Annotated in this window: 110 protein-coding genes (2 of these 110 running past the window's edge); 87 read left to right on the top strand and 23 right to left on the bottom strand. The window is 44.3% G+C overall.

Annotated elements, in window-relative coordinates; translation table 11 throughout:
- The 8 genes from MKZ16_RS08635 to glnA all read left to right on the top strand — a co-directional run.
- Positions 1-1,065: the 3' portion of a sensor histidine kinase gene (locus MKZ16_RS08635; RefSeq protein WP_036684466.1), read on the top strand. Its footprint begins 12 nt before the window's first position; only the last 1,065 of its 1,077 coding nucleotides appear in the window; its start codon lies beyond the left edge, outside the window; its stop codon occupies positions 1,063-1,065.
- 3 nt (positions 1,066-1,068) lie between these two features.
- Complete coding sequence (locus tag MKZ16_RS08640; protein WP_036684464.1) at positions 1,069-1,722, top strand: response regulator transcription factor; 654 nt, start codon at positions 1,069-1,071, stop codon at positions 1,720-1,722.
- A 237-nt stretch (positions 1,723-1,959) separates the two neighbouring features.
- Positions 1,960-3,633 carry a trypsin-like peptidase domain-containing protein gene (locus MKZ16_RS08645; protein ID WP_038569555.1) on the top strand — a complete coding sequence of 558 codons (1,674 nt, stop codon included), beginning with the start codon at positions 1,960-1,962 and terminating at the stop codon, positions 3,631-3,633.
- A 105-nt stretch (positions 3,634-3,738) separates the two neighbouring features.
- Positions 3,739-4,428, top strand: a complete 690-nt coding sequence (locus MKZ16_RS08650; protein WP_036684461.1) for a response regulator transcription factor — start codon at positions 3,739-3,741, stop codon at positions 4,426-4,428.
- 1 nt (position 4,429) lies between these two features.
- Positions 4,430-5,878, top strand: a complete 1,449-nt coding sequence (locus MKZ16_RS08655) for a HAMP domain-containing sensor histidine kinase (protein WP_076103990.1) — start codon at positions 4,430-4,432, stop codon at positions 5,876-5,878.
- 59 nt (positions 5,879-5,937) lie between these two features.
- Complete coding sequence (locus tag MKZ16_RS08660; protein ID WP_036684457.1) at positions 5,938-6,894, top strand: 4-hydroxy-3-methylbut-2-enyl diphosphate reductase; 957 nt, start codon at positions 5,938-5,940, stop codon at positions 6,892-6,894.
- 264 nt (positions 6,895-7,158) lie between these two features.
- Positions 7,159-8,205, top strand: coding sequence for a 3-deoxy-7-phosphoheptulonate synthase (gene aroF, locus MKZ16_RS08665; protein ID WP_036684456.1), 1,047 nt, complete (start codon positions 7,159-7,161; stop codon positions 8,203-8,205).
- 283 nt (positions 8,206-8,488) lie between these two features.
- Positions 8,489-9,913, top strand: coding sequence for a type I glutamate--ammonia ligase (gene glnA, locus MKZ16_RS08670; protein WP_339815567.1), 1,425 nt, complete (start codon positions 8,489-8,491; stop codon positions 9,911-9,913).
- Positions 9,914-10,572: 659 nt separating this feature from the next.
- Here glnA and MKZ16_RS08675 read toward each other — a convergent pair.
- Positions 10,573-11,607 carry a LacI family DNA-binding transcriptional regulator gene (locus MKZ16_RS08675; protein ID WP_036684452.1) on the bottom strand — a complete coding sequence of 345 codons (1,035 nt, stop codon included), beginning with the start codon at positions 11,605-11,607 and terminating at the stop codon, positions 10,573-10,575.
- 376 nt (positions 11,608-11,983) lie between these two features.
- Here MKZ16_RS08675 and MKZ16_RS08680 point away from each other — a divergent pair, with 376 nt between their 5' ends.
- The 8 genes from MKZ16_RS08680 to MKZ16_RS08715 all read left to right on the top strand — a co-directional run bounded on the left by MKZ16_RS08680 (position 11,984) and on the right by MKZ16_RS08715 (position 21,142).
- Positions 11,984-13,354, top strand: a complete 1,371-nt coding sequence (locus MKZ16_RS08680) for an extracellular solute-binding protein (protein WP_036684451.1) — start codon at positions 11,984-11,986, stop codon at positions 13,352-13,354.
- 126 nt (positions 13,355-13,480) lie between these two features.
- Positions 13,481-14,374, top strand: coding sequence for a sugar ABC transporter permease (locus tag MKZ16_RS08685; protein WP_036684449.1), 894 nt, complete (start codon positions 13,481-13,483; stop codon positions 14,372-14,374).
- On the top strand, positions 14,374-15,210 hold the full coding sequence (locus MKZ16_RS08690; RefSeq protein ID WP_036684447.1) for a carbohydrate ABC transporter permease: 837 nt from the start codon (positions 14,374-14,376) through the stop codon (positions 15,208-15,210). Before MKZ16_RS08685 ends, MKZ16_RS08690 begins: the two co-directional genes overlap by 1 nt.
- A gap of 29 nt (positions 15,211-15,239) precedes the next feature.
- Positions 15,240-17,978, top strand: a complete 2,739-nt coding sequence (locus MKZ16_RS08695) for a cellobiose phosphorylase (RefSeq protein WP_076103989.1) — start codon at positions 15,240-15,242, stop codon at positions 17,976-17,978.
- 111 nt (positions 17,979-18,089) lie between these two features.
- The gene (locus tag MKZ16_RS08700; RefSeq protein WP_076101592.1) at positions 18,090-18,977 is read left to right on the top strand and encodes a hypothetical protein; all 888 of its coding nucleotides are present in this window, start codon (positions 18,090-18,092) and stop codon (positions 18,975-18,977) included.
- Positions 18,978-19,083: 106 nt separating this feature from the next.
- A complete protein-coding gene (gene serC / locus MKZ16_RS08705; RefSeq protein ID WP_036684441.1) occupies positions 19,084-20,172 on the top strand; it encodes a 3-phosphoserine/phosphohydroxythreonine transaminase in 1,089 nt (362 codons plus the stop codon).
- 124 nt (positions 20,173-20,296) lie between these two features.
- Positions 20,297-20,761 (top strand): tRNA (uridine(34)/cytosine(34)/5-carboxymethylaminomethyluridine(34)-2'-O)-methyltransferase TrmL, encoded by a 465-nt coding sequence (gene trmL, locus MKZ16_RS08710; protein ID WP_036684439.1) that lies wholly within the window; start codon positions 20,297-20,299, stop codon positions 20,759-20,761.
- A 126-nt stretch (positions 20,762-20,887) separates the two neighbouring features.
- Positions 20,888-21,142 (top strand): AbrB/MazE/SpoVT family DNA-binding domain-containing protein, encoded by a 255-nt coding sequence (locus MKZ16_RS08715; RefSeq protein ID WP_036684437.1) that lies wholly within the window; start codon positions 20,888-20,890, stop codon positions 21,140-21,142.
- A 346-nt stretch (positions 21,143-21,488) separates the two neighbouring features.
- Here MKZ16_RS08715 and MKZ16_RS08720 read toward each other — a convergent pair whose 3' ends face one another.
- Together MKZ16_RS08720 and MKZ16_RS08725 are read right to left on the bottom strand one after the other, a co-directional pair.
- Positions 21,489-22,553 (bottom strand): phosphodiester glycosidase family protein, encoded by a 1,065-nt coding sequence (locus MKZ16_RS08720; RefSeq protein ID WP_094903451.1) that lies wholly within the window; start codon positions 22,551-22,553, stop codon positions 21,489-21,491.
- On the bottom strand, positions 22,550-22,957 hold the full coding sequence (locus MKZ16_RS08725) for a hypothetical protein (RefSeq protein WP_036684435.1): 408 nt from the start codon (positions 22,955-22,957) through the stop codon (positions 22,550-22,552). The genes MKZ16_RS08720 and MKZ16_RS08725 overlap by 4 nt, the downstream gene beginning before the upstream one ends.
- 284 nt (positions 22,958-23,241) lie before the next feature.
- On the opposite strand from MKZ16_RS08725, the gene MKZ16_RS08730 reads away from it, so the two are divergent.
- The 3 genes from MKZ16_RS08730 to MKZ16_RS08740 all read left to right on the top strand — a co-directional run bounded on the left by MKZ16_RS08730 (position 23,242) and on the right by MKZ16_RS08740 (position 25,421).
- Entirely contained in the window at positions 23,242-23,898 is a 657-nt protein-coding gene (locus MKZ16_RS08730; RefSeq protein WP_076103988.1) for a response regulator transcription factor, read from the top strand.
- Between the two features lie 144 nt (positions 23,899-24,042).
- The gene (locus MKZ16_RS08735; RefSeq protein WP_076103987.1) at positions 24,043-25,260 is read left to right on the top strand and encodes a PLP-dependent aminotransferase family protein; all 1,218 of its coding nucleotides are present in this window, start codon (positions 24,043-24,045) and stop codon (positions 25,258-25,260) included.
- Positions 25,261-25,268: 8 nt separating this feature from the next.
- Positions 25,269-25,421, top strand: a complete 153-nt coding sequence (locus MKZ16_RS08740) for a hypothetical protein (RefSeq protein ID WP_155986577.1) — start codon at positions 25,269-25,271, stop codon at positions 25,419-25,421.
- 917 nt (positions 25,422-26,338) lie between these two features.
- Here MKZ16_RS08740 and MKZ16_RS08745 read toward each other — a convergent pair.
- Positions 26,339-27,313 carry a DUF2161 family putative PD-(D/E)XK-type phosphodiesterase gene (locus tag MKZ16_RS08745; protein ID WP_051491337.1) on the bottom strand — a complete coding sequence of 325 codons (975 nt, stop codon included), beginning with the start codon at positions 27,311-27,313 and terminating at the stop codon, positions 26,339-26,341.
- A 194-nt stretch (positions 27,314-27,507) separates the two neighbouring features.
- Between MKZ16_RS08745 and MKZ16_RS08750 the strand changes: the two genes are divergently transcribed.
- Positions 27,508-29,403 carry a PrkA family serine protein kinase gene (locus MKZ16_RS08750; protein WP_036684429.1) on the top strand — a complete coding sequence of 632 codons (1,896 nt, stop codon included), beginning with the start codon at positions 27,508-27,510 and terminating at the stop codon, positions 29,401-29,403.
- A 550-nt stretch (positions 29,404-29,953) separates the two neighbouring features.
- Complete coding sequence (locus MKZ16_RS08755) at positions 29,954-30,880, top strand: AraC family transcriptional regulator (protein WP_235219505.1); 927 nt, start codon at positions 29,954-29,956, stop codon at positions 30,878-30,880.
- Between the two features lie 114 nt (positions 30,881-30,994).
- Here the strand turns inward: MKZ16_RS08755 and MKZ16_RS08760 are convergent, their stop codons facing one another.
- The 3 genes from MKZ16_RS08760 to MKZ16_RS08770 all read right to left on the bottom strand — a co-directional run bounded on the left by MKZ16_RS08760 (position 30,995) and on the right by MKZ16_RS08770 (position 34,919).
- On the bottom strand, positions 30,995-32,386 hold the full coding sequence (locus MKZ16_RS08760; RefSeq protein ID WP_076103986.1) for a SpoVR family protein: 1,392 nt from the start codon (positions 32,384-32,386) through the stop codon (positions 30,995-30,997).
- Positions 32,387-32,937: 551 nt separating this feature from the next.
- Entirely contained in the window at positions 32,938-33,951 is a 1,014-nt protein-coding gene (locus tag MKZ16_RS08765; RefSeq protein ID WP_076103985.1) for a bifunctional glycosyltransferase family 2/GtrA family protein, read from the bottom strand.
- Complete coding sequence (locus MKZ16_RS08770; protein ID WP_076103984.1) at positions 33,948-34,919, bottom strand: phosphodiester glycosidase family protein; 972 nt, start codon at positions 34,917-34,919, stop codon at positions 33,948-33,950. The genes MKZ16_RS08765 and MKZ16_RS08770 overlap by 4 nt, the downstream gene beginning before the upstream one ends.
- A gap of 146 nt (positions 34,920-35,065) precedes the next feature.
- On the opposite strand from MKZ16_RS08770, the gene MKZ16_RS08775 reads away from it, so the two are divergent.
- The 5 genes from MKZ16_RS08775 (at position 35,066) to MKZ16_RS08795 (ending at position 40,285) form a co-directional block, all read left to right on the top strand.
- A complete protein-coding gene (locus MKZ16_RS08775; RefSeq protein WP_036684414.1) occupies positions 35,066-35,782 on the top strand; it encodes a response regulator transcription factor in 717 nt (238 codons plus the stop codon).
- The gene (locus MKZ16_RS08780; protein ID WP_038569569.1) at positions 35,782-36,717 is read left to right on the top strand and encodes a sensor histidine kinase; all 936 of its coding nucleotides are present in this window, start codon (positions 35,782-35,784) and stop codon (positions 36,715-36,717) included. The genes MKZ16_RS08775 and MKZ16_RS08780 overlap by 1 nt, the downstream gene beginning before the upstream one ends.
- A gap of 117 nt (positions 36,718-36,834) precedes the next feature.
- On the top strand, positions 36,835-37,755 hold the full coding sequence (locus tag MKZ16_RS08785; RefSeq protein WP_036684408.1) for an ABC transporter ATP-binding protein: 921 nt from the start codon (positions 36,835-36,837) through the stop codon (positions 37,753-37,755).
- Positions 37,739-38,440, top strand: a complete 702-nt coding sequence (locus tag MKZ16_RS08790; RefSeq protein WP_249267707.1) for an ABC transporter permease — start codon at positions 37,739-37,741, stop codon at positions 38,438-38,440. The genes MKZ16_RS08785 and MKZ16_RS08790 overlap by 17 nt, the downstream gene beginning before the upstream one ends.
- A 207-nt stretch (positions 38,441-38,647) precedes the next feature.
- Entirely contained in the window at positions 38,648-40,285 is a 1,638-nt protein-coding gene (locus MKZ16_RS08795) for an ATP-binding protein (RefSeq protein WP_051491336.1), read from the top strand.
- Positions 40,286-40,349: 64 nt separating this feature from the next.
- Here the strand turns inward: MKZ16_RS08795 and MKZ16_RS08800 are convergent, their stop codons facing one another.
- The 6 genes from MKZ16_RS08800 to MKZ16_RS08825 all read right to left on the bottom strand — a co-directional run bounded on the left by MKZ16_RS08800 (position 40,350) and on the right by MKZ16_RS08825 (position 48,672).
- Entirely contained in the window at positions 40,350-41,201 is an 852-nt protein-coding gene (locus tag MKZ16_RS08800; protein WP_076103983.1) for a DegV family protein, read from the bottom strand.
- Positions 41,202-41,359: 158 nt separating this feature from the next.
- Positions 41,360-42,223 (bottom strand): AraC family transcriptional regulator, encoded by an 864-nt coding sequence (locus MKZ16_RS08805; RefSeq protein ID WP_170914210.1) that lies wholly within the window; start codon positions 42,221-42,223, stop codon positions 41,360-41,362.
- A gap of 145 nt (positions 42,224-42,368) precedes the next feature.
- Complete coding sequence (locus MKZ16_RS08810; RefSeq protein ID WP_036684397.1) at positions 42,369-44,051, bottom strand: alpha-glucosidase; 1,683 nt, start codon at positions 44,049-44,051, stop codon at positions 42,369-42,371.
- Positions 44,052-44,139: 88 nt separating this feature from the next.
- Positions 44,140-46,458 (bottom strand): glycoside hydrolase family 65 protein, encoded by a 2,319-nt coding sequence (locus tag MKZ16_RS08815; protein WP_076101639.1) that lies wholly within the window; start codon positions 46,456-46,458, stop codon positions 44,140-44,142.
- A gap of 288 nt (positions 46,459-46,746) precedes the next feature.
- Positions 46,747-47,403, bottom strand: a complete 657-nt coding sequence (gene pgmB / locus MKZ16_RS08820) for a beta-phosphoglucomutase (protein WP_076103982.1) — start codon at positions 47,401-47,403, stop codon at positions 46,747-46,749.
- Positions 47,404-47,625: 222 nt separating this feature from the next.
- Positions 47,626-48,672, bottom strand: coding sequence for a LacI family DNA-binding transcriptional regulator (locus tag MKZ16_RS08825; RefSeq protein WP_036684387.1), 1,047 nt, complete (start codon positions 48,670-48,672; stop codon positions 47,626-47,628).
- Between the two features lie 687 nt (positions 48,673-49,359).
- Here MKZ16_RS08825 and MKZ16_RS08830 point away from each other — a divergent pair.
- Positions 49,360-57,162 (top strand): pullulanase, encoded by a 7,803-nt coding sequence (locus MKZ16_RS08830; protein ID WP_081393327.1) that lies wholly within the window; start codon positions 49,360-49,362, stop codon positions 57,160-57,162.
- A 158-nt stretch (positions 57,163-57,320) separates the two neighbouring features.
- Here the strand turns inward: MKZ16_RS08830 and MKZ16_RS08835 are convergent, their stop codons facing one another.
- Positions 57,321-59,066, bottom strand: a complete 1,746-nt coding sequence (locus MKZ16_RS08835; RefSeq protein ID WP_076103981.1) for an alpha-glycosidase — start codon at positions 59,064-59,066, stop codon at positions 57,321-57,323.
- A 901-nt stretch (positions 59,067-59,967) separates the two neighbouring features.
- Between MKZ16_RS08835 and MKZ16_RS08840 the strand changes: the two genes are divergently transcribed.
- From MKZ16_RS08840 to MKZ16_RS08865, 6 genes are all read left to right on the top strand, one after another.
- Entirely contained in the window at positions 59,968-61,299 is a 1,332-nt protein-coding gene (locus tag MKZ16_RS08840) for a maltose ABC transporter substrate-binding protein (protein WP_036684378.1), read from the top strand.
- A 107-nt stretch (positions 61,300-61,406) separates the two neighbouring features.
- Positions 61,407-62,720, top strand: a complete 1,314-nt coding sequence (locus MKZ16_RS08845) for a sugar ABC transporter permease (protein ID WP_036684375.1) — start codon at positions 61,407-61,409, stop codon at positions 62,718-62,720.
- Positions 62,717-63,559 carry a sugar ABC transporter permease gene (locus MKZ16_RS08850; protein WP_036684372.1) on the top strand — a complete coding sequence of 281 codons (843 nt, stop codon included), beginning with the start codon at positions 62,717-62,719 and terminating at the stop codon, positions 63,557-63,559. Before MKZ16_RS08845 ends, MKZ16_RS08850 begins: the two co-directional genes overlap by 4 nt.
- Before the next feature lie 97 nt (positions 63,560-63,656).
- Positions 63,657-65,711: a methyl-accepting chemotaxis protein gene (locus tag MKZ16_RS08855; RefSeq protein WP_081393326.1), complete on the top strand. Its 2,055-nt coding sequence runs from the start codon at positions 63,657-63,659 to the stop codon at positions 65,709-65,711.
- A 152-nt stretch (positions 65,712-65,863) separates the two neighbouring features.
- A complete protein-coding gene (locus tag MKZ16_RS08860) occupies positions 65,864-66,793 on the top strand; it encodes an AraC family transcriptional regulator (RefSeq protein WP_094903395.1) in 930 nt (309 codons plus the stop codon).
- A 121-nt stretch (positions 66,794-66,914) separates the two neighbouring features.
- A complete protein-coding gene (locus MKZ16_RS08865; protein WP_076103979.1) occupies positions 66,915-68,420 on the top strand; it encodes an alpha-glucosidase/alpha-galactosidase in 1,506 nt (501 codons plus the stop codon).
- A 774-nt stretch (positions 68,421-69,194) separates the two neighbouring features.
- On the opposite strand, the gene yhbH is transcribed toward MKZ16_RS08865, so the two are convergent.
- From yhbH to MKZ16_RS08885, 4 genes are all read right to left on the bottom strand, one after another.
- Positions 69,195-70,358: a sporulation protein YhbH gene (gene yhbH, locus MKZ16_RS08870; RefSeq protein ID WP_036684553.1), complete on the bottom strand. Its 1,164-nt coding sequence runs from the start codon at positions 70,356-70,358 to the stop codon at positions 69,195-69,197.
- 173 nt (positions 70,359-70,531) lie between these two features.
- Complete coding sequence (locus MKZ16_RS08875; protein ID WP_076103978.1) at positions 70,532-72,217, bottom strand: DUF11 domain-containing protein; 1,686 nt, start codon at positions 72,215-72,217, stop codon at positions 70,532-70,534.
- Positions 72,214-78,951: a hypothetical protein gene (locus tag MKZ16_RS08880; protein ID WP_339815575.1), complete on the bottom strand. Its 6,738-nt coding sequence runs from the start codon at positions 78,949-78,951 to the stop codon at positions 72,214-72,216. Before MKZ16_RS08880 ends, MKZ16_RS08875 begins: the two co-directional genes overlap by 4 nt.
- Before the next feature lie 118 nt (positions 78,952-79,069).
- Positions 79,070-79,714 (bottom strand): methyltransferase domain-containing protein, encoded by a 645-nt coding sequence (locus MKZ16_RS08885; RefSeq protein ID WP_076103977.1) that lies wholly within the window; start codon positions 79,712-79,714, stop codon positions 79,070-79,072.
- Positions 79,715-79,914: 200 nt separating this feature from the next.
- On the opposite strand from MKZ16_RS08885, the gene MKZ16_RS08890 reads away from it, so the two are divergent.
- A complete protein-coding gene (locus MKZ16_RS08890) occupies positions 79,915-80,403 on the top strand; it encodes a hypothetical protein (RefSeq protein ID WP_036684361.1) in 489 nt (162 codons plus the stop codon).
- 772 nt (positions 80,404-81,175) lie between these two features.
- On the opposite strand, the gene MKZ16_RS08895 is transcribed toward MKZ16_RS08890, so the two are convergent.
- Complete coding sequence (locus MKZ16_RS08895; protein ID WP_051491333.1) at positions 81,176-81,637, bottom strand: hypothetical protein; 462 nt, start codon at positions 81,635-81,637, stop codon at positions 81,176-81,178.
- 170 nt (positions 81,638-81,807) lie between these two features.
- Between MKZ16_RS08895 and MKZ16_RS08900 the strand changes: the two genes are divergently transcribed.
- Positions 81,808-82,191 carry a DUF423 domain-containing protein gene (locus tag MKZ16_RS08900; RefSeq protein ID WP_076104488.1) on the top strand — a complete coding sequence of 128 codons (384 nt, stop codon included), beginning with the start codon at positions 81,808-81,810 and terminating at the stop codon, positions 82,189-82,191.
- Between the two features lie 75 nt (positions 82,192-82,266).
- Here MKZ16_RS08900 and MKZ16_RS08905 read toward each other — a convergent pair whose 3' ends face one another.
- The gene (locus tag MKZ16_RS08905; protein WP_036684355.1) at positions 82,267-82,794 is read right to left on the bottom strand and encodes a hypothetical protein; all 528 of its coding nucleotides are present in this window, start codon (positions 82,792-82,794) and stop codon (positions 82,267-82,269) included.
- Between the two features lie 214 nt (positions 82,795-83,008).
- Between MKZ16_RS08905 and MKZ16_RS08910 the strand changes: the two genes are divergently transcribed.
- The 7 genes from MKZ16_RS08910 (at position 83,009) to sufB (ending at position 89,466) form a co-directional block, all read left to right on the top strand.
- On the top strand, positions 83,009-83,311 hold the full coding sequence (locus tag MKZ16_RS08910) for a DUF1805 domain-containing protein (protein ID WP_036684352.1): 303 nt from the start codon (positions 83,009-83,011) through the stop codon (positions 83,309-83,311).
- Positions 83,312-83,550: 239 nt separating this feature from the next.
- Positions 83,551-84,012, top strand: a complete 462-nt coding sequence (locus MKZ16_RS08915; RefSeq protein WP_036684350.1) for a Dps family protein — start codon at positions 83,551-83,553, stop codon at positions 84,010-84,012.
- 280 nt (positions 84,013-84,292) lie between these two features.
- Positions 84,293-85,075 (top strand): Fe-S cluster assembly ATPase SufC, encoded by a 783-nt coding sequence (sufC, locus tag MKZ16_RS08920; protein ID WP_036684347.1) that lies wholly within the window; start codon positions 84,293-84,295, stop codon positions 85,073-85,075.
- 26 nt (positions 85,076-85,101) lie between these two features.
- Positions 85,102-86,403 carry a Fe-S cluster assembly protein SufD gene (gene sufD, locus MKZ16_RS08925; protein ID WP_036684344.1) on the top strand — a complete coding sequence of 434 codons (1,302 nt, stop codon included), beginning with the start codon at positions 85,102-85,104 and terminating at the stop codon, positions 86,401-86,403.
- Positions 86,400-87,626: a cysteine desulfurase gene (locus MKZ16_RS08930; RefSeq protein ID WP_036684342.1), complete on the top strand. Its 1,227-nt coding sequence runs from the start codon at positions 86,400-86,402 to the stop codon at positions 87,624-87,626. The genes sufD and MKZ16_RS08930 overlap by 4 nt, the downstream gene beginning before the upstream one ends.
- A complete protein-coding gene (gene sufU, locus MKZ16_RS08935) occupies positions 87,613-88,035 on the top strand; it encodes a Fe-S cluster assembly sulfur transfer protein SufU (protein WP_076104489.1) in 423 nt (140 codons plus the stop codon). Before MKZ16_RS08930 ends, sufU begins: the two co-directional genes overlap by 14 nt.
- A 33-nt stretch (positions 88,036-88,068) precedes the next feature.
- Entirely contained in the window at positions 88,069-89,466 is a 1,398-nt protein-coding gene (sufB, locus tag MKZ16_RS08940; RefSeq protein ID WP_036684335.1) for a Fe-S cluster assembly protein SufB, read from the top strand.
- A 63-nt stretch (positions 89,467-89,529) separates the two neighbouring features.
- Here sufB and MKZ16_RS08945 read toward each other — a convergent pair whose 3' ends face one another.
- The 3 genes from MKZ16_RS08945 to MKZ16_RS08955 form a co-directional block, all read right to left on the bottom strand.
- Positions 89,530-90,678, bottom strand: coding sequence for a site-specific integrase (locus MKZ16_RS08945; protein ID WP_076104490.1), 1,149 nt, complete (start codon positions 90,676-90,678; stop codon positions 89,530-89,532).
- Positions 90,679-90,691: 13 nt separating this feature from the next.
- The gene (locus MKZ16_RS08950) at positions 90,692-91,576 is read right to left on the bottom strand and encodes an ImmA/IrrE family metallo-endopeptidase (RefSeq protein ID WP_076104491.1); all 885 of its coding nucleotides are present in this window, start codon (positions 91,574-91,576) and stop codon (positions 90,692-90,694) included.
- A 75-nt stretch (positions 91,577-91,651) separates the two neighbouring features.
- On the bottom strand, positions 91,652-92,059 hold the full coding sequence (locus tag MKZ16_RS08955; protein ID WP_076104492.1) for a helix-turn-helix transcriptional regulator: 408 nt from the start codon (positions 92,057-92,059) through the stop codon (positions 91,652-91,654).
- 142 nt (positions 92,060-92,201) lie between these two features.
- Between MKZ16_RS08955 and MKZ16_RS08960 the strand changes: the two genes are divergently transcribed.
- The 45 genes from MKZ16_RS08960 to MKZ16_RS09180 form a co-directional block, all read left to right on the top strand.
- Positions 92,202-92,477 (top strand): hypothetical protein, encoded by a 276-nt coding sequence (locus tag MKZ16_RS08960; RefSeq protein ID WP_081393362.1) that lies wholly within the window; start codon positions 92,202-92,204, stop codon positions 92,475-92,477.
- Between the two features lies 1 nt (position 92,478).
- The gene (locus tag MKZ16_RS08965; protein ID WP_036684541.1) at positions 92,479-92,745 is read left to right on the top strand and encodes a group-specific protein; all 267 of its coding nucleotides are present in this window, start codon (positions 92,479-92,481) and stop codon (positions 92,743-92,745) included.
- A gap of 55 nt (positions 92,746-92,800) precedes the next feature.
- Positions 92,801-93,001 (top strand): hypothetical protein, encoded by a 201-nt coding sequence (locus MKZ16_RS08970; protein ID WP_076104493.1) that lies wholly within the window; start codon positions 92,801-92,803, stop codon positions 92,999-93,001.
- A gap of 4 nt (positions 93,002-93,005) precedes the next feature.
- Positions 93,006-93,281, top strand: coding sequence for a hypothetical protein (locus MKZ16_RS08975; RefSeq protein WP_076104494.1), 276 nt, complete (start codon positions 93,006-93,008; stop codon positions 93,279-93,281).
- Between the two features lie 6 nt (positions 93,282-93,287).
- Positions 93,288-93,983 carry a Rha family transcriptional regulator gene (locus MKZ16_RS08980; protein ID WP_076104495.1) on the top strand — a complete coding sequence of 232 codons (696 nt, stop codon included), beginning with the start codon at positions 93,288-93,290 and terminating at the stop codon, positions 93,981-93,983.
- A 25-nt stretch (positions 93,984-94,008) separates the two neighbouring features.
- Positions 94,009-94,317: a hypothetical protein gene (locus tag MKZ16_RS08985; RefSeq protein WP_076104496.1), complete on the top strand. Its 309-nt coding sequence runs from the start codon at positions 94,009-94,011 to the stop codon at positions 94,315-94,317.
- Complete coding sequence (locus MKZ16_RS08990) at positions 94,307-94,780, top strand: hypothetical protein (protein WP_076104497.1); 474 nt, start codon at positions 94,307-94,309, stop codon at positions 94,778-94,780. Before MKZ16_RS08985 ends, MKZ16_RS08990 begins: the two co-directional genes overlap by 11 nt.
- A complete protein-coding gene (locus MKZ16_RS08995) occupies positions 94,770-95,168 on the top strand; it encodes a hypothetical protein (protein WP_076104498.1) in 399 nt (132 codons plus the stop codon). Before MKZ16_RS08990 ends, MKZ16_RS08995 begins: the two co-directional genes overlap by 11 nt.
- Positions 95,168-95,536 carry a hypothetical protein gene (locus tag MKZ16_RS09000; RefSeq protein WP_076104499.1) on the top strand — a complete coding sequence of 123 codons (369 nt, stop codon included), beginning with the start codon at positions 95,168-95,170 and terminating at the stop codon, positions 95,534-95,536. The genes MKZ16_RS08995 and MKZ16_RS09000 overlap by 1 nt, the downstream gene beginning before the upstream one ends.
- 33 nt (positions 95,537-95,569) lie before the next feature.
- Positions 95,570-96,544, top strand: coding sequence for a hypothetical protein (locus MKZ16_RS09005; protein WP_076104500.1), 975 nt, complete (start codon positions 95,570-95,572; stop codon positions 96,542-96,544).
- A gap of 166 nt (positions 96,545-96,710) precedes the next feature.
- A complete protein-coding gene (locus MKZ16_RS09010) occupies positions 96,711-96,971 on the top strand; it encodes a hypothetical protein (RefSeq protein ID WP_036684308.1) in 261 nt (86 codons plus the stop codon).
- Positions 96,968-97,126, top strand: a complete 159-nt coding sequence (locus tag MKZ16_RS09015; RefSeq protein WP_179090000.1) for a hypothetical protein — start codon at positions 96,968-96,970, stop codon at positions 97,124-97,126. Before MKZ16_RS09010 ends, MKZ16_RS09015 begins: the two co-directional genes overlap by 4 nt.
- The gene (locus MKZ16_RS09020) at positions 97,110-97,643 is read left to right on the top strand and encodes a Holliday junction resolvase RecU (RefSeq protein WP_076104501.1); all 534 of its coding nucleotides are present in this window, start codon (positions 97,110-97,112) and stop codon (positions 97,641-97,643) included. The genes MKZ16_RS09015 and MKZ16_RS09020 overlap by 17 nt, the downstream gene beginning before the upstream one ends.
- A complete protein-coding gene (locus MKZ16_RS09025; RefSeq protein ID WP_036684300.1) occupies positions 97,636-97,938 on the top strand; it encodes a hypothetical protein in 303 nt (100 codons plus the stop codon). The genes MKZ16_RS09020 and MKZ16_RS09025 overlap by 8 nt, the downstream gene beginning before the upstream one ends.
- Positions 97,939-98,078: 140 nt before the next feature.
- Positions 98,079-98,756, top strand: a complete 678-nt coding sequence (locus tag MKZ16_RS09030) for an HNH endonuclease signature motif containing protein (RefSeq protein WP_076104601.1) — start codon at positions 98,079-98,081, stop codon at positions 98,754-98,756.
- 34 nt (positions 98,757-98,790) lie between these two features.
- On the top strand, positions 98,791-99,057 hold the full coding sequence (locus tag MKZ16_RS09035; RefSeq protein WP_036684298.1) for a hypothetical protein: 267 nt from the start codon (positions 98,791-98,793) through the stop codon (positions 99,055-99,057).
- A 37-nt stretch (positions 99,058-99,094) separates the two neighbouring features.
- Positions 99,095-99,781: a hypothetical protein gene (locus MKZ16_RS09040; RefSeq protein ID WP_256715463.1), complete on the top strand. Its 687-nt coding sequence runs from the start codon at positions 99,095-99,097 to the stop codon at positions 99,779-99,781.
- Between the two features lie 53 nt (positions 99,782-99,834).
- On the top strand, positions 99,835-100,182 hold the full coding sequence (locus tag MKZ16_RS09045) for a hypothetical protein (protein ID WP_076104502.1): 348 nt from the start codon (positions 99,835-99,837) through the stop codon (positions 100,180-100,182).
- A 5-nt stretch (positions 100,183-100,187) separates the two neighbouring features.
- The gene (locus tag MKZ16_RS09050) at positions 100,188-100,784 is read left to right on the top strand and encodes a dUTP diphosphatase (protein WP_076104503.1); all 597 of its coding nucleotides are present in this window, start codon (positions 100,188-100,190) and stop codon (positions 100,782-100,784) included.
- A gap of 2 nt (positions 100,785-100,786) precedes the next feature.
- Positions 100,787-101,056, top strand: coding sequence for a hypothetical protein (locus MKZ16_RS09055; protein ID WP_076104504.1), 270 nt, complete (start codon positions 100,787-100,789; stop codon positions 101,054-101,056).
- Positions 101,049-101,453 carry a hypothetical protein gene (locus MKZ16_RS09060; RefSeq protein ID WP_076104505.1) on the top strand — a complete coding sequence of 135 codons (405 nt, stop codon included), beginning with the start codon at positions 101,049-101,051 and terminating at the stop codon, positions 101,451-101,453. The genes MKZ16_RS09055 and MKZ16_RS09060 overlap by 8 nt, the downstream gene beginning before the upstream one ends.
- 18 nt (positions 101,454-101,471) lie before the next feature.
- On the top strand, positions 101,472-101,660 hold the full coding sequence (locus MKZ16_RS09065; RefSeq protein WP_076104506.1) for a hypothetical protein: 189 nt from the start codon (positions 101,472-101,474) through the stop codon (positions 101,658-101,660).
- Positions 101,661-101,739: 79 nt separating this feature from the next.
- The gene (locus tag MKZ16_RS09070) at positions 101,740-102,540 is read left to right on the top strand and encodes a DNA adenine methylase (RefSeq protein WP_076104507.1); all 801 of its coding nucleotides are present in this window, start codon (positions 101,740-101,742) and stop codon (positions 102,538-102,540) included.
- A gap of 103 nt (positions 102,541-102,643) precedes the next feature.
- Positions 102,644-102,895, top strand: a complete 252-nt coding sequence (locus tag MKZ16_RS09075; RefSeq protein ID WP_076104508.1) for a hypothetical protein — start codon at positions 102,644-102,646, stop codon at positions 102,893-102,895.
- Between the two features lie 8 nt (positions 102,896-102,903).
- Positions 102,904-103,188 carry a hypothetical protein gene (locus tag MKZ16_RS09080; protein ID WP_076104509.1) on the top strand — a complete coding sequence of 95 codons (285 nt, stop codon included), beginning with the start codon at positions 102,904-102,906 and terminating at the stop codon, positions 103,186-103,188.
- Positions 103,189-103,191: 3 nt separating this feature from the next.
- Positions 103,192-103,596, top strand: coding sequence for a hypothetical protein (locus MKZ16_RS09085; RefSeq protein WP_076104510.1), 405 nt, complete (start codon positions 103,192-103,194; stop codon positions 103,594-103,596).
- Positions 103,593-103,742: a hypothetical protein gene (locus MKZ16_RS09090; protein ID WP_179090001.1), complete on the top strand. Its 150-nt coding sequence runs from the start codon at positions 103,593-103,595 to the stop codon at positions 103,740-103,742. The genes MKZ16_RS09085 and MKZ16_RS09090 overlap by 4 nt, the downstream gene beginning before the upstream one ends.
- Positions 103,739-104,296: a DUF5662 family protein gene (locus MKZ16_RS09095; protein ID WP_076104511.1), complete on the top strand. Its 558-nt coding sequence runs from the start codon at positions 103,739-103,741 to the stop codon at positions 104,294-104,296. The genes MKZ16_RS09090 and MKZ16_RS09095 overlap by 4 nt, the downstream gene beginning before the upstream one ends.
- Positions 104,293-104,664 carry a hypothetical protein gene (locus tag MKZ16_RS09100; RefSeq protein WP_076104512.1) on the top strand — a complete coding sequence of 124 codons (372 nt, stop codon included), beginning with the start codon at positions 104,293-104,295 and terminating at the stop codon, positions 104,662-104,664. The genes MKZ16_RS09095 and MKZ16_RS09100 overlap by 4 nt, the downstream gene beginning before the upstream one ends.
- An 84-nt stretch (positions 104,665-104,748) precedes the next feature.
- Entirely contained in the window at positions 104,749-105,042 is a 294-nt protein-coding gene (locus MKZ16_RS09105; RefSeq protein ID WP_076104513.1) for a hypothetical protein, read from the top strand.
- A 35-nt stretch (positions 105,043-105,077) separates the two neighbouring features.
- Positions 105,078-105,473, top strand: coding sequence for a YopX family protein (locus tag MKZ16_RS09110; protein ID WP_076104514.1), 396 nt, complete (start codon positions 105,078-105,080; stop codon positions 105,471-105,473).
- A 15-nt stretch (positions 105,474-105,488) separates the two neighbouring features.
- The gene (locus MKZ16_RS09115; protein WP_076104515.1) at positions 105,489-105,914 is read left to right on the top strand and encodes a hypothetical protein; all 426 of its coding nucleotides are present in this window, start codon (positions 105,489-105,491) and stop codon (positions 105,912-105,914) included.
- Positions 105,915-106,219: 305 nt separating this feature from the next.
- Positions 106,220-106,441, top strand: a complete 222-nt coding sequence (locus tag MKZ16_RS09120) for a hypothetical protein (RefSeq protein WP_076104516.1) — start codon at positions 106,220-106,222, stop codon at positions 106,439-106,441.
- A 47-nt stretch (positions 106,442-106,488) separates the two neighbouring features.
- On the top strand, positions 106,489-107,079 hold the full coding sequence (locus MKZ16_RS09125; protein WP_051491328.1) for a sigma factor-like helix-turn-helix DNA-binding protein: 591 nt from the start codon (positions 106,489-106,491) through the stop codon (positions 107,077-107,079).
- A gap of 164 nt (positions 107,080-107,243) precedes the next feature.
- The gene (locus tag MKZ16_RS09130; protein ID WP_076104517.1) at positions 107,244-107,465 is read left to right on the top strand and encodes a hypothetical protein; all 222 of its coding nucleotides are present in this window, start codon (positions 107,244-107,246) and stop codon (positions 107,463-107,465) included.
- 92 nt (positions 107,466-107,557) lie between these two features.
- The gene (locus tag MKZ16_RS09135) at positions 107,558-107,767 is read left to right on the top strand and encodes a hypothetical protein (protein WP_076104518.1); all 210 of its coding nucleotides are present in this window, start codon (positions 107,558-107,560) and stop codon (positions 107,765-107,767) included.
- Positions 107,768-108,228: 461 nt separating this feature from the next.
- The gene (locus tag MKZ16_RS09140; protein WP_076104520.1) at positions 108,229-109,089 is read left to right on the top strand and encodes a terminase small subunit; all 861 of its coding nucleotides are present in this window, start codon (positions 108,229-108,231) and stop codon (positions 109,087-109,089) included.
- Positions 109,082-110,326 (top strand): PBSX family phage terminase large subunit, encoded by a 1,245-nt coding sequence (locus MKZ16_RS09145; RefSeq protein ID WP_218642588.1) that lies wholly within the window; start codon positions 109,082-109,084, stop codon positions 110,324-110,326. Before MKZ16_RS09140 ends, MKZ16_RS09145 begins: the two co-directional genes overlap by 8 nt.
- A 20-nt stretch (positions 110,327-110,346) precedes the next feature.
- Positions 110,347-111,858 carry a phage portal protein gene (locus tag MKZ16_RS09150; protein ID WP_076104522.1) on the top strand — a complete coding sequence of 504 codons (1,512 nt, stop codon included), beginning with the start codon at positions 110,347-110,349 and terminating at the stop codon, positions 111,856-111,858.
- Entirely contained in the window at positions 111,836-112,060 is a 225-nt protein-coding gene (locus tag MKZ16_RS09155; protein ID WP_076104523.1) for a hypothetical protein, read from the top strand. The genes MKZ16_RS09150 and MKZ16_RS09155 overlap by 23 nt, the downstream gene beginning before the upstream one ends.
- Positions 112,057-113,817: a minor capsid protein gene (locus tag MKZ16_RS09160; RefSeq protein WP_076104524.1), complete on the top strand. Its 1,761-nt coding sequence runs from the start codon at positions 112,057-112,059 to the stop codon at positions 113,815-113,817. The genes MKZ16_RS09155 and MKZ16_RS09160 overlap by 4 nt, the downstream gene beginning before the upstream one ends.
- A gap of 5 nt (positions 113,818-113,822) precedes the next feature.
- Positions 113,823-114,071: a hypothetical protein gene (locus tag MKZ16_RS09165; RefSeq protein WP_143759024.1), complete on the top strand. Its 249-nt coding sequence runs from the start codon at positions 113,823-113,825 to the stop codon at positions 114,069-114,071.
- 9 nt (positions 114,072-114,080) lie between these two features.
- Positions 114,081-114,236: a hypothetical protein gene (locus MKZ16_RS09170; protein WP_179090002.1), complete on the top strand. Its 156-nt coding sequence runs from the start codon at positions 114,081-114,083 to the stop codon at positions 114,234-114,236.
- A gap of 143 nt (positions 114,237-114,379) precedes the next feature.
- The gene (locus MKZ16_RS09175) at positions 114,380-115,012 is read left to right on the top strand and encodes a phage scaffolding protein (RefSeq protein WP_076104526.1); all 633 of its coding nucleotides are present in this window, start codon (positions 114,380-114,382) and stop codon (positions 115,010-115,012) included.
- A 13-nt stretch (positions 115,013-115,025) separates the two neighbouring features.
- A protein-coding gene (locus MKZ16_RS09180) for a hypothetical protein (protein WP_076104527.1) crosses the window boundary here: on the top strand, positions 115,026-115,343 show its 5' portion. The gene runs 54 nt beyond the window's last position; the window shows 318 of its 372 coding nt (coding positions 1-318); it begins with the start codon at positions 115,026-115,028; its stop codon lies off the right edge, out of view.

The following is a 115,343-nucleotide window of genomic DNA, read 5'->3' on the forward strand; positions in this document are numbered from 1 at the left end:
TTCAGTAATACCAAATGGTTGCTGTTGTTTTACTTTTTGCTCACTGGAGCGGTAAGCGCTGGATTGATGTATGCAGGCACTTGCCTTGGTTATATCGAAGTGAAGGATTATCGGATGTGGCTGTACTTATGTCTCGGGATTGTGTTGTTCACTGTAGTTATCGGCTACATGGCAGGCCAGCGGATTCAGCGCCGGATTGATCATCTGGATCTGAATATGCTGCAGGTAGCCAAAGGAAATCTGTCCGTACGGATGCCAGAAAGTGACGATCAGTCTTTTGCCCGAGTGTATCACGAGTTTAATGTCATGATGGATACGGTTGAGAATAAGATGCAGCTTCTACAGCGATTGGGTGAACAAGAGGTTATTGAGAAGGAACAGGCAGCGGAGAGTGCGGTGTTGGAGGAAAGAAGGCGTATGGCCCGGGATCTGCATGATACGGTGAGCCAACAGCTTTTTGCCATCCATATGTCCGCTTCTTCGCTGCCTAAAGTTCTGAAGGTCAATGAAGCTCAAGGTCAAATGGTCATGGACCAGTTGATTACAATGTCTCAGATGGCACAAAAACAAATGAGAGCATTAATTGCACAACTGCGTCCAGTGGAGCTGGAAGGTCGAAATCTGTTCGAGGCGCTGGAAAAATGGTTTCCCGATTATTGTCGCCAGAATGGCTTAAAAGGAATGAAGGAGCTCGAACTTCAGGGCGAGTTATCGGAAGCGATCGAACATCAGCTGTTCCTAATTATTCAAGAGGCGATGGCGAATATTGTGAAGCATGCTGAAGCTAGACTGGTCAGCCTATCACTGCGTGAAGGATCAAGACAAGTTGTGCTGAGTATTAGTGATGACGGTCAAGGTTTTGAACATGTGCAGCAAAAACAAGGCTCCTACGGTCTCACCACCATGCGCGAACGCGCGGAGAAACTGGGTGGGCAAGTGGAGATTATTAGCCGCAAGGGTGCGGGAACGACGATCCGTGTACATATTCCTAAGTTTGTTCAAGGGAACCCAGAATTAGAGCAGAATAGATCGTTAGGAACAGATACACAGGACGAGGAGGAGTAGAGCATGAGTGTCATAAAAGTGTTGCTCGTAGATGATCATGATATGGTACGGATGGGCCTCAAAACTTATCTAATGCTGGAGCCTACATTCGAGGTCATCGGTGAGGCGGCGAATGGACAAGAGGCGCTGGAGATGCTGCGTGCTGGTGGACATGAAGGTCTGCCTGACCTCGTGCTGATGGATTTGATGATGCCTGTGATGAATGGTGCCGAGACCACAAGAGCAGTGCTGGCTGAATTTCCTGGCCTCAAAATCGTGATCCTCACCAGCTTTCTGGAGGATGATCTTGTTGTAGATGCTATAGAGGCTGGTGCTGTCAGCTACGTGCTCAAAACAGTGTCGGCAGAAGAGTTAATCTACGCACTGCAAGGGGCTTACCGCGGCATGCCCGTCATGACGGGTGATGTGTCACAGGCGCTGACCCGTGGTATACGCCAGCGCACCGTGCAAGGTGATTCCTCCGGTTTAACAGAGCGTGAGAAGGAAGTCCTGCTGCTTATAGCTGAGGGCAAGACCAATAAGGATATCGGTGAGGAGCTGCATATCAGCATCAAGACAGTAAAGACGCATGTCAGCAATCTGTTGATGAAATGCGAGCTTGATGACCGTACCCAGTTGGCTATTTACGCTCATCGGAAGGGCTGGGCTCAGGGGTAGGACTTGTAGACTAAGGTGCATTACTATTTGAAATGGTTTTAGAAGCTCGGGCCGCGACCTTTTTCGCGCCCGAGCTTCTTTTTTCTGCTTCCCTGTATAATCTCCTCCCATTTGCCTATATCTTTTATCTGCGCTTAAATTGTTTTTAATGTGACCTTAAGGTTTAAAGTACAAAATAAGAACATGAAAACAAATTAATCCTTGTCACGGCGACAGGAAGCAGGAGGAAAGATAAACATGGACGATAACAAAAACAACTTCAATCGCGACAATGGACCAGCACCAGATCGGGAATGGGACAATAATAACAATAGCAGCAATAATAATACTTCATCTGAAACAGGATCATCATCCTACTACTATTCTTACGGACCTTTTAAATCTTTGAACAAAGATGAGAATAACGCTGACGGAGGCGCGCAGCACTACAATCGGATGGAGCCAGAACGGGTCGAGGTTACACCTCCACAGCCTGTAAAGCCATTACCATATAACACATCACTTCGTACCACTGGTTATGATGGCAATGGTGGTGGCCGCGGAGGAAATGGCGGTGGCGGTTCTGAAGGTGGCGGCGGCTGGCAATATAATAAAAAACCAAAAAGCTCGTTAAAAACAGTGCTGGTATCATTCCTAGCCGGTATGGTCGTTCTCTCGGGCTCAATGTATATGGCAGACAGAGGTAACTGGTTTACGGGAGATACAGCTACAACTGTTGCTAGCTCCGGAACGAATGGAACGGCGAAGACAACGGGCGAGAGTGCAGGTGTTGCGCCTTCTACTTCTACTACATCCTTGGTGACTGGATCTCGTGATGTGACAGGTGTTGTTGATGCGGTGGGACCAGCAGTCGTTAAGATTGAGACACTAGTGAAATCTAATTCGCGTAATGGAAGCTCATCCAGCCCGAATCTGAGTGATCCCTTCTCACAATTTTTCTTCGGGGATCAATACAGTGGAAATGGTTCTTCACAAAATGAACAGGATTCCAAATCAGGATCGGATTCTTCATCACAGCTTATCCCTTATGGAATTGGAACAGGCTTCATTTATGAGAAATCCGGCTATATTTTGACCAACCAGCACGTAATTGACAATGCTGATGTAATCCAAGTCACCGTGGATGGCGTAACCAAGCCTTATGAAGCGAAGCTGCTAGGTTCTAGCAAAGATCTGGATTTGGCTGTGCTTAAAATTGAAGGAGATAGTGATTTCCCTACCGTAGCACTTGGAGATTCGGATAGCATAAAGGTAGGTTCAGAAGTGGTTGCTATCGGTAACCCACAAGGCTTCGACCATACTGTAACTTCCGGTGTTCTTAGTGCAAAAGGACGCAGTATTGATATTAACGAAGAAGATGGCAGTGGAACTCGTAATTACAAAAATCTGCTGCAAACCGATGCTTCTATCAACCCGGGTAACTCAGGTGGGCCGTTGCTCAACATGAATGGACAGGTAATCGGGATGAACGTAGCCGTCAGCACGGATTCTCAAGGTATTGGTTTCGCAATCGCTGTGAATACGATTAAAGAAGTCGTAGATAAACTGGAAGCCAACCAAGCCATTCCGAAAGAGCCGGTACCTTTCATTGGTGCAACTCTTATGACGATTACAGATGAGGTTGCTAAGCAAATGGGTACGGATATTAAAGAAGGTTCTGTGGTTGCAGATATTATCTATAAATCCCCAGCGTATACCGCTGACCTGCGCCCTTACGATATCATTACCGGTGCGAATGGAACGAAGTATGCAACCAACCAAGATCTGATTACCTTCATTCAAACGTTAAAAGTTGGAGACAAAGTAACATTAAATGTTGTGCGCGATGGTAAAACCATGGATCTTTCAGTTACCATCGGTAACAAAAATGATTTTGATACAACGACTACACAACAAAGTCAGCAGCAATAATACCGGACGGTAAGTCACACGGAAGGGGCGACCCTTCCGTTTTTGTCTAATTCTGATGTAAACTGCTACAATATATAAAAAGAACTGAACAATGGGGGCTGCTTGATGCGACCGAATATTCTAATTATTGATGATGACGAAAAGATTATTTCTATGCTGCGTAGAGGTTTAGCTTTTGAAGGTTACGATGTGAAAACAGCGGTGAATGGAGCGGATGGATTACGGGCAATCTTGAGCAGTGATCCGGATGTGGTAATTTTGGATGTAATGATGCCTCAGGTGGATGGCTTTGAAGTATGTCGCCGCTTGCGGGAAGGGGGCAGTAATGTTCCTGTTCTCATGCTTACCGCGAAGGATGAAATTGAGCACCGTGTGAAAGGGCTTGATCTGGGCGCGGACGATTATCTGGTTAAACCTTTTGCCTTGGAAGAACTGCTTGCACGTGTACGTGCGCTGCTTCGGCGTAAGAGTGAGCAAAGTGAAGGTGGGGAGCAAGCGGTCTCTTATGAAGATATTACGCTGGATGTGGATTCACGTGAGGTTACCCGTGCCGGTAAAAGACTGGAGCTAACAGCGAAGGAGTTTGAGCTGCTTCATCTTTTTATGCAAAATCCGAAACGTGTGCTTTCACGGGATCTGATCATGGATAAAATATGGGGTTATGATTATAGCGGTGAATCTAATGTGCTTGAGGTATACATAGCCATGCTACGTCAAAAGACGGAGGAGCATGGCGGTAAACGCCTCATTCAAACGATCCGGGGTGCCGGTTACATTCTAAGAGGTGACAACTAACATGTCTATAAGATTGCGGCTGACTGCTTGGTATTCAGGGATTTTGGCCGTTATGCTGCTGGCCTTATCAGCCGCAATTTACGGTTTTGTTTATTTTAATACTTATGGGGACTTGAAGAATCGCCTCCAGGTGCAAGCTGAGCAGACCATTCCATTTTTCAGTATCAATTTATACAGCGGTGAACTAATGATGGATGGGGTCAGAACTCCTGAGAATTCTAATACGTATACACAGATCTATGTTTATGATACTAAGGTTATGCAGCGAACGACAAACATGAGAAATGGTAATCTTGCATTTGATTATCCCGAGCGGGATAAAATTGTACAGGGATTTCGTAATGTTGTAATTGAAGGCAATCAATTTCTGATTTATGAACGGCCAATTCTATTGGAAAATTATAAAAATAATCCTGCTGCTGTGTTACAAGTGGCTACCTATGTAGGTGAACAAAATAAGCTCTTGGAGCGTTTAAAAACTATCCTGCTCGTAGGTTCTTTTGCTACCCTGATCGCGGCATTTACCTTCGGCTTGTTCCTTGCGCTTAAATCCATGAGTCCAATCGGCAAAGTAATTGAAGCTGCGAATGGGATTCAGACGGGGAATGATTTAAGCTCGCGTATTGAATATGATGGGCCGCCAGACGAGATAGGAAGGCTTATTGAGACCGTTAACAGTATGCTTGGGCGTATGGAAGGATTCTACACAGAGCTGGAGGATTCGTATGCGGCTCAGCGCCGTTTCGTTTCAGATGCTTCACACGAGCTTCGGACACCGCTCACTACGATTCGCGGAAATATTGATCTGCTGCAAAAGGTTTGGGAGATGGAACCCGGAGAAGGGAAGATGAGTGAAGCTGAGATTCGCCAGCTATCGCTTGAATCGGTGCAGGATATCGCAGACGAGTCTAAGCGTATGAGCCGCTTGGTAGCGGATATGCTCTCGCTCGCGCGTGCGGATACTGGACGTACTTTTGATATAGAGCCCGTGGCACTGGAACCGATGATGAATGAGATTGCGCGCCGCGCCTCTTTCCTGCCGCGTCAAGCCGAGTGGGTTACAGGTGATATGTCAGTCTTAAACGGCAAATATATAGTTGGGAATAAAGATTATCTACAGCAAATGCTCTTTATTTTTATTGATAATGCCTTTAAGTACACGCCTTCTGGCATCGTGAGTTTGGATACCCTTTTCTATCAGAATCAGGTTGGTATTCGGATCACTGATACAGGTATTGGTATGGATAAAGATGAGGTTCCATATATCTTCGATCGTTTCTATCGTGCGGATGAATCGCGTGGAATTACGGAAGGGATTGGGCTTGGTCTATCCATTGCTAAGTGGATTATTGACGAGCATGGTGGGTCTGTGGAGGTTGTTACACGCCAAGGTGAGGGTACTACTTTTGTCATCTGGTTGCCGCTTCTCTTTGCTCCGCCGCTGGAATAGGGTATAATTTAGAAGTGTCCTATTACAGAGGTCAATGAAAGCAGAAAGCTGGTGAACTCATGGAAGTCATTAAAATCTCTCCCCGGGGATATTGTTACGGAGTTGTCGATGCAATGGTTATGGCACGGCAGGCTGCGCAAAATCTCGATCTTCCCCGGCCGATTTATATACTGGGTATGATTGTTCATAACAGTCATGTCACGAATTCGTTCGAAGATGATGGCATTATTACTTTGGACGGACATAATCGTCTGGATATTCTGGATAAAGTGGATAGTGGGACTGTTATATTCACTGCACACGGGGTTTCTCCTGAGGTGCGCAAGATGGCAAGGGACAAGGGTCTGACTACGGTCGACGCCACCTGTCCTGATGTCACGAAGACCCACGATCTTATTCAGGAAAAAGTAGATGATGGTTATGAGGTCATTTATATCGGCAAAAAAGGCCATCCGGAACCAGAGGGTGCTGTGGGTATTGCCCCTGAGCATGTGCATCTGATTGAAAAAGAAGATGAGATTGCTACGTTATCCATCCCTTCTTCACGTATCGTCATTACGAATCAGACTACTATGAGCCAGTGGGATATTAAACATATCATGAAAAAGCTTCTGGAGACCTTCCCAGGTGCTGAAGTGCATAATGAGATATGTATGGCTACCCAGGTACGTCAAGAGGCTGTAGCGGAACAAGCAGGGCAATGTGATCTGGTGATTGTTGTCGGTGATCCGCGAAGCAACAACTCTAATCGTCTGGCACAGGTGTCGGAAGAAATCGCTGGGGTTCCTGCCCATCGTATTTCTGATGTGTCTGAACTCCAAACAGAATGGCTAGAGGGTGTAAATATCGTCGGGGTCACTTCTGGCGCGTCCACACCTACACCTATCACCAAAGAAGTGATTAACTACTTAGATCAGTATGATTCGGCTAATCCGGAGACGTGGGAGATCAAACGTACAGTGAATATGGCGAAGCTGCTGCCACCGGTTAAGAATAAGAGTGCAAGTACTACTTAATGTAATGGGCTAGGCTCGAACTTATATATTATGAACGCTGCAACAAGAGCGCTTAACTTCGTCAGTCGAGGTTAAGTGCTCTTTTTTATCGAAAGAACGCTTCCAGCATAGGAATCTAGAATATAGATTGACTATAATCGCTTTTTGAGGTAGAATTGCTTTAGTGATTAAAAGCATAAAAGCTTAAAAGCGAACACGCGTCGTAGCGCGATAGTATCTAGCGGAATTATTATAAATTTTAAGTGTAGAGAGGGAGTTATAAATATGATCGTCATTACATCAAATCAAACACCGGAAGAGCAGGTTAAAGATATAATTGCCGTAATCGAAAAAGAAGGTTTGCAGGTGCATCTCTCCAGAGGAGCAGATCACACGGTGATAGGTTTAGTGGGAGGCGTCACTCCTAAGCTCGCCGAGCATTTGCGGCAAATGAAGGGTGTAGAGAACGTCGTGAAGATCTCCAAATCCTACAAGCTGGCCAGCCGGGATTTCCATCCTGAGGATACGATTATTGATATCAAGGGTGTGAAGATTGGTGGAGAAAACCTGGTGATCATGGGCGGACCTTGCGCCGTTGAGTCTCCAGAGCAGATTGATGAGATCGCCCGGCTTGTTAAAGCGTCTGGTGCTCAGGTACTTCGTGGAGGCGCGTTTAAGCCCCGCACAGGACCGTACAGCTTCCAAGGCGTAGGTGTGGAAGGTTTGACTATGATGGCTGAAGCAGGAAAGCGTCATGGCCTGTTGACGATTACAGAGGTTATGACACCGGAGTATGTTGATATCTGTGCGGAGCATGCGGATATTCTGCAGGTGGGTACACGGAATATGCAGAACTTTGATTTGCTGCGCAAGCTGGGTACCTGTGGCAGACCTGTTCTTCTAAAACGTGGCTTCAGTGCGACCTATGATGAGTTGCTCAATGCAGCGGAGTACATTTTGGCAGGCGGTAATAAGGATGTAATGCTCTGTGAGCGCGGTATACGCACATTTGAGACCTACACTCGTAACACACTGGATCTATCGGCTATTCCAGTTCTACAAAGCTTAAGCCATCTTCCAGTAATCTCTGACCCAAGTCACGGAACCGGTCGTCGTGAGTTAGTTGAGCCTATGGCCAAAGCTTCTGTTGCTGCTGGTGCAAACGGGCTAATTATCGAAATGCACACAGATCCGGACAATTCCATGACAGGTGATGGTGTTCAATCGTTATTCCCTGATCAGTTTGATAACTTGCTTAAAGATCTGGAAAAGCTGGCTCCAATTGTTGGACGTAAGTTTTCTACTTCGCCAGAAACGGTTTCGGCGCTATAAAATTCAATCTAAGAGCTTCCTCGGAAGCCCTCTTAACCCGCGACCTAGTGGGAAAAGAGGGTTTTTTTGGAGTTGAATAAAATAAATGTGACATCAAAATATGCGAAAATAACAGATTTCACGAAAGCGTTAGAATATCTTACATTGCTGAAAGAAATACCTGACATAAGCATTGACGATGTTAGGTATGAGATTTATAATTACGACAGCAAAAAAAATTAAAACAAGAACATTTGCATACTGTGAGCGGCCTAATGTTCGGAACTTGGGGGAGGAAAAATTCATGTCGGTTGAAAAAATGTTGCAAACAATTAAAGAGAACAATATCGAGTGGGTAGATTTTCGATTCGTAGATTTAGGTGGTCGTGCCCACCACATCTCTCTGCCAGCTTCTGAAGTGGAAGATGAAACTTTTGTAAATGGGGTAGCATTCGACGGTTCTTCCATCAAAGGTTTCCGTGGTATTGAAGAATCAGACATGGTTATGATGCCTGATCCGAATAGTGTGTTCATAGATCCGTTTACAGCTCATCCAACGCTGAACGTGATGTGCGACATTTTCACTCCTGATGGCGAACGTTATGAGCGCGATCCTCGCGGTATTGCTGTGAAAGCAGAAGAATTCCTGCAAAAAAGCGGAGTAGGTACATCTGCATTCTTCGCACCTGAATCAGAATTCTTTATCTTTGACGATGTTCGTTACGAAAGTGGCATGAACAGATCCTCATTCTTCGTAGATTCTGAAGAAGCGGCTTGGAATACGGGTCGTAAAGAAGAGGGCGGCAACTTGGCATTTAAAGTTGGCGTTAAAGGTGGATATGTTCCTGTAGCACCAGTTGACTCCCAACAGGATATCCGTAGTGAGATGTGCCGTCTGCTTGCTGAAGTTGGACTACGCATTGAACGTCATCACCATGAAGTAGCCACTGCAGGTCAAGCGGAAATTAACTTCCGTTTTGATACCTTGAAGAAAACTGCTGATAATCTCATGACTTATAAATATATTGTACAAAACACTGCACGTCAGTATGGCAAGGTAGCAACCTTCATGCCAAAACCGCTGTTTGGTGATAACGGTAGCGGAATGCACGTGCATCAATCGATCTTTGACGGAGATACTCCTTTGTTCTATGAAAAAGGCGCTTATGCTAACCTGAGCGAAATGGCTCTTCATTATATCGGTGGTATTTTGTACCATGCACCAGCATTGATCGCTTTGACTAACCCAAGCACCAACTCCTTTAAGCGTCTGGTTCCTGGCTACGAAGCACCGGTTAACTTGGTTTACTCCAAAGGAAATCGTTCTGCAGCAGTTCGTATCCCAGTAGCAGCTGTGACACCAAAAGGCTGTCGTATCGAATTCCGTACACCGGATTCCACGGCTAACCCTTACTTGGCATTCTCCGCAATGCTGATGGCAGGTCTGGACGGAATCAAGAACAAGATCAACCCGCAAGAACTGGGTTATGGTCCTCTTGATAAGAACATCTATGAATTGTCTGATGCAGATAAAGAAAAAATCCGCAGCGTTCCAGGCAGCCTGAGCGAAGCGCTTGATTCTTTGGAAGCTGATTACGAGTTCCTAACAGAAGGCGACGTATTTACTAAGGACTTCATCGATAACTATATTGCTCTGAAACGTTCTGAAGCACAAGAGGTAGCGATTCGTGTTCATCCACATGAATATGCCCTGTACTTCGATCTATAAGATTCCTGCTATTATAATCTTTATAATAAAAGAAGCTGTCTCAAAAGTAGTGATTCTACTTGGAGGCAGCTTCTTTTTTTGAATTGGGAAAGTAATGGATTTTATTGTACCTTATGAATGTGTGCCACGCATAGTGTTCTAAGCCATGAGTAGTGTTCTATGTTATTGGGGTGGGCGGTAGGTGACTGTTAGGTGTGATTTCCGTTCGGCTTGCAGTATATGATTTGTGGTATCTGTGACGCTGGACTATGTACGGTGAGCGATATGCGTTCTGTGTTTATGTGATGTACAAAGTGGATTTAAACTAATTAGGGAAAAACTCCCTAAAAATAGCCGATATTTGCTCTAAATGAACGAAATCAGGGAATTCCTCCCTAATAATCAGGGTGATTTCTTTATTAGTTACTGAATAGGCCAAAATTCAGGGAAGTTTTCCCTAATTATAAGTCCGATGAACAGAAATCTCTGATTTTTAGGGAGAAATTCCCCAATTATTTTATAAGTACTTCACTTATTGCATCATTTGGAGTGCACTAGGTACGCCCTCGAATCCATTTGGGCATCAAGTAGTGTTAAGAACATAAAAGAGGCTGTCACCAAGCCATAAAATGGCTGCTTGGGCAGCCCCTTTTTGCTATTCGTGTATTCTCCGAGAAAGGCTACACTAGCCCCCGTTCAGGAGCGCCGCAGGACTCTCTAATGATAAGCTCTGGTTCTACGCTGAAAGAACTCGTACCTGATTGGTTGTTTATTAGATCATACAGCATTAGTGCTGCTAGGCGACCGATCTTATCTTTATTTTGGCGGATGGTAGTCAATAGGGGTGTTGTATAATTGCAGGCCTCAATATCATCACAGCCAATAATTGCAACAGTTTCAGGAACAGCGATAGAAGCCTCTTTAAGGGCACGCATCGCCCCTATAGCAAGCTGATCGGACGCTGCGAAGATCGCTCTAGGTAAATTTCCATTCTCAATCATTCTACGCATCGTCTCATACCCACTAGCCTCAAAGAAGTTACTTCCGTTTAAGAACCAACTCTCGTTAATAGGCAGCCCCAAATCTTCAAGAGCTTTGCGATAACCACTTTCGCGCATATTGGAGATGTCTGAATCTGAGGAGCTGCCGATGTAGCCAAGCTCACGATAGCCCAGTAAATAAAAGTGTTCTACCACTTTGGAGGACATTTTGAAATTATCCGACATGATAAAGCCAGAGTTGTCACCCGTTAGTTTTAAATCTACGCCGATACATGGAATTGCACTGTTGTCTAATTCGCTGATAGAGGTTTCTAGCTCCTGTCCGGATAGAAGCACACACCCATCTACATTAAAATGCTGACAACGGGCAAGATAATCGTTAGTATCGCCACTTTGGAATTTTTCATTGGAAAAAAAGATAAGGTCGTAACCTAGTAGTCCCATTTGTTTTTTAAATGAATTTAGCACCTCGATGAAAAAAGGGTGGGTAAAGTCGACATTCAGCATTCCGGCAAAAATCACTCCGATTAGATTGGACGATTTCGTAGCCAATGTTTTAGCTGAATTGGAGGGGGTATATCCAGTTTCTTTTATAATTTGTTGAACCCTTGTCTTGGTATCTTCCGAAATATCACTGTAGTTATTAATGATTTTGGATACTGTCGAAACAGAAACTCCAGCAATTTTCGCTATATCTTTGATGCTGTAGGCCAAATTAAGTCCCCCTTATAGTGAAAAATGTTCCGTAATATATGTTTAAAATCTACTCAAGGCTATTTATTTATGACTTGAATTTATGATTTACGAAATAGTTTCGTTACTTATTTTATAGTTCAATAAGATTATAGTCAATGGAATGTTTACTCTTAAACTAGGATTATGCTTGATATTAAAGGTTTTTTTGAATGATTGGTTCAAAAAACGTTCAAAAACGAACAATGAAAAAAGACTTTACAAAGACAAATAACGATGTAATAATGAAAACACCGAAACCGCTTTCTGTGATATCATCCTTACTGTTTCGTGATTTTCAGAAATTAGCATGTGGTTTCGTTAAAGGGTCATAACAAATTATCTGGGGGGTAACAAAATGGTAAAGAAGCTTTCTGCGGTATTGTTGAGCTCAGCGCTAGTGCTCTCATTAGCAGCATGTGGAAGCGGCAATAACAACGCGAATGGTGAGGCTACTCCGGGCAGCGGAACAAACAAGCCTGCATCTGGTGATAAGAAAGTGATTAAGATCTTACACTGGAAACAAGAGAATATTAACAAGGTCATTACAGAAATTAATAAAAAGTTTGAAGAAAAATATCCGGAATACAAAGTGGAGTACACAACCACTGGTCCGGATGATGAATTCAAACAAGCACAAAGAGCAAGAATTACAGCTGGTGACGTAGATGTACTTGCCGATCTATCCGGTATGAGATTGTCTCCGAAAGATTGGACACCAGGTGCGAAAGTGCCAGACTGGCAACAATGGATTGATTCCGGGCTGATTGCTGATCTGAGCGGCGAAGCTTTCGTTAAAAACTACAATGCGAATGATATTGCTAAAGCCGGCACTTATAAAGATAAAGTGTATGCAATCCCAACCGGTAAAGTAGCGATGTCAGGATTCTTCTATAATAAAGAAATTTTTGAACAAAACGGGCTGACTGTACCTACAACTTGGACAGAGTTCATTAGTGTTCTAGATACATTGAAAGCAAAGAGTATTGTTCCAATCGTAGTGGCTGGTAAGGATGTATGGCCATTGAAATTGCCAGTGTTCGGTTTGCAAGCCAAGATTCTGGGTGGCGGCAACCAACAACAATGGATTGAAGGGGTTTGGAAGGGAACTTCGGCGTTTAACGATGCTGAGGCTGTAGAAGTATTGGAGAAAATGAAGACGCTTCAAGATAACTACATCATCGACGGTTTCTTGGGTATCGACTATGCAACAGCACCTTCGTTTTTCGCAACAGGAAAAGCAGCTATGATTGCTGACGGAACTTGGGATGCTCCTACGATCGCGGCAGCAAATCCAGATGTGAAATTTGGTTACTTCCCAATCCCAGCTACAGAAGATGCTGCTAAGAATAATTCTCTTGTCGGTAAATACGATGTAACTTGGTATGCAGCAGAAAAAGGCCCGAACAAAGAAGGCGCTTTGAAATGGCTGGAATTCTTCTCTGAACCAGAAAACTACACAGAATATGTTAAAGCAGCTGGATTCTTGCCTACACAAGACAATATTGCCACTGAAAGTGACTTTATTGACAAAGAACTTGCTCCATACATGACTGGAGATTTCGAACTTGCTTATGAAATTATGATGATTAACCGTGATAACGTTGGTGAGCACATTGCAGCTGAAGGCGTTCACACTGAATATTTGGCACCAGGCGGCGAGTTTAAAACCGCTAAAGAGCTTGCAGATGTACAACAAAAAGAATGGGAAGCAGCAGCACCTAAATAAGTAGCTATCCCGATAAATAAAAAGAATCTACAACATACTGTACACCAAACATGTTTTACAACTTCGGGGTCTGTTTTGTGCAGGCCCCGATCATTTTATTGAATTAGGATTGGGTAGGTGAGAGAAATGTATCCGTTCGGGAAAGGTATTAAACGATATATACCGCTTCTGCTGCTAATGATTCCATTATCATTGTATGTAATTTTCTATTTTGGCCCATCTATGATGACGGTTATCTATTCATTTACAGATATCACTAACGTTCCTGGAAGCAAGATGAGTTTTGTAGGCCTTGACAATTATTATGATGTATTTTACTCAGGAAATTCAGGCGAGCGTTGGGATTCCATTATACGTACTATTTATTTCATGGTCATTGTAACCATTGTACAGAACGGTGTCGGTCTGCTTATGGCCGTAGTTATCAATCAGAAGCTGAAAGGCGATTATTTCTATCGCGCGGTATTCTTTTTACCGGTTGTGCTTGGTGTAGCGGTAGTTGCACTGGTATGGGGCATGATGTTCGATCCGCTGAGTGGTCCGGTTAACCAACTGTATGATTCTTTGTTCGGTTATAAAGATATGTTCTTTGGAAGCTTCACTCATGCGTTCGGTTATATTATATTTACGCAAATTTGGATGTATATGGGTTATTCGATGTTGATTTTCCTTGCGGGACTACAATCCGTACCGAAAGATTTGTATGAGGCTGGATATATAGACGGAACTACGAAGTGGCAATCTTTTAAAAATATCACATTCCCACTTATCGCTCCATCCTTTACGATTAACATTATTTTGTCTATTATCGGTGCGATGTCCACCTTTGATATTATTCTCGCAACTACGGACGGTCGCTTTAACACAAGAACGATGGCATATGACGTTTATAAAGAGACGTTCCGTGGTTCTCTACAGATGGGACTTCCTTCCGCGCTTTCCGTGGTTCAATTCCTTATGATTCTGGTGTTTGTAGTATTTGCAGTGAAACAAATGCGTAAGAGAGAGGTGGAATATTAATGAAGGATTCCAAAACCGCCAAAACTCTCTCTTATATTCTGATTGCAGTGTTGCTTGTTTTATATATCATGCCGTTGTTATTTGTAATCAATATTTCATTCAAGTCCTTTACAGAATATCTGTTAGATCCTATCGGTCTCGTAAAAAGTATTCAATGGGATAATTATAAAGAAGCTTGGCTACAGGGTAATTTCTCTAATTATTTCTTAAACAGTCTGCTGTATACAGCTGTGGCAACAGTGCTGACCCTAATTGTTTCGTTATTCGGGGCCTTCCCGGTGGCGAGAAATTATGTGAAGTGGAGCGGATTTATTTATTTGTTCTTCTTGATGTCTCAGTTCCTGCCGAATCCAATGGTCGCACAGTTCAAGCTGATGCTTACCATGAAACAGGAGCTAGGATTTGTAGGTTATGACACGAAGCTGGGTTACATTCTCCTTAAAACAGGCGGAACGGGTATCGTGTTCATGATGTTTGTAGGTTACATCAAAGGAATTAGCCGGGAGATGGATGAAGCAGCAGGTATGGATGGCGCTGGATATATGCGTTATTTGTTCCAGATCATCATGCCACTTATGAAACCAGTAATTGCTACAGGTGTTATTCTAACAGCAATTAGTATCTGGAATGACTTCGTGGGGCCGGTCATGTATTTACCGAGTCCAGAAAACTATCCAATCACCTTCGGGCTTAAAGAATTCCGCGGTCAATACGGGAACAACTGGCCTATGTTGGCGTGCGGGATCATGATCGTATCTGCACCGCTTATCATCCTATACACCTTCATTCAAAAGTATATCGTTGACGGTGCATTGGCAGGTGCGGTTAAAGCTTAAGTAGTTGTGTAAATGAGAGGATGGAGAGAATGGATCGTAATAAAATTCATGGCTTCGAATTCACCGGAAATGATGGGGAATTCAGGCTTCAGCAACCGGATCGCAGCAGTTTTCTATATTTCCCTCTAGTGAATGAAGGGGGAATGATGTCGACGGTAACTCCAAAACTTCATGGTCAGGTTACCACAGGTCATAATACATTTTTGACACCGCCATTATCTGTTGAAGATTTGCATAATTCGCGGGCTTCCCGTAACTTCTGGGTATACGTAGAAGGCAAGGGAGCTTGGTCGGCAGTGGGGAACTCCGCTAAGCAAAATGCCGATTTCTATACATCGTCTACTGATGAAGCAGTACTAGAGGCTGGTTTCCTGTGGCAACGCGTAACGCGTTGTAACGCAGAGATGGGTGTTAAAGCTGAAATCACCAGCTTTGTGCCAAGCGGTAATGATAAGGTCGAACTAATGAAGGTTACGTTGACGAATACAATAGCAGAGGTTATTACGCTGACACCGACAGCGGTAGTTCCGATCTACGCGCGTTCGGCAGATGATCTGCGCGATCATAGACATGTAACCTCTTTGCTTAACCGGATCTATACTTCACCTTATGGTGTTGAGGTTCAGCCTGCGCTCTCCTTTGATGAGCGGGGACACCGCATCAATCACACTTCTTATGGAGTATTTGGTGCAGAGGGTGACGGCAATCAACCTGCTGGTTTCTTTCCAGTGCAGGAGGAGTTCATTGGAGAAGGTGGAAGTCTGGATTGGCCAGAAGCTGTTATCCTGAACAACACGCCGGAGATTGGCAAGGGTGGAGGTGTACAAAGAGAGGGATATGAGGCTATCGGGGGTCTTCGTTACGAGGCGCTTAATCTGTCTCCTGGTGACAGCCATTCTTATATAGTAGTTATGGCGATCCATAATGAGAGAATTGACGTGGATGCCTTGATGAACAAATATGGTACATCTGAAGCTTTTGATCATTTGCTTGAGGAAACTAAAGCCTTCTGGGCAGATAAAGTGAATATGGTAGAATTTCATACCGGTGATTCAGATGCTGACCAATGGATGAAATGGGTTACGATTCAACCCGTGCTGAGAAGACTTTATGGTAACTCCTTCTTGCCTTATCATGATTATGGAAGAGGCGGACGTGGCTGGCGGGATCTTTGGCAGGATTGTCTAGCACTCCTTATTATGGAACCGGCTGAAGTACGCAGCTTACTGCTGAACAACTACGCCGGAGTAAGAATAGATGGTAGTAATGCCACTATTATCGGTCAACAGCCTGGTGAATTTATTGCCGACCGTAACAACATCCCGCGGGTGTGGATGGATCATGGAGCTTGGCCGTTCTTAACGACTATGTTATATCTGGATCAGAGTGGTGATCTTGATTTCTTATTGCAGGAACAGACGTATTTCCGCGATACCTTTATGAGTCGCTGTAAGGAACGCGATAATTCATGGGATACCTCGCTGGGAAGTGATCTCAGAACTACTTCTGGTGAGGTTTATAAAGGTACGATTCTGGAGCATATCCTGCTGCAAAATCTGGTTCCGTTCTTTAATGTTGGAGAGCACAATAATATCCTGCTGGAGGGCGCAGACTGGAATGATGGTCTTGATATGGGCGCAGACCGGGGTGAGAGTGTAGCTTTCACAGCATTCTACGCAAGTAACTTATTGGATATTTCTCGTGTGCTACGTACGCTAAAGACTTCTAAAGGGCAAGAGACAGTTGAATTGGCAGAAGAAATGAAACTATTGCTAGATTCGCTTGGTGAGCAAGTGGATTATGAATCTGTATCAGGCAAGCATGAAAGACTTAATCAATATTATGCTGCCGCTCCGAACAAAGTCAGCGGTATTCGTGTAGGACTCGACATAGAGACAGTAGCGGACGATCTGGAACAAAAAGCAGAGTGGATCTTTAATCACTTGCGCCGCAATGAGTGGGTGGAAAGTGAACACGGTGGAGGCTGGTTTAACGGTTATTATAATAATGATGGAGAACAAGTGGAAGGGGAATTCGCAGAAGGCGTTCGAATGACGCTTACGGGTCAAGTATTCCCGCTGATGGGCCATGCAGCTGCACCAGAGCAAATTCCGCATATCATTGCCGCCGTGGATCGTAATCTACTGGATGACAAAATTGGGTACAGACTTAATTCCCGTTTCGGCGGGATCCAGCAGAATCTGGGTCGTGCCTTTGGCTTTGCCTTTGGACATAAAGAGAACGGTGCTATGTTCAGTCACATGACCATCATGTATGGCAATGCGTTGTATAAACGCGGATATGTGAAAGAAGGACATAAAGTACTAGAATCTCTGTATAGCTTAAGTACTGACTTTGCAAAAGCCCGCATATACCCAGGAATTCCTGAGTATATTAACGAGCAAGGCAGAGGGATGTATACGTATTTAACAGGATCAGCGAGCTGGCTGCTGTTAACTATGGTTACTGAAGTATTTGGTGTAAAAGGTAAGCTAGGTGATCTTTTGTTGGAACCGAAGCTTGTTAAAGAGCAGTTTGATTCCGAGGGAAAGGCCTCTATTAAGACAATCTTCGCGGATCGCGAGTTTGAAGTGGTCTATAAAGCCACAGGAAGCTTAAACTACGGGGAGTACCAAATACACTCTGTTACCCTGAATGGCAGCGAGGTGACGCTGCAGCGCGGCTTAGGAAGTGCGATTATTCCGCGTGAAGAGTTGCTCTCTCTGCAGACAGAGAAATGCCACTTGATTGAAGTGACATTGGCGTAGCTTTATACGATATTTTAAGACGTCTGCACCGTTATTCATAGCGGCTGCAGACGTTTTTTTCAATAATGAATATTTATTCATTGTAACAATGAACGAAAGGGCGCGTTAGGTATGGGTTGCAGACTGTCAAATGGCATATTAACTGTCGATATCGCTGATATCGGAGAGTATAAGGGCACTCGTTTTGACTGGACAGGATTTATTACACAGGTGACATTAGAAGAGGGGAAACATACGTTTTGTGTGCCGGAAAGCTTGAAGCCAGGCGAAGGAACTGGAGGCAAGGGGCTTTGTAATGAGTTTGGCATTTCCCGGGCAATTGGATATGATGAAGCGCCAATCGGAGGCTGGTTTCCAAAAATCGGAGTCGGATTGTTACAAAAAGGAAATTCCCCATTATACAGTTTCAATGAGGAGTTCCCCTTAACCTCTTTTAGTAAGGATGTCGAAGCAGGGAATGATGCTGTCACATATACGATCCACCCAATGGAAAGCAACGGATATGCTGTGCAGCTAACTAAAACGATTTCTTTACAGGGGGATCAATTAATAATTGCATATGAATTGCACAACAAAGGGCAAAAGCCTTTCCGTACGGAGGAATATATTCACAACTTCATCGGAATCGATGGGTTGAATATTGGACAGGATTTCGAACTGCGTCTCCCGAGGGAACTCAAGGTAGTAGAACCAGAATCCTCCTATACGAAAGAATTGCTAGAGGTATCTGGGAATACTCTTACTTGGTCAAAGGAACCGGATAAACCCTTTTATTGCAAGTTGAGCGGTTGGGAGGGTCAGGAAACTGAGTTCACCTGGGAGTTGGTTCATAAGCCTAGTGGAACAGGCGTGCGAGAGAGTGGGGACTTTCCAATAGAACGTATGGCCCTGTGGGGAGAAGGTCATGTAGTCTCTCCTGAAGTATTTGTGAACATTAGTCTTTTACCGCGTCAAAGCAAGAGCTGGCGCCGATCTTACCGGTTTTTCACTGCGAAATGAGTACCGTTTTAACCTTTTATGTGAATAATTATACTTGCTGGTGCGGGAGAATATTGCTATCATAACCATATCCATATTGATAGGAGAGAAAGGGTGGGGAGCAGTTTTGAATAAGAGAGCATACAATTTTAATGCCGGACCGGCAGCATTGCCGCTTACGGTACTGGAACGCGCACAAGCGGAGTTTGTTGATTTCCGGGAAAGTGGAATGTCTATCATGGAGATGTCGCACCGTGGTGCAATTTACGAATCCGTGCATAATGAAGCGCAGGAACGTCTGCTTTCGCTCCTCGGCAATCCGAAGGGCTATAAGGTATTGTTCGTACAAGGCGGAGCAAGCACACAGTTTGCAATGATCCCTATGAACTTGATTTCCGAAGGCCAAGTAGGTAGCTATGTAATGACAGGTAGCTGGGCGGATAAAGCTTATAAAGAAGCCAAATTGGTAGGAGGCGCTCATGTTGCCGCTTCTTCCGAAGATAAGAAATTCTTGGCTATACCTGAATTAAGTTCGATCAAAGCTGCGGAGAATGCTGCTTACCTTCATGTTACTTCCAACGAGACCATTGAAGGAACGCAATATGCAGAATTTCCGGATGCAGGCTCGATTCCGTTAATCGCGGATATGTCTAGTGATATACTTTGCCGTCCAATCGATGTGAACCAATTCGGAATGATCTATGCCGGAGCACAAAAGAACCTTGGACCTTCAGGCGTGACTGTAGTTATCGCGAAAGAAGAATTGCTTGCAGAATCACCTTCTAACATTCCTACGATCATGCGTTACAGCACTCATTATAAGAATAACTCTCTTTACAATACACCTCCATCTTTCTCTGTATATATGGTGAACGAAGTATTAAAATGGATTGAGGAGCAAGGCGGCTTAGCTGGCATCCATTCTAAGAACCTTGAAAAATCGGGTCTGTTATATGATCACATCGATGGAAGTGACGGTTTCTACCGTGGCGTTGCAGAACAAGGCAGCCGCTCTATTATGAACGTTACTTTCCGGATGCAATCAGAAGAACTCGAAAAGCAGTTTGTCAAAGCTGCTGAACTGGAAGGTTTTGTCGGCTTAAAGGGTCACCGCAGTGTTGGGGGCTTGCGTGCTTCCATCTACAACGCAGTTCCTTACGAAAGTGTAAAAGCACTGTCCGATTTCATGAACCATTTCCGGCAAACTCAAGGTTAATGAATTCTATCTATAACCTTCCGCCTTCTTGGTGGAAGGTTTTCAGTTTGTTTGGAGAAGCTATGGTTAGGCACTAGAGTAAAACATCTGGCTATTAAGCCTTTAGAGAGGAAGGAACCATATAATGGCACTCCATATCGTATTAGTCGAGCCGGAAATTCCGGCCAATACTGGCAACATTGCGCGTACTTGCGCCGCTACAGGCACTCATCTTCACTTGGTTCGTCCACTCGGATTCCGTACAGACGATGCTACATTAAAAAGAGCAGGATTAGACTATTGGCATGCTGTTACTATTGAATATCACGACTCCTTTGCTGAGGTTTTGGAGAAATATAACGAGGGGCGTTTCTTTTACGCAACGACGAAAGCAGAGAAAAGATACAGTGACTTTGAGTTCCAAGATGGCGATTTTTTTGTTTTTGGCAAGGAAACGAAGGGGCTTTCTGCAGAGATTCTAGAAGCAGGTAAAGAAACAAAAATGCGCATGCCAATGAGTGATGCTGTGAGATCTCTGAATTTATCCAATTCGGCAGCTATTATTGTGTACGAGGCGCTTCGACAATTGGATTTTCCTAATCTTATTTAAAAAAAGACAAATTTTTTATTTTTTTCAGCAGGATTCGACAATTAGGTAACGAAATATATTGAAAGAGCCGAAATAAGTAGTAGCTACTAAATAATTTTTCTTGAACAGGAGAGGTGTACGTTAGTTATGAAACCTGCTGGTGTAGTTCGCAAAGTGGATCAGTTGGGTAGAATTGTTCTGCCTAAGTCCCTGCGTAAAAGGTATCAGATGAATGAAGGCGACCCGGTTGAAATTTTGGTACAGGGTGACCATATCATCTTGGAGCGTTACCGTCCAAAATGTGTTTTCTGTGGATCAATGGATGGTGTAAGCGAATATAAAGATCGTTATATTTGTTCTGCATGCCTTTCGGAAATGACTCAATTGCCAAGACATGCCTAAGAAGTACATATTTTGAATTTTGACAGCCAAGAGCTTATAAAAAAACTGTCCTCTTCGTAGAACTCTTCTACTTGGGGGCAGTTTTTTTATGTATACGAAAAATGCCCCCGCACCAAGTGGGTGCAGGGACATATCGGCTTTATAGGCCTTTTGTTTTGTCGTCGTTGTAAGATGAGGTAAGGATGCCGACCGTAAATAACACAAATACGAACATTACGATCCAAAAGGTTAATGAGAACGACATACTGGCACCTCCAATAGCGAATGTATTCGTTATCAAGATTATAACCTGCAATTTAATAAAAATAAACGCAAATGTGATATGTTACATAGACAATTTACTATATTATTTAAAAAACAGGAAATTCGTTGGCACAGCTCTTAGATTTCCATCGGATGGTTTATTGATAACTCTTCCGTTAAAGATCAATGAGGAAGAGCCACCACCATCTAAATTATAAGCATCTACGAGGCCCATATTCGATAATTTGTTCTGAATCTCCTCCAGCTGTGCACCAGAGCTGCCATACTCATTATATCCATCTGCTACAAAAAGCAGGATCTGATCATCTTTATATTTGCCGATCACGGTACGTGGTGCCCGATTAGGGGATGTTTTCCACTTTTCGGGTATGGGTGTTTTAATGTTGTTTTTAAGGAGGACAGGCACAAAGGTGGCGCCGAATACCGGATCTAGCTGATCTAATTGTGCGCGACTGTAGAATTTCCCGCCGATTAATTGCCCGGATTTGTTCAGCCCAACAAAACTTAGGTCCTTGTACGTTGGCTCAAAACCGTATAAATACTTTCCATCCACTACAGTTGTGCTTAAGGGATAACGTTTTCCGGATTGATCTGCAAAGCCGCCCGCATTAATACCAGCAATGGCACCATTACGCTGTACGGCATGCATAGTAGTTTCCGCACCGGAGGCTGTCTCCGCCAAGCTCATCTTCATAGCGGTCGGGTCCTTCAATTTGATTTTCAACGCATAAGCTTTGTAGTTTCCTGGATTCAATCGATATAACTCAACTCTTATACGGTCGCTGGTAACAATCTCTGAAGGTATACCAAGCTTGGCTGAAATCCTGCGGTTATAGATCAGTTCAGGCCGGTTCGCCTGAGTCTTTGCTGTTTCGACCAGCTTATTCATCGTAGTGGTAGTCTCTTTATATAGCTTGGCACTAGCGCTGACAGCATCAATGGTGTAAGCTGCGGAGGCCTCTGCCAGAGTCAGCTCTTTTTTTAAGGAAGCTGTTTCATTCACTGGCCCAGCGCTTGGTGAGAATTGTCCTACATCAAGGTCTAGCTGTAGCGGTGGTCGATACCACGACATACATATAAACAAGCCTATGAACGGTGCGGTTAGAAGCATGAAGAAGCGATTTACTCTTTTGACTGGCGTCATCATTTGATCAGATCCATTTCTTTCTTCAAAGCTTCTAACTGTTTGCTTACCTCACTCAATTGCGTATATAGCTTGTTGCTGTTATCTGTCTTGGCACTAGCATTATCTTTAGTGAAGGTTAATAGTTCGTTAAAGCTTTGCACTGTATTCTGCAATTCCTTCACTTCTTCAGAGAGAACGGCAATTTTTGCTTCATAGTCGGTCTTCAAAACGGTAAGCTGCTGCTGGCTCTGAGTACTAAGTTCGGTTAGCACTTGTTGCTTCAGATGGTTCGTGTAGCTGTATACAGCATATACGCCGAGTCCGATCATCATAATCCAGAACAGTAAAAACCATTTTACGGAAGGGCCGTTTCTCGCAGTAGTAGAGCGCGAGCGTACCGGGGACGTTTCCGCTAGCGGTTGCATTTTATCACCTCGGGTTGGTCTTTTTTTCAAGTCCCCATTCTATCAGACTTTGACAAGATTCGCAAAAATGTAAGAGAGTATGAAAACTAGAAAAAGTAATTGCATCCTATTAAACTACTGCGATACAATTTCTATAGATTGGAATTCTGATAGACGTACACAAGGTAACCAGCTAGAGATTATACAGACAAGTCATCATACAGCCTTGCTTGCGTTTTAACCGGAAACGCTGCGGCGCTTTCCTTTCTAGATGATTATATATAGAGCAGGGGGTCAGGGCATTAATGATGAAGGTTTGGCAGGTGGTCATTGTGGGGTGTCATCCTACAAGTATGCTGGGGACAAAATTGATTTTGGAAGAGGAAGAGGGGCTTAAGGTTCTGGGAATGTATTCCACTTGGGACGAAGGCGCTACCATCGTAAGGGGAAAAAATCCCGAGCTAGTGCTAGTAGATTATCATATGCCTGAGGGGAATATTGAGAGTGTGCTGTTAAATATGAAAAAAAGCTCACCAAACTCACATTTTGTCGTGATGACAGACGAAGACGGGCGAGAACTGCTTCAGCCCCTCGTAGAACTAGGAGCCAGCGGGATATTCTCGAAGGGAGCTTCTCCCCGTCAGCTTTTACAGCTGATCCTGGGTTTACGGGAGGGTTTTCTTTCAATGCCGTTGGAATGGATTGAAAAAGGAGCTTGGCCGATTTCGACATTTAAAGGATTAGATGATGTTCTGCAACTGACGGAGACAGAGATGTTTATCATGGAGCGAATCGTTCAAGGGATTACCTACGATAAAATTGCGCTTGAAATTGCGGTAAGCCGTCGGTCCATTGATAATTATTTGCGCAAAATCTATGTAAAGCTCGATGTTTCGACCCGGGCACAAGCGATTGAGAAATTCGCGCTCTTCTCAAGACAAAACAGGCAAATCTACGCCTAACCCACGCTTTACGACATAATGACGTATGGGGTGGAATATTCTTGGAGTAGAAGTAAGAATATCATGTTGAATGGGTAACCATCCCGTCCTTGGATGAGGATGACGAAGCCGTTTCTACTTGGTAACAGGGAAGGGGGATTTCGCATGATTTACGAATTTTCTGCTCGCGCACACACATTGTTGTCGTCATCGCTTCTTAGTATCCGCACCCAAACACGGAGAAGCTCCATGATATCGCTAGCTGAAGAATTACCAGCGGAAGAACTATTCCCATTGTCACTGCTTGCTGAAGCAGCATCTACGGTGATTTCAGCAGATGCGGGAGCACTGCAATATGGTGATCCTGCCGGGTACGGACCCCTTCGGGAGTGGCTTGCTGGGGATTGGCTTAAAGAAAAAGGGGTAAATGTTGTTGAGGGTGGAGTTCTGCTAACAACGGGTAGCCAGCAAGCCATTGATTTGTTGTCGCGGGTGTATATTGATCCAGGAGATCGTGTATTAGTAGAAAATCCGACCTCTCCAGGATTTTTGCAGACTCTTCGGATGCAGGGGGCCGTTATTATTCCTGTACAGGGTGATTTGGACGGGCTTGATCCGGAGCATTTGCGGAGCCAGATCGAGCTGCATAAGCCGAAAATGCTGTTTGCAACCCCTAGCTTTACCAATCCAAGCGGCATTTTATGGAGTTTGGAGAGACGCCGCGCAGTATTGGATTTATGTATCGCATATAACATCTTGATTGTGGAAGATGATTCTTATGGGGATTTGCACTTCCAGAAGCAGGGTGAACAAAAGGCTAAAAGATATCCGTCTTTGTATGCACTGGAAAATATCAGCGATGGCGGACATGTGCTTTATATCGGTTCGTTCAGCAAGACCGTTGCGCCCGCGCTGCGGACGGGCTGGGCGGCAGGCAGCCGAGTCTTGATCAGAATGATGTCTGCGGCTAAGCAGATGGCCGATTGGCAGTCGAGCGCATTAAATCAGCGGCTGCTGCATCATTTATTGGATGTGTCTGCGTTTGATCTGCGTGAGCATATCGCGCAGCTGAATCGAGAGTATAACACCCGTCTGAAGCTTATGGTGGAATTGCTCAAGCGGCCTGCTTGGAAGGGCAGCTCCTATGATCTTCCATCAGGAGGCATGTTCCTGTGGGTCGCACCACCAGAGGGAATGGATGTTATGGCGTTGCTCAAATGTGCGCTAGGTAAGGGAGTGGCTTTTTTGCCAGGTCCGTTATGTAGTGTAGATGGAGTCAGCAATCACCTTCGCCTTAACTTTAGCCATCCCGGCCGGGATGAGCTGCTGCTTGGCATGAACCTGATGAGCGAAGCGGTTAAGGAGTTCACAGCCCGGAGTTAGGTAGTGGAATGAAAGTTGTGGATGAAATGATGGAAATGATGAAAACACAAGACACTCTTAGAGCTAAAACACGGACAGAATTACAAGTCGGGCAAGACGAAGTGCATGATGTGAGATTAATTAGGGAAATCCTCCCTAAAACTGGTCGATTTGAACTCTAAAATGGACTGTTTAGGGAATTTCTCCCTAAAAAATCAAGGGATACCCCGTTTTAGGGGTAAATCTGGCGAAAATCAGGGAGTAATTCCCTAAAATGCGGTTTTTAGCGTGTGAATCGAAGAATATTAGGGAGGATTTCCCTAATAACTTAGTGTGCCTTTTTCGGAATGGTGTTTTTAAAGCTTATTTTGCTTTGAATGATTTAGTATTAGTGGATGTTGAATGTAGCATAGGGGTTCTAATGTGAATAAATCAGCAAGAGTAGCATGTTTAAGCAAGAGTAGAGAAAATAGTAATTAATAAATAGCGCTCGTGTTCGAAGATTGTAAATAAGTTAGTTAAGTACAGTCAAGTAGAGCTGGATGAGGTACGCAGAGATATGAACGTGGTAAGAGTGAAATGCAAACGTGGTATGAATGAGTTACTAATGTGATGAGAGTGATTTACGAACGTGGGAAAAGCGAGTTACGCACGCGGTAAGAATGAAATACGAATGTGGTACGTATGAGATAGAGCGTGGTACGAACGAGATTCTAGTATGTTAAGAATGCAGTCTGAATGTGATACGTATGAGATACTCATGAGATATGTGTGAAATAAGACATGATACGGATGAGATACTAGTGTATTAAAAATGTAATCTAAATGTGATATGAGTATAGTAAGAACGTGGTACGCACCAGATACTAATGTGTTATGTGTAAGATAAGAACATGGAATGTACAGAGATAAGATTCAAATAAGATTAGACATACGAAAAAGCATCCCGTAGTTGGGATGCTTTTTGGCGTTATTTAATATGTTATGTGTGCATCAGAATAATAAGTTTAAAGTCTGAGTAAATGATTAGAACCGAGGTAAAAGATTAGAACCCGACTAAAAGAGGTGCTCGATTGATGTACTGTCCAGGTTAGGTTAGCTAATTACTGGGATGATTGCTGTTATTGGGTACGCCGCTTGTTATCGCGGCATATTCAACCAGCGCCGCATGACCGGCTGGGGTTAGGGTATAACGCCCACGGCTTACCCGGTGAAACCAGCCGTAGTAGTTGTTCTGAAGCATAGCGGCGGCGGTGGGTACGCCGCTACGCTTCCGCAGCTCGGCCGGAGTGATGCCGGCTGAGCGGGGAGCGCTTCCTGCGGCCAATACGGCCGCTGGAAGCGTGCTTGAGGCAGCGCTAGGGGCACCGCTTCGCGTGCCTGCCGCCGCTGCCTCCCGTGCTGCCGCGTCCCCGGCAGCACGGCTCTCCGGCGCTGAGCTCAGCGCCGGAACCTGTTCAGCGGTGCCCGCCGCTGAACGTTTGGCAGCTGCGAGCGAAGCCTTCGCAGCTGCCTTCTCTGCAGCGGCGGCGGCGTCCGCCTCCGCTGCTTGCAGAGAAAGCGCGACACGCAGCGCTTTCTCACGGTAGGCCGTCACGAGCTTGACGCGCGTGCTGCCGCCGGTGTTGTAGTCTCCGCTGCGCTCGCGGAACTCATAGAGCAGGCGCTCGCGCCGCCGCTTGTTGCTGCGCTGCGCAGGCGGCTTCTCGTCTGGCTCTACAAGCACCTCGACCAGCGGTGCTTTGGTCTTATAAAAGATAACGGTGATCAACCCAAGACCGAGCCGGCGGCATAACCCGCTAAGCTCGCCCCAGCGCTGGTTCACCGCACCTTTTTTATCACGGACACGTTCCACTGCGAGATAGACGATGGGACTGAGCTTCAACCGTTCTACCCCTTGCAGCAGCAAGGCGAGATTGAATGATTTTTTCATCTCCACGATCAGAGGATGCTCAACGTCCTCCCGAATCCCCACCAAATCGCAGGTCCGGACCTCACCTTTGATGCTGTAACCCTGCTTTTCAAAAAAAATCTTCAAAGGAGCGTACAGCTCCGTTTCATGTCGTACCGCCATCTTGTCACTCCCGTAGGCCTTTATTTTCGGGTTTCTCAATAAGGTTTTACAGCCATTTTCTGATTCTCTATTATAGCACAGTAAAAAAGAGGTCAACTATTCCGCGCTTGCCGCATAGGTATGTAATACACTTTTTAACGCTATAGGAGAGCAAGTAGAAGAGCAAGTAGGAGCGCAAGAGGAGGCAGCGAGCAATGGACATTTTTGAGCGTATAGCTTCGTATCGGGCTGAGAACGACCGGTTGGCGTGGAGCGGCACCTTCAAGCAGTATATAGAACTGTTGAGAAAAGACCCCTCTCCCGCAAAAACCGCTCACTCCCGCGTTTATGACATGATTAAGTCGCACGGCGTAGAGGACATAAACGGACGCAAACGGTATAAGTTTTTTGAACAGGAGATTTTTGGACTTGATCGTGCAGTCGAAAAGTTGGTCGAGGAATATTTTCACTCTGCAGCACGTCGGCTTGATGTTCGCAAACGGATTTTGTTATTGATGGGACCTGTCAGTGGGGGGAAATCGACCCTGGTCACGCTGCTTAAACGTGGTTTGGAACAGTACTCGCGGACAGATGCGGGTGCGGTATACGCAATAGAAGGCTGCCCGATGCATGAGGACCCGCTGCATTTGATCCCGCTGGAGCTCCGTCCGGAGATTGAGAAGGAACTTGGTGTACGTATTGAGGGCAACTTGTGCCCATCCTGCCAGATGCGTCTGAGAAATGATTATGCTGGTGACATTGAGCAGGTTAAGGTGACGCGTGTTATTCTGTCAGAAGAAGAGCGGGTAGGGATTGGTACCTTTAGTCCATCTGATCCGAAGTCTCAGGATATCGCTGATTTGACAGGAAGTATTGATTTTTCGACCATTACTGAATTTGGTTCGGAATCTGATCCGCGTGCCTACCGTTTTGATGGTGAGTTGAACAAGGCTAACCGTGGGCTGATGGAATTTCAGGAAATGCTCAAATGCGACGAAAAGTTTTTATGGAACCTGCTGTCACTGACGCAAGAAGGCAATTTCAAGGCTGGCCGCTTCGCGTTGATAAGTGCGGACGAAATGATAATTGCTCATACAAATGAAACCGAGTATAAGTCGTTTATTTCTAATAAAAAGAATGAAGCGCTCCAGTCCCGTATGATTGTTATGCCTGTTCCGTATAACCTCAGAGTTTCGGAAGAGGAAAAAATCTACGCGAAGCTGATCGCCCAGAGTGATATGAGTCATGTGCATATTGCGCCACATGCGCTGCGTGCCGCCGCTATTTTTTCCATCCTAACCCGTCTTAAAGAAAGCAAAAAACAAGGTATGGATCTGATCAAAAAGCTGCGGATGTACGATGGTGAAGAGGTCGAGGGCTATAAAGAGGCCGATCTTAAGGAGATGCAAACGGAGTATTTAGATGAGGGCATGTCCGGAATTGATCCGCGTTATGTTATCAACCGCATTTCCAGCGCTCTGATCAAAGGAGATCTGCAGTGCATGAACGCACTGGATGTCCTGCGGGCGATAAAGGATGGCCTGGATCAGCATCCATCGATTACAAAAGAGGAGCGGGAGCGTTATCTGAACTTCATCTCCATTGCCCGCAAGGAATATGATATTTTAGCGAAAAGCGAAGTACAAAAGGCATTTGTCTACTCCTTTGAGGAATCTGCGAAGACACTTTTTGAGAATTATCTAGATAATATCGAAGCCTTCTGCAATTGGTCGAAAATTCGTGATCCGCTGACGGATGAGGAAATGGAGCCGGATGAGCGGTTAATGCGTTCGATTGAAGAGCAAATTGGTATCTCTGAGAATGCAAAAAAAGCGTTCCGTGAAGAGATCCTGATCCGGATTTCCGCGTATTCACGCAAAGGGAAGAAATTCGAGTACAACAACCACGACCGCCTGCGGGAAGCGATTGAGAAAAAGCTGTTCACAGACCTCAAAGATATCGTCAAAATCACCACCTCGTCCAAAACACCTGATGAAAGTCAGCTCAAACGAATCAATGAGGTATGCGCCAGACTTATTGATGGACATCACTACTGCCCAATCTGCGCCAACGAGCTGCTGAAATACGTGGGAAGTCTGCTAAACCGTTAAAAAGAGTTCATTTATGCGGGGTGTTCCAAAAGCCATGAAAATGGCTGTGGAGCACTCTTTTTTTGTCCTTCCATGTTTTACTGCCTCCTTTTACCCTCCTAATGTTGATCTAAACGCCGCCACCCATCTGACTAATTTGGCTGTTGTGCGTAGGAAGTTGCTAAAGGACACAGGAGACCCTAAACGTAGATTTTGAGCATCTTTAGCAGGCTATTGGACCCTATGGTCGCTATTAGCAGGAAAAACCTAAATATGAGCCGTTTTTTGAGTAATAGCTGCACTGGAGTCCGAAACTCCGCTCAAAAGGCGATATTTTGGAAAATAACGTCATCTGGGTCCTTTAGTCAGTCGTAGGGAGCAACTGAAGTGTAAGTAGGTTACGTGAATCCAGCGTTGTCTACTTCGAGGCTTACCCAAAATGATGGCGGCCAAGAATACGCAGAGTTGTGATCCTTCTGTAAATGGAGGGGCTCGCTGCTCTGTTTTTTTATACAGGCAATAATGCAGCTCAGCAAAACAGGAACAGTCCATCTCATGCGCAGTTGATATAATGAAATCACCGTACGGGGGAAGGCTGGTGCTGCACTTGAATTACAGTAAAGATATAGAAAAATGTGTTGAATATATAGAAGCTCATATCAAAGAAAATATAACGGTGGAAGAAATAGCGACTGAGGTCGGATATTCGGTGTATCATTTTTGCCGAGTGTTCAGCTTGTGCAAGGAAATGTCTGTGATGGAATATGTGCGGAGCCGAAAATTATCCTTAGCCTCAATTGAATTATTTGCTGGAAAAAAGATCATTGATATTGCGCTGGACTATGGTTTTGAAACACAAAGTGGCTTTACTAAAGCTTTTCGCAAAACCTTTGGTTATAGTCCGACACAATATGCGGCGCGGATGGATGGGTTTAGTAAAGGAAATTCAATATTTGATATCGGAGGTTATATTATGAATCCTGTTTTTGTTCGTAAGCCTGCTTTTAAGGTGGCTGGTTATGGTATCCAAACTAATGTTGCGGGTAGTATGTACACTAAGGATATTGCTTCTTTTTGGAGCCATTATGAGGGTGAAAACCTGGAGTCCAAAATGTATAAAATACTAAACCCGCCTAAACACGGAGAAGTTGGTTTATGTATTCCGTCTTCAGATAACGGCAATGCCACCTATCTTTTGGGTGTTATTGTTGAGGACTACTCCAAGGTAGAAGCTGATATGTTGACGATGGATGTGCCAGAAGCCGAATATGCCGTGTTTACAACACCTCCAGTGGATACTTCAACGGATACAGAGCAAATACAGTTTGCCCAAGTCATAAAAAGCAGCTGGAAGTACATCTTCGAAGAATGGTTTAAGGATAGTGGTTACGTTTATGACGAGACTAAGCTGGATTTTGAGTTTTACGATGAACGCTGCCATTCGCGGCCAGATACAGTGATGGAGATTTACGTTCCTGTGAAAAAGTTGACTGAATAGTCTGAACGCAACATTTGAGGCATAGGCTTAAGAATCTGAATCCTCATTTTAGCCAAAGCAAAAAGCGGCAGACCAGGGTGTTAATACCCGTTTAGGTCTGCCGCTTTTTTTAGTTTAAATAAACTTCCGCTGCACCTTTTTGCCATCGTATGAAAACCGCGCCTTTTTGTCTTCCACAACCGTCTGTAGATGAACCGTCCGCCCCCATAAAGAGTAGATGTGAGGGAGCGTGCGCTCCAGGTACTTCAGATCCAGCTCGATGCTTTCATAGCGATGAGTTATAAATAATTCACCATTCTTCTCGAAGTCTGCGTCCTCAATGACCAAGTAAGGAGACCCGCCATTGACCCGGGCGAGCACCAGTTGATCGCGTACATTTTCCCATGCTTTATCGGTGATTTTCCATTCGGGACCTTTTTTCTCAAAAACATAAAGATCGAGGTCGTTCACCAATTCCTTCGACAGATAGCTGCGGATAAAGGAGGTATCGGATTCCAGTTCACGTACTTCAAATATTTTCTCGCGGTCCCAGCGGCGTTCGATGTCCTCAAAGATTTTCAGCCCCAGATAGTAAGGATTCAGGCTTTGCCGTGAGGGCTGCACGACGGATGAATTCAATTTTGCGTATTCCACAGTTTCCTCTTCGGTCAGATCTAGTTCGCGAACGATACGCTGATGCCAGTAGGAAGCCCAGCCTTCGTTCATGATCTTCGTCTCCATCTGTGGCCAGAAGTAGAGCATTTCGTCATGGAGCATCGTCATAATGTCTCGCTGCCAATCCTCCAAAACAGTGGAATATTGCTGGATAAACCAGACTATATCTTTTTCTGGCTCAGGGGGAAAAGCACGGTTTCCAGAGAGGGCTTCTTGTGGTCCGGTAGTGCTTTTATCTAGATTCCATAATTCGTCATAAGGATTGGATGATTTCGAGCCGCCTGGAGGGGCATCTTTGAGCTCCTTCATCTTAGCTTCCAGTAGGTGAGTTTTGCCCAGCTTGCGTGGCTGGATCAGACTGGGGTCTATATGCTCCTGGATAGCCAGCACTGAATCGATGAAGCTCTCCACAGCATCAGTTCCGTAAGTTACAGAATAACCGGCAATCCGATCTGCTGTAGCTGACATACTCTCGACCATATCTCGGTTGGACATGGAGAAACGCATATTATTTTTGAAAAAATCACAGTGCGCTAGCACGTGGGCAACAATCAGCTTATTCTGAATCAGTGAATTTCCATCCAGCAGGAAGGCATAACAAGGGTTGGAGTTAATAACGAGCTCGTATATTTTGCTCAGTCCGAAATCGTATTGGGATTTCATTTTATGAAAGGTTTTTCCAAAACTCCAGTGTCCAAATCGTGTAGGCATTCCATAAGCGCCGAATGTATAAATAATATCTGCGGGGCATATTTCATAACGCATGGGATAAAAATCTAAACCGAAGCCAGTGGCTATTTCCGTAATCTCGGCAATGGCCCGCTCTAGCGCATTAATTTCTTCGCTTGGCATGAATCTTTCTCTCCCTCCAGCTTGGGCTTATGCTGCAACCTATTCTGACAAGGCTGCAAAGGTTCCGCGACAACATCCGGGTCTGTTCCATTTAAGTATATGGGAGAGAAGATGAGTGTATGACGTTCTGAATTTCTGAGCAAAGATAATGTGATTTTGCATACATTATTGGAAGGACGCACTAGCTTTTTTTGTATGCGATTCTATCAACGGTACCCTTCTCGGTGAATTCGGACTCAGATGACGTTATTTGCAAATTTCCAGCCTTTTGAACAGGGTTTCGGACCCCACAGACGCTATCCCACAGAAAGAGGCTCATATGTGGTGTCTTTCTTACCAATAGCGGCTATGGGGTCCGTTAGCATACCAAAAGTGGAATAATACTGCGATTAATGTCATCTGTGTCCGATAGAAGCTCCATATGAGTTCGAGGAGCAGTTCCATAGGTACCCGATAGAAGCTCCATATGTGTTCGAAAAGTGTCCAATTAGTGCTTCACAAATTCCAGATTGCTCACCACACGAGCATAAGCAGTTCAGAGTTCCCAACCCTCAGTACACAAACCTCCGTTGCGCCCAATAGCTGAATAAGAAGATTGAAGCCTCGGTCAGTAGCTTGGCGGCGACAAGCGGAATAATCAGCTTTTCATTATAGAAATAGAGTAGCCCATAGTTGAACAACAACACGAGGATCACCAGCGCAAAATATTTGGGAAGCGACGCCTGAATCTTGGAGCGTTTGCCGCCCGTGAAGACATATTTTCGATTCATAGAATAGTTGAAGACAGAACTGCACAATCTCGCGGCCGCGACGGACAGGAATAGGTTATGGCTGAGACTCTGGAACAGGAATAAGAGTGTGAAGTCGAGCAGGGCAGACAGCAGCGAAGAAGTGCTGAACATTAGTATCGGCAGGTATATCCGGAAGGAGTCCATCAGAGGCCGGAAATGGGAGGATTTATTATCGTCCAGATAGACGGTATCGATGTACTCTTCCGTAATGGTGTACCCCTCTTTATGGGCAGTCAGCAGCATGTTCATTTCATATTCAAACCGTTCGCCGGGAATCTGGCATAGCCAATCAAGCATTGGTAGAGGGTAGCCGCGCAGGCCAGTCTGTGTATCATAAATCTTAGTGCCTGTAGTTAAGGAAAAGACCGTCCGGGTTACCGAGTTGCCGAAGCGGCTGCGCAGAGGAATGGTTCCGGTGAACCGGCGGCTGCCGAGTACGATTCCCGGGGTAGTCTGGTTCCGCAGAGATTCAACGATTCGGCTAATATCATAAGGCAGATGTTGGCCGTCGCTATCCGCGCAGACTACATAGTCCGGCACCCCAACTTCCTGAATATACTGGAACCCTGTCTTCAGAGCACGTCCTTTACCGAGGTTGACTTCATGGGTTAGGACAGTGCAGCCGAATGCTTCGGCCATATCGAAGATTTCACGGTAGTGCGGGCCGCTGCCGTCATCCACAAGAACAATAGGTTCAAGCTGGAAATTATGCAGCTGTAAAATCAAATCGAGCAGTCGTTCATCTGGCTCATAGGCTGGGATCAGTATAGTCATGATGTTGCACCCTCCTTGATATAAAGAATGTCGCTGACGCCCCGCTCCTTGTTTTTGCCCTGCGGATTATTTACGACCCGTCCCATGAAGTACATAGTGGATGAACCACCGCCGTCCAAATTGTAGGCTTCTGTGGCGCCAAGGCCGGACATTACATCGGCTAGCTCAGTAAGGGTCATCCCACGGCTGTACCCTTCATTGCGCCCGTCAACTACGACAAACACATAATGGTTTGGTGCGATCATACCAACTGCGGTGCGGGGATTCGCATTCTGGATGGAATGGTTGCCGAAGTTGGTATCGATTTTGACATTGCTGAAATCACTGGCAATCTCCCCGTCTTGAATCAGAATCGGACCAAAGGAAAGGGTATCGGTGGCCCCTTGCGCCAGCAGTTCAGAGGAAGAAATCTCTTCCTCGTTATAGGTTTGCATTGTCCCATCATCGAACAGCGCCATTGCATCCCGCACAGGATCATCACGATACACCGTGCCGTTACGGATAATCACTCCGTCATTGCGGAAGCCATAGTAATCACCGTTGATGGCAAATATCGCATTGTTCGCGGAAGCAATGTCCGAGGTATCCTCAGTGATGTTTGTTCCAAAGCTGTTGTCGGCAAAGGCAGTGCGCAGGCTGCTCGCTTCCTTGAGGACGACATCAGCGACAAAATAGGTGATCTGGTCTGAACCGGACCCTGTCTGCACTTGATCGATCTGGATCTGAATATCATCGCTGGAGTAATTCCAGTCATCAGAGGTTGCATTAACTTTGGCAGCTGTAACGGCTGTAGCTCCTGAGCTGCTAGTTGTAGCTGCATCATCCGCAACCACGACTTCGACATGTTCGATTAAGTAACGATCTGCCAGACTATATATCACTGTGCCGAGAAGCAGGAGGACAATGATCATGACGATCAGCAGTTTTCGTTTGAAGCTCCAGGCTTGTTTACTTCTCTTGTTCAACATTGAAGCATCACCTCTTTTTGTAAGTTGTTAAGGCCATAATACCTGGGCTACCTTTAATGAAACTGAAATAAAAACTGAAATAGTAAGCGCTCCGGGAAATTGGTATAATTTAACGAAGAGGTTTTCGACTACGGGGAGGTTTGGACATGCCACAGCGTGTGCTGCTGATTGAGGACGACGAAGCAATCAGTGAAATGGTCAGGTCTTATTTGGTAAAAGAAGGTTATGAGATTGAAGCTGTATTTGACGGTGAAGTAGCGGAGAGAACATTTCGGACCGGGGGTCCATTTGATCTTGTACTGTTAGACCTTATGCTGCCGAAGCGTAGCGGGACTGACATTCTTCAGACTATCCGTGCGGGGAGTCTGGTTCCAGTGTTGATCATGTCCGCCAAAGACAGTGATGTAGATAAAGCGCTTGGGTTAGGCTTTGGGGCAGATGATTATATTACGAAGCCCTTTTCTATGATTGAGCTAGCGGCTAGGGTGAAGGCAGCGATCCGTCGTGCAGGTTATGCATCTCCCAGTATCCAAGTGGAAGATCAAGCTCCGGTGAAGCAAATGATCTCCATTGGCCGATTGACTGTAGATTTAGATAACTTCTCTGCGTTGAAGAATGGGGAAGAAGTAAAGCTAACGTCGAAGGAATTTCATATTCTTAAGCTGTTTGTGACGCATCCGGGCCGAGTATTTACCAAAGCGCAGATTTATGCGAGCGTATGGGAGGATGATTATTTCGGGGATGAGAACGTCATTAATGTACATATGAGAAGATTGCGTGAAAAAATAGAAGACGACCCCTCCCATCCCGAATACATTAAGACGTTATGGGGCATCGGGTATAAGCTGGGAGAACAGCTATAATGATTGCGGGGCTAGGTGTTGTCATTGTGCTCTTACTGGCCGTCATTGTCTGGCAATATCAGAATTCGCGTAAAGCTTCTAATGATTTGCGATATATGCATGACAAGTTAAGCAGCATTATGGAAGAAGGCTCACATGAAAGATTGCTGCTGTTCAGCGGTAATTTGGAGCTGCAAAACGTGCTGATTGACCTGAACCGGCTGCTGGATATCAATCATAAAGGAAGCATTGAGCGTGTGAGGCTGGAGAAATCCATGCGTAATATGCTGTCTAATATTTCTCATGATCTTAAGACTCCGCTAACGGTTGTGCTTGGTTATATTGAGACCATTCAGCAGGATGAGCATTTGCCGGCTGAGGAACGGGAACGGATGATGAAGATGATTCATCAAAAAGCCAATGAAGTGATCCAGCTGATGAACAAGTTTTTTGATTTGTCCAAGCTGGAATCAGGAGATCGGGAAGTTGCTCTTTCACGAGTTGAGGCAGGTGAAGTATGCAGACGCAACATCCTTTCTTTCTATGATATCCTCAGTGCTAAGGGCAGTGAGGTGGAGATTGAGATTCCGGATGGGGCTGTTTACTTCATGGGAAATGAAGAGGCTCTTGATCGAATATTGTCCAATCTGTTGTCGAACGCAATTTCTTATGGCGACGCGGGGGGCGTATTAGGATTAAAGCTCTATAGTGATGAGAACAAAGTATACATAGAGGTGTGGGACCGGGGAAAGGGCATTAGTGAAGTACACCAAGATAAAGTATTTGAGCGTCTGTATACGCTGGAGGATTCAAGAAACCGGGCTTATCAAGGCAGCGGTCTAGGTCTGACGATCACCAAAAGATTAACGGAGCAAATGAATGGAACGATTACACTGGTTAGTCAGCCGTATGTGAGAACGGTGTTTACCCTTACTTTTCGCAGATTACGCTTCTAAGGAATAGAATTGTGCGCAGCTTAAGATTTTCGTAAGAAACGAGTAATAAAAAAGAAAATTCTGCTGTGTACAATAAGAACTAAGGAAGACGAGACGAAAACAAAGGGGAGCGCGGAATTGACTACAATACTTCGGACAAGAAATTTAACGAAAACCTATCAAGGTAAAGAAGTCGTAAGCAATGTGAATATGAATATTAAGCAAGGTGAAATTTACGGGTTTCTTGGACCCAATGGTGCTGGCAAAACTACCGTGATGAAAATGGTCACGAACCTCGTTAAACCTACGAGTGGAGAAATTGAATTTTTTAATGAAAAAATGACAGAGCATTCTTACGAAATGCTGAAGCGGATGGGCTGCATCATTGAATATCCCGTGTTTTATGATAAATTGACAGCCAAGGAAAATCTGATTTTGCACGGAGAGTACATGGGCTATTATGATCCGCAAGCGATTGGTGAAGCGCTGGAGCTCGTAAAGCTCACAGGTGTCGATAAAAAGCCGGTGAAGCAATTTTCACTTGGGATGAAGCAACGACTGGGTATTGCCAGAGCCTTCATGACGAAACCTGAGCTGCTCATTTTGGATGAGCCGATTAACGGGTTAGATCCTGTGGGAATCAAGGAGATGCGTGAAGTGTTCCGGATGCTTAGCCGTGAATATGGAATGACGTTACTTGTATCTAGTCATATTCTGGGGGAAATAGAGCAGATTGCTGATACGATCGGTGTGATCCGGCAGGGTGCTCTGGTAGAAGAAGTGGCGATGGATTCCATTCGTGGCCAAAATACTGAATATATCGAAGTGGTTACGAATGAGATTAATAAAGCAGTGTATGTGTTGGAGCATAAGCTTGGGCTTAATAATTTCAAAGTGCTGGACCATATTACAGTAAGAATATATGACGATGGAATCTCACAGCGTGATCTGAATAAGGCGTTAGTGCTAGCAGATGTGGAAATTGAGAGTATCAGCAAAAAACAACATACGCTGGAAGATCATTTTCTGCAATTGATTGGGGGTGAAAGCATTGCTTAAATTAATATCTTTGGAGATTCGGAAGAATAAGCTAAAAACGCTTCTTACAGGTGCTGCAATCGTTAATCTTGCGATTCTTGCTTTTATGATTATGGTTTTATTCGTTGATCAAAATGAGAGCGAACCGTCGTTTGCTTCTTATGCAGAGTTGTTTGAGGGTGTGTTCGTTTTTGTAAAGGCTGCTTATATTATTTTCGCTTCGGTTATTATTAGCAAGCTGGTGATTGATGAGTATAAGAACAACACCATTACTCTTCTCTTCATGTATCCTATCTCACGTAAAAAGCTAATGACTGCGAAAATATTGATAGTGTTCGCCTTCACATTTGTTGCCATTATCGTGGCAGACATTGTAGTCGGCGCTATCCTAATAGGATTCAATTCCTTTGCAGGGCTAATTCCGGGTGAACTGACCCTTCATGTAATCACATCAGAGCTGATTAAGTTAGGCGCAAACGCATTTTATGCCGCGGGTATCGCTCTAATTCCATTGTACTTTGGGATGAAGAAAAAATCAGTCCCAGCCACCATCGTCTCAGCTGTGTTAGTTACCTCCCTAATTTCTGGGGGATTTGATCAAGCGCGTTTAGGTAATTTAGCGGCGGTGTCGATCTCACTTGGTTTGCTAGGAGCAGCCATTGCCTATATGGCCATTCGCAACATTGAACATAAAGATATCGCCTAATAGATTCGGAATTCCCCCCTTTTATAACCCTTTTGTAACGATGAAAAAGCATCGTGATTGGAGTTATAAAGGGGGATTTGACGTTTATCTACGACTGATTTCCGTAATTTTGATATAATAGATATGAAATATATTTTAAATTTTAGATGAACATTGCCCGTTTAGGGGTAATGATAATGGATGAGAGAGCCTGAGGGGATGTGAACTGTGGATAAAGACTGGACGTCCATTCTGAGACGGTTGCTTTCGGAAGAGAGCGCTTATAAATCGTTATATGACCATCATCCTGATTTGATATTCGTTCTGGATAGACAAGGTCGCTGCGTAGGAACCAACCTAACGTTCCATCTAGGCTCCGGCGCAGAAGCGCAGTTTCAAAATACTAGTCCGATATCAGCAAAGAGAAAAAAACTTGGCAATATTGCTAGTTTTGAGGCTGCTCTGCAGGGGAACTCCTCAAGCTTTGAGCTACAAGATTTAGAGAATCCCAAAAAAGGCTCGAATTGCGTAGGCGTTAAACTTTTACCGATCAGAACGGAAGAAGGGATCGCCGGGGTATTCGCGATTACCAAAGTAGCTAACGGAAGCGCTCTTTTACATGCGGAATTGTTACAAGACTGGTTGGATGAATTGGCAGACACCTTGGACACTGAAATACCTGCCAAGGGAGAAGCGGAGGTAAGCTCCAAAGATACCTCAATAGTAGCTGTGAAGGATCAACAATCGAGTCTCATTCTGAATTCTGTCTCTGCGGGAATCTTTGTGCTCGATACAACGGGGCGAACTCTTTTTATTAACCGTGAGGCAGCAGATATGCTAGGCTATCAACCTACAGAATTGATGGGTCTGAAGCTTATGGATTATATCCATCATATCCAAGGTGACGGTTCGCGCTATTCGACGCCTGATTGCCAGATTAGTCTTACGATAGAGGATGGAATCATCCGTAAAAAAGATGATGAGATCTTCTGGCGTAAGGATGGCACCAGTTTTTTTGTTAATTACCGGGTGGCACCTCTTATTGATGAAGGGCTGATCGCAGGTGCGGTTATTGCCTTCAGTGATATTACGAATGAGCGAGAAATCATTCGTGCCAAAGAATCAGCAGAGCAGGCAGCGCAAGCCAAATCTGATTTCTTAATGATGATGAGCCATGAAATTCGGACGCCGATGAACGGGATGATCGGAATGGCTGATCTTTTGTTGGATACTGAGCTTGGAGAAGAGCAGCGAGGTTATGCCGAGATTTTACGCAGCAGTAGTTATACGTTATTACAGATCTTGAATGACATTCTTGATTTCAGCAAGATGGAAGCAGGTAAAATGTCACTGCAATCCGAGAAGTTTGATCTCCGCGAGATGATCTCAGACGTCATTGATTTATTTGCACCGAAAGCGGAAGAGAAGAAGCTGGCATTACGGTGGTGGATGGATACTAGCGTTCCAACCATAATCATTGCTGATCCGATCCGGTTGCGACAGATTGTTGTGAATCTGGTTGGCAATGCGCTGAAATTCACTGAACGTGGGAGCGTGACCCTATCGGTGAAGAACATTCCACTATCTGATGAACAAGAATTTTTGTTGGAATTTTCAGTGCGGGATACAGGTGTAGGAATTGCCGGTAACAAACTCAATCTGTTGTTTCAATCTTTCTCACAGCTGCATCCGTCCATAAACCGTAAATATGGAGGCACAGGTTTGGGACTGGCGATTTGCAAGCAGCTCGTTGAGCTGATGGGTGGGACGATCTTTGTAGAAAGTGAAGAGAATCAAGGTTCTACGTTTCGTTTTATGCTGCCTTGCAGAGCAGAAGATATAGAGCTGGAAGTAACTTCAAACTAGGGGGGTTACACACAAATCTCCGGTCCATTTGCTTAAGAAGCAATGGCCGGAGATTTGTGTGTTATTAGTCCTGAAGCATATACATGAGACCTACAGTATGCGGCCCACAATGGCTGCCAATTACACAACCAGCATGGAGAATTGCTATTTCATTAACTTGAGTTTTCTCTCGTAGTGCTGACTCCAGATAGAGTGCATCTTCTTCCGCCAAGGTATGGACAACGATGAGCAACTCTTTATCCATTCGATCGATGTGAACCAAAGCGTTCTGGAGCATTTGTTCCACAGCTTTTTCCTTTTTGCCACGGATTTTGCTAGTAGGTATGATGCTTCCATCTACCAGTCTAAGAACAGGACGGATTTTGAGTAGACTACCGATGAAGTTCTGCATGCCTGAACAGCGTCCACCCATATATAAGTAATCTAGCGTATCCACAACGAATTCAGTTTCCACAAGGTTGCGGCTGTGCTCCAGCAGGGCTGCAATCTCTACGGCAGTGTGGCCTTTTTCAGCAGCTCTGACAGCCTTCATAACAAGGAGGGCAATGCCTCCGCACAAGGTTTGCGAATCTATGACCTGTACGCGTCCCTCAGGAAATTCCCCGGCAGCCAAAAGTGCATTCTGATATGTAGAGGATAGTGAGGAGGAGAGACTGATATATACAATATCTTGTCCGCTACTAATCACGGGTTGAAATGCAGCAATGAAATCTGCTGGCGAAGGTGCTGCCGTTTTCGGCAATACTCCACTAGCGGCTACACGGCGATACACTTCCTCGGGTGTAATATCTTCACCATCTTTGTAGGTACCTTCTTCAAATACTACATAAAGAGGAACGATGCCGATGTCATAAGTATCCTTCCAGTTTTGAGGTAAATCGGAAGTGCTGTCTGAAAATATTTTTACAGTAGACATGAAATTCTCCTTCACCGATAATTCGGATGACAATAATCAATAATCATTATAGAACTATATAATCTATTTATTATACCAAGACTATGCCAATTCTCAAAATGAAATAGTAGGCAATCACAAGAAAAAAGACTATCGAGGTTTCGATAGTCTTTCTAGTTCTATTCTTTTTTCGTAACAGGGATCCATATCTCACAGCGATAGTCCTCTGCGTCTGGTCTCCCCGGAAGATATAGCTCAAACTCAGGCCCGCCTGTATGCTCGTAGCCTGTGGAAGGGAACCACTCTTGGAAAATGCGTGCCCATACCTGCTGGATAGCATCAGGCATCGGCCCTACTGAGGTGAACACAGCCCAACTTGCAGCTGGGATTGTTGTAGAAGCAAAGCCCTGTGCATCAGTCTCTGGAGTAGCTTCGACAGCGATCCAATAGGAGAAGGTTTCTTTATCATGGTTCATGTCAGAGCAGATGCCTAATAAATCCTTATCTCCACCGAGCTCAATCAGCTTATCCGACGTACCATTTTCATTAGCTTCTATCCACAACTGAGGGATGCGGCGCAGATTCTCCCCATCTTTCGTTGTCATTTCCTCTACTAGTCCGATAACATTAAAGGCGTCTCTTTTCTCAATTCTGTAGTCCATTTCTTTATCTCCCTTCAGTGATAGATGGAAGGAGAGTCTAGGGAAAGCCTTGAGCTGTACCCCTGACTCCCGCGCAGCAGAAGGAGTAATTCCATGTGCCTTGCGGAATGCTTTGGCAAACGACTCGGGCGAGTCATATCCGTATTTCAGTGCAACATCCAGCACTTTAACTTTAGAAATAGCAAGCTCCTGTGCAGCCAGAGTTAATCTGCGCTTACGGATATAGTCTTTAATAGATACTCCGGTAAGCATATTGAACATGCGCTGGAAATGAAAGGGGGAGGAGTAAGCAACCTTGGCGATTTCTTCAATCGTCACAGATTCCTCCATCTTGCTCTCCATATAGTCTAAAGCTTCTTTCATGCGGATAAGCCATTCCAAGTCCGTCATCTCCCTTTAAGTTCATACTATCAGGCTGCATTTGCAAAATCCTGTTATTCCGTGCTCTCTAATGACAGGTAGCAGGCAGAAGGATAATCTCATAAAAAATCATCCTAAATAGTATAACTCAGGAAGATAGACAAAGTTAGTCTTTCAATCGATACACTCTTGCTTCATAAGGTCGTAATAATTCCCGTGTGGGTGCATCATCAGGGTAATTTCCAATAATAAGTTCCGTAGCCTTACTTAGCTCTGCGGAAAGATCAACAGTCTGTGGAACCTCATTGAAATTGAGCAGCACCAGCCACTTCTCGTCATCCAGAGTACGCGTATAGGCATATATGTCCTCATGCTCTGGCAAAAGTAGCTTGTATTCTCCATAAGCCATGATCGGATTTTTTTTGCGCAAAGCAAGCAGCCTTTGGTAATAATAAAAGATAGAATCCGAATCAGCCAGCGCCTGCTCCACGTTAATTTCCTTGTAGTTCGGATTAACTTTGAGCCACGGCTCCCCTTCAGTAAAGCCGGCATTCGCAGAATCATCCCATTGCATCGGAGTGCGCGCATTATCACGGCCTTTGATATGAATAGCGTTTAGAACGCTGTTAGGATCAGCGCCGCCTTCGGTAACCTTTTCGCGATACATATTGAGGATTTCTATGTCTTTATAATGTTCAATGGCTGTGAACTTTACATTGGTCATCCCGATTTCTTCGCCTTGATAAATATAGGGCGTCCCTTTCAGCGTGTGCAGTAAGGTAGCGAGCATTTTGGCAGAGATCACGCGATACTTACCATCATCCCCGAATCTTGAGACCATACGTGGCTGGTCATGATTGTTAAGATAAAGACTATTCCAACCCTTATCCGCCAGACCCACTTGCCATTTATGAAGAATATCGCGCAGCTTCGACAACGTCCACGGGGCTACGTCCCATTTGCCGTCAGGACCCGAGTCCACATCCATATGCTCGAACTGGAACACCATTTGCAGCTCTTTGCGTTCCTCGTCCGTGTAAAGAATAGCATCTTCAACTGTAGCGCCAGGAGTTTCGCCGACAGTCATAATGTTATAGTTGGATAACACTTTGTCATTCATTTCATGTAAAAACTCATGAACACGTGGTCCATTCATATAATATTCGCCACCCCAGGCAAGTTCCCCGGGAGCGAGGCCGTCTCTATGGGAGGAAGGGAGACCTTCCACTTTGGAAATCATATTGATTACATCCATTCGTAGACCATCCACACCCTTGTCGAGCCAGAAGGTGATCATCTTGTATAACTCCTCACGCAGCTGCGGATTCTCCCAGTTGAGATCCGGTTGCTTGCGCGAAAACAGATGCAGATAGTATTCACCAGTAGTTTCATCCAGTTCCCAAGCCGGGCCGCTGAATACAGAACTCCAATTGTTGGGGCGCTCACCATCTGGTCCACCCGGACGCCAAATGTAGTAATCACGATATGGATTATCTTTTGAAGAACGGGATTCTACGAACCAAGGATGCTCATCTGAGGAATGATTGATTACAAGGTCCATCATCAGTTTTATGCCACGGGCGTGCAATCCAGTCAGTAATTCTTCCCAATCCTGCAATGTGCCGAACTCATCCATAATATCTTGATAATCGCTGATGTCATAACCGTTATCGTCATTTGGCGATTTATAGACAGGTGACAGCCAAACTACGTCGACACCTAGCTTTTGCAAATAATCCAGACGTGAAATGATTCCTTGCAGATCTCCAATCCCGTCACCATTGCTATCTTGAAAGCTGCGGGGATAGATTTGGTAGACAACGGCTTCTTTCCAAAAGGTTCTGTTCATTCATAATCACTCCTTTTATAAGTTAGCTTCCTAAAAAATAAAGAGACCCCAAAAGCTTTAAGCTTCAAGGGTCTCTTGGGTGTAAGTTTTATACTGTGACGGAATTGCTATCAGCAGTGATGCTGCTTAGTCCGTTTACGGTATATTCTTTGTCGTAGATAGTAATAGAAGCAGGGATATCAGTTTCATTCGTAACAGTAACTTGTGCATCCGTAACGCTTACTTTCAGACGGGAGCCGCGGAACATAATTTTAAAAGAGTAAGCAGTCCAGTGACCTGGGTTAGATGGGCTCAGTGTCAGTCTGCCGTCATGTACGCGGAGTCCGCCGAAACCATGTACGATCGACATCCAAGTACCAGCCATGCTAGTGCTGTGCAACCCGTCTTCTGTATCATTGTTATAGTTATCAAGATCCAGTCTTGAAGTACGCAAGTACATTTCATAGGCCTTATCCTTATATCCCAGCTCACTGGCTAGAATGGAGTGGATACAAGGGGAAAGGGAGGACTCATGAACAGTGATCGGTTCATAAAAGTCGAAGTTGCGTTTTTTTGTATCCAGATCGTAACGGTCACCCAGGAAATATAATCCCTGCAGAACGTCTGCTTGTTTAATGAAGCAAGAACGCAGGATACGGTCCCATGACCATTTTTGGTTAAGTGGCAGATGCTCACGTTCCAGATCTTTGACTTGAATGATCTCTTTGTCCAGGAAGCCATCTTGTTGTAAGAAGATACCCAGCTCTTCATCCGCAGGATAATACATCTTAGCAATGATGTCTTTCCATTTTGTAGTTTCGCTCTCTTGCAGCCCTAGTTTGTCAACTAGCTCTGCATAACGAGCAGGCTCATTCTCTTGCAAGTATGCCAGTGCTTCCATGGTGTATTCCATAGTCCACGAAGCCATACGGTTTGTATACCAGTTATTATTAACGTTATTCTCGTATTCATTCGGGCCCGTTACGCCGAGCATTACGTATTTGTCTTTACGTGATGCGTAGTGAACACGTTCTTCCCAGAAGCGGGAGATTTCCACGAGAACCTCAAGGCCATATTGTCCCAGATAAGCTTTGTCTCCGGTGTAGTTCACATAGTTGTAAATGGCGTAGGCAATGGCACCGTTCCGGTGAATTTCTTCAAATGTAATTTCCCACTCGTTGTGGCATTCTTCACCGTTCATAGTAACCATTGGGTACAGCGCACCTTTTTTGAATCCAAGCTTACGGGCATTTTCTTTAGCTTTCTCTAAGTGCTTGTAACGGTAGATCAACAAATTGCGGGCAATGGAGGAGTCCGCCGTACTGAGATAGAAGGGAACGCAATACGCCTCTGTATCCCAGTAGGTGCTGCCGCCGTATTTTTCACCGGTAAAGCCTTTAGGCCCAATGTTCAGGCGGTCATCTTCACCATTATAGGTTTGATTGAGTTGGAAAATATTAAAGCGAATCGCTTGCTGAGCCGAAACGTCACCTTCAATAATGATGTCGCTTTCTTTCCATTTTTCTCTCCAAGCTTCAATTTGTTCAGTCAAAAGGGTTACGAACCCAGCTTCCTTAGCAGCTTGCAGAGCAGTTTGGGCGGCGTCGACCAATTGTCCCAGACCGTGATTCCGAGAAGTAACATTGGCTACATATTTATAAATGACGATTTGATTGCCCGCTTGTGCGGTTACGTCCAGTTTGCTGGCTACATATTTCTCTTGTTCGATGACTTCTGCTTCGGCAGTTACCTTCTCACCATTGACAAGTATATCAAAAGCCATAGCAGAGGTGACATGAAAGTCGAGTTTCTTAGTCTTTAGGGTGAGATGTCCATGATCAGGTCCCGCTTGTTTCTCAACTTCATTCCAGAATTTCTCGTCATAGTTGGAATCCTTGTTCTTCACATCACCATCAAGATAAGGAGTAATCGTAATCTTGCCTGAGAAATTGACAGGAATGATGGAATAGCGAATCGCGCCGATTTCTTGACGAGTCATGCTTACGAACCGGATACTTTCTACTTTAACTTCCTTACCATCTTCGAGTGTTGCAGTGAAGCTACGGGAGAGCGTTCCTTCTTTCATATTAAGTACCCGGCGGAATTCGGAAACGGTGCACTTTGCTAGATCAAGGGGTGTACCCTCGATATCAATGTTAATACCGATCCAGTTCGTGCTGTTAAGTACTTTGGCAAAATATTCAGGATAGCCGTTTTTCCACCAGCCAACACGTGTTTTGTCAGGGTAGTAGACGCCAGCCATGTAGCTGCCTTGCAGGCTGTTGCCGCTATATTGCTCTTCGAAATTGGCCCGGCCACCCATAAATCCGTTACCAAGACTAAATACGCTTTCAGAAATTTCTTGCGTCTGTGGATCAAAGGATTCCTCAATAATGGACCATTCATCAATTGTTAAATATTGTTTCACGATAACCGCTCCTTTAAATATGTTAGGGGGATATATAAAATGAACAAATCCCTTGTTAAACTTCCGGTGATATATAAGTGACTGCGCGGAATCTTTGGACTTTCGATCACATTTTGCGGATGAAATCTGATTATAAAGGCGAACGTTATGCTTCTATAGTTCCAAAATTCCTCTCCGTCACTTCATCACCAGAAGGCTAACGATTAATTATTAGTTCATTTAATCTTTGGTTGGAATGTCCACAACAACTCAAATCAGTACTATTTGAGTTAATTATGTTCAATAAACTTATGCAAAAGATTCTTTGAGCAGGGACACACTCAAATGAGCAAGCGATGGGACAACAATATTCGCTGCACTCAGGGTTTCCGGCGAACCAATGCCAACACTGAACATACCGGCCCGGGTAGCGGCCTCAATTCCCGCTTCTGCATCTTCGAAGACTACACAATGTTCAGGTGCGGCATCCAGTGCTTTGGCTCCTAATAGGAACACTTCCGGATCTGGTTTAGCAGCACTAGTGTGTGTGCCGTCGATGATTGCATCAAAGTAAGGGGTTAATCCGGTATTATTCAAGATCGTCATAGCGTTTTTGCTGGCAGAACCGAGAGCAACTTTGATGCCATTCGCACGGCACTCTTTTAGGAAATCAAGCGCACCTGGCAGAATCTCAGAACTGTCCATTTTCGCAATATATTCGACATAACGATTATTTTTCTGTTCCGCAAGCTTAGCTTTCTCTTCTTCGTCAATCGTTAGTCCGCCGATTTCCAGCAAAATATTTAGTGAAGCCGTTCTGCTGACTCCCTTAAGGCGTTCGTTATCTTGTTCTGTGAATAGAAACCCCAGTCCATCTGCAAGCTCTTTCCAAGCAATATAATGGTATTTAGCTGTATCGACGATTACTCCGTCCAAGTCGAACAAGCAGGCTTTAATTTCCGACATTGTAGTACCTCCTAAAAGTTTTGACAGCGTCGTGATCCAGCGGATGCCGTATTAGAATCTTATTAAACCGTTTAAACTTTGATTAAGATGTGTAAGTTTATCCTAACCTAAGATCCTAGAAATCACCCATAAAGAACTGGATCAATAAGTATTGTATGATTTAGCGCAAACGTTTGTACAGATTTTCAAAAAATAAATGAAGCGGTTAAACGCTTCACTTATTCATTCGGTTTTATGCTTTGCCAGAGAGTGCATGGATGACTCTCTCACGATCAGACGATGGGGAATGACAAATCGGTTGGTATGACCTGAACCGTTATCCGGACTCTTGATATTTTGGATAAGTACTTGTGATGCGGTGTAGCCAAGATGATAAATTCCTATATCAATACTGCTGATCGGAGGACTAGATAATTCAGATAATGGAATATTGTTAAAGCTTACAATGGCGAGATCGTCTGGAACCTTGTATTTCAGTTCATTCAACCCGCGCAAAATTCCGAACGATACCATGTCATCCACCGCTACCAGCGCAGTGGGGCGATTCGGCAAATTCATGAAAAAGGACATCGCTCTATAGCCGCTATCCTGTAGAAATTCACCTTCTACAATCCATTCATCCCGCATTTCTAAACCGCTATTCTGCAATGCTTTACGATATCCGGCGAGACGGTCACGAGAAACGATTAGATTAGGTGGTCCACTTACGAAGCCAATACGTTTATGCCCCATGGAAATGAGGTGGTTCGTAGCATCGTATGCTGCCATCACATTATCATTATCGACTGATAAAATATTCTCATATTTATCACTTCGGCCAACAAGCACGAATGGATAATCGTTGCTCTCTAGAAAATCAATAACGGCATCATCCGTACGAGAGTAAAGCAGAATAACGCCGTCAACACGGCGACCCTTCAGAAGTCGTGAAACGGCTTCCAGTTCTTCTTTCTCGTTCGCTCCGGAGCTTATTAACACATCGTAACCGGAACGGCTGGCTTGTGTAACGATCCCGCGAATTAATTCCATAAAAAATAGATTAGAGAACAGCTCTTCAGCAGGTTTAGGAAGACTGAAGCAGATGCTGTTAGTAGTTTTCGACACCAAGCTCTTAGCCATCATGTTAGGGGTATAGCCCATATCCTCCATAATAGCTTTAACTTTGCGGGAAGTTTCCAGGCTGATTCTGGGATGGTTGGACAATACCCGGGATACCGTGGAGGGAGATACTCCCGCTTTCTTGGCCACATCCTTAATGGTAACTGTCATTGAAACCTCCTTATGGAACCGTTTGCTTTACACAGTAATATTAATCTAAGAGTTCTAAATTGTAAATAGATAAAGTCATTCAAAAGGGGGAAATTGCTACTTTTGGAAGGAACACAAGAAATTTCAATGTAATATTGTTGCTTTTCACCAAAAAAGTATGAATGATTCGGGAATTTTGATCTTAATATGTATAAATGCGGTCTGGATTTTGCGAAAAGAGTATTCGCTGAATGCAAACGTATGGCTTAAATGATGCAAGAACTTAGCTGAAAGGAAGGGAAGAACAAGTTTCGTTTTTATTGCGGCTTTAAATTGAGCTTTTATTTTAGAAAATACTGGTTGACAATACCGCAAATTCGGCATTAGTATGTAAATCAAAATACAGCAAGCGTTTTCATTGGGTGTTTTTAGGTTGAACCAGTTGCACTAACGAATGGGTTTTATGGACTAGTGTTTGTGCATAGCTTTTTGCAAACGATTGCACTAATTTCGACATGATGTATCAAGCTTTTACTTTGATAAAAGGATGGTGACAGCGTTGAATTGGCTTGACGAGCCCTACATATAGACCTTCTTCACCTTCAGAAGGAATACGCATGATTTATAATCTCATAAATTGGTGGGGTTTGTGAAATCATGTATCCGCTTGCGAAAAGGGAATTCATAATTATGGGAGGTTTTGCAAAAATGAAAATAACTTTATGGGGGAAGAGGGCATTTGCGATCTTTATGATTATTGCTCTCGTGTTCTCTGGTCTTGGACTACATCCTGTTAATGTTACAGCAGCAACGACGAAGGTTGTATTGGTTGGGGATCTGCAGTCTAAATTTACATCGACAGGTGCGGAAACGCCGGGTAAGGATTGGAATGAGACATCAGTAGTTACCCAAATGACCTATTCAGATAATGGCCTATATTCTTTTACAGGCACTCTGCCGGCAGGAGAATATAACTACAAGGTTACTCTTAATGATTTATGGGACGAGAACTATGGATTCACAAGTTACACCAATCCTCAGGGAACAAATGATGGGGAGAATATCCATATCAAGCTGGAAACAGAGACTGCCGTAACCTTTTATTATAATGACTTAACTCATAAAATAGCTGATTCCACGTATTACACACCGATTGCTTCCGCTAAACTACCAAGATTGACAGGAAACCTGCCGGCAGAAGCACTTACCGTATTATCTGATCCTGATTTTGATGATGTTTACAGTACGGTGGCTACCCTTCCTAAGGGAGATTACACCTACCAAGTTTCTGTTCCAGGAGACGGTGAAGCCGGGGATCAATTGTATCCCGAAACTGCTAATAATCTGAGTCTTCCTTCAGATCTTCTGGTTACCTTTAAATTTAATCCACTGGATGGCAGTGTGACAGCAGAATATAAAATTCCTTCTGAACCTGTTGAGGTTACTCCTGTTCCGGCTGGACACATCCGTATTCACTACAATCGGACAGCTGGTGACTATGAAAATCAGGGATTATGGACATGGGATGATGTTCAATCCCCTTCCGCAAATTGGCCTACAGGTGCAACTCCATTTCCTGAAGGGCAAATCGATTCTTATGGTGCTTATGTTGACGTGCCAGTGAAGGATGGAGCTAAGAAAATTTCGTTCCTTGTGGTAAACCGAGTCACTCAGGCCAAGGATGAAGGGGATAAACTCTTTGCCATTAACACGCCTGAGGCGAATGAAATTTGGATCAAGCAGGGTTCAAATGATGTAACACCGTATGAACCAGTTACACTTGCTCCTAATACAGTGCGAATTCACTATACCAGAGCTGATACAAATCATGATCAATATGGACTGTGGCTGTGGGATGACGTCGTAGCCCCATCCGAAAATTGGCCGTCTGGAGCTACTCCTTTTGTAGCAGATCAAACAGATCGTTATGGTGCATATGTTGATGTTCCGCTTATTGAGAATGCGAAGAAAATCGGCTTTATTGTGATGAAACCTTCGAACGGTGATAAGGACGGTGACAATAAAACCTTTAGCCTGCTGGATCGATACAATCAGCTATGGGTTAAAGAAGGAGACAACAATGTTTATGTTTCTCCGTTTGGTGAGACACCTATTGGCTTAGTATCCGCAGAGGTGCTGTCGACGAGCAAAATCCTTCTCGGCTTCACACTGACTGACGGTTTGGATCCAGCAGCCTTAAAGACAGCAATTACAGTTAAGGATAAAGAGGGCGCTGCAATCCCGATTACTGCTGTAACCCTTACAAGCAAAACTTCAATCGAAGTGGATACAGAAGCATTTGATCTGGAAAAAGTTCCGCTTAGCGTTACCTATTCAGGTAAAACGGTCTCAGCCGCAAGTGGCTGGAGAATGCTTGATGAAATGTACAACTATACAGGAGACGATCTTGGAGCTACGTATAATGCTGACAAAACAGCCACATTGAAATTATGGGCACCTAAAGCAAGCTCGGTCGTTGTGAATCTTTACGATAAGAATGACTCTAACGTGCAAGTGGGCAGTGTTGCTTTAACGCTCGGCGAGCAAGGGGTTTGGTCAGTCCAGCTGAAGCCAGCTGATTTGACAGGCACAACGGCAACAGATGTAAGGGGCTTCTTTTATCAATACGAAGTAACGAATGACGGTGTAACCCATAAGGTTCTTGATCCTTATGCTAAATCAATGGCGGTATTTACTGTGGATACCACAGGTGCTGCTGGTGCTGGCGGGGATACAGTGGGCAAAGCGGCTATTGTTGATTTAAGCCAGACGAACCCAGATACCTTTGGGTATGCTGATATAAAAGGCTACGAAAAACGTGAGGACGCCATCATCTACGAAGTCCACGTGAGAGATTTTACATCGGATGTATCGATCGAGGATAGTCTGAGTGGGGAAAGATGGGGTTCTTATAGCGCTTTTGAAAAGAAACTTGATTATATTAAATCTCTTGGTGTAACGCATGTTCAGTTGCTTCCTGTGATGGCTTGGTATTACGGGGATGAGACGAAGATGGGGACTAGAGAGCCGGATTATTCCGCAAAAAACAATGAATACAACTGGGGTTATGATCCTCACAGCTATTTTTCACCGGACGGGGCCTATTCACAGAACCCTGCCGATCCAGAAGAGCGGATTAAAGAATTAAAAGGTTTGATTGATGCCGTGCATGAAGCTGGAATGGGTGTCATTCTGGACGTAGTGTATACTCATATGGCTAAAAAAGAATTTTTAAACGACATCGTACCTAATTACTATGCCTTCCAAGATGCAAACGGTAACTTTATCGGGGGGTTCGGCAACAATTTAGCCACCAACCATAAAATGGCTGAGAAGCTGATGGTTGATTCGGTAAAATACTGGTTTGAAGAGTACAAGATTGATGGAATGCGCTGGGATATGATGGGCGATGCGACAGCTGATGCTGTTCAGCATGCTTATGATGCCGCAGCAGCAGTGAATCCGAAGGCACTCTTTATTGGTGAAGGCTGGAGAACATTCGGCGGCGCCGCGGCTGATCCTTCTCTCGCTGGGCAAGGTGCAGATCAGGATTGGATGGACAAAACGGATAGTGTCGGTGTTTTCTCAGATGAATTCCGTAATGAATTGAAGTCTGGTTATGGTTCCGAAGGTCAGCCTAGATTTATTACAGGTGGAGCACGTCCGATCGCTACAATCCTGGACAATATCAAAGCTCAACCTTCGAATACACCAGCAGATGATCCGGGTGATATCGTCCCATATATCGAAGCTCATGATAATCTGACACTTCATGATGTCATAGCACAATCGATCAAGAAGGATCCGGATATCGCTGAGAATGAGCTTGAAATTCAGCAGCGGATCAGATTAGGAAATATGCTCGTATTAACTTCTCAAGGTACAGCCTTTATCCATGCCGGTCAGGAATATGGGCGGACTAAGCAGTGGAAGGGCACAACGATTCCTGAGGATAAATTCACAGAGATGTTCGACAATAACAACCAATCGTTCGGCTATTTCATTCATGATTCTTACGATTCATCGGATGCAGTTAACATGTTTGATTGGACCAAAGCAACAGATGAATCTAAGTTCCCAGTACAGAACACGACAAGAAAATATACGTCGGGTCTGATGGAGCTGAGAAAATCAACGGATGCCTTCCGATTGGGCGATAAGGATTTGGTTGACTCTAACATTAACCTGATCCCTGCTCCAGAAATGAAGGATAACGATCTTGTCATCGGCTATTCCAACAAAGCAACAGATGGCACTGGTATCTATTATGTCTTCATGAATGGTGACAGCACAACTAGAAAGCTGACCTTATCTGAGGATTTGACGGGCGGTCAGGTGCTTGTGGACAACGATGAAGCTGGTGTTACAGCGATACCGGCTGCACAGCAGTCAGGTTTTATTTTGACAGCAAATTCAATTACACTAGAGCCTTTGACGGCCGTGATTATTCAAAAGGAAGCTGCACCAGTTACGCTGAACTCTTTGGAAACAGATAGTGCAAGCTACACGCTGGCAGCAGGAAATACGCATCAAACCGCTGTTTTTGCGAAATATGATGACAATAGCAGAAGTAATGTTACTACGAAGGCTACTTACCTCTCTAATAAACCTGAAGTAGCTACAGTAACTGATAAAGGTCTAGTCAAAGCGGTTGGGCTAGGAACGGCAACCCTTACTATCTCTTATGAGGGTATTTCTACAACCGTCACCGTTAAAGTTACTGACAAACGATATGTTCAATTCACTTATACCCGTAGCGATAAGGACTATAAGGATTGGAATATCTGGGTGTGGAACACTGGAGCTAAAAATGACCAGATTGATTTCACAACCTTTAAGAATGGCACAGCGAGCGTTCTGATTGAGGTTGCGGAGAATGCAACAAGCGTTGGATTTGTCCTGCGCAAAGGTACGGATTGGAACACGGGGAAACTAGACTACCCAGACGATCGTGTTATTCCGTTGACCCCTGGTGAACCGTTCACTAAGGTGTATGTAACCAGTATGGTTAAAGAGCTTGATATCAAACCAAGTATTAGCGGCCCTATTTTAAAAGATGGAACGATTACTTTCAGATACCGCGACGACGCTTTGTTCCGTAATGGAAATATGGACGCAATAACAGCTGCTAAAGTAAAAGTGAACGGCACTTCGTATCCAATGATCTATGATCCGGCTAACGAGTGGTTCACTTACACACTGGCTGATTTAAAAGAAGGTATGTATAAATATACTTTCTTGATTACTAAAGACGGCGTCACTACCGAAATTACAGATCCAAAGAATACGGTGAATGATGAATCTGTTATTGATTATCATCAACCTGTCGTTAAGATTGCGACATCCGTAAGTCCAGAGGCAGTCACATCCAATCAGAATGCTGTTGTAACCATCCACGCTTCCTCTTCGGAAGAAGTAACTTACTCTGAAGCATATATGGATTTAACTAATCTTGGGGGCCCTAGCAAAGTTAAGCTGGATACGGAACTCTTGAAACAAACGGTTGCTGTGGAAGACACGGTGTCAGCGGGCATCAAGGATATTCCGATTACGCTCGTAGACCAATACGGCAATGCACATAAGGAAAAGGCTACACTTGAGGTAAAAGCAAGAACCTATACAGGGGATAAGCTGGATTTTGATTGGGATGAGGCTCGAATTTATTTCGCGCTTACAGACCGATTTAAAGACGGTGACCCAACGAATAATGAGAATGTGAATAAAGATCATCTGGAAGCTTATCATGGTGGAGATTTCCGGGGGATGATCGACAATCTCGATTATTTGCAAGAGCTAGGAATTAACACGTTATGGATCACGCCAATCGTAGATAATATTGATTTTAACAAAGGCGTTGACTTTGGCAGCGAACAATATGGATACCATGGGTATTGGGCAAAAGATTTTACCAAGCTCGACGAGCATCTTGGCGATATGGCCACCTTCAAGGAGCTGATCGAAAAGGCGCATGACAAAGGGATCAAGATCATGGTTGACGTTGTACTCAATCATACGGGTTACGGTCTGAAAGCTGAGGATACCTATCCGACAATTACAGCTGAGGATAAAGCACGTTTCGAAGGGATGCTGCGCACGGATGGTGTATCCGCAGATACAGATCCAATTAAGGGCGAACTTGCTTTCCTGCCAGATTTCAAAACGGAAGATCCAGCCGTTCGTGAAAAAATTATCGCTTGGCAAACAGGCTGGTTAGACAACGCACGTACGGAACGTGGAGACACGATTGATTATTTCCGTGTGGATACGGTCAAACACGTGGACGATACGACTTGGAAAGCCTTTAAAAATGCACTGACAGCGATGGATCCAAACTTCAAAATGACCGGCGAATACTTCGGTGGAACCATTGATAACAATGGTGGAATGCTCGAAACTAGCCAGATGGATGGGCTGCTTGATTTTGGATTTAAAGATGCAGCCAGAGATTTTGCAAATGGTAAGGTAAACAGTGTGGATGCTTATCTGCAGGAACGTGAATTGAAGATCGACAATACGAAGATGATGGCTCAATTCCTGAGCAGTCACGATGAGAATGGTTTCTTGTCTGATTATGTGGGAGGCGATAAAGGCAAGCTGAAGATTGCTGCAGCTCTGCAAATTACCGCCAAAGGACAGCCGGTAATATACTACGGAGAAGAACTGGGTAATTCAGGCAGCAATGCTGGAAATATGTCTGAAGGTCAATTCAGTGAGAACCGTAAGGATATGCCTTGGGATCAATTAACGGCAGAGAAGCCACTACATGACCATTATCAAAAGCTGTTGAATATCCGTGCGAAGTACTCCAAAGTGTATTCCAAAGGTGCGCGCACGAAGCTCGCAGGTTCAGATGATTCAGGTTATTTGGCTTTCAACAAATCTTATGAAGATGAGAACGTAGTGACGGTAATCAATACTAAAACTAGTGAGAGTTCTGTAACGATTCCAGTACCGTTTGCTGCTAATTCATCGGTAACCGATGAATACAGCGGTAAAACATACATGGTTTCCGAGGATCAAAAGGTAAATATTGATCTGCCAGGTAGAGATGATGGAGGTACGGTTATTTTGGCTGAGGTATCGGATGTTATACCGACACCAACGCCAACGTCGACACCAACACCAACGTCGACACCAACATCAACGCCGACACCAACACCAACACCGACACCAACGCCAACGCCGACACCAACATCGACGCCAACGCCGACACCAACATCGACGCCAACGCCGACACCAACATCGACGCCAACGCCGACACCAACGTCGACGCCAACACCGACGCCAACACCGACACCAACGTCGACACCAGAAGTAACACCTTCGCCTGAGGTGACACCAACGCCAGAAGCTACAGCGGCACCAACCTCTGGAGTTGTTGTTAACCCTAGCCCTACACCGCCAGCGGATACTCAGGTTGTGAATGAGGATAGCTTGAAGAATGGTAAAGAAGGCAAGGTGCAAATTGATGTTGCTGCTGGTAAGACAGCGGTACGCTTACCTTTACAAGCTGCACAAATACTAGGAACTGATGATCTTGTGTTTAAAATGGGAGATCTGTTAGTTACTATCCCTAGCCAGCTTTTAAGTACAATGCCAAGTTTAGCTTCAGGTATTGATGGGGTAGGTGCCCAAATCTTGCTTGAACTGAAGCCACTGGCGCAGTCTGCTGCGAAAGCCATAGTAGACGGTTTAAACAATGATAGTGCTCATGTTAGCTCTCTTTCCGATGTATTTGAATTCAGACTTAGCGTGCTGATGAAAGACGGTACTCGGATTGTAATTAAGCAGTTCGATGAGCCGATTACGATCTCATTTAAGATTAAAGGGCAATTCAACAAAGACTTAATCGGAATCTATTATTTAAGTGATAATGGCGGGTTAGAGTACGTGGGAGGACAGCTGAATGGAGAGGTGATCACGGCACAAGTCACACACTTCAGTAAGTATGCTGTGCTTGAAATCGATAAGTCGTTCAAAGATGTTCCTGCAACCTATTGGGCATTTAAGGCGATTCAATCACTTGCCGCCAAACAAATTGTGTCAGGGGTTACTACCTCTGAGTTTGATCCGAAAAGTAATGTTAGCCGTGCGGAATTTACAGCACTACTAGTACGTGCACTTGGCTTAAAAGCGGAAGGGCAGGTCCTGTTTACTGACATCAGGTCAGATGCATGGTATGCCTCATATGTAGCTACAGCTGCTAAGCTGGGTATTGTTAGTGGACGGAGTAATAATATTTTTGCGCCGAATGCATCAATTACCCGTGAGGAAATGGCTGTTATGGCGATCCGCGCACTTGAAGTGAAGTCTGGTAAGAAGCTTGAGCCTGTAGCAGCCTCTACGGCATTTACTGACGCTTCAAGTATTAGCAAGTGGGCGGAAGCCTATGTGAAGACTGCAGCAGACTTAGGACTCCTGCAAGGCCGAGAGAACAATCGATTCGCTCCAAAAGCATGGATGACCCGCGCAGAAAGCGCACAGGTTATTTATACGCTGCTGAGCAAGTAGGCTAAACTAAAGTGTGCTGAATTCTGGCACCCCTTAGTTTGAGCAGCGGTTAGCATTTTAGTATTCTCCAAAAGAAAACAGGGTATCCCGAAGCGATTATCGCTTGCGAGATACCCTGTTTTGTTATGCTGTATGGCTGAGCAGTGGAAAGAAACCTTTTAGATGATTGCCTTTAGGATAGTGAATCCATAGGCTGGCATCTTCACGATCAGCTTGCTGCGTTCTGTGCGCAGTGTTTCGCCTGTAAACAAGTTCTCCCAATCCCGCTCGTCTACGTCAATACGGAAGGTCTGAGCGGTCTCTTCACTGTTGATTAGTACGACAATTGTCTGCAGATCCAGCCGGCGCTCATAGGCTAGCTTGCTGCCTTGTTGTCCTGCCTCAAGGAAGGTAAATGTACCTGTGCGGAGAGCAGGGTGATCGTTGCGTATTTGAATAAGCTGACGATAGAACTCGAAGAGCTCACGATCCTGCTTTTCAGGGTTCCACTCCATGCATTTGCGGCAACCAGGGTCACCTTCACCGTCCATGCCGATCTCGTCACCGTAATAGATGCAGGGAGTGCCCATAAAGGTGAATTGGAACAGTGCCGCTAATCGCATCTTGTTTTTGTCTCCAGCAGCCAGCGTAAGCAGTCGTGGAGTATCGTGGCTGTCCAGCAGATTAAAAGCAACTTCACTTGCCTGCAGCGGATAGCGCGATAACTGTTTGCCAATGGAATTAGCGAATTCTTCAGCATCAAGAGTGCCATGCACAAAGAAGTCAAGGACAGCGTCAGTGAAAGGATAGTTCATAACGGCATCAAATTTATCGCCTTCTAGCCAAGGTGCAGATTCATGCCAGATTTCTCCCAATATGTAAGCCTCAGGATTAGCACGTTTAACCACCTTGCGGAATTCCCGCCAGAAATCATGATCCACTTCATTGGCAACGTCCAGACGCCAGCCATCGATCCCAACTTCTTTGATCCAGTATTCTGCGACTTTCAGTAAGTATTGTTTAACTTCAGGATGTTCTGTGTTTAGCTTTGGCATTAGCGGTTCAAAAGCAAAGGTGTCATAAGTAGGGACACCGTTTTCAATTTGAAGTGGAAACTTGCGAATATGGAACCAATCTTTAAAGGCGGAAGCCTCTCCTTTTTCTTGAACATCCACAAAAGGGGCAAAGGTTCTGCCAGAATGATTGAATACGGCATCTAGCAGGACACGAATCCCACGTTTATGGCAGCTATCGACGAGCTTTTTTAAAGTCTCAATATCTCCAAAATGCGGATCGACTTTCATATAGTCTTCTGTATCGTATTTGTGATTAGTAGTTGCATCAAAGATAGGTGTGAAATAAATAGCAGTGATCCCAAGCTCGTTAAGATGATCTAAATGATCAATAACCCCTTGCAGGTCGCCGCCAAAAAAATTGGTTGGTGTTGGTTCGGAGCCCCATGGCTGAACATTTTCCGGATCAAGGCTCGGGTCACCATTTGCAAAGCGTTCTGGGAAGATCTGATAAAAAACAGCGTCCTTTACCCAGGCAGGCGGAGCGAATACATCAACGCGGTTAATGAAGGGGAATTCGAACAGCTTGTTTGGGTTTTCCGGCCGCACCGTTTGAAAGTCACTTTCGGTCATCCAAATTCGTTCGTTATCTTTTTGAAGTAAGAAGCCGTATTTCAAGCGGCGGTAGAGAGGTACTGAAGCACATTCCCAATAGTCAAACATAGCATCGGAGGTGAAGAGGGTCATGGGAATTAGTTCTTTTGTGGTATCCCAAGCGTATTTATCTCCAGCAAAGGCGAACACTTCGGTTAAATCCCCTTTTTTAGCGCGCAGACGCAGGTGAATCGTACTTTCATTATAGGCATAAGACCAATTTAACCGCGGACGATGATACACTGCTTCCAGTAACATGATAAATCCTCCTAAAGTTTTGTTAGCGTTACTTCCTCGGACACTTCGGCAAAACCACATCGAAAGCATAGGCTAAGTTTTGTTAGCGCTACTTCCTCGGACACTTCGGCAAAACCGCATCGAAAGCATAGGCTAAGTTTTGTTAGCGTTACTTCCTCGAACACTTCGGCAAAACCACATCGAAAGCATAAACTATTCCCGGACGATACTCCACAGAGCGCGTGGAATGTAGAATGTCGCTATTGTTATTGGTTGCACAGTTTTTTATGCAACATGCACTAAATCAGTAGCAGAGTAGCACATAACAAAGAGGCACAGCCACCGCGACGTAGCTTGCCCGAGGTTGTACCTTTGATAAGTAACATTGCCTTTTAATTGTATAGAACAGGAGGCAGACAAGAGATGTTGTGCTCATGCTGGACAGCCTCTTAACGTTTTGGATTATAGCATGGAATAAAAGGGCTTTCAATACTCTTGTTCAAACCATTGCACTAAATTTCACTAAAGTAAACGAGCATTGTGAACGTTAATTTATGAGAAATCTCTTGAAATAGAGAAAATGTGGCATATTAGGGGCAAATAAAATAGATATTCCAATATTAAACACATGAATTATCGACTAATTAAAAGATATCATGTGAAAAATGGAGATATATGCCTATAATGTATATCAATTAATGGAAAATGACCCAATACAGTATATGCAAACGTTTTTAAAAACAATCGTTACTGTTGTATGATGTACTCATGGATGAAGCGCTTTCTTACCTGTGAAATGCAGATACAGAAGGAGCAAGCTAAAAGAAGAACTTTTTTTTTAGCCTTTCTGAAATCGTTTGCGCAGATTGCAGCACTACTATTTTCCATCTTACGTTTTTAAAAATTGGGAGGGGTTAAAGTAATGAAATTGAAAAAAATGATGGTTATCACCGCAGCTTTCTCAATGGCTCTGTCCGTTACAGCATGCGGTTCGAACAACAACAGTACGAATAACGGGGGCAACAACGCAGCAAAAGCTACTAACAACGCTACTACAGAGACTGCAGCGCCAGAGAGCACAGATGCAGCAGTAACAGATGAAATCGTACCTGAAGATGGCGCAACTCTAGTGGTATGGGAAAGTAAAGAAGAAAGACCTTTTGCAGATGAGATTGCTAAACAGTTCACAGCAAAATATAACGTTCCAGTCAAGGTTGAAGAATTGGCACCCCCGGATCAAGTAACTAAGCTTACTCAAGATGGTCCTTCAGGATTAGCGGCAGACGTTATTCTTATCCCTCACGATAACTTAGGTAAAGCGGCAAGCGCGAGCTTGGTTCTTCCTAACGATGTTTTCGGTGAAGAAACAAAAGCTAACAATACTGAAGCTTCGATTATCGGATCTTCGTACGAAGGCGAATTGTATGGTTACCCAAGAGCAGCAGAAACTTATGCATTGTTCTACAATAAATCGCTTGTTAAAGAAGCACCTAAATCATTCGATGATGTTCTTGCATTCAGCAAAACATTCACGGATAAATCGAAAAATAGATATGGAATTATGTGGGAAGTAGGAAACGTGTACTTCAACTACATGTTTATCGCATCCGATGGCGGATACCTCTTCGGTAAGGATGGTACGGATAAAGATGATATCGGTCTTGCTAACGATGGCGCAATTGCAGGACTTAAAGAATTTGTGAAATTGAAGGAAGCATTGCCAATTAAGAGTGGTGATATCAACAGTGATATCAAACGCAGCTTGTTCAACTCTGGTGATGTAGCTATGGATATCACAGGTCCATGGGAGCTTGGAGGATACAAAGAAGCTCTTGGTGACAACCTTGGTATTGCTCCAATCCCTACTGTGAATGGCAAAACAGCAATTACATTCTCTGGTATTAAAATTTTCGCAGTTAACTCGTTTACTCAATATCCGAATGCTGCTAAATTGTATGCGAATTTTGCTTCAAGCAAAGACGCTCAGCTGTTACTGAACAAAACGATTGGTTCGGTTCCTACAAACAACGAGGCGCTTCTTGATCCACAGATCTCTAGCGATCCTTATGTGTCCGTTTTTGCAGAACAAGCTAAGAACTCCCAACCGATGCCTTCTATCCCTGAAATGGGTAACGTATGGAGTCCAGTAAATGCTGCCCTTCCAGAAATTTGGGATAAAAATGGGGATCCAAAAGCAGCAATGGACAAAGCTGTACAACAAATCAAAGATTTGAATAACAGTGCATCTCAATAAGGATCATAATTCACTGTCTTAACAGCATACAGTGAATCAAGCTGCCCGCCGCATGTTTAGCGGCTGGCAGCTTCTTATTTTCACTCTGAGAGGAGAACGGAAGCGAAATGCAACGACATCGCACGAGGGCCGCAATACTGTCGACGATTTTTATGGGATTGGGACAAATATATAACCGCCAATTCGTTAAAGGAATATTATATTTAGCCGTAGAAGCTGTAGCCGTTTTTTATTTTATTGAGAATCTTGCCAACTCCTTATGGGGCATTGTAACACTAGGAGAGAATCCGAGTCGTCTGGTTAAAGTGAAGGGGATCGCCAAGATGGTTACCGGTGATCACTCGATTTATATTATGATCCAAAGCTTGATCACCATCCTTATTCTTATTCTATTGATTATCGCGTGGTATTTGAATATCAGAGATGCTTACAAGATTGGAGAAAAACGTGATAACGGTCTTCAGGCAAACACTTTTAAACAAAGTGTTCGTTATATCCTGGATTACAAGTTTGCTCAAGCGTTTCTAGTCTTGCCGGGCATTGGTGTTCTATTCTTTACGATTATGCCAATTATCTTCATGATCCTGTTGGCCTTTACGAACTATTCCGCACCTGATCATCTTCCACCCGCCAAATTGGTGGACTGGGTTGGATTTCAGACCTTTCGTAATTTATTGGTCCTTAAGACATGGAGCCACACTTTTTATGGTGTATTAACATGGACAATTATATGGGCAGTTCTTTCAACCATTACTACATACTTCGGAGGACTGTTGGTCGCTTTGCTGGTGAGTCAGAAGGGCATTCGCTTCAAAGGAATGTGGAGAGTAATTCTGATTGTGCCTTACGCGGTGCCACAGTTAATCTCGCTTCTGCTCATGCGCAACTTATTTAACGGTCAATTCGGGCCTATCAATCAATACATGGGGTATTTTGGACTGGATGGATTACCGTGGCTGACTGACCCATTCTGGGCTAAGGTTACCGTAATTATCGTTAATATGTGGGTAGGTATTCCTGTTTCTATGCTGCTTATCATGGGCGTTCTGACTACTATCCCACGGGATATGTATGAAGCTGCTGAGGTGGATGGAGCATCGGGTTATCAGAAGTTCCGTATCGTAACGTTGCCGATGGTATTGTTCTCCACAGCACCAACCTTGATTACGCAGTTTGCAGGTAACATCAACAACTTTAACGCAATCTTCCTATTAACTGGGGGTAGTCCGGTAAATGGTGACTATCAATATGCCGGTTCTACGGACTTGCTAGTAACCTGGTTATACAAATTAACGCTTGATCAGAATAAAAACAACATGGCTTCGGCAATAGGGATTATTATCTTTATCATTGTCGCTTCATTCTCCCTGTACAATTACCGCCGGACGAAGTCATTTAAAGAGGAGGATATGATCCAATGAGCAGAAAAGTCGCGAACATTATTCGCTTAGCAGGTAGTTATATTATCTTGATTGCTTTGTCGATAGCTGCACTCTATCCTGCCCTTTGGATTCTCTTAGCTTCCTTCCGACCTGGTAAATCATTGTACAGCAAAACGTTTATTCCCGAGCAATTCACTTTATCACATTACAGAGAATTGTTCACATCACCCAGCTATATGTTTGGGACTTGGTATGCCAATACCTTGAAAATAGCTGTGTTCTCGATGCTTATCGGGGTAGTTCTTACTTTGTTAACCAGTTATGCCGTATCCAGATTCCGGTTTAAAGCGCGTAAAACAGCGTTATCCACCGTATTGATTCTTGGTATGTTCCCTGGTTTTATGAGTATGATCGCTATTTATATGCTGCTTAAAGAGTTTAATTTGCTGGATACACATATTGCGTTAATTATCGTTTATGCGGCTGGGGCACCGCTGGGTGGGACCTTTATCGCTAAAGGGTTCCTGGATACGATTCCTCGTTCTTTGGATGAGGCGGCTCGAATAGATGGGGCGAGTAATTTCGGGATATTTATGCGGATCATCTTACCCTTGTCACGTCCTATGATCACTTACATGGCGCTGACTCAGTTTGTTGGTCCTTGGGTGGATTTCATTTTCGCCAGACTTATTTTGCGGACGAAGGAGAACTGGACGGTCGCAGTCGGAATGTGGGATATGGTTAACACGAACCAAAACACGAACTTTACCTTGTTCTCTGCGGGTGCGGTTTTGATCTCCATTCCAATTATGATTTTGTTTGTATTCTTGCAACGTCTGCTAGTAGATGGCTTGACAGCAGGAGCAAGTAAGGGGTAAACCCATTCGCTCGCTTCATGCTAATAAATAATCAGGGTACAGCCTTTATACAGAAATGGAGGGCTGTACCCTTATTTCGTCATGGGGAGTGAACTTAATGAAAAAGTCCTGGACTCTATATTTTAAATCTGTTGGAGTTAAACTGTTCGTTATTTTATTTAGTTCTATAGTTCTCTTATCCTCTGTGCTAGGATTAACTTCCTATTTTGCCGCCAAAAATATCATTACGAATGAGGTTGCTGCAGCCTCCACACAATCTGTAGTTCAGGCAGCGGACAAGCTGGATTTTGTGCTGGCAGAGTATGAGGCACTATCAAGGCAGTTTGCACTCGACTCTGTGTTAAAGGGTGATTTAGAAAAAATAAATAGTGGCGAGCTTACAACTGTGGCCAAAGCGGGTGCTGAAGATCGGATTCGCAGAAAGCTGGACTTGGTAAAAGGGTCTGATGAGCGGATGTATGGCGTCAGGCTGGTATCCAAGAGCTTGGTAGAATCAGAATCTTATAAATCTACCGGTATAAGTGGGATTCGTAGTGATGAAGGCATTTCCGCAAGATTAGAGCAAATTGCCGCAGCTAAAGGAGAGCCAGCCTGGTTTCCCGTTCGTGAGAAAGGCTTTTTTGATGCTTATACTGAGCCATCCTTAACTATGGGGAGATTGCTGCGTAATCTTGTACATCCCGAAGCGGAGTATTACATGCTAATCGAAGTGAAAGGGAAGGCCATGACTGAAATGCTGTCTAACCTTCAGATTGGGATGACCGGTGAAATTCGTATCTTGAGTGCGGATGGCAGCATTGTGTATGGTGTGGATCAAGCTAAGCTGGGTCAACCCTCTTACATAAAAGTTTCAGAAGAACAAGGTAAAGAGCAGAATCATTCATTTACAGCGGAGGATGAGAACGGAAGTTCTCAGCTTGTTGTATACCAGCCCTTGGCTACTGCCAAGTGGACGCTTATGGGGTATGCTCCCGTCAGTGATTTTACCAAGTCTGCGGACAAGCTTTTATATATTACATTTTCTGTGGTGCTAGCGGCAGCCTTAATAGCACTACTAATCGGTTATATTCTTGTTCGTTTGGTAGGGCGTCCGCTGGGTAAGCTGGCAGTCTTGATGGAAGAAGGAGAGCATGGGAACCTACAGGTACGAACCCATTTTAAGGGCAAGGACGAGATTGGCCGCTTGGGTCACAGCTTCAACAAAATGATGGAGCAGATCTCTTTGCTTGCAAGGCAGAGCGGGAATTCGGCAGATGAAGTCCTCCTTACTTCGGAACAATTAGTACAAGCATCAAGTACAATCTCCCTCCATGCCAGAGAGGTTGCGACCGCTACCGGTGAGATTGCAGCGGGGTCAGCCAGCCTCGCTGTTGAAGCCGAACGCAGTTATCACAATGTTGAGATTATCGGCAGCAAAATGAGTGAAGTGACGGAAATAAATACAGTGATGGACCATTCAGCAGAACGGGTCATTGAGGTTAGCAATCAAGGTACAGAGCTGATGAAGCTGCTAGTAGAACAAAGTGAGTCTACGGTAGAGATGATCAATCGAATTCAAGATAATTCTACTAAGCTCAGAGAAAGCACCCATTTAATTCGCAGTATTCTCAGCCCTATGATTGCCGTGAATAAGCAAACCAATATTTTGGCGCTAAATGCTACCATAGAAGCAGTTAGGGCAGGTGCGGCCGGAAGAGGGTTCATAGTGATTGCTGATGAAATCAGGCAGCTCGCTAACCAGTCGAATGAGTCGATTCAATCGGTCTCCAAGATCACGGAAGAGATTGGTCTACATATCGAGAACACCGTTAAGGATATCAATGAAGCCGCTCCTAAGTTCCGTGAACAAATCTCTTCTGTAAGAGAGTCGTCAACGATATTTGCGAGTGTCAAAGAGGAAATGGAACATTTCATGAGACATATTAGTGAATCTTCTGCTTCTGTCCTCGAATTGATTGAGTTCCAGCGTCAACTTGGTGAATCCATGGCCAGCGTCAGCTCCATTGTCCAGCAGACCACAGCTTCGACGGAGGAGGTAGCTTCTATGTCATCTCAGCAATTTACGGTTAGTGAGGAATTGGTTGCCTTATCGGAAAAGCTGGAGGGCTTGGCAGCGGATCTCAAGCACTCTTTGGTTTCTTTTCAAGTATGACAATAATATTCTAATAGAGACGAGCAATTTTCCAGTATAGTGGAGAGTTGCTCGTTTTTGTTGATTTGATCGCTATCGGAGGTTATCTTGTCTTCGAAGTGGCTAAAGGGATACACTTGTATTAAGTAATAAATGAAGAAAGTAGTGATCCATTGACGAACTTAAATCTGAGTCCTAGCGGGAGTCTTTTTCAGCAGGTTTTAATCGAGGGAGATTATAGTCCTCATTTTTTTGCTTACTATTATAAACAGTGGAATAACTACAATATGTCTTACCATCAGCATAATTCAACGGAAATCATGTATTTGATCTCAGGGAGTTGTATCGTAGATGTCCGTCCAAGCTCAGGAGGAGAAGAGAGAGTTCGGCTGAAGCGGGGAGAATTGATCATCCTAGACGCGAATGTTCCGCATAGGCTAATTGTTGAAGAGGGGGCACCTTGTCGGATGCTAAATGTGGAATTTGGCTTCATGGAATATAGAGGGGTTGCACCCTCTGTCGGCAAGCTAGCCCGTGAAGAAACGGCGCTCGCAGAAATGCTGCAGCTTCCTTTTTCCAGTTTAGTAATGCCTGATCCGGAGGAAATCTATCATGTTCTAAAGGGACTTGTGTTAGAGCTTGATCAGAGCGGCGGGAAGGGGGGAAGTATGGTTGATTTATTATTTTGTGAGCTTCTGTTGCGATTATCCAGACTTCGGCAAGAGCAGCTTCATACCAGCCAACAGCCCTCGCAGCTTTATGTGCGCCGTAGCATCGAATTTCTGCATCAGAACTATGACCAGAACATTCAGGTTAAGGACATCGCTGCCGCAGTAAATCTGCATCCCGGATATTTACATCGAATTTTCAAGAGCCATACGGGTCGGACACTCAGCGATTACTTGAATATGCTGCGAATGGAGAAGGCGAAGATGCTGCTTGGGCAGAGCGACATCCCGATTGCTGAAATTGCAGATTACGTAGGAATTAGCAGCAGGCAATATTTTCACCTTCTTTTTAAAAAATACGCCGATTGCACGCCTGTAGAATTCCGCAATTCCATTGAGCGTCACGCCTGGAGTTATGAAGAGCATGATTTTTAGTTGATAGGTTAGGATTTTTGACACCTTCTTTCAAAAGAGGTCATGATATTGGTTACGCTTTCCTCAGGTCCCTTGCTACAATGGACAGGAACAACCAATTCATTACCGGAGGATGATAACCATGTCATTTAAAGTGTCTTTTATAGGGGCAGGCAGCATTGGATTTACCCGTGGATTGTTGCGGGACTTACTAACTGTACCGGAATTTAAAAATATCGAAGTCTCATTTATGGATATTAACAGCCACAATCTGGAGATGGTCACGGAGCTATGCCAGCGTGATATTAAGGAGAATGGTTTAAATATACAAATTCAGGCCACAACGGATCGCAGAGAAGCACTGAAGGATGCTAAGTACGTATTTTGTACTATTCGGATGGGTGGGCTTGAAGCCTTTGCTACGGATGTGGACATTCCCTTAAAATACGGAGTCGATCAGTGTGTGGGAGATACTCTGTGTGCGGGAGGTATCATGTACGGGCAACGCGGAATTGCGGAGATGCTGAATATTTGCCGTGATATTAGGGAGATGGCAGCACCGGATGTGCTTTTGCTTAACTATTCGAACCCGATGGCTATGCTGACCTGGGCCTGCAATAAATATGGTGGTGTTCGGACCATCGGTCTATGTCATGGTGTACAGCATGGGCACCAACAAATTGCGGATGTGTATGGGCTTAAGAAATCCGAAGTTGATATTATCTGTGCGGGCATCAATCACCAGACCTGGTATATTTCAGCAAGTCATGAGGGGAAGGATCTGACCGAAGGTCTTTTAGAGGCTTTTGAGAAACATCCGGAATTCAGCCGTACGGAAAAAGTGCGCATTGATATGTTACGTCGCTTTGGCTACTATAGTACAGAATCCAATGGACACTTAAGTGAGTACGTGCCATGGTACCGTAAACGCAGTGATGAAATTATGGATTGGATCGATCTGGGGAGCTGGATTAACGGAGAAACTGGTGGTTATCTGCGTGTCTGCACGGAAGGTCGAAATTGGTTCGAGACAGATTTTCCAAACTGGATGAAAGACGCGGCACTGGAGTATACGAAGGAGAATCGCGGGGAAGAGCACGGCTCTTATATTATAGAAGGCTTGGAAACGGGACGAGTGTACCGGGGGCATTTTAATACAGTGAACAATGGCGTGATTTCTAATCTGCCAGATGACGCTATTATCGAAGCACCGGGATATGTAGACCGGAACGGGATCTCCATGCCGCTGGTAGGCGAATTGCCGCTTGGACCTGCCGCCGTATGCAACGTTAGTATTTCAGTACAACGTCTGGCGGTTGAAGCAGCTGTACACGGCGATGATAAGCTGTTGCGTCAGGCATTTATGATGGACCCACTCGTTGGTGCCGTATGTAATCCAAAAGAAATCTGGCAGATGGTCGATGAGATGCTCGTCGCAGGGGAACAGTGGCTGCCTCAATACAGCGAAGCTATTGCTAAGGCCAAGGAACGTTTGGCTTCAGGAGAGCTTATCCCAACGAACGCTAACAACGAGGGCGCTGCTCGCCTGAAGGTGAAGACGGTGGATGAGATGATGCAGGACCGGGAAGCAGCGAACAAAAATGCTGGTGAGTCTGATAAAGGCAAGGATAGAGAGAAGGTTCATTAGGGTGTAGTGGTGAACGCTTTTTAAATATAAATAACCTCCACATTCCAGAGTTTGGGATTGGAGGTTATTTGCATGGTGGAAATCTAAGCGGGGGAAAAACAAAACAGCAGTCATAGCTTACGATAACAAGCTGACATGGGTGGGGAGTACAAGTTTATCGGTACCGATCCAAATTGTGAAATTAGGTGTATAGTAGGAGTTATTATGTAACTGAAAAAAGAAAGTTAGTTTAATTTCACTGGCTTATTTTTTAATCTATACCGTAGCGCCGAGCGCTACAGTAATCCCACACAGTTGCCCTACATACTATTCTGACGCATTCTTTGATATTTACGGACTCAGATGAGCAATTTGCCCATCCCCGATACTTACGGACCCAGATGACACTATTTAGCAATTTATCCCTTTGGAGCATGATTTCGGACCCCAGTGCAGCTATTGCTCAGAATGAAGCTCGTTTTTGGTGTTTTTCGTGCTAATAGTAGCTATGGGGTCCGATAGCAATCCAAATGTGCGCTAAAGCTACTTATAAGGTCATCTGTGTCCGAATGCGCCGATCCCCCAGTAATTCCAAAGTTGCCCTACATACTATTCTGCGTATCCCCTGATCTTGCGGACCCAGATGACGCTATTTGCTCATCCCCGATGCCTACGGACCCAGATGACGCAATTTACGAAGTTTGTTGTTTTGTTCAAGAAGGAGCAACGCCAAAAACGCGGATGTCCCATCAGCCATTCTTGGCTTTTGGGACACCCGCGTTTTGGAGTGGGGCATTAAGAATTAACCGTACCCTTTGGACTAAAGAAGGTCTTCAGCGCCTGATACACTTCTTTTTTGTCTTTAATGACATAATGCATGAATTGTTCATGTTTCAGGTGGCGATAAGCTGACATTAAGGTACTGCTACGATTGTATTGATTCACCTCACCGTAGCCGAACATATTGCTTCGTTTCAGCAGTTCTCCGATCAGCTTCACACAACGTTCGTTGTCGGAGGTGAGATTATCACCATCGGAGAAGTGAAATGGATAAATATTGTACTGTGCTGGCGGGTAGCGGCTATCGATAATTTCAATCGCTCGCTGATATGCTGAGGAACAAATCGTTCCCCCGCTTTCGCCACGGGTGAAGAAATCATGCTCACTGACTTCCTTAGCCTCCGTATGGTGGGCGAGAAAGACAATCTCTACCTTCTCATACTGGCGGCGCAGAAAACGGGTCATCCAGAAGAAGAAGCTGCGGGCGCAGTATTTTTCAAAAGAACCCATCGAACCTGACGTATCCATCATGGCAATAATGACCGCATTGGAATGAGGGGTTCTAATATCATCCCATGTTTTGTAGCGCAGATCATCTGGGCTGATACTGTGGATGCCGGGATTGCCGCTGCTTGCATTGCGCCGAAGATTCTCCAGCAGCGTACGTTTTTTATCGATGTTGGACATCATCCCTTTTTTACGAATATCGTTAAAAATAATGGATTTGACCTCGATCTCTTCCTTATTCTTAGGCTTCAAATGTGGTAATTCCATATCCTGAAATAGAATGTCCTCCAGGTCTTCCAGATTGACCTCTGCTTCCACGGTGTCTTGACCGGGCTGATCGCCTGCTTTTTCTCCTTTGCCTGGCTGTGCCGATTGTGAATCGCGCCCAAGCACATCTCCGACCTGGCTTTCTCCGTCCCCCTGTCCTACATGCTTCTGTTTACGGAAGTTATAAATAATCCGGTATTCATCCAGACTGCGAATCGGAACCTTCACAATCTGCTTACCGCCTGACAAGATAATATTCTCTTCGGTAACGAGGTCAGGCAAATTATCCTTGATGGCTTCTCTGACCTTTTGCTGATGGCGTTCCTGATCCTGATGACCTTTACGATGAAGGGACCAATCTTCTTTTGAGACTACGAAGGAAAAGGGACCGGATGATTGCGACAGGATGACCACCTCCCATGGAATATGAATGTTGATTGAAGGAATCTTTTGCAAAGTATATATTTGGATCCCCCGCAAAGTACCTGAGTACGCATAGAGAGCAAAGCCTCACCTTGTGGGGATGTTTTGGGGTTGTAACTAAAGTATATTCATGGGGATGAGGGATATGTGATTTCTTATTCACTGATCTCATCTACGGTCAGCACATAACTGTTAGATTGACTTTCGCCAGAGTAGTCACGTCCATCCATATTGAAAGAGTATTGAGCATTCACGGAGCCCTTAAGGAAACGACCCATTACCTGTTCACTCACCTGGATAAAATAATGAATGTTAACCATAGATGCAGCATTAACTATTCCCAGCGGCAAGGTGCCGGTAAATGAAGATTGTGGATTCGGAACTCCATCAATTACAATGCTGTTGGGATCAAGAAAACATTTTTCCGGGGTTAGACGATTCAGAGATATTTCCGCAGGCCAATTTCCGTTATTGGTTAGTGAGATCCAGCATTGGACTCGCTCACCTGCTTCTACAATAGTTGGTTTTGCATGGACTACCAGTGAAATGACAGGTGTGACTACTAGGGTGGTAACTGTATTGGAACGAGAGGTTTGTCGTACGGTCCGTCCGTCTGGAAGCACAAAGGTATACTGAACGCTAGCATGGTTTTGTACGGCTGCGATTTCATGTATGTTAATGGCTGCAGGTATACTCACTTGAAAAACTACAACTGCTGTAGTTCCGCCTCTTAAAGAACCTAACTGGATGCCTTCCGCTGGTCGTGCACCTTTTTGCAACACTCCATTTAAGAGAACACTATCCCATACGAAAAGAGCACCTGAAGGTATAGCATCTGTTAGGACTGCATTTACAGCCAGATTCCCGTTGTTGGTTACCGTAAGCTCATATCTCAAATTGTCGCCCGGAGCTGCTGTAACATGATCCACTTTTTTACTAATGGTGACCCCCGCTTGGACAAGTGAGACAACCGCAGTGTTACTTTCGGTCGTAATTGTATGCTCATCAACTGAATAGGTGACAATTGCACTATTGGTCAAGGCTAACGAGGGAGAATACTCTGTTACCCGGACACGAAAAGTAATATCAACGCTTAGGTCTGTGTCCAGCGAACCGAGTAATATTCCTTTCGCCGGGTCTGCTTCTGGGTAATAAATCCCACCTGCAATGACACTGCCTGGAATAAACACTGTCCCGTCCGGAATAGAAATTGTTGCACTGATTTGAGTTAAGAGGCTGTTGCCTTCATTTGTAAGTCGCAAGGTGTAAGTTACTACATCCCCAATAAAAGAAGTCGGAGTACTTGCAGACAAAGAGGTCGAGAGCTGGTAGGAGCGTAAAGAAACCAGTACAGAGTTAGACGCAAGCTCACCCTTAACGGTTCTTCCCTCCGGAGTGGAAAAAGAAAAACGGCCTAGCGCTTTATTTTGCAGCACTAGGGAAGACGGCAGCGAAATGATGACGACTTGAAAGGCGATGCTCACTTGACTCTGCGGTGCAATAGAACCAAGGGGGATGCCTGAAGACGGTGTAGCCCCCGGAAGAGGCACACCGTCTCTGAGTACACTGTTGGAAATAAAGGATACACCTTCTGGAAGAATGTCAAACACCGTCAAAAAAGCATCTGTATTTCCATTATTACTGGCTTTAATGGTATACACCAAAGTGTCGCCTAAAGAGGCGTGGAGTTTATCTGTACTCTTCAGCAATGAAAGCACGGGGCCCACGACCGGGGTGTTAACGGTATTGGAATAGACAATTCCATCAACACCCGCTGCCGAATTGAAGAGTACCATGGATTGATTGGTTACGACAGGTTGGGTACGTGAGCCGGGAATCATAACGCTACTACCTGAACCTGGAAGGTAATGGTTGAAGAAGCACCTGCAGCAATTGTACCAATTGCGATTCCCGAAGCCGGACTGCCACTAGGACGAGGGGCTCCATCTACGGTAATGCTTCCCGTTACGAACTGGCTGCCAGCTGGAATAGGGTCAACCATGATGACGTTATTGACTGGTGAAATCCCTAAGTTGGTGACAACTATCGTATAGGTAATGATATCGCCAACAACCGCATCAATAGAAGTAGTGCTCTTAACAACACTTACGTCCGGAGAAGATACAGGGATAATGAGGACGTTTGAGACAGAGGAGCCCGTGAGTGAACGTCCATCTGGCGGTGTGAATGTGAAATTTGCTGTAGCTTGATTGACCAACTGCTGCGGTGAAGGCAGGGACGCAATAGTAACCTGTAAGGTAATCGTTACTGTTACTGTACTTCCCGGAGCTACCGACCCAATACTTAAGCCTGTAGACGGATCTGATCCTGGTTGTGGTACCCCATTCACGAGCACGCTGTTTGGAACAAAGACAGCTCCGTTAGGGATGGTATCGGTGATAACTACATTTGCGATGAGGTTACCAGTATTCGTCACATTCAAGGAGTAAGTAATCGTATCTCCGACAGTTGCGGCGGTTCTGTCCGCCCCTTTGACAACTACAATAATAGGTTGATATACCGGAATTACTAGTGTATTTGAGAATGAGGAGCCTGAAAATGCGCCAGAGGTGAAACTGACAGAAGCCTGATTACTAAGCGTTGCAGGATTAGGGAGCACATTGACAATTGTGTTGAATGAGACTTGGAAAGATGCGCCTGGCGCAAGCGTGCCGAGCGAGATGCCGCTCGCTGGATTGGCGCTAGGGCGTGGAGTGCCATCTACGGTCACACTGCCAGCGACAAAGGTAGAGCCCGCAGGTATTGGATCACTGAGGTTAACGTTACTGATATTTGCTATTCCGCTGTTGGTAACAGTGAGATTATAAGTGATGGTATCGCCAACAACGGCATCGGTAGCTGTCGAAGATTTAGTGATGACAACGTTCGGTGAGGATACTGATATTGTTGTCGTATTGGAATTGATCGAACTGTTAAATGTCCGTCCATCCGGAAGCGTATATGCAAACGCGACCGAAGCTTGATTGAGCAGCTGTTGGCTTGCCGGCAATGTTGTGATAAGAACTGAGAAGATCACAGACAGGCTTCCGTTCGCGGAGATTACACCCAGTGGTATGCCAGCAGCCGGGTCTGCTCCTGGAGCAGGAGCACCTTGAATGAGTACACTGTTTGGAATAAACGTTGTACCCGCAGGAATGGTATCACTCAGGGTTGCTAAAGCACCGTAGTTGCCTGTGTTGGTCACATTGATAGTATAAGTAATCGTATCCCCAACTGTAGCATTGACTGAATTGGAGCTTTTTACTGCTGCAAGGATAGGCAGATAGACAGGTGTGGAGACGATATTTGAGAAAGCTACATTCGAGACAACACCTGAGGTGAAACTGACCGTTGACTGATTGTTTAACAATCCGGTAGCCGGCAGTGAAACTACATTTACGGTAAAAGCAACAGTTACGGTTACACCAGGTGCTATGCTGCCTAAGGTTACTCCAGTAGATGGGCTAACTCCTGTACGAGGCACACCGTCCACAAGCACGCTGCCTGTCACAAATGTAGTACCAGCAGGAAGTGCGTCTGTGAAGACCACATTATTTACAGTGGCAATACCGTTATTAGTTAAAGCTATGGAATAGGTGATAGTGTCACCGACCGTAGTTGATGTTGTGGTTGTAGTTTTAACTACAGCAATATTAGGTGAGGAGACAGGAATAGTGACGGTGTTAGAGAGTGCAGACCCATTAAGTGTACGTCCGTCGGGTAAGGTGAAGCTGAATGCTGTGGTTCCTTGATTGACCAGTTGCTGAGGACTAGGCAATGAAGTGATGTCAACCGTGAAAATGACTACGGTGGTTCCTCCAGGCTGTATTATTCCAGCTGCAATTCCGGTGGAAGGATCCGCTTGCGCTAAAGGGAGGCCGTTGATGAGCACACTATTCGGAACGAAAGTGGTACCTGCGGGAATATTATCCGTCAGTGTTAAATTAGCAGCATAGTTTCCTGTGTTACTCACTGTCAGTGTGTAGCTAACTGAATCGCCAACCGTGGCATTGGCTGTACTAGCACTCTTGACTACGGCAATGTTCGGCTGGAACACAGGGACTGTAACAGTATTAGAAAAAGTGGAGCTTGAAATAACGCCTGAAGTGAAGGTAACGGATGCCTGATTGATGAGTGAAGCTGTAGGAGGGACAGAGGTAACAGTAACACTGTAAGTAACCAGCGCTGAAGCACCGGCTGCTAGAGTGCCGATAGATATCCCCGAAGCAGGACTCAAGTTCGGGAATGGAACTCCGTTGACCGATACGCTGCCTGTTACAAAAGTACTCCCTGCCGGTGTAGGATCACTCAGCAAGACGCTAGTAACAGATTCTATACCATTATTAGTTATATTGACGTTGTAAGTGACCGTTTCACCAACAGCAACTGATGTTGAAGTGGTGCTCTTGGTAACGACAATGTTAGGAGCAGAGACTTGTAATGTGACAGTGTTAGACACAGCAGTCCCAGATAACGGTCTACCGTCAGGCGGAGTAAAGGTAAAGCTTGCGGAAGCCTGATTACTAATCTGCTGAGGTGTAGGTAAGGAGATGATATCAACGGTGAAGCTGACAGCAATACTGGCACCAGGAGCGACATTTCCTACAGCTATCCCTGTATCTGGGGCTGAACCAGGTTGAGGCATACCACCCACTATGACACTATTAGGAACGAAGACAGTACCTGCTGGGATATTATCAGTTAGTGTTAAATTTGCAGCCAAATTACCTGCGTTGCTAACAATCACTGTGTAGATGACAGAATCACCGACAACTAGAGCATCGAAATCGCCGTCTCCATCAGCGGCACTTTTTACTAAGGAGATTTGGGGCTGAATAACTGGTGTAGTTGTGATATTAGATGAAGAAGAACCGGAGAATACACCGGATGTAAAACTGACAGACGACTGATTGTTAATCTGTGATGGTATCGGCATTGTTATCCTCACCTCGAATGTTACGGTAGCTGTGACGCCAGGGCTCAAACTACCGATTGGAATGCCGGCGGACGGAACTGCTAGCGGCAGGGGAGTGCCACTTACAATTACGGTTCCGGGAATAAAAGCTACATTCTCAGGCAGAGGATCGCTGAGAATGATATTGCTTACTGTTGCAATACTGTTGTTGGTCAATACAGAGGTAAAGGTAAGGATATCACCAGTAACAGCAGTAGCAGCGTTTACGCTTTTTACAACACTGACGTTAGGGGCAGACACTGGGACAGAGAGCGTATTGGACACTACATTTCCACCGAGCTGACGCCCGTCTGGAAGGGTGAAATTATATGTCGCTGAAGCAGAGTTCAGCAATACTTGTGATGGAGGCAGGGCTGTGATTGTGACCAGAAAACTTACGGTGACACTGTCACCAGGAGCGAGCGGTCCAACTGGAATGCCAGTTGCCGGATTATATCCGGGCAAAGGCGTTCCTCCAATAATTACACTATTCGTGTCAAACACGGCTTGGGGTGGCAGGATATCAGTTACTAATAGAGTAGCTGCAATATTCCCGGTGTTGCTGATCAGGATGGAGTATGAGAGAGATCCCCCTACAGATGCCTGTGCTGCATTGGCGCTTTTGACCATACTAAGGATGGGCTGAAATACAGGTGTTACTATCGTGTTTGAGAGCGAAGAACCGGTGAACGCCCCAGAGGTGAAGGAGGCGCTGGCTCTGTTTGTAAACTGTGCTGGACTTGGCAAGGTAGCGACATTCACTCTAAAAGACACCGTGACAGAGCTGCCCGCGGCGATACTTTCGATTGCTATACCTGTACTTGGGTTAGCCGCTGCTACCGTCGAACCGTTGACAGTCACACTGCCTGCTACAAAAGCTCCCCCCGTAGGAATAGGGTCAGAGACAACGACGTTGGTGACAGCGACGCTGCTTGGGTTGGACACTACGACTGAATAAGTCAGATTTTCTCCAACCGCTATATTAGTCAGGTTTGCAGTTTTGGTTAGTGTAATGTTTGGAGCGGAGACCGGAATGGTTAGGGTATTGGACAGACTGGTCCCGGAGAATGATCTTCCACTTGGCAGTTGGTAGGTGTAATTGCTGCTGCCTTGGTTATTCAGAACAGGTGGAGCAGGCAGAGATTGCACAGAGACAAGGAAGGTCACAGGAACAGCTGCCCCTGAAGCTAAAGTACCTAAGTTAATTCCTGTAAGTGGAGAGTCAGCAGGTCTAGCAACACCGTTAACAGTTACACTTCCCGAGACAAAGGTGCTTCCTGAAGGAATATTGTCGCTCAGGGTTACAGCCGCCCCGATATTTCCAGAATTCTGAACATTTAACGTATAAAGAATATTGCCGCCTACAGTTGCACTGGAAACGTTCGAGCTTTTTGCAATTTGGATTACAGGCTGATACACGGGAGTTGTCGTCGTGTTTGAGACTGAAATGCCAGTAAAAGCACCCGAGCTAAAAGAGGCACTAGATTTATTCAATAGCTGAGCGGGACTGGGTAATGAGATAACGTTGACCTGAAAAGTGACGGCGACGGAGCTTCCTGGAGCGATGGTACCGACAGAAATCCCTGTTCCAGGATTAGCTGAGGGTTGTGACACACCGGCGACGGTAACACTTCCGGGGACCAGCGATGTACCCGCAGGGATGGTATCTGAGAGTGACACGTTGGTAATTGCTGCAATTCCGTTGTTGCTGATTACAGAGGTGTAGAGTAGTATATCTCCGACAGTTACGTCGGCGAATCCAGCGCTTTTGACTACGGTAACATTAGGTGTTCTAACTGGAATAGACAAAATGTTGGACGAGGCAGATCCAGCTACTGTTCGCCCATCTGGAACTTGAAACGTATAAGCGGCGCTTGCTTGGTCGACCAGCTGTGGCGGAGAAGGTAGGCTATTCACGATGACCCGAAATTGAACAGTAGAACTGCCACCGGCGGCAACCGTACCGATAGCAATCCCTGTGGCAGGGTTACCGGCGATAGGATTTCCATTGACGGTGAAGCTACCTGCGACATAAGAGCTGCCTGAAGGAATATTATCTGTAAGTGTTGTTACCGCGCCGATATTTCCTGTGTTAGTGATTTGAAGGGTATAGGTGATCTGATCTCCAACCGTAGCATTGGTAGTACTGGCTGATTTCACAATGTTAAGGACGGGTGAATATACAGGTAAGGTTACTGTATTAGATGGAATGACCCCAGTCATGATAGGGCCTCCGGCTACACTTTGAAATGTAAAGGCAGCATTAGCGGTATTAGCGATATTTTGCGGACTTGGTGGTAATGAAGTGACTTTGGCTTGATATGTAACAGTTATTGAACTGCTTAAAGCTAATGAGCCTAGTGAGATTCCTGCTGTAATATCAAAAGTAGGTCTGGAGACACCAGCAACAACTACGCTTCCAGTTACAAAAGTGGATCCTGCCGGCAGCGCATCTGATAAAACGACACTTGCTGCTCCCGCTGTTCCTGTATTACTGACAGTCACCGTATAAGTTACCGTATCACCGACTATGGGGCCGGCTACATTAGCGCTTTTAGTGAGGTTTATTTTTGGAGCATTGATATCAACCTGTATGGCATTACCGTTGAGTACATAAGCATCGCCTGAGGTGGTTAATTGTAATACGGCTGAAGATTGATTGTTTATCAGCCGTGCGGAGACGTCAACATTGGTAATATCCCAGCCTTGGCGACCACCGATAATGTTGGTTCCTGGATTTCCGTTTATTTGGTTGCGGTTTCCAAAGGTACCCGTTGTGTTTAGGTTACCTGCATCATTGTTAATCTGCGATGCAAAAAAGTTGTTGGCAAAGTTATTAGGTCCCGATAAAGCAACAAGTGTAGCAGAGGTTGGACCAAATAATGCCTGATCCCCCGAACGGTTGGCATCCCCCTCCTGCGCGCTGAATAACGCTCTGCCGCCAAGCGCACCAGTAATGGGTGTGGCAAATCCAGTTATTGTAGTGGATACCGGAGCTGAGTTTGCCTGTACAAGTATTGCACCTGCCCGAAGGGACATATTGCGAAAAGGTAAGGCTGTATTTTGGTAGATTACACCCAGCGTCCAGCCCGCATGGTTGGCTGTAGAATCACTAGGGATAACAATCGTACCCACTACACCGCCAGTGGTGTAGGTGCCGGCACCGCCTTGTTGGATAATGCTGGTCACGTTGGCGGAACGAACATATGCTGATGCACCACCTCCCAAATCGACTACGTTGCTCGTTGCTGAATCAGGAGTAACACTGAATGTAGTGCCGGCAGGGGTTATGAAGGAGACAGGGTTGTTAATGGCCGAACTAAGGTTTACATTTCCGTTAATATAGGTACCGCCCCAGATTAGCTCCGCATACAGTACGGTACTGCCTGAGGGTAGGACCAGTATGGCTGCTGAACTGTTGCTTGTATAAAGACTAGTAGTTCCGCTAGGATAGGTACCAAATGTTGATGAAGTATTAACAGTAGTAAAGCCACCGATGCTGTCTAGTGTCCCTGGCACTCCGATCGTATCGGAGCGGCTAAGTCCAAGCGTGTTGCCGGTAAATGTGATAGCACCGGTCGCATTGATCGTTGCCCGTACGACTAGTGGGATGATTCTCACCTCCTTCGAGGTTGGTTTTGATCAAAAGTGTGCCGTCCTATAACTAGGACGGCACAGTTAATACCTGTATGTTAGCCTATGACACAAAATGGGTATTAGTGTATGTCCCATCTTAAAATTATAGAAAAAATTGTCTGTTTTGTGATTTAAGTCTTCGTTCGACAAGAACATGAGGTTCAGGATAATGGCTTCTGCTCATCAGCTCTAACTCCTGATCGTTGATATTGTGCTTAACTACGACAAAATGGTACATGATTTCATGCACTACATTTGCTTGAAGGGTCTTTAGTATTTCTAGTTCTTCAGTTTCGTAAAGCGGATCTTCATAAGGATGCTGATAGAATAACTCCATCCGCAGCAACCGATAATCGAAGGGTGGTGCGGGTACAGGGTAGTCTGGAATAGCTGGGCATACTGGACCGGATGGAGGCTGGAAGAAGGATCCTGTAAAATGCCGGGGGGTATATTCGTCAAACTTCTGCTTGAAGGCAGGGTTGGACATATGGGCAAAGCTGTGGGCATAGGGTGCTAGAATGCAAACAACTGCTTTATGGATGCTAATTCTGTGAATTTCCGACAGGGCTGCGAATAAATTGTCCACATAAGGCAGTACACGGCTAGCCATAACAAACTCAGCACTATTGTCAGGGAGAGGAATCTCTTGGCAAATGTCACAGACAATATCTACATCAGGACCCGCGATCCGATCGATCCCGAGATAACCTGCTTCCTTATTAGATCCACAGCCGATATCGATTCTCAAGGGGCTCACTCCTTTGGGATAAATCAGGCTCACACTATTGTATTAATACCGCTGTAGCCTGCATCCGACGGATGCCTAATAGAAGCTGGAAGTTATCTAAAATTACTTCATATGAAACTTTCATAGAGTGGTTAACGTTATAGGAGTATACTTATGAAGATGACTTTGAAAATAATCGCCACATAGAGGAGGCACTCAACATGAAAAAACAACGTTCATTACCCGCCATAGCAGCGATTGCTGCCTTAACATTTGCCTTAACCGCTTGCGGTGGGAATAATTCGGCACAGACTTCAGGAGAACCGACTGCAACACCTTCTCCAACACCAACCGAGAGCGCAAGCACTGCTGAGCCTACAGAAGCTCCAAGCACTCCCGTACCCACTGAGAACCCAAGTACAGCCACACCAACCGAAAATCCGAGCACAGCTAAACCTAGTTCTACTCCAAAAGCTGAAGGTAAAACAATAAAAATGACGGCCGTTTATATCGGACAAATTGATAGTCATTCCGTTGAGATTGCGACAAAAGAAGGTCCAACCGCTTTTGAGATTTCAGCTGGAATGGAGAGCATACTTGACACTTTGAATTCGGATGATTCCGTAGTTATTGAATATGTGGAAAAAGCAGTGGAGGGCGATCCGTCCGTCAAGCAGCGTGTGCTGACAAAGCTGGCTCTAGCAAAATAATTGAATGTATTGATTTGCAAATTAATAGAGGGTGTCTCAGCAATCATATAGTGGTTGCTGGGACACCCTCGTATTTGTTAAGCATAGTTCTTGCTCAAAACACTAAACTTTGTTTGGTCGATCACAGTACGCATACCTAGCTGCATCACTATGGATCTAGCAGCACCACTATGGATCTAGCAGCCCCACTAACGGAACTGGTAGCCCCTATATTGGACTCAGCATCATCGGACCCAGCGGCCCTTATACGCAGCTTTTTCCGATATTTGAATTACTATCGGACCCCATCGCAGCTATTGCCATAAAAAGAGCCCAATATGAACCTTTTTCGATGCAATAGCGTCACTGGGGTCTGAAACTGTGCTCCAAAGGCGTAAAAAACGTAAATAACGTCATCTGAGTCCGTGAGCGGATGAGGGATAGGATTCAGCATTATCGGATTCAGCATTATCGGACTCAGCATCATCGGACCCAGCGGCCCTTATACGCAGCTTTTTCCGATATTTGAATTACTATCGGACCCCATCGCAGCTATTGCCATGAAAAGCGCCCAATAGGATCCTTTTTCGATGCAATAGCGTCACTGGGGTCCGAAACTCTGCTCCAAAGGGCGAAAATCCGTAAATAACGTCATCTGAGTCCGCAAGCCGTGGATGACGATGAGGACTCCCCGATGCAGATTTTACTTCATACATAAAATGAGGGTATCCCCACAACAGCTCAAAGTTGTTGGGATACCCTTTTTAATGAAGTTAACATGTTTAAAAGAAGCTTAAAGCGTTCCAGCATTGACTAGGAAGGTTGTAATAAGCAGCATAAAGAGTAAGATAATAACACCATTAACAATCGTGCCAATAATGCCAAACACCTTGCGACGTTTCCGAATGGAAAGCCCAATGATGCCGATGACTACTCCGATTACATTAAGAGCAGCTAAAATAATAACCGTTAATCCTAGAAGCATTATGAATTGCGAGGACTGGCTTAATAGTTCGGAATTCTCATTAACCAGTGAAGAAGACTTCATTATAATAGAGATAAAGATGGCTGCGTAGCCGATGATCGACACGAGACAGATAATGAATGAAGCAATACCAGGTCCAGAATGTTGAAGATCATGTTCTACTTTTTGATGCGTAGACGATAAATCAGCGCTTGGGTAATCCGGATGAGGGCTGGGATTTCCTACCTCTGCCGCAGGTACGTCTGATTTTGACAGAGAATTTAAGTCCATGGTTTGCACTCCTTGAGAGATTAGAATGAAAATGTTGTTAATATCCACTTTTTCATATTGATGCTAAAAAAGCAACCCCTGAATGAGGCAAATTAAAAAATGACTGCTGGAAATAGGAGCTGGCATTACGTTATGATAGAATGAGTCTAAAATTAAGGGGGTGTAATCATTTGCAACGGAAATTTATGGCCTGGGGGGCTGTGCTAGCAATGCTGGCAGTAGGAATTGGTGCTTTCGGTGCCCATCTACTAAAACCAGTTATCAGTGAAGACTATATGAAGGTATATGAGACTGGCGTGCAGTATCACTTGGTACATGCGCTGGGGATAATTCTCATCGCACTGGCTGTGGGCCAATGGGGCGAAAGTGCCCGATTACGTTGGGCGGGTCGGTTGTTAATTGCAGGTACCATTTTGTTCTCTGGCAGTTTGTATGTTCTGAGTATCTCCGGAATTAAGGTGCTAGGAGCGATTACACCTATCGGTGGGGTATGCTTTATAATTGGCTGGTTATGCCTTGCGATAGAAGGATTTTCACGTAAAACGTCGTCTTAGTTGTTAGGAAAAGAAAGACCAATAAGCACCTATTCCCAAAGAGGGAGGGTGCTTATTTGCTTGTAACGCATGCGCTTACAGAAACTCGTCGATTTCATTTAGATTAAAGCTGTACACCTGCTTCTCATCCACATGGTAGACACTTATAGAGTTGGCTGCTTCATCAAAGTTTAAAATACGACAGGGCATGGACACTTGTTTCCCGTACCGGTTCGCTCGTAAACGTACCAATTGATTATTCTGAATATACTGACGAATCTTCCCGTATGCATCAGCTGGCGTTTCAATTGCCGTTTGCTGTGCAGGCGTTTCTGCCTGTTTTTTTATCGGTGTATCCAGCTGCTTCTTCGTGGATTTTGGAGGCAGCTTTAATGAAATGGGAGGAGCAGAGTTTTGATTCAAAGCTAGTTTAGCGGAGCGTAGCAAGCTGTCAATGGTTCTCCCTAATTCAAGACCGGAGTTAATGTTGAAATCTGTGATATGGTCATTATTGTTCAACATTTCGAGCAGAAATTGCAGTGCAAGCGGGTTGGTACGGGCATTAATCAGGATGTCGACGTTAAATAAATAATTGCCGTCTGTGCGTTGTAGTTTCTCGTCCATAAATCCCCCAGCTTTTCGTTTAGAACATCTCTGAATGGTTACAGGAATGTAATTAACTATAACATTAAACATGCAATATTCATATACCCAGGACTACTGGAATAGGGACTATTATACTGTATTTTATACTAGGCATAGGACTACCGTCAGCACACCCACGGGAAAATTAGCATACATATACAACGTGGATAGTGAAAAAAAGGAGGTGCTGCTATTGGTTACTATGGAGCCTATTACAGTAGGTGAACATACGCTGATCGGGGTAGAGGTTAAGCTTCCCAAAACTACACTGCTCTCCATCAGCACGAACCGAGGTTATATTATGTGCGGTGCACTGGATGTCGGTCTCCTTAATGAAACCCTTAGTGATCGGCATATCATCGCGGCTCGTGCGGTGGGTGTACGGACACTTGCCCAGCTTTTAGCTGCCCCGTTGGAGTCTGTAACGATAGAAGCAGAGAGTCTTGGCATCGTACCAGGTATGACGGGTGCGGAAGCGTTACTTCTTATGGTCTGACCGGAAAATTTAACAATTCCAAACAAACGGGGCTTAGGCCCTTTTTGTTTGTGTGCAAGTATTCACATTTAAGCATAATCGGGTGTGTCTTTGCTCATGCTAGTACAAATAAAGGGGTTATGGAAGGCTTCTCCTTGTTTCGTATTACAGGTAAAAGGGTAAATTAAGAATAGACAAGTTACTACCGGACGAAGGAAATAGTAACCGGTAAATATAATGGATAAGGTAGGGATCATCTCATGGCTAAAGCATCGAATAAAGTAAATACAACTTCACTGGAACAGATCATGAATCGTCAGGTTGCTAACTTAAATGTCCTGTACGTAAAAATTCATAACTTTCATTGGTACGTCAAAGGAGAACAGTTTTTCTCCCTTCATGTGAAATTTGAGGAATTATATAATGAAGTAACCCTTCACATGGATGAAGTAGCAGAACGCTTGCTAACCATCAAAGGCAGTCCGGCAGCAACATTGAAAGAATATTTGGAATTAGCTACAATTCAAGAAGCTACAGGTAAGGAAGATACACGGGGAATGGTTCAGTCTCTGATTGAAGACTTCGCCACCATCTCTGAAGAGCTGACAGAAGGCATCGAGCTTGCCGAAGAAACCAAGGATCAGCCAACCTCAGATATGTTCATTAAAATCCGTAGTGATCTGGAGAAACACCAATGGATGCTACGTTCATTTCTTAGCTAATCATTAAGCAGTTTGAATAAGACTTCCTGCGGGAAGTCTTATTTTTGCGTTAGTCTTATACTTAATGAAAATCTTCTCTGAGTCACAAGTGATTAGCTAAAGAGAAATTTGTAAAAAAACAAGGTTTGATATAAAATTAGTGAGAATCATTGATAATCATTGTGATTCAATTTATAATAATTATAATGTGATAGAAAATCTAATTGTGCTGGGAATCAGGATTATCCTGTTTCAATACAACTTTTGATTTCGCAAATCGATCAATGGAGGGAATAATATTATGGCAGCAGAATTTGTCATTGAGGGTCTTAAAGCGACGATTGAGGGAAAAGAAATTTTGAAGGGGATTAACCTTCAAATGAAAGGTGGCGAAATTCACGCCATCATGGGACCAAACGGTACAGGTAAAAGTACTTTGGCTTCGGCGCTAATGGGTCATCCTAAATACGAAGTAACTGATGGAACTGCAACTCTTGATGGTGAAGATCTTCTGGAGATGGCTGTTGATGAACGCGCACGTGCAGGTCTTTTCCTTGCAATGCAATATCCAAGCGAAATCTCTGGAGTAACTAACTCCGACTTCTTGCGTTCTGCCATTAATTCCCGTCGTGAAGAGGGAAGCGAAATCTCGTTGATTCGTTTTATTCGCCAAATGGAAGCAAAGATGAAAGAACTAGATATGAACCCTGAGTTTTTACACCGTTACTTGAACGAAGGCTTCTCCGGTGGTGAGAAGAAACGTAATGAAATTCTACAAATGATGATGTTGGATCCAAAAATCGTGATCTTGGACGAAATTGACTCCGGTCTTGATATTGATGCTTTGAAAATTGTAGCTGAAGGCGTAAACTCCATGCGGAGCGAAGAACGCGGCTTCTTAGTTATTACCCACTATCAACGTCTTTTGAACTACATCAAACCTGATTATGTTCACGTTATGATGCAAGGTAGAATCGTGAAATCCGGTGGTCCAGAGCTTGCACAGCGTCTGGAAGCAGAGGGTTATGAATGGATTAAAGAAGAACTTGGAATTGAAGATGAAACTGTAGGGCAAGAAGCGTAAGAAACGCCAGGAAGGAGGAGACCACTATGACGACACAGACCATTCTTCCGGTGGATGCCGAACGCTTGAGCGAATTATCGCACAGCAGCGGCGAACCGGGTTGGCTGAAAGAAAGCCGCTTGAAGGCACTAGAATTGGCAGCTACTCTGACACTGCCTAAATTAGAGAAGACACGGATTGATCGTTGGAATGTCAATAATTATGGTAGCTATAAAGCAAGTGAACCTTTTGCTTCGCTAAGTGATGCACCTGCATCTATTTCTTCCTTGATCAAGGATCAGGAGGAAGGCAGCCTGATTATTCAACGCAACTCTGGTGCAGTATATACACGTATCGCTCCTGAGCTTGCAGAACAGGGTGTTATTTTTACAGATCTACAGACAGCTGTTAAAGAACACGGAGATTTGGTTCAACGTTACCTGCATAAAGCCATTCAGCCAGACGAGCATTCTATCGCAGCGCTTCATGCTGCATTGTGGAATGGTGGAGTATTCCTCTATGTTCCTAAGAATGTTGTTATTGAAACTCCGCTTCAAGCAGTGCTGTTAACGGATGATGCGGAAGCTACTTTTGTTCCACACATTCTGGTCGTAGCTGATACTAACAGTTCCGTAACCTATGTAGACAACTACGTATCGGATAAAGAAGAAGCTGGACTACACAATGGTGCGGTAGAGGTATTCGTGGGCGCTGGCGCTAAAGTTCGTTATGCTACAGTGCATCAGCTTGGTGTAGATACTACAGATGTAACTTATCGCCGGGCTGTTGTTGAGAATGACGGAGTCATCGAATGGATCGTTGGTGAGATGAACTACGGAGATACTGCGAGTGATACCAAGTCTGTGCTTAAAGGCAACGGTTCTAGCTCCGACGCTAAAGTAATTGCAGTAGGTACGGGATCACAGAAACTGAATTACACCACTCAAGCTCAGCATTTTGGCAAAAGCACACCAAGTGATATGATCACTCGTGCAGTTATGCGTGATTCTGCTACTTCTATCATCAACGGAATCACCAAGATTGAGAAAGGTGCTACTAGAGCGGATGGCCAGCAAACGGAAAAAGTATTGATGCTGAGTCCAAAAGCCCGTGGTGACGCCAATCCGATCCTGCTTATTGATGAAGATGATGTTACAGCCGGCCATGCCGCTTCCGTAGGACAGGTCAATCACGAGCAAGTCTTTTACCTAATGTCCCGCGGAATTACACGGCATGATGCAGAGACTCTGATCATCTACGGCTTCTTGGCTCCTGTTGTGTCACAAATTCCACTGGAGGGACTGCGCAATCAGCTCCAATCTCTTGTGGAAAGGAAGTTAGTTCAATGATTAGCAACGCCATCCGGGAGCAATTTCCCATACTGAACCAAAATGTGAACGGACATCCACTGGTCTATCTGGACAGTGCTGCTACTTCACAGAAGCCTCGGAAAGTGATTGAGGCGGTCAAGTCGTATTATGAGTGGGATAACGCCAACGTACACCGTGGAGTCCATACTTTAGGCAGCCGAGCAACCGATGCCTACGAGGGAGCCCGGGAGAAGCTAGCTAAGTTTATTAACGCCCGCAGCACTAAAGAAATTATCTTTACACGCGGAACAACTACAGCATTAAATATTGTGGCCTCTTCTTATGGACCCTCTGCTGTGGGTGAAGGTGACGAAATCGTCATCACCTTAATGGAGCATCATAGTAATCTGATTCCATGGCAGCAGCTCGCTAAGAAGACAGGTGCTACATTAAAATATATACCGTTGCAACCTGATGGAACGGTTACGTTGGAAGCTGCCGAGCAGACGATTACGGATAAAACCAAGATCGTTGCTATCGCTTATGTATCCAACGTTATGGGAGTAACTCATCCTATTAAAGAGCTTGCGGCTATTGCTCATCGTCATGGTGCAGTAATTGTCGTAGATGGTGCACAAAGCACACCACATATGAAGGTCGATGTGCAGGATCTGGATTGTGATTTCTATGCACTATCTGGTCATAAAATGCTTGCACCAACCGGAATTGGCGCTTTGTATGGCAAGAGAGCACTTCTCGAAGCCATGGAGCCCGTCGAATTCGGTGGCGAGATGATTGATGATGTGGGTCTTTATGAATCCACATGGAAAGAACTGCCTTGGAAGTTTGAAGGCGGTACGCCGATCATAGCTGGTGCTGTTGGTTTAGGTGCAGCCATTGATTTCTTACAAGAAATCGGATTGGATGAGATACACCGCCATGAGAAAGCTCTTGCAGCGTATGCAGAGCAACGTCTGTCAGAGATCGAGGGTCTGAACATTTATGGTCCTCGGAATCGTGAAGTCGGCGTTGTCACCTTTAATCTGGGTGACGTTCACCCGCATGATGTCGCTACAGTGCTAGATGCGGAAGGTATTGCCATCCGCGCTGGTCATCACTGCTGTCAGCCGCTGATGCGCTGGCTGGAAGCCAGCTCTACAGCACGTGCAAGCTTTTATCTGTATAATACTGAGCAGGATGTAGATCGATTGGTGGACGCTTTAATCAAGACAAAGGAGTACTTCAGCTATGAACTTGGATGACTTATACAGACGCGTAATTATGGATCATTATAAAAGTCCTCGGAATCGCGGTTCATTTGAAGATGATGCTCTAAAAATCGAACTGAATAATCCAACCTGTGGTGACCGTATTACTCTTCAGCTTAAGGTAGAGGATGGAATTGTAAAGGATGCCCGTTATAATGGTGAAGGCTGTTCGATCAGTATGTCATCGGCTTCGATGATGACTGAGGCGATCAAAGGACAAACGGTTGAACGTGCGCTTGAACTGGCCGATAACTTCTCCTTACTGATGAAGGGTGAAGACGTGGATTTTGGAGATTACGAAGACATTGAAGCCCTTTCGGGTGTGAATAAATTCCCTGCGCGGATCAAATGCGCAACACTGGCTTGGAACGCACTTCGTAAAGGAATTGACGAAGAAGAGTAACATAAATAACAGTAGAACAAGGAGGCTGACACCATGGCTAAGAAAGCGCCTGATATGGAAGAATACCAGTACGGGTTCCGTGATGAGCATAAGTCGATATTCCAGTCTGGTAAAGGTTTGACGGCCGAAATTGTTAAAGAAATTTCAGCGATCAAAAATGAACCACAGTGGATGCTTGACTTCCGCTTGAAATCTTTGGAGCAGTTCCGTAAAATGCCAATGCCTACATGGGGCGGCAATATGGATGATTTGGACTTCGAGGATATTCAATACTATGTAAGACCTTCAGAGAAGCAAGGGAAGACTTGGGAAGAAGTTCCTTCCGAAATCAAAGAAACCTTTGATAAACTGGGAATTCCGGAAGCGGAACAGAAGTTCCTCGCCGGCGTATCGGCACAATATGAATCTGAGGTAGTCTATCACAGCATGCAGAAGAGCCTTGAAGATCAAGGGGTTATTTTTACAGATACCGACACTGCATTGCGTGAGCACCCAGAGCTTCTGAAAAAATATTTCGGGACGATCATCCCTCCAACCGATAATAAGTTTGCCGCACTTAACAGTGCAGTTTGGTCAGGCGGCAGCTTCATCTATGTTCCTAAAGGTGTGAAATGTGAAGTTCCTTTGCAGGCTTACTTCCGTATTAACTCCGAGAACATGGGACAATTCGAACGTACTTTGATCCTTGCTGATGAAGACAGCTTCGTGCACTACGTAGAAGGATGTACTGCTCCAATCTACAGCACGAACTCTCTGCACAGTGCGGTTGTTGAAATCTTGTGTATGAAGAACGCTCGCGTTCGTTATACCACAATCCAGAACTGGGCTCCAAACATCTACAACCTCGTTACCAAACGTGCGGTTGCAGAAGAGAATGCTACGATGGAATGGGTCGATGGTAACATCGGTTCCAAGCTGACCATGAAATATCCTGCGGTTGTTCTTAAAGGCCGTGGTGCTAAAGGTTCAGTACTATCCATCGCGGTAGCAGGTAAAGACCAGCATCAGGATGCGGGTGCCAAGATGATCCATTTGGCTCCAGATACAACATCCACCATTGTATCGAAATCCATCAGTAAACATGGCGGTAAAGTAACTTACCGTGGTCTAGCTTCCTTCGGCCGTCAAGCAGAAGGTGCGAAATCGAACATTAAATGTGATACGCTGATTTTGGATAATGAGTCCACTTCGGATACTATTCCTTACAATGAAATCATGAACGATAACATCGTTCTTGAACATGAAGCAACCGTGTCTAAAGTTTCTGAGGAGCAACTGTTCTACCTGATGAGCCGTGGCCTCACAGAAGCTGAAGCGACTCAAATGATCATCATGGGCTTCATCGAGCCGTTCACAAAAGAACTGCCGATGGAATATGCGGTCGAAATGAACCGTCTGATCAAGTTCGAGATGGAGGGAAGCATAGGATAACCTTTATTTACAAGGGTTTTCTGGTTTAAAAGGTGGTGACCGCCCCCTTTTTGCCCCCTTTGCTTAATTTACGTAGTTTACGTAAAGAGTGAGAGCATCATCTTCAATTTTTTCAGTAATATGCAGATACGTGTCCGCTGTGATCTTGACACTCTTGTGTCCAAGACGAGCGGACACGTATTTTATTGTGGCCCCAGCTTCCAGTAGATGCACAGCGTGGGTATGCCGGAGTGCGTGAGGTGACAATATGGGTAGAGCGACACGTTTACATACAGCCTTAAAATAATCTCTCACAACATTTGTCCTAAGCCATCTACCGTCATGTTGCGAAAAGACTAAATTGTCTTTAGAGGCTTTGTAGTTTTCGTATCGAAGAACTACTTCTTTCTGGTTAATGCGGTGCCGCCTAAGAATTTTAATCGTAGGCTCGTCCAGCTTTATAAGCCGGTTGCTCGATTTAGATTTTGGTGTAGAGATGTACGGGTTAGTATTTAGGGGATAAACGAGAGTTTTACTAATAGATAAGGTTCGCATGTCCAGTTGAATGTCATCCCAAGTTAAAGCTAGTGCCTCACCGATCCGGATTCCTGTCCGAGCAAGCAGTGTAAAGAGCGTTTCATATTGTCTCGATTCCTTATACTTTGAATTTTTGACTGGTCGAGCTGAAGTAAGAAACATATCTAATTGCTCCCGACTAAACCAACTCACTTTCTTCTTATCCTCAGTTTCTTTGGGTATTTTAATTTTTTGCAAAGGATTCTCACGGATAATATTAAATTCATGAACGGCATCGCTCATTGCACAATTCATGATACTGTGTATCCGCCGAACAGTCCCTTCGCTATAATGCCCCCGCAATTCGTTTATCCACTCCTGATACTCATTACGAGTGATTTCTTTGATTTTTAAATGACCCCAGCGAGGCAGAATATTCAAGCGTACATTTCGTTCCTGAACCGTGTACGTAATAGGCTTAACATTAGGCTTTTTATACACCTCAAGCCATTTTTCGAAGTATTTGTTCACAAGTTCATTGCCATCAGGCATAAATCCATAATATTCAACTTCCAGTTGTGCAGCAGCAGCAGCTAGCACTGCCTCTGGTTTGGTTTTGAACCCCCCTTTAGATGTTTCGTCCTGAGCACCTGTTTTACGATTTGTGAACTTAATTCGGTACTCCCAAGTTGAACCTCGTTTTCTGTAATAGGCCATCTACACAACCTCCTTACCATGATAACTTTCTAGTCATTATTTGATCGCGAGCGATCTTCATATCTACATCGTGCATATGAATAACGTAACACCTTTTCTTCAAACCGTGTCTGTACAAGAGTTGGTGGACCTGTAATGTAACAATACCATCGAAACAAATAACGTCACTACTAAAGGTTGACATGCATTCAATTCGCTGCATTTCATCCAAATCAATCTCAGGAAGTCGCTCTCCGATGGGTAATTCAATTTCGCGGCAGTTTATTAATGTCCATTCATCCAGAGTGACTATAAGTTGGGAGGGCCCGTCAGTTGTTCCAGAAGGATCGTAATACACAGCAAACTCCACCTCGTCGTTCACGGTAGTATTCACCTCCTTTCGTGGCTGGATTGCATTCGAAATCTCAGCATTCATACCCCCTTCGAATTCCCTCCGTAAAATTTGTTCATACCTCTTTTGCGCTAATTCTAAGTTAACTGAGAAGACAATTGATAATTGCTCTATAGCTTGTCTGCGGTCTGGAGAGAGAATTATTTGATTAATCATGAAGAAAGGCATCAAAGCATAAATTTTAAATTGTTCTGTGTCGTCTTCCTGATATTTAACAAAGGATTTAGGTAGTAAATTTTGGTTGCCTGAATGCCTTAGGAGATGGCCTAACTCGTGAAGAAAGTCTTCTCTTTGTTCTTGTAATGTTTTTTGATCATTCAAAAAAATTAACAGTTTACCTTTTTTAGTTTGATGAGAAGTACTTCGCACCTTTACATAGGTTACAGTGACATTTAATTTTTTGGCGATAGCTGAGACTGCGATATCTCCTGGAAGATGAATGCCATTTTTAATATAAAGGTGCTTCACAAACTCTTCTAAGTGGGTTTCTTTGTAATATTTAAACATAAGAGCCTCCTATTCAGATCGTATGTTCGTATTTATGGGTATGCAGAATCAACAAAATAGCTGATTCTACGGGATTTATTTTTCATCAGATTCAGAAGCGCGTTTGATAATTTCCCATATTTGTCTTAGTTCCTTGATTCTCTCTTCTGGGGCATCCAATAGCTCTTTGAAAAATAAGTTGTTCTCGGGATCGTTAATAAAAGATTCAAACTCGAATTGCTCCTTATTTTTGTCATCTGATGAGTTTTCGAGTAGAACATCCAAAGACACATCGAAATAATCAGCAATGATTCGTACTGATTCCATTTTCGGATCAGTTAAATTATTTTCCCATCTAGAAACCATGCTCTTGCTGAAGGAAGTGGAATACCTGCTGTTAATTTCCTTTACGAACTGGTCTAAACTCAATTTTCTATCTGACCTTAGTTTTTTTAAGAGATCACCAAACATTGGAACGCCACTCCTTCTTAATATTACGTACATCTAATATAATACATATTTCGTTCCTATAATGCAACAGTGTGATAAAATATTATTCCTATTTAGGAACAAAAGGTGTTGACAGTGCAGATAAGTTGGTTTAATCTGATGTTGTTCCTATTAAGGAACGAAAGGAGGGGCAACAATGGCAACAATGTCGCCTAATGCAAATCGCAGAAGACAGCCATACACGAAGATCAAAGTTTTTCTATATCAGAAGAACATCCCTCAGATTGAAGTGGGACAGGTGATCGGGAAAACTGTAAGTGCGATTAATCAAAAACTAAATGGAACTGGAGGTGATTTCTCTTTGGGAGAAGCAAGGATCCTTTGTGAGCACTTTGGTATCCCGAAGGAATTTTTTTTTGAGGTGAGTGTTCCTATAAAGGAACTAAGTAGTTCGGAGGTGACAAGTGAATAACATTCTTTCAGTAAACGTGAATAAAACAGAAGTCATGAAAATGTGTCGTGAACAAATTGAGTTGCTTGTTAAAGAAGTTGACTCCGAATATGTTTTTTGGGATACATCAGAACTTAAGCGTCGTACTTGTCTTTCTTGGAATACAATACAATCTCTTTTCTTCTTCGACCCTCGATTTCCAAAACGAAAGATTGGGGGGAAGTGGTTTTTTCCTGCAAGAGAAACACGGCGTTTTTTGGAAGAGTGGCTTGAGGAGCAACCACGATGATCTATCAGCCATCATAACCACATTATAGGGTTTTATACCTGAAGGGAGATACCCCATGAGTAAAAAGAAAAGTAGATACCCTGATCTGGTAAGTATATTGCAAAACTGTTTAGATCGTGGGTGCACACCAGAACAAATGCAAGACTTCATCGATCGAGCTCGTCTTTACAATATTGATCGTCCGGATATGTTAGCACTCATTGATGACTTAGAAGTAAGATATATAACTTCTCTAGGTGAAGGTAAGGAGGTTTAGTTACGTGACAGTAATCATATGCAGTACAGTCAGATGCCCTTATCCCAATTGTGGTCATACAGGTGATGTAATCACAGTCAATCATTGCCGCACTGCTCATGAAATGGAGCGCAAAGAACTGTTTGGGAGATTCGGTAAACCGCAAAGTATCGGATACGATCCTCAAGCCGCAAACAAGAATTTAGAAGGACATACGCCAGTTCAACGGTTAAATATCGGATACCCTAGTGACTCCATTAACGCGAAAGATAGGAGATCAGCTAGGAGTAAAGGGAGGTAGCGATTCATGCATAAACAAATTGTTAAGGAGCCAGTTACAATTGACAGCCGTGAAGTAGCAGACATGATGGGTAAACGTCATGACCATCTTTTATCAGACATTCGGAGATATGCAGAGATTTTGGACTCCCAAGATCTCGGGAGTCATCAATTCTTCATTCCAAGCCATTATCTCAATGCACAGAACAAAGAACAGCCTAATTACCTCTTGACTCGTAAAGGTTGCGATATGGTAGCCAATAAAATGACAGGAGAAAAGGGTGTGCTCTTCACAGCTGCTTATGTGACTAAATTCGAAGCTATGGAAGAAAAGATCAAGAATCCATTCGCTGGGGCTAGTAAAGAATTACAAGCAATTCTGATGCTGGATATTCGAACTAAAGAAATGGAAGATCGGGTAGAGCATTTAGAAAACCGCACAACGATTGATTACGGGCAGCAAAGAACACTAAAAAAGGCAGGGAACAAACGAGTTTTAGAAATCGTGGGTGGAAAGAAATCAGCAGCCTATAAGGATAGCAGCCTTTGGACGCAAGTATATTCAGCGCTGTGGAATGAATTCACTGAGTTCTTTGAGATCAATTCATATAACAACACATTCATTAAAGATTACGATCGTGCGCTTCAATACGTTCCGCTTTGGAATCCACCCAATAACCTAATGAGACAGGTTGAACAAGCAAATGGTCAAATGTTGTTTTGAACTCATCAAGAATAGGAGGGATCTTATGGACAAGCATACAGTTGTTGCAGATCTTCGAGAAGAGCTTGCGTTTTGGAAGACAGTTGAAGATGATGCGTTGTTACGAGGTGGCGAGATTGATTTCAATATCTATTTATTTGCTGCTAGAATTCGGCGCGGATGTCAGGATCAGCTACTGAAAGTATGGGATGAAATTGCATTAAATGAGTTTAGGAATAACCGATCAAATGAAAATCAGCCCACCGGGTTAGGAGCCGGTAGGCTGAACACGAACATAACAAATATAATTACGGTCAGTTTATCAAATGTTGGAGGAAAAAGCAATGCAAGCTAAAGATTGGAATTTACCTATGGTAGATGTAACTGGACGAAAATATGAGGTTACAATCCAATCTACAAGTTTATTTAATGCAGTTCTATCTATGCATAAGCGCCAACCCTATGCCGATCCCATCCTTGATGGGATGGATTTCACGGCTCAAGAACGTGCAGCAATAGATCACTCTAAATATGTAAAGGACATGCGTGAAGAGTCGCTAGACCTTGTTTCAAAAACGATGAATTATCCGGAATGGATGAGAACTCCAGAACAAAGGAGAAGAGACTTTTTAGAGCGTCAGATACAGCGTGAGAAAGTAACTTCAGGCTGGACCAACGGTAATTTTAGTTGTCTAGCCTGCGAGACAATTATTTCTGAAGGCCAGATACATCTATCAGCCCATGGCGGTCATATCTGTAATTATCATTGCTTCGGTAACAAATTAATAAAAGATCGAGCTGAGTCAAATGGACATTGATATTAAGCAGTATATCAAGGATATCAAGATACTACGTGCCCAAGCTGATCAGTACGATGGGAACGCCCCAGGCGCGGACATTATGAAGATTGAACTACTGACTAAAGCACATATGCTCATGGGACGCGTGGCAGCTGTGAGAGAGGGGGAGTATTGGCGGATATACGCACTTCGGAAATCCACCTATGCTCGCGCCAAGATGGAACCAGGCCCCGGAGATAAGGAAACACGCGCTGAAATAGCTGTAGAGGAACTGAGGATGTTAGAAGCTGAAGCTATGGAAGAAAGAAAGATGTGGAAAAACGAGCATGAGTCTCTGTTACAACAACTATTTGAACTACACCTGAAGGCTAATCGCGAGAATAGGACTCTAGGAGGTGGACTTTGATGGCTAAAGTAGATTCGAAACGCGTGGCGGAGCGTGCACGGATACGCCTAGAACTTAGAATTGCCTACCAAGACCAATCAAACTATATACGAAAATGCGGCAAGGCGTGTTCCAAGAGAAATAGAACGATAGAAGGATTAAGGATAGCGCTGAAACGGATTGATAAACGTTCTATCGAGGTGGAACCTGAAGAGACTATGAAAAAAACAAAGCAAACAACACCTGAAAAGGAGAGGCCGCACAAAAAAATTATTGGGGTTTGTGTCTGTTGTAGAGAAAGAATTTACTCGAAGAAAAATGTCTATGAGTATCAGGGTGCATGGTACTGTTCGCGTAACTGCCGGGATATAGCAATTGATGCTGGGTAGTTCATGAAAATGTAAAAGTAAGCAGGTGGTGAAATGGACGGCTGGATCAAACTACATCGAAAGATTATAGAAAGCGCCATTTGGGATAAGCCGCCGCTGTATCTGAAGGTCTGGATGTATTTGCTTATCTCAGCGCAACATGCTCAATACAAGGGGCTTAAACGAGGGCAAATTAGTACCTCTATACCCGATATCATTGAAGCTTGTAAATGGCATGTAGGAGCCCGAGTAGAACGGCCGACAAAGGACCAAGTATATCAGGTTTTGAGCTTTCTACGAAAACCCGATGGAGGGGGTCACGAAAGCGACACGGAAGCAACGATGATTGCAACGACGAAAGCAACGCACGGAATGCTTGTAGAAGTGCTTAACTACAGCGTTTATCAAGATTCTGGTGAGGACGAAAGCAACGACGAAGGCAATGACGAAACGGACGCGAAGCCTACGCGAGAGCAACGGCAACCCAACAATATAAACAAGAATGTAAAGAATGACAAGAATGAACAAGAAAAAGAATTAAAAAAATCTTCCTCTCAGAAAAACGCTAAACGCGTTTATTCCGAGGATGACCGAGTCTATAAACTGGCTAAACGATTTCATGAATTGGCCTATGAGAATGCTCTCCAACTTGGGACAAGCCATTTAATCAAGGAGCCTAACTTTCAGAACTGGGCGGACACATTCAGATTGATACTTGAAAGAGATAAGATCCCAGAGGTTGAGTTAGGCGAAGTTATCAAATACGGTCTGAACGAAAACTTTTACCGGACAATCATATTTAGCCCTACTAATCTCAGAGAACATTATCCAAAAATACTAACGCATATGAGAGCACAACAGCAGACAAAACGAAATAGCAGTACACCGAGTGGAAAGCCAAAGCTTGAAATTACAACAAATGCTGGTGCTGAATCGGTTAGCGCTGAAGAGTTAGAACGTTCAATGCAACGGGCAAAGGAAATGAAAGCGGCGAGAGAAAGAGAACAGAAGGAGGCAAAACATCGATGACCTTTCTTAATTGTCGAACTGACGCTGAACTTTTGCAGATCATAAACGATGAATCACTTGACTATGACATACGAATCCACGCAACTAAAGAACTCATAGCTAGAGAAAAAATAAAAAAGCTTATAATGCTACTCGTCAATCGCAAGCGAGAAAAGGTGTGGTGATTATGACTGCTGCTGAACGCCGGGAGAAGTACTTGCTAAATGAATTCGATAGAATCTTTGAATCCTTGGAATATCGACTTTTTGAACATCTGGCCGCAGCTGACCATATCGTAGCTAAAATTATCTCAGAGGCATCTACTGCAGGTGTTGGGTTATCAACTAGCCAAAAAGTTGTACGGGCAAGGATTGAAGACATGATTGACCAAATAGCTGAAAAACGTGAATTAGAAACTCCAAAAAGAGCGAGGAAAGATTCGAAATGACACATTACGAGGTTGGTAAAAAATATAAAAAGATCGCAACGGTAGTTAAAATTCACAAGGAAGTCCCGAGTGTACTGATGATTGATGATTTGCGTTATGTACTTGATCCGCCGCGGACTCCTAGAAAGGGTGGTAAAGATGGCTCAAGGAAATAGAGGTGCAGCTTTTGAAAACTTAATTAATTTCACAAATAAATCCTATGAACATAGAGAATTAGCCGTCATCAATAAGCGATCAACGCCAGTAAAGGTAACAAAGAGTAAAGGAACAAAGGTACTTGCAGGATTCTTTGAAGCTAAGTCAACAGTTGATTATGACGGCATTTATCGAGGACGAGCATTATTTTTTGAAGCTAAGTCAATTCAAGAACTTGATCGATTTGACCTAAAGAAGGTTGAGGATCATCAGTATGAACATTTAGAGAAGTGCCATAAGTTTGGAGCACTATGCTTCGTATTAGTGGAGTTTAGAAAACAACGCAAAACATATCTTCTCCCGTTTACTGCACTGAGAGCATACAAGATGGAGGCAGCTCGTGGAGGGCGTAAGAGTATGACACTAGATAACATGGAGATAGATGCCTATGAAGTTAGTTCAGGACGAAGCATGCCACTAGATTATTTAGCTACAGTTGATAGAGTTTGGTTCGAGGACACTCAGAAGAATGCCTGATAGAAATGGCTGGCTGACCCGTAACGAAGCTGCAGAATGTGGTAAGCCACTTTATATCACAGGCGGTCCCGGATGGCGTCCAGAACGTCCCAAAGGATGGGCAATCCTACCAAAATATCGATGTGCGCAACTTAAAGCTCATGTGGAAGCTACCGAACAGCCTATTGCTTATCTTCATGTACGAAATGCAATTCCACCTTATAGCTATGCTCCATTGTACGCTCGGGATAAACAACAGATCGAAGTAAGCCAGCTCACGCCAGGCGAACTTGCAGAAGCGGAGAGAGGATCATGATTCTGGTATGTCTCCAGTGTGGATCAGATATGAGGGAAATAACTCCGGACTTATATCGTTGTACTGAATGTGAGTGGGAGGCAGAGCAATTATCTATAGAACAACCTACTAAACAAAATCAAAGAGAGATGAGGTGTAGCATGGTTCAAGAAACCCCTCATAAAACTTTCTGGAAACCGCAGAAACAAGAGAAACCCAAGAAGACAAGCAGCTTAGGGCAGCGGAAGAAGGAGAAGAAAGAGGTATCTCCTTTGAAGCAAAAGATATTCGCAGAACACAAGCCAGGTAAAAGTTCAAAACAGCGCTGTGAGTTTCCAGCGGCAGTAATTAAGGAATTGATTGCAGAGGCTGACGGTAAATGTTCACATTGTAAAACTGCCCCGGATACAACAACACATCATGTAATGCCACGAGGAAGAAAGGGCAGGGGAGTTAAGACAAATGGATTACGCCTTTGTGGGGTCTGCCATGACATTATCCAAACGGATGAAGAGCTCTTGCAGTACTGGATTTCAGTGTTTTGGAATAAATACGGCGATTACTTCTGGTTTGATGAACAAGACTGGAATGAACACAACCACAAGTTAAACAAGCAACTTGAGTTGGAGAAAGCAAGGGATGAGCGGCTGCAGCAGATTGAACCTATAGCGGATCTAATCGCAACGGCAGCTGGTAGGGATCTTCGAGTAAAAGAAATTAGATTACTGGAATCCTTAGAAACTAAGGATCTGAATACCTTCACATCAATGTTTACTGATGCTCTTAATGGCTATGCTGCACAGGGATCTTACCATCCTAATGACCGATTTGAAGATTAGTAAATTCATATAACAACGTGAGGCGATTAGTGGAATGACTGAAACAGAACAGCGCAGACACTTCCAGCGGATTAAATCCCTGAGTAACGATAAGTTTTGGCGGTACATGAATGTACTGCATACACGAGCTTATACCAAGGCAGAAAACCATTATCAAGAGGCTATGGATATCGTATTAACACCAAAGCAAAAAGCAGCAGTAATTGCTAAGGCTAATGAGATTCGAGAGTTATGGGATGGCATGCCATCAATCACTTTGGATGCTACAGAGGATGCAGAAATGCGGGAGTTGGGAGTTTAAAACAAATTCGGGCGTTGCCCATAAGGAGAGATAAACGATGAGCATGGATATGAACGCAATTATTAATGATAAATTGGCAGAACTGAACGCTGAAGGGTATGTAGAAAAAATTATTAAAAAGCAGCTTGAAGACACCATTAAGGATGTTGTCGAAGACTCTTTGAGAAGCTGGAGCGATTTCGGCAAGGGATTGAAAGAAGCCGTAAAAAATCAGCTACAGATTAATCTTGAACAATTGGATATTCCATCTTATAACCACGTGATTCTCGATGCTATCAAAGCAGAACTGGAAAGATCTGTTCATGATGTTGGTGTTGCCAAAATGCAGGAGCAGTTGCAGGAGTTACTGGGAACGAAGCAAGAGTCAATTAATTTCTCTGAAATTATCAAAGAAATGGTTGAGGACGAACTCAAAATTGGGGAACTCGAGTATGAGGATTACAAAGAGATCACGGTCCATGCAGATAAAAATTACAGCACACTCGCCTTCATTTACTTTGACCCACAACCCGATCAACCTACTTATCGCTGTAAATACCGCCTGGTTCTTGATGCAGACGGAAGCGTCAATAGTGTACAGATTTCCGACAAGACATTTGATAAGAAAGCAATTATGGGCGGTCTGCACGGACTTGAAGCAACGCTGTTTAAACTTTACACGCATGGCACGAAGGTCATTATGGATGACTATGAAACAGAGTTTAGCAACCCTGAATACGATTAAGCGATCTTGAGAGAGGGTTAACTACCCTCTTTCCTATAAAGGAGCTGATAAGCATGATAAAACTCACGGAAGTACTTCTAAATGGGCGCGGAGATATCGCAAGTGAAACGCCTGTATTCATTCCGGTAGATGTAGTGTTTAGAACTTACAAAGTCTATACCGATGTCACGATTCCCGGTGCCGGACATGCGCTGGTTAAGGAGAGCCCAGAAGAGATTGCCAACATGATCCTTGATTATAAACTGGCTATGGAAAGATACAAGGCATCCAGCATAGCAGCCTACCTTTATCGTACACAAGAGGGCGAAAATCCATATACGCCGCCGCTTGATCAAGAGTTCATTTTTGGGAGACTAGCCGGAGTCGAGCGCTTTAAAAAATCCATTTCAAGGGAGACATAACCAGTATGAGCACATTAACACTCGATCAAATGTATGAAATGCAGAAAGTATTGGATGCACGAATCATCAAAGAAAAGGGGCTTGAAGGCATTGACCTGCTGCCTAATACGATATTAGCTCTTCAGGTAGAAATCGGAGAACTGGCGAATGAATGGCGCGGATTCAAGCATTGGAGCAAGAATCAGAAACCGCGTACTCGTGCCGTGCGGAGCTTGGGCGCAGATGATATTGGTGTCGAGCGCGGAGAAGCTTACAATCCTCTACTCGAAGAATACGTAGACTGCCTACACTTCTTCCTGAGTATCGCACGACAGCTCGACCTTCCGGCGTATCGCTTATACATCCCGGATGATGTAGCGGAATTAGAAACGGTTGTTCTATTCACGGAGATTTTACACAATGTCGGAATGATCGTTGGGAGCGAATTTTTGGTCGGAGGATACGAAAGATTCAAAGATCAGCAATGTCACTTTTTCCGGGGAGCACTGGCTTGCTTTTACTCGCTTGGTGAGCAACGCCTTGGCTTCTCATTTGAACAGATCACTGAAGCCTATACAGCAAAGAACAAAGTAAACCATGATCGTCAATCCAATGGATATTAGGAATGAGATCTGCTGAAGAAACACTTGAACTGCTCTTGCAAGGTATGGATAAGCGGCGGCAGTATCTACGTCGGAAGCTCCGTAGGATTGAGAAGCATGGTACGAAGCCGCGGCGCGGTGGAGGAAACGAACTGAATAGGCTCAAATACTCCGGGCGCGCCGGAATGCTATCCGAGCACGCGACAATCCTTTGTATGCTTGAGGACATACGCCACAGCCGCCAACACCCAGACAATCTATATAACGAGGAGGATGATACGGACGATGACTAATCCTATGACACCAGAAGAAATCGAAGAAACTAAAAAACTGTTATCCATAGCATCAAACGATACGTTGCAATCAATCTCTATGGACCTGCTGGCTGCTCTAGAAGAGTCACAACAACAGGTTAATGATCTGAAAGAGGATAAACGCAAGATATTCGCGGTACACGATGAACAGTGTGCCAGATCCTCTGAATACTACAACGAACTGATATTTGTTAAAGGAAAGCTGGCAGAGGCACAGCAGACCATAGCCCGACAACATGAACAAATAAAAACTCAGGATAAAATTATAACGGGTCATTCACGGATTATAGCCAGATACCACGATGCACTAATTAAAATATCTCAAGACACTACAGACGAAAGGACAGCAGCATTCGCTTGGTCAGTACTTGAATAAGGAAGGGAGCGACAAGGCATGAAATTGACCGTAGAGCAAAAAGAAGCATTGTATCGAAAGAGACAGATAGAACGGCTGAATTTTTCTGAATTGGCAGCCAAATTGAATTGCACTCGTGTACAAATGGTCAGCGCTCAAATGGGAAATAACTTGCCTGACGAAGTGTACAGTGCTGTAACGGATTGGATCGGGGAGGGTAGGTCTTGACACAGGTAAAGGATAAGACAAACATTTGCCCCCGAGAGAGGGCAGAGGCGGCATATATCACGCTACAGGGGGAGAAAGGATGAAGGCTCAGCGCGTCCTGCACTACCCGGGCAGTAAATGGAGTATGGCTGATTGGATTATTAGCCACATGCCACGGCATTCAACCTACTTAGAGCCGTACTTTGGCAGTGGGGCGGTATTGTTCAATAAGCCGCCAGCTGTACTAGAGACTGTGAATGACCTGGACGGAAATGTTGTCAATCTCTTTCGGGTGATTAGAGACAAGCCGGAAGAATTATCACAGGCGGTATATTGGACGCCTTACAGCCGAGAAGAATACCTTTCCTGCCAAGCCGGAGGGGATTCGGATCTTGAAAATGCACGACAATTCCTTGTTCGCTGCTGGCAAAGCATTCGTGTTAAGACTGGAACTATATCAGGTTGGAAATGCCGAGGGACGCCAGATGACTCATACCGTGTGAAACAGTGGAACAACCTACCAGATAAAATAGCGGCTGTTGCTGAACGTTTAAAAGATGTACAGATCGAGAATCGACCAGCGCTGCAGGTGATAAATCGGTACAACAGATCGGACGTTTTGATCTATGCGGATCCACCATACTTGTTAGAAACCCGTAACGGAACAATCTATGACAATGAGATGACGGACGAAGATCATATTCAGTTGCTTGAAACTCTGATAGCTCATGAAGGTCCAGTTTTCCTCAGTGGGTATGAAAACAGTCTGTATAACGAGCTTTTGCAAGGATGGAGACGGGAAGAGCGGCAGCAAGTCATAGAAACAGGACAAAGCCGAACAGAAGTACTCTGGATCAATCCACGAGCCGCAGGGTTGGTAGGACAACTAGAGTTATTCTAAGCCGAAGGCCCCCGTAACGACCGAATAGGCGCGAGCCGTAAGAGATCATTCAGATCATTAAGGGAGTAGGAGTATCCCTCCTCTCCCACTAAGGGAGGAACACATGAGCAAATTTAAATCTTCCACACACCAACGAATTGACCAAAGAGTGAAGGAGTTATTGCGGCCTGAAATTATACAAGGTGCAACCTACCGGTTCCGATGGTATGAAAATGAAGATCCTGTAGAGCGCACGGTCCTTTCAGTTGACGGAAGTACGGTCACATATCAAAAGCCAAGTGGACAGGCGAAATGCTCAATAAGCACGTTCCAGAGACTATTTGCAGTACATGGCACCGAAATTATTGCGGGGTAGGAAGTCCAATGACACAAAGGGACTGGCAAAATGATATGGAGTTCATACTTCGTGAAAAAGAGCGTGTTCAGCTATTCAAGCTACCCACAAAAGAAGAGGATATAGCAATTTACTGGCTCCAAGAAGCCAAAGAGCGCGGAGAACGGGAACGGCAGCTGAAGGAGGCAATTGAAGAAGCTTTAAAGTGGACTTGGTATCACGGTGAAGCGAACATGGTCGAGATTGATACAGTCCTGAATGATATCTTAGCCACCCTTTACCCAGATACCCCAGCACCCAAGGAGGGCGAATAGATCATGAATCCTGAACGGATTGCGCAGATGAAACGGGCGTTTGAGAAATATGGATCACTTGCGAGCGATTCAATTATCGAGATGCTTACAGGATTAGAAGATTTGGTCAAATATAAGGCTGAAGCTGAGCGTCTGAATGAGATATGCAAACAGATTGCAGGCGAAGAACTCATGTTCCAGGATGGCAAATACGAAACAGAGATGGAGCGTTTGCAGAACAAGCTGGAAGAGTATGAAGCTAAATTAATCATAAGGCAACAAACAGCAATACATTACTCAGAATTGGCAAATGAACGGGCAGGAAGATTGAAAATAATGACAGAAGCACTAGAAAAAATTAAAGCAGCAGCGCCAAATCCGTTTTATCACATTGCCAAAAAAGCATTGGAAGAAGGAGATTTATCATGAAATTTAACTTTACCAAGCAGCAAGTAATTGTCCCGATACCGTTGTTCCTGGATGAAAACGGTATTGATACAGATTCCGAGTTGGTGTGTGTAGAAATCCAAGGCGATAAGGTTGTTATTACTTATAAAGACGGTGATAACCAATGACACAGTACACACAAGAGCAATGCCGCAAGGACACTCAGGAGCATATCAGTCAAGTCCGCGAGTTCATGATGATCGTAGCCAATGACCTAATTAAACGGGCACTGGTCCACGATAAATCGAAACTGGAATCACCAGAGATCGAGATATTTACCGAATACACGCCGAAGCTTAAGGACAGCACTTATGGTTCAGACGAATATAAAGGTTTCTTGCAGGGCATGGGAGAAGCGCTGAAGCATCATTACGCAGCTAACAGCCATCATCCGGAACACTTTAAGAAATATGTTTGCAATGGCTGCTTCAAAGAGTACAAGGCCATGCCAAATCATTGCGATGTATGTATGTACAGCCAGTTCCAAGAGGAGTCGGACATTACGCAAATGAACCTGTTGGACATTATCGAAATGTTCTGCGACTGGAGGGCAGCGACAATGCGGCATACAGATGGAGATATCATGAAAAGCATTGATTTGAACCAGAAGCGATTCCGATACAGCGACGATCTGGCAGCGATATTTAGGAACACAGTGGAAGTATTGGAGGCTATCCAATGACACTCACAAGGGAAGAGATACAAGGGATGAAGCCAGGAAAGAAGTTAAACGAGCTTGTAATGCATCATATTTTCAAAATGAAAAAGGAACCAGTAGGCGAATCATTTACGTGGGTGTATGAAGTTGATGAAAAAATAATGGATTGGCGGCCACACTATTTTAATCCGTCGGCTGATATATCCGCAGCATGGGAAGTGCTCGAAAAGCCGGAAATCATGGACCGCCATCAAATCGGAGTGTACCCAACAAGCTTTGGCACTTGGATTGCCAGACCGTACATGCCGGGAGGTAAGGATTGTACTGTTCAAGCAAAGACCGCTCAGGAAGCGATTTGTAAATGTGTGCTGCTTGCTGTACTGGGCTTATAACGGCCGTTAGGCCTCCGATTCGACCGCACTACTTAGCGTAGCGGAGGCCGCAGGGCTGGATGAACTTATAAGGGGGCTGAGACAATGCAAACGGGAAAAACAAACAGAGGATTCGCCATTATAGAATTCGAGGATTTATACGGAGACAAATGCTCAATACAGAAATCTTCCTTGGCTACAGAGGATGCTATATGGATCGGAGTCAGTGATGCCAATCCGCAAATCATGGCAAGTCAAACACCACAAGGTGGAACGGGCTGGGTTCCGTATGCCTTACCGGAGGGCGTATTGCTGAGTACAAGGATGCACATTAATCAGGATCAGGCTAAAGAAATAATCAAAATACTGCAAAGATTCGTTGATACAGGTGACATTTAGGGGGCTGAGACCCCAATCAAAGGAGACGATACACGATGGGCAGAGAGATTAAGTTCCGTGGTAAACGTATTGATAATAGTGAGTGGATCGAAGGGTACTATGCTTATAGACATGACGAAGAGAAGCATTACATTGTTGTAGAGACAGTATCTACCCAAGGGTACAACACGTATTTCACTGATTATGAAGTTGATCCTAATACAGTAGGTCAATACACAGGATTAAACGACAAGAACGGCCGAAAGATATGCGAAGGGGATATTATTCGGTGGCATGAAAGAGTGACAGCAGATTATCAGATAACATTCACAGAGGGTGTGTTTTGCTTAGACAGCAATGGATTGAATAATTTTTATCACCATCGCGAGGACTTAGTGAAATGGGAAGTCATCGGCAACATCTACGAGAATCCAGAACTAATAGAGGTATAAGGGGGAGAAGAGGATATGCCGTATGATCTTTATCCAAGGAAAAAGGATGTTGAACGAATCAGTTATGGAGTTTTCTTCTGGCCGTACATTCTTCTCGAAATTGGAGTTGGCCTTGTTATCGGGGCTGGAAATTCCATCAGACCAGCATCTTACCGTTACTATCCTGATAAAAGAGGCGCCAGTCCAATGTCTATGGATGGATATTATGTTACTAAGAAAAACGCCTGCTTGATGGCGGCTGTGGCAAGAGGCTGGGCCAGTGTCGAGCGCGGAAAACGTGAAGAATGGGAATCGCTAAGCGAGGAAGAAAGAACTCGAATGGAAGAGTGGAACAAGGATTTCGTGAAAACTTACAGTCTTCCGGCTGCTCTTGAAACCATTGAAAAGGTGGAAGGATTTGCGGATTTCGCTGAAAAGTCAGGCGGGTTCAGGATAAAGTGATTTATTTGGCCGAAGGCCATCGAGTCAGACCGAATAATCCCAGTGATAACGGGGGCCAGATAAGGTTTACATAATCTGCTCCCATTAAAGAGAGGAACAAGACACTATGATCAATTGGATAAAGTATGACCCGGAGAATCCGCCGAAAGAATCCGGCCATTATATTGTCTTAGAGGACGGGGATTGCATATGGACAGCAGACTATAATAACCAAACAAAGGTATGGAGAGACGATTATAACTTTATTGAACTCCATGAGGTCACTCACTATGCCCATATCAACCTTCCGAGGGAGGGTACAGACAATGAGATACAAGGACACTCAAAAAGCATTGTCGGACGGGCATAGACAATTTATTTTTACTGCAAGCCCTGGAGAGCCTGTAAATGTACTGGCGTGGGGTCCAAGCTGGGTTAGATTCAAAGATACGTATAACACATATCCTATTAGTACAAACATGAAGATGTTTTCTATGTTGGTGGAAGGTATTTATACAGAAAAAAGCCCTGACGCATCAGGGCAATAGCAGCTTTTATCCTCAAGTCGATTATATCACAAAGGAGTTGAGGGTTAATGATGAATGATCGGGCGTTGATTGCGAGTTATAAAGACACTAAGGGGAAGTTGAATAAAAAGCTCGCTTCACTAGAAAAAGAACTTGAGCCATTGAAGAAGAAAATAGAAGACTCCAAAGATAGGAATGAGCGTGAACTCTTACGTAAGCAGATGGAACCAATCAAATTAGATAAAAATATGATGTCCGCAATTATAAGTGATCTAGATTATTCTATTGAATGGATGGAAACAGGATACCCTCCAGGATGGCGAAGAACGATTGATAGAAGATCTGGAGCTCAACGAACTAGTGTATGGGATCCTGCATGGATGGAATATCTCACAGCCTATGAAGTAGAGTTTCAACAGGAGGAAGAGGAAGGACGATGTTTACAACCTCATGAACAATACGCTATTGAGGATGCCATGCACAATTTATCTGAGAGAGAAAGGCAATGCTTCGTTCTACACCACGGTTGTGGAATGTCACTAAAACAGATTTCTTTAGAACTTGATACTAAAAAAAGCACAGTACAATCTTATCTGGATCGCGCTACAACCAAAGTAGAGATTAACAAGGGAATGAGTCTATTTCTCCAATGTGTCTAATCTTGCCGTACGCCTGCCACCTATATATAGGAGGAACCTATTAACGGTTCGGCTCTTATAATGAATGGTGTGTGAAAAATCCACGCCAGCCGATGAGCTCACGGTTAATTGAGCTCGACCATTTATGTTATTATAGATACAAATGATATTAGGAGGTTGGAAAGATGTACCTCGAAATAATACAGAAGGCAAAGGAAGTCTTTGGTGATGATTATGGTCTTATTGAGGAAAGGGCAAATGAGTATGCAATTTCTACTGTCAATAGAACAGTGGACATTCTCAATGTTCTCATTACAATAGCATTGCGAAGAGGCCCAGAGTTAGTAATTGGTGAAAGTAATATACGTGCCTTAATAAATGAAGAGGCATTGCACCAGCTTATCTGAATATATTAATTTTCAAGTTCGCCAATAGGCGGCTTTTTTATTGCAGGTAAATACTTCCTAATGTCGAAATATGATTTCAGGGAGTGGATACTATGAGGAAACCGTTTAATTATGCTGTGCGTAAAACTTCGAAAGAAATCGCAAATGCATATGTAAAGAGTAGACAAAACAATGGACTTAACAAGATATCGGTCGATGAAGATAAGAAATATGACTTTTCAGAAGTGGGCGAAGGCGAATGGTTGTTGGTAGGTTCCGCAATAGCGCTTCTTATTGTCATACTTGCAGAATTACTTTTTTAGGTGAATAGTGAATAGTGCGTAGGGAGTGGGAGTCGCTGAAAAGCGTCTCTTTTTGTATTGTGAATAGCCCATAATCTAAACCCCAAAAGCTGCAGAGGTGACGGCGAAGTAAGGTACATGGGTAAATAGTAGCAGGAAAATCCTTCCTGAACGTCGAAATATGATGTCGTAGGGAGGTGACATGTATGTGGATAAGGTCGCAATCGAGAGAGGTCCTGGTAAAGACTGATAGTATTGAAGTCAAAAGAGAAAACCCTTATAAATCCGATTCAATTTATAACTTGGTAGGATCAAACGTTCTTTTGGGCAGTTTCTCAACTATGGATAAGGCATTAAAAGAATTGGATACTATTCAAGATGCTGTTTTCAAAAATTTTAGTGTTTATAACGTTAGCGCAGATTCATAGCACCCGGTAAGGGTGCTTTTTTCATGCCTTAAATACGGGGGTGGTGATAATGTAATGCCAAGAGCACGCGATCCAAACCGTGACCGCGCACTAGAGATATGGCGTGAACACGGTGGGGAAATAACAAACAGGCAAATAGCAGAGAAACTGGAAATTGACGAAAAGAAGGTAGCCGTCTGGAAGCAGCGTGATAAATGGAGTGTTGTACAACAATTATCAAATAACGTTGTACAACAGCCAAAGAAGAGTGTTGTACAACAAAAGAATCCAAAGGTTAACAAGAGCCAAAAGATAGCGGCTAGGGGTGACCCGGATAAAAGCGACTCAGCAAAACTCACGGAGAAGGAAGAAATATTCATTCTTGAATACCTCAGAGACTTCAATGCAACTCGTGCAGCAATGGCAGCAGGCTACAGTAAGAAGACTGCTTATGTAATTGGATGGGAGAACCTTAGAAAACCTAAGGTACAGGCCAAAATTGCAGAGCATAAAGAGGCTGTTACCTCTGAACTTGGTTTAAGTGTTCAGCGTGTAATTGCGGAATATCTTAAGATCGCCTTTGCTGATACCTCAGATTATGTTGAATTTGGACAGACTGAGGAACCCGTGCTGAATGAATATGGTCCGGTGCTAGATCAAGAAGGTGTCCAGTTGACCCGTACCGTTGATTTCGTACATTTTAAAAACAGTTATGAAGTTGACGGAACGCTAATAAGCGAGGTTAAGCAGGGGCGCGATGGAGTCAGTATTAAGTTCTACGATAAATTGAAGGCCCTGAAAGAACTGGAGAAATATCTAGGCTACATGGATGAAGAGACTAAACTCCGAGTCCAGAAGATGCAGCTTGAGGTTGCAGCCATCAGTAAAGAAGTCGAATCTGAGGTCGTATTCATAAAGGATGATCTCCATGAGTAAGGTTATCAGCTTACAGGAGACCGTTGGTAAGGGATACGCAAAGTTCTGGCATTTTAAAGGACGCTATCGGGTTGTAAAGGGAGGACGGGGCTCCAAAAAGAGTGTGACAGCTGCTCTATCGATCATCGCAAAGATGATGGAGTACCCACTTGCTAATACCTTGGTGCTTCGTAAGACATTCAACTCACATAAAGACTCGACGTGGGCGCAACTCAAATGGGCGGCTAATAGGTTGGGTGTAGGTAACAAGTGGCATTTCAAGAAATCCCCGCTGGAAGCTATATATAAGCCAACAGGACAAAAGATATTGTTCCGAGGCCTAGATGATCCGATGTCAATCACCTCTATTACGGTGGACACCGGATATTTGTGTTGGGCATGGTTTGAAGAAGCCTATCAGATCCTTAACGAAGATGATTTCGATAAGGTGGATATGTCTATTCGTGGTCTGCTGCCTGAAGGATATTATAAGCAGCTAACGATTACTTTTAACCCATGGAATGAAAAGCATTGGTTGAAACATCGCTTCTTTGATACCGAGAACCCAGATACATTCGTGGATACTACAACATACCGCTGTAATGAGTTCCTGGGAGACGAGGACCGCAAATTATTTGAATGGATGAAGAAGCATAAGCCTAAGCGGCACAGGGTCGAAGGTGACGGAGATTGGGGTATTGCTGAAGGTGCTATATATGAAGACTGGCGGGAAGAAGAGTTTGATTACCGAACCATTGCCAAGCAAAAGGGTTACAGGGCAGTGTTTGGACTCGACTTTGGTTATACGAATGACCCTACCGCTCTTGTATGCGCTCTGGTTAACAAAGAGGAAAAGAAGCTGTATATCTTCGATGAACACTATGAGCATGGAATGCTGAACGATGATATTGCCGATATGCTGAAAGAAAAAGGCTACTCTAAGGAGCGTATCATTGCGGATTCCTCAGAACCGAAGTCCATCGCTGAAATTCGCGGATTCGGGATCGGTAGGATAAGACCTGCTGAAAAGGGCGGAGATAGCATTAAGGTTGGTATTCAGACCATTCAGCAGTATGAAATCATAGTTCATAAATTCAAATGCCCGAATGTCAGCATAGAGCTATCAAGCTATGTATGGGAACAAAATAAAGCTGGGAAGTTCACGAAAAAACCAGTTGATGACTTTAACCATGCTATGGATGCGTTGCGTTATGCTATGGAACAAATTCGTAAGCCTGATGCATTCTCATTTGATTAATAGGAGAGGAGGAAACCTATTTGAGTACCACAGAAGAGGTTATCCAGATCATTGAAAAAGGTGCAAAGTCGGCTATGACAGACGAAGAAATTATTAAGCAGGAAATCGATGACTGGTTATCTTCTCAGGAACGTAGGGATATGCTTGCTGGTGAACGCTACTATCGGAATAAGGCAGATATCTTAGAACGTAAGCGAATGACCATTGGAGAAGGCGGGGCGCTAATAGAAGCTAAAAACCTAGCTAATAACAAGATCGTCCATGGATTCTTGCGGAAGCTTATTGACCAGAAAGCTGGCTATCTGTTGAGTAAGGAAATGAGCATACAGACCAAGAACAAAGTTTATGATGAACTTTTGACAGGAATATTTGATAAAGGGTTTAAGCGACTCTTAAAAAGCTTGTTGAAAGAAAGTAGCAAGAAGGGCCGCGCTTGGTTGCATGTTTATTACGACGAAGAAGGCCGTTTCCGGTTTAAGAAGCTGCCTTCTGAAGAAATTATACCATTATGGAAAGACGCCGCTCATACCGAACTGGATGCGATTATCCGTGTATATGAGGTTGAAGTATATGAGGGGAAAAAGAAAACAACTATCCAAAAGGTTGAATTCTGGCACTCGAAAGGTGTTAACCGCTATGTGATCGGTACCGGTAGTACAGCTCTACCGACAACAAGCGGACTGATACCGGATGTGGAATTGGGCGAGTTCAGCAGTCATTTTGCTGCTATAGACGGGATTGAAAAAGCTGAACATGCCTTAAACTGGGAGCGCATCCCTTTCATTTGCTTTAAATACAATGAGGACGAGTTACCGCTGATCAGCTTACTTAAATCGCTGATAGATGACTATGATAGAAGCAAGTCTGATAACAGCAATAACTTAGAAGACATTCCCAACAGCATATTTAAACTTAAGGGATATGATGGAACTGATCTTGGTGAGTTCCGGAGAAACTTGATGATTTATAGATCTGTTAAGGTAACTGCAGAAGATGGCGCTGATGTCGAAACTATGGATGTCAATATCAACACTGAGGCTTATAAGCTCCATACGGAAATGACCCGGTCTGATATATATGAATTCGGTCGCGGGGTAGATACTCAAGCGGATTCATTTGCAACAGCACCGAGCGGGGAAGCTTTGAAATTCTTATATGCTGATTTGGATATGGATGCTAACGATATCGAAAACGAGTTCCAAGCAGCACTTGAGCAACTTTTGTGGTTCGTTGATAAACATATCTTTAATACCACGGGGAATGACTTCTCAGAAGAGACAGTCAATTTCTTATTTAACCGAGATATCGTCATTAATGAATCACAGGTTATCACTGATGCGAAGAACAGTGAGGGAATCGTATCCAAAGAAACACAAGTAGCAAACCATCCGTGGGTTACCGATGTAAAGGAAGAATTGAAACGTCTGGAAGCTGAAGAGGCCGCAAGTCTTGCGAAAATGGATGAATATGGACTCCCTACTAATGATAATTCCTCAGGAGGTGATACAAATGGCGATAACAAAGAAGACTGAGGCATTAGTAAATGAGTTGATTCAAGGTATGACTCGATCGGCAATTGAAACATATAAAGCCGGAAGTACCATAGACGCAGAAGATATTGAATCATTAGCTAGTCTGATATCTTCTGTACAGGGTGGCGAATGTTATGGATCACCTGTGTGCGGGTTCGTAATTCCTGCACCTACAGAGGGCGGTGGAGTTGATGAAGAATGAAATCAGCCGCCTATTGGTCCAAACGTATGGAGCAACTGAATGAGTCACTTCTAAATAAGGGTGTACCATTCACAAAGGCAATGAATAAGGAATACCGCAAGGCTCAGATATCTATCCAGATGGACGTTAACAATTTCTATCAGCGGTTCGCAGATAATAACGGGATTGTTAGCTTATCCGCTGCTAAGCAAGTTCTCAAAGCAGGCGAGCTCAAAGAATTCAAATGGACCGTTGAGGATTACATTGCTCGTGGTAAAGAGAACGCCATAGATCAGCGGTGGATGAAGGAACTAGAGAATGCCAGCATTAGAGTACGTGTTACCCGCCTAGAATCCATTCAATTGCAGATGAAGCAACATGTCGAAGAATTATCAGCTAAGCGTCTGGCAGGCACAACAGAGCTACTAGGTAACGTCTATAAGGATGGTTACTATCGAAGTATTTTTGAACTAGAAAAGGGTATTGGCATTGGAGCGTCATTCTCTAAGATAGATAAGCGGCAGCTCGAAGCTATTCTAGCTGCTCCATGGGCGGCAGACGGTAGCAACTTCTCACAACGTATATGGACTGATCGCGTCAGGCTGACCGGAACGCTTCGTAACATCTTTAGTCAGGGGCTTATTAGTGGTGATACCTCTAAGCAAATGATAGAGCAGCTTATGAAACGCTTCGATGTGTCACGGAAGAATGCAGAGCGGTTAATACTGACGGAATCAGCATACTTCGCTGGTCAGTCTCGTATAGCTGGCTACAAAGAACTTGGGGTAGAGCAATACCGTTACACCGCCACACTAGACAGCCTTACTTCCATTACTTGCAGAGATCTAGATGGTAAAGTATTTGATGTTGAAGATGCTCAGGTTAACGTCAATTATCCACCTATGCACGCTTTCTGTCGATCAACTACTATTCCTCACTATGATGACAACATCAAAGAGAGGGTAGCTCGGGATGAGGACGGTAAGACATACGAAGTGCCAGAGGACATAACATATCCAGAGTGGGAAAAGAAATATGCTCCTGAAGCCTCTGATGCGGTTACCGCGGAGGTGCCATCCAAGAAGACACCTGAAACTCCATTACCTACTATTGAAATTCCAGGTGGGCCAACAAGGGATATTCCAATTCCTGAGAAAAGCATCTATACCCAGGAACCTGAGAAATGGTATGATGAAACCGGAAAGACTGCACCACCGCTGATTAATCTCAGTAAGATGGATCTACCGAAGCTGCAGCCAGACATTCCGCGTAAACTAGGTAATATCGATCTGTCTAAACCTGATATCGTCCGCAACTATGTAAAGGATGCTGAGCAAGCCATCAGGAACGCTACAGAAGAACATGCTATTGCTCTCACTAAAGAAGGTGAGGTTATCCATGTTAAGGGCGATAAGGCATCTGTCGATATTACCAAGATCAAACCACCTGAAGTACTTAAAAAGAGCATCGTCACCCATAACCACCCTACAGTGGATGGGGAACCCGGAGGATCATTTAGTCGGGATGATGTCCTAGCATTCATAAAGAATGGAATCAAGGAGTTGCGAGCAGTTGATTCAGGTAGTACGTACATCCTGAAGAAGTCAGCCCCAATAAACCTGAGTACAGATGATATTAACCGTTTACTAGATAAAGCAGAAGATTCGTATCTTGCATTGCTTACTATTGAGCAGGCACTCACAGGTTATGACGAAAAGCACCTAACCATGGAACAGCTAGTAATACTACTTGAATCGCTACAATATACAAAGGAGTGATGATCTTGCGAACTAAAGAAGAGAATAGAGCGGCTATCGCTGAACTGTTTGCCCCGCAACGTGAAAAGCTAGGCGAACGATTTGACGCTTTGGTGGACGAGATTAGCGCTGTTAGGTTTGAATACCTTCAAAAGCGTGATAAGCTGCCGAAACAGCCGATAGGTGTTCTGGATGCTAATTCAGTCGAGGAGCGGCGAATGAACCGTGAAGAAGGTATGAAATGGGTGCTGATTAAGCAGAAATACGGATTGTGAGGTGTTCTGATGGATAAGGAGAAGACACGCGCGCTTTTCGAGCTGTTGTTGGCTGATTATAAACAGTCAGAAAGAATAGTCATAGATGAGTATGGCGGAGATCCAGACGAACTAGAGCGCACTATCGAGGAATACCGAGAAGAACTAAATGAGTTGTTAAAGTAAAAGCACTCTCCAATATGCGAGGGTGCTTTTTATATTGGGCCGTGGGTGAGACTACCGCGGCCTATTTGCTCATGAACCGGAGCATATCGGTTCACTCCCTAAGCTGGAGAGCAGCTATACAAATCTATGGAGGTAGATGATAGATGGATTGGTTAAAAGCAATTTTGAAGGCAGCGGGGCTAGACGATACGAAGGTTGATTCTATTGTTGGTGATGCTGGCAAGGAGCTACCTAAGCATTTTGTTCCGAAGTCGCAGTATAACGACGTTTCAGATGCTAAGAAACAGGCTGAAAAGGATGTCGCAGATCGGGACAAACAGATACAGGATTTGAGCAAAACTGCTGGATTGTCAGATGATCTTAAGAAACAGATAGATCAACTGCAAGCCGACAACAAATCGACCAAGGAGAAGTATGACGCTGATATGAAGGAAATGAGCTTGAATACAGCAGTAAAGCTGGCGCTTACTGGTCAGGCCCATGATCCTGATATCGTAGCCGGGTTGCTAGACAAAACAAAGATTGAACTGGATGACAGCGGCGCCATAAAGGGTGGGCTGGAAGACCAGGTAAAAGTCCTGCGTGAGAGTAAGGGCTTTTTATTTGCAGAAAAACAGGAAGGTAAACCGCCAGCATTCAGAGGAACTACGCCCGGTGATGGTAAACCTAGCGGAGGCGGTGGACAGCAACCGGAGAACTTTGGAAAGCGTCTGGCTGAGCAAAGAAGTACTGGCGGTAAGGATTTAGATAAGGCAAGAGAATCATATTTCAATTAAGGAGTGATAAGTAATGAGTAAATTTACTACAACGACATACGGAAATAGAAAGCAGATTCATAAATTTCCGGACCATTACGTTAATTTGGCTGTGACTGTAGATAACACAGGGATCACAGCAAATGCAGAAGGCAAGAAGATTGTTCCCGCTGGAACTATTCTCGGAAACGGGATTCTGACTGATCAGACAAAACTTGCAAAAAAAGCAGTTACTACAACCGGAGTTTCAAATGCAGAAGGTGTCTTGTTCAATGATGTCGATGTAACTGACGGTCCAGCACCGGGCGCAATGATGATTCACGGATTTGTTGATTTGACTAAAATACCAACT

This window comes from Paenibacillus sp. FSL R5-0928 (genome assembly GCF_037970385.1).
Classification (GTDB): domain Bacteria; phylum Bacillota; class Bacilli; order Paenibacillales; family Paenibacillaceae; genus Paenibacillus_AQ; species Paenibacillus_AQ odorifer.

Bases quoted from the DNA above. Each gene is read 5' to 3' on its own strand.
- MKZ16_RS09065 (WP_076104506.1), top strand. From the start codon at position 101,472: ATGAAATTGACCGTAGAGCAAAAAGAAGCATTGTATCGAAAGAGACAG.
- MKZ16_RS08690 (WP_036684447.1), top strand. From the start codon at position 14,374: ATGAAGGATTCCAAAACCGCCAAAACTCTCTCTTATATTCTGATTGCA.
- MKZ16_RS09045 (WP_076104502.1), top strand. From the start codon at position 99,835: ATGATAAAACTCACGGAAGTACTTCTAAATGGGCGCGGAGATATCGCA.
- MKZ16_RS09025 (WP_036684300.1), top strand. From the start codon at position 97,636: ATGCCTGATAGAAATGGCTGGCTGACCCGTAACGAAGCTGCAGAATGT.
- MKZ16_RS09060 (WP_076104505.1), top strand. From the start codon at position 101,049: ATGACTAATCCTATGACACCAGAAGAAATCGAAGAAACTAAAAAACTG.
- MKZ16_RS08850 (WP_036684372.1), top strand. From the start codon at position 62,717: ATGAGCAGAAAAGTCGCGAACATTATTCGCTTAGCAGGTAGTTATATT.
- MKZ16_RS08800 (WP_076103983.1), bottom strand. From the start codon at position 41,201: ATGTCTACTGTAAAAATATTTTCAGACAGCACTTCCGATTTACCTCAA.
- sufC (WP_036684347.1), top strand. From the start codon at position 84,293: ATGGCAGCAGAATTTGTCATTGAGGGTCTTAAAGCGACGATTGAGGGA.
- MKZ16_RS08740 (WP_155986577.1), top strand. From the start codon at position 25,269: ATGAAAGTTGTGGATGAAATGATGGAAATGATGAAAACACAAGACACT.
- MKZ16_RS08745 (WP_051491337.1), bottom strand. From the start codon at position 27,313: ATGGCGGTACGACATGAAACGGAGCTGTACGCTCCTTTGAAGATTTTT.
- MKZ16_RS08760 (WP_076103986.1), bottom strand. From the start codon at position 32,386: ATGCCAAGCGAAGAAATTAATGCGCTAGAGCGGGCCATTGCCGAGATT.
- MKZ16_RS09015 (WP_179090000.1), top strand. From the start codon at position 96,968: ATGACACATTACGAGGTTGGTAAAAAATATAAAAAGATCGCAACGGTA.
- MKZ16_RS08890 (WP_036684361.1), top strand. From the start codon at position 79,915: ATGAAAAAACAACGTTCATTACCCGCCATAGCAGCGATTGCTGCCTTA.
- MKZ16_RS08660 (WP_036684457.1), top strand. From the start codon at position 5,938: ATGGAAGTCATTAAAATCTCTCCCCGGGGATATTGTTACGGAGTTGTC.
- MKZ16_RS08830 (WP_081393327.1), top strand. From the start codon at position 49,360: ATGAAAATAACTTTATGGGGGAAGAGGGCATTTGCGATCTTTATGATT.
- MKZ16_RS09070 (WP_076104507.1), top strand. From the start codon at position 101,740: ATGAAGGCTCAGCGCGTCCTGCACTACCCGGGCAGTAAATGGAGTATG.
- MKZ16_RS08825 (WP_036684387.1), bottom strand. From the start codon at position 48,672: ATGACAGTTACCATTAAGGATGTGGCCAAGAAAGCGGGAGTATCTCCC.
- MKZ16_RS08750 (WP_036684429.1), top strand. From the start codon at position 27,508: ATGGACATTTTTGAGCGTATAGCTTCGTATCGGGCTGAGAACGACCGG.
- MKZ16_RS09055 (WP_076104504.1), top strand. From the start codon at position 100,787: ATGAGATCTGCTGAAGAAACACTTGAACTGCTCTTGCAAGGTATGGAT.
- MKZ16_RS09040 (WP_256715463.1), top strand. From the start codon at position 99,095: ATGAGCATGGATATGAACGCAATTATTAATGATAAATTGGCAGAACTG.
- MKZ16_RS08735 (WP_076103987.1), top strand. From the start codon at position 24,043: ATGATTTACGAATTTTCTGCTCGCGCACACACATTGTTGTCGTCATCG.
- MKZ16_RS08695 (WP_076103989.1), top strand. From the start codon at position 15,240: ATGGATCGTAATAAAATTCATGGCTTCGAATTCACCGGAAATGATGGG.
- MKZ16_RS08895 (WP_051491333.1), bottom strand. From the start codon at position 81,637: ATGGACTTAAATTCTCTGTCAAAATCAGACGTACCTGCGGCAGAGGTA.
- sufD (WP_036684344.1), top strand. From the start codon at position 85,102: ATGACGACACAGACCATTCTTCCGGTGGATGCCGAACGCTTGAGCGAA.
- MKZ16_RS08835 (WP_076103981.1), bottom strand. From the start codon at position 59,066: ATGTTACTGGAAGCAGTGTATCATCGTCCGCGGTTAAATTGGTCTTAT.
- MKZ16_RS09030 (WP_076104601.1), top strand. From the start codon at position 98,079: ATGGTTCAAGAAACCCCTCATAAAACTTTCTGGAAACCGCAGAAACAA.
- MKZ16_RS08980 (WP_076104495.1), top strand. From the start codon at position 93,288: ATGCATAAACAAATTGTTAAGGAGCCAGTTACAATTGACAGCCGTGAA.
- MKZ16_RS09035 (WP_036684298.1), top strand. From the start codon at position 98,791: ATGACTGAAACAGAACAGCGCAGACACTTCCAGCGGATTAAATCCCTG.
- MKZ16_RS08680 (WP_036684451.1), top strand. From the start codon at position 11,984: ATGGTAAAGAAGCTTTCTGCGGTATTGTTGAGCTCAGCGCTAGTGCTC.
- MKZ16_RS08915 (WP_036684350.1), top strand. From the start codon at position 83,551: ATGGCTAAAGCATCGAATAAAGTAAATACAACTTCACTGGAACAGATC.
- MKZ16_RS09020 (WP_076104501.1), top strand. From the start codon at position 97,110: ATGGCTCAAGGAAATAGAGGTGCAGCTTTTGAAAACTTAATTAATTTC.
- MKZ16_RS09010 (WP_036684308.1), top strand. From the start codon at position 96,711: ATGACTGCTGCTGAACGCCGGGAGAAGTACTTGCTAAATGAATTCGAT.
- MKZ16_RS08640 (WP_036684464.1), top strand. From the start codon at position 1,069: ATGAGTGTCATAAAAGTGTTGCTCGTAGATGATCATGATATGGTACGG.
- MKZ16_RS09110 (WP_076104514.1), top strand. From the start codon at position 105,078: ATGGGCAGAGAGATTAAGTTCCGTGGTAAACGTATTGATAATAGTGAG.
- MKZ16_RS08720 (WP_094903451.1), bottom strand. From the start codon at position 22,553: ATGATGACGCCAGTCAAAAGAGTAAATCGCTTCTTCATGCTTCTAACC.
- trmL (WP_036684439.1), top strand. From the start codon at position 20,297: ATGGCACTCCATATCGTATTAGTCGAGCCGGAAATTCCGGCCAATACT.
- MKZ16_RS09095 (WP_076104511.1), top strand. From the start codon at position 103,739: ATGACACAGTACACACAAGAGCAATGCCGCAAGGACACTCAGGAGCAT.
- MKZ16_RS09170 (WP_179090002.1), top strand. From the start codon at position 114,081: ATGGATAAGGAGAAGACACGCGCGCTTTTCGAGCTGTTGTTGGCTGAT.
- MKZ16_RS09075 (WP_076104508.1), top strand. From the start codon at position 102,644: ATGAGCAAATTTAAATCTTCCACACACCAACGAATTGACCAAAGAGTG.
- MKZ16_RS08865 (WP_076103979.1), top strand. From the start codon at position 66,915: ATGTCATTTAAAGTGTCTTTTATAGGGGCAGGCAGCATTGGATTTACC.
- MKZ16_RS09125 (WP_051491328.1), top strand. From the start codon at position 106,489: ATGATGAATGATCGGGCGTTGATTGCGAGTTATAAAGACACTAAGGGG.
- MKZ16_RS09135 (WP_076104518.1), top strand. From the start codon at position 107,558: ATGAGGAAACCGTTTAATTATGCTGTGCGTAAAACTTCGAAAGAAATC.
- MKZ16_RS08855 (WP_081393326.1), top strand. From the start codon at position 63,657: ATGAAAAAGTCCTGGACTCTATATTTTAAATCTGTTGGAGTTAAACTG.
- MKZ16_RS09080 (WP_076104509.1), top strand. From the start codon at position 102,904: ATGACACAAAGGGACTGGCAAAATGATATGGAGTTCATACTTCGTGAA.
- aroF (WP_036684456.1), top strand. From the start codon at position 7,159: ATGATCGTCATTACATCAAATCAAACACCGGAAGAGCAGGTTAAAGAT.
- MKZ16_RS09175 (WP_076104526.1), top strand. From the start codon at position 114,380: ATGGATTGGTTAAAAGCAATTTTGAAGGCAGCGGGGCTAGACGATACG.
- MKZ16_RS09140 (WP_076104520.1), top strand. From the start codon at position 108,229: ATGCCAAGAGCACGCGATCCAAACCGTGACCGCGCACTAGAGATATGG.
- MKZ16_RS08755 (WP_235219505.1), top strand. From the start codon at position 29,954: ATGAAATCACCGTACGGGGGAAGGCTGGTGCTGCACTTGAATTACAGT.
- MKZ16_RS09120 (WP_076104516.1), top strand. From the start codon at position 106,220: ATGAGATACAAGGACACTCAAAAAGCATTGTCGGACGGGCATAGACAA.
- MKZ16_RS09160 (WP_076104524.1), top strand. From the start codon at position 112,057: ATGAAATCAGCCGCCTATTGGTCCAAACGTATGGAGCAACTGAATGAG.
- MKZ16_RS08995 (WP_076104498.1), top strand. From the start codon at position 94,770: ATGGACATTGATATTAAGCAGTATATCAAGGATATCAAGATACTACGT.
- MKZ16_RS08645 (WP_038569555.1), top strand. From the start codon at position 1,960: ATGGACGATAACAAAAACAACTTCAATCGCGACAATGGACCAGCACCA.
- MKZ16_RS08685 (WP_036684449.1), top strand. From the start codon at position 13,481: ATGTATCCGTTCGGGAAAGGTATTAAACGATATATACCGCTTCTGCTG.
- MKZ16_RS09115 (WP_076104515.1), top strand. From the start codon at position 105,489: ATGCCGTATGATCTTTATCCAAGGAAAAAGGATGTTGAACGAATCAGT.
- MKZ16_RS08770 (WP_076103984.1), bottom strand. From the start codon at position 34,919: ATGTTGAACAAGAGAAGTAAACAAGCCTGGAGCTTCAAACGAAAACTG.
- MKZ16_RS08700 (WP_076101592.1), top strand. From the start codon at position 18,090: ATGGGTTGCAGACTGTCAAATGGCATATTAACTGTCGATATCGCTGAT.
- MKZ16_RS09130 (WP_076104517.1), top strand. From the start codon at position 107,244: ATGTACCTCGAAATAATACAGAAGGCAAAGGAAGTCTTTGGTGATGAT.
- MKZ16_RS09005 (WP_076104500.1), top strand. From the start codon at position 95,570: ATGGACGGCTGGATCAAACTACATCGAAAGATTATAGAAAGCGCCATT.
- MKZ16_RS09050 (WP_076104503.1), top strand. From the start codon at position 100,188: ATGAGCACATTAACACTCGATCAAATGTATGAAATGCAGAAAGTATTG.
- MKZ16_RS08775 (WP_036684414.1), top strand. From the start codon at position 35,066: ATGCCACAGCGTGTGCTGCTGATTGAGGACGACGAAGCAATCAGTGAA.
- glnA (WP_339815567.1), top strand. From the start codon at position 8,489: ATGTCGGTTGAAAAAATGTTGCAAACAATTAAAGAGAACAATATCGAG.
- MKZ16_RS09090 (WP_179090001.1), top strand. From the start codon at position 103,593: ATGAAATTTAACTTTACCAAGCAGCAAGTAATTGTCCCGATACCGTTG.
- MKZ16_RS08725 (WP_036684435.1), bottom strand. From the start codon at position 22,957: ATGCAACCGCTAGCGGAAACGTCCCCGGTACGCTCGCGCTCTACTACT.
- MKZ16_RS09085 (WP_076104510.1), top strand. From the start codon at position 103,192: ATGAATCCTGAACGGATTGCGCAGATGAAACGGGCGTTTGAGAAATAT.
- MKZ16_RS08955 (WP_076104492.1), bottom strand. From the start codon at position 92,059: ATGTACGTAATATTAAGAAGGAGTGGCGTTCCAATGTTTGGTGATCTC.
- MKZ16_RS08840 (WP_036684378.1), top strand. From the start codon at position 59,968: ATGAAATTGAAAAAAATGATGGTTATCACCGCAGCTTTCTCAATGGCT.
- MKZ16_RS08845 (WP_036684375.1), top strand. From the start codon at position 61,407: ATGCAACGACATCGCACGAGGGCCGCAATACTGTCGACGATTTTTATG.
- MKZ16_RS08960 (WP_081393362.1), top strand. From the start codon at position 92,202: ATGGCAACAATGTCGCCTAATGCAAATCGCAGAAGACAGCCATACACG.
- MKZ16_RS09155 (WP_076104523.1), top strand. From the start codon at position 111,836: ATGGCGATAACAAAGAAGACTGAGGCATTAGTAAATGAGTTGATTCAA.
- MKZ16_RS09105 (WP_076104513.1), top strand. From the start codon at position 104,749: ATGCAAACGGGAAAAACAAACAGAGGATTCGCCATTATAGAATTCGAG.
- pgmB (WP_076103982.1), bottom strand. From the start codon at position 47,403: ATGTCGGAAATTAAAGCCTGCTTGTTCGACTTGGACGGAGTAATCGTC.
- sufB (WP_036684335.1), top strand. From the start codon at position 88,069: ATGGCTAAGAAAGCGCCTGATATGGAAGAATACCAGTACGGGTTCCGT.
- MKZ16_RS08970 (WP_076104493.1), top strand. From the start codon at position 92,801: ATGAGTAAAAAGAAAAGTAGATACCCTGATCTGGTAAGTATATTGCAA.
- MKZ16_RS08655 (WP_076103990.1), top strand. From the start codon at position 4,430: ATGTCTATAAGATTGCGGCTGACTGCTTGGTATTCAGGGATTTTGGCC.
- MKZ16_RS08765 (WP_076103985.1), bottom strand. From the start codon at position 33,951: ATGACTATACTGATCCCAGCCTATGAGCCAGATGAACGACTGCTCGAT.
- MKZ16_RS08730 (WP_076103988.1), top strand. From the start codon at position 23,242: ATGATGAAGGTTTGGCAGGTGGTCATTGTGGGGTGTCATCCTACAAGT.
- MKZ16_RS09145 (WP_218642588.1), top strand. From the start codon at position 109,082: ATGAGTAAGGTTATCAGCTTACAGGAGACCGTTGGTAAGGGATACGCA.
- MKZ16_RS08930 (WP_036684342.1), top strand. From the start codon at position 86,400: ATGATTAGCAACGCCATCCGGGAGCAATTTCCCATACTGAACCAAAAT.
- MKZ16_RS09000 (WP_076104499.1), top strand. From the start codon at position 95,168: ATGGCTAAAGTAGATTCGAAACGCGTGGCGGAGCGTGCACGGATACGC.
- MKZ16_RS08985 (WP_076104496.1), top strand. From the start codon at position 94,009: ATGGACAAGCATACAGTTGTTGCAGATCTTCGAGAAGAGCTTGCGTTT.
- sufU (WP_076104489.1), top strand. From the start codon at position 87,613: ATGAACTTGGATGACTTATACAGACGCGTAATTATGGATCATTATAAA.
- MKZ16_RS08950 (WP_076104491.1), bottom strand. From the start codon at position 91,576: ATGTTTAAATATTACAAAGAAACCCACTTAGAAGAGTTTGTGAAGCAC.
- MKZ16_RS08990 (WP_076104497.1), top strand. From the start codon at position 94,307: ATGCAAGCTAAAGATTGGAATTTACCTATGGTAGATGTAACTGGACGA.
- MKZ16_RS08905 (WP_036684355.1), bottom strand. From the start codon at position 82,794: ATGGACGAGAAACTACAACGCACAGACGGCAATTATTTATTTAACGTC.
- MKZ16_RS08945 (WP_076104490.1), bottom strand. From the start codon at position 90,678: ATGGCCTATTACAGAAAACGAGGTTCAACTTGGGAGTACCGAATTAAG.
- MKZ16_RS08650 (WP_036684461.1), top strand. From the start codon at position 3,739: ATGCGACCGAATATTCTAATTATTGATGATGACGAAAAGATTATTTCT.
- MKZ16_RS08810 (WP_036684397.1), bottom strand. From the start codon at position 44,051: ATGAACAGAACCTTTTGGAAAGAAGCCGTTGTCTACCAAATCTATCCC.
- MKZ16_RS09100 (WP_076104512.1), top strand. From the start codon at position 104,293: ATGACACTCACAAGGGAAGAGATACAAGGGATGAAGCCAGGAAAGAAG.
- MKZ16_RS08875 (WP_076103978.1), bottom strand. From the start codon at position 72,217: ATGATTCCCGGCTCACGTACCCAACCTGTCGTAACCAATCAATCCATG.
- MKZ16_RS08780 (WP_038569569.1), top strand. From the start codon at position 35,782: ATGATTGCGGGGCTAGGTGTTGTCATTGTGCTCTTACTGGCCGTCATT.
- MKZ16_RS08715 (WP_036684437.1), top strand. From the start codon at position 20,888: ATGAAACCTGCTGGTGTAGTTCGCAAAGTGGATCAGTTGGGTAGAATT.